This is a genomic window from Streptomyces sp. NPDC001851, from assembly GCF_040297165.1.
Taxonomy (GTDB): Bacteria; Actinomycetota; Actinomycetes; order Streptomycetales; family Streptomycetaceae; genus Streptomyces.
Map to the genome: position 1 here is coordinate 1 of NZ_JBEOYR010000035.1, position 89822 is coordinate 89822.

70 protein-coding genes, 8 pseudogenes and 1 riboswitch are annotated in these 89822 nt (G+C 69.9%); of the genes and pseudogenes, 42 read left to right on the plus strand and 36 right to left on the minus strand.

Annotated elements, in window-relative coordinates; genetic code table 11:
* Nucleotides 1-290, minus strand: a pseudogene (locus ABT171_RS36255) (hypothetical protein); the annotation flags it as partial.
* A gap of 407 nt (nucleotides 291-697) precedes the next feature.
* Here ABT171_RS36255 and ABT171_RS36260 point away from each other — a divergent pair.
* Complete coding sequence (locus ABT171_RS36260) at nucleotides 698-2272, plus strand: YibE/F family protein (RefSeq protein WP_351250669.1); 1575 nt, start codon at nucleotides 698-700, stop codon at nucleotides 2270-2272.
* A 159-nt stretch (nucleotides 2273-2431) separates the two neighbouring features.
* Here the strand turns inward: ABT171_RS36260 and ABT171_RS36265 are convergent, their stop codons facing one another.
* Nucleotides 2432-3328: a hypothetical protein gene (locus ABT171_RS36265; protein ID WP_351250670.1), complete on the minus strand. Its 897-nt coding sequence runs from the start codon at nucleotides 3326-3328 to the stop codon at nucleotides 2432-2434.
* A gap of 112 nt (nucleotides 3329-3440) precedes the next feature.
* Nucleotides 3441-3791 (minus strand): hypothetical protein, encoded by a 351-nt coding sequence (locus ABT171_RS36270; RefSeq protein WP_351250671.1) that lies wholly within the window; start codon nucleotides 3789-3791, stop codon nucleotides 3441-3443.
* Nucleotides 3792-3957: 166 nt separating this feature from the next.
* Here ABT171_RS36270 and ABT171_RS36275 point away from each other — a divergent pair, with 166 nt between their 5' ends.
* Nucleotides 3958-6882 carry an AfsR/SARP family transcriptional regulator gene (locus ABT171_RS36275; RefSeq protein ID WP_351250672.1) on the plus strand — a complete coding sequence of 975 codons (2925 nt, stop codon included), beginning with the start codon at nucleotides 3958-3960 and terminating at the stop codon, nucleotides 6880-6882.
* A 19-nt stretch (nucleotides 6883-6901) separates the two neighbouring features.
* Here ABT171_RS36275 and ABT171_RS36280 read toward each other — a convergent pair whose 3' ends face one another.
* Genes ABT171_RS36280 through ABT171_RS36290 form a run of 3 tightly spaced genes read right to left on the minus strand, consistent with a single transcriptional unit; the run spans nucleotide 6902 to nucleotide 11421 of the window.
* Nucleotides 6902-7873 (minus strand): antibiotic biosynthesis monooxygenase, encoded by a 972-nt coding sequence (locus tag ABT171_RS36280; protein ID WP_351250673.1) that lies wholly within the window; start codon nucleotides 7871-7873, stop codon nucleotides 6902-6904.
* 6 nt (nucleotides 7874-7879) lie between these two features.
* Nucleotides 7880-10597: a molybdopterin-dependent oxidoreductase gene (locus ABT171_RS36285; RefSeq protein ID WP_351250674.1), complete on the minus strand. Its 2718-nt coding sequence runs from the start codon at nucleotides 10595-10597 to the stop codon at nucleotides 7880-7882.
* Complete coding sequence (locus ABT171_RS36290) at nucleotides 10594-11421, minus strand: FAD binding domain-containing protein (RefSeq protein WP_351250675.1); 828 nt, start codon at nucleotides 11419-11421, stop codon at nucleotides 10594-10596. Before ABT171_RS36290 ends, ABT171_RS36285 begins: the two co-directional genes overlap by 4 nt.
* A gap of 371 nt (nucleotides 11422-11792) precedes the next feature.
* On the opposite strand from ABT171_RS36290, the gene ABT171_RS36295 reads away from it, so the two are divergent.
* Nucleotides 11793-12467: a hypothetical protein gene (locus tag ABT171_RS36295; protein WP_351250676.1), complete on the plus strand. Its 675-nt coding sequence runs from the start codon at nucleotides 11793-11795 to the stop codon at nucleotides 12465-12467.
* 807 nt (nucleotides 12468-13274) lie between these two features.
* Here the strand turns inward: ABT171_RS36295 and ABT171_RS36300 are convergent.
* From ABT171_RS36300 to ABT171_RS36320, 5 genes and pseudogenes are all read right to left on the minus strand, one after another.
* Nucleotides 13275-13937: a peptidylprolyl isomerase gene (locus ABT171_RS36300; RefSeq protein ID WP_351250677.1), complete on the minus strand. Its 663-nt coding sequence runs from the start codon at nucleotides 13935-13937 to the stop codon at nucleotides 13275-13277.
* Between the two features lie 113 nt (nucleotides 13938-14050).
* Nucleotides 14051-14131 (minus strand): annotated as a pseudogene (locus ABT171_RS36305) (helix-turn-helix domain-containing protein); the annotation flags it as partial.
* A 42-nt stretch (nucleotides 14132-14173) separates the two neighbouring features.
* Nucleotides 14174-15007: a hypothetical protein gene (locus ABT171_RS36310; RefSeq protein WP_351250678.1), complete on the minus strand. Its 834-nt coding sequence runs from the start codon at nucleotides 15005-15007 to the stop codon at nucleotides 14174-14176.
* Nucleotides 15004-15996 (minus strand): TRAFAC clade GTPase domain-containing protein, encoded by a 993-nt coding sequence (locus ABT171_RS36315; RefSeq protein ID WP_351250679.1) that lies wholly within the window; start codon nucleotides 15994-15996, stop codon nucleotides 15004-15006. The genes ABT171_RS36310 and ABT171_RS36315 overlap by 4 nt, the downstream gene beginning before the upstream one ends.
* A complete protein-coding gene (locus ABT171_RS36320) occupies nucleotides 15993-18218 on the minus strand; it encodes a hypothetical protein (RefSeq protein WP_351250680.1) in 2226 nt (741 codons plus the stop codon). Before ABT171_RS36320 ends, ABT171_RS36315 begins: the two co-directional genes overlap by 4 nt.
* Nucleotides 18219-18686: 468 nt before the next feature.
* On the opposite strand from ABT171_RS36320, the gene ABT171_RS36325 reads away from it, so the two are divergent.
* From ABT171_RS36325 to ABT171_RS36340, 4 genes are all read left to right on the plus strand, one after another.
* A complete protein-coding gene (locus ABT171_RS36325; protein WP_351250681.1) occupies nucleotides 18687-19190 on the plus strand; it encodes an MFS transporter in 504 nt (167 codons plus the stop codon).
* 281 nt (nucleotides 19191-19471) lie between these two features.
* A complete protein-coding gene (locus ABT171_RS36330; RefSeq protein WP_351250682.1) occupies nucleotides 19472-20692 on the plus strand; it encodes a metallophosphoesterase in 1221 nt (406 codons plus the stop codon).
* Nucleotides 20693-21094: 402 nt separating this feature from the next.
* Entirely contained in the window at nucleotides 21095-21478 is a 384-nt protein-coding gene (locus tag ABT171_RS36335; protein ID WP_351250683.1) for an effector-associated constant component EACC1, read from the plus strand.
* A gap of 6 nt (nucleotides 21479-21484) precedes the next feature.
* Nucleotides 21485-25387, plus strand: a complete 3903-nt coding sequence (locus tag ABT171_RS36340; RefSeq protein ID WP_351250684.1) for a caspase, EACC1-associated type — start codon at nucleotides 21485-21487, stop codon at nucleotides 25385-25387.
* A 116-nt stretch (nucleotides 25388-25503) separates the two neighbouring features.
* Here the strand turns inward: ABT171_RS36340 and ABT171_RS36345 are convergent, their stop codons facing one another.
* Nucleotides 25504-26925: a DEAD/DEAH box helicase gene (locus tag ABT171_RS36345; protein ID WP_351250685.1), complete on the minus strand. Its 1422-nt coding sequence runs from the start codon at nucleotides 26923-26925 to the stop codon at nucleotides 25504-25506.
* A gap of 402 nt (nucleotides 26926-27327) precedes the next feature.
* Here ABT171_RS36345 and ABT171_RS36350 point away from each other — a divergent pair, with 402 nt between their 5' ends.
* The 5 genes from ABT171_RS36350 to ABT171_RS36370 all read left to right on the plus strand — a co-directional run bounded on the left by ABT171_RS36350 (nucleotide 27328) and on the right by ABT171_RS36370 (nucleotide 30239).
* On the plus strand, nucleotides 27328-27741 hold the full coding sequence (locus ABT171_RS36350; protein WP_351250686.1) for a hypothetical protein: 414 nt from the start codon (nucleotides 27328-27330) through the stop codon (nucleotides 27739-27741).
* Between the two features lie 244 nt (nucleotides 27742-27985).
* Nucleotides 27986-28408, plus strand: coding sequence for an SsgA family sporulation/cell division regulator (locus ABT171_RS36355; RefSeq protein ID WP_351250687.1), 423 nt, complete (start codon nucleotides 27986-27988; stop codon nucleotides 28406-28408).
* A 40-nt stretch (nucleotides 28409-28448) separates the two neighbouring features.
* Nucleotides 28449-28778: an NIPSNAP family protein gene (locus ABT171_RS36360; RefSeq protein WP_351250688.1), complete on the plus strand. Its 330-nt coding sequence runs from the start codon at nucleotides 28449-28451 to the stop codon at nucleotides 28776-28778.
* Nucleotides 28779-29115: 337 nt separating this feature from the next.
* Nucleotides 29116-29505: an SsgA family sporulation/cell division regulator gene (locus tag ABT171_RS36365; RefSeq protein ID WP_503078031.1), complete on the plus strand. Its 390-nt coding sequence runs from the start codon at nucleotides 29116-29118 to the stop codon at nucleotides 29503-29505.
* 215 nt (nucleotides 29506-29720) lie between these two features.
* The gene (locus ABT171_RS36370; protein WP_503078035.1) at nucleotides 29721-30239 is read left to right on the plus strand and encodes a PP2C family protein-serine/threonine phosphatase; all 519 of its coding nucleotides are present in this window, start codon (nucleotides 29721-29723) and stop codon (nucleotides 30237-30239) included.
* A 193-nt stretch (nucleotides 30240-30432) separates the two neighbouring features.
* Here the strand turns inward: ABT171_RS36370 and ABT171_RS36375 are convergent, their stop codons facing one another.
* Together ABT171_RS36375 and ABT171_RS36380 are read right to left on the minus strand one after the other, a co-directional pair.
* Nucleotides 30433-31941 carry an MFS transporter gene (locus tag ABT171_RS36375; RefSeq protein WP_351250690.1) on the minus strand — a complete coding sequence of 503 codons (1509 nt, stop codon included), beginning with the start codon at nucleotides 31939-31941 and terminating at the stop codon, nucleotides 30433-30435.
* Between the two features lie 301 nt (nucleotides 31942-32242).
* Entirely contained in the window at nucleotides 32243-32896 is a 654-nt protein-coding gene (locus ABT171_RS36380) for a TetR/AcrR family transcriptional regulator (protein WP_351250691.1), read from the minus strand.
* 239 nt (nucleotides 32897-33135) lie between these two features.
* On the opposite strand from ABT171_RS36380, the gene ABT171_RS36385 reads away from it, so the two are divergent.
* The 3 genes from ABT171_RS36385 (at nucleotide 33136) to ABT171_RS36395 (ending at nucleotide 38323) form a co-directional block, all read left to right on the plus strand.
* Complete coding sequence (locus ABT171_RS36385; RefSeq protein ID WP_351250692.1) at nucleotides 33136-36357, plus strand: bifunctional cytochrome P450/NADPH--P450 reductase; 3222 nt, start codon at nucleotides 33136-33138, stop codon at nucleotides 36355-36357.
* Between the two features lie 160 nt (nucleotides 36358-36517).
* Nucleotides 36518-37564, plus strand: coding sequence for a zinc-binding dehydrogenase (locus ABT171_RS36390; protein WP_351250693.1), 1047 nt, complete (start codon nucleotides 36518-36520; stop codon nucleotides 37562-37564).
* 108 nt (nucleotides 37565-37672) lie between these two features.
* Nucleotides 37673-38323: a TetR/AcrR family transcriptional regulator gene (locus ABT171_RS36395; RefSeq protein ID WP_351250694.1), complete on the plus strand. Its 651-nt coding sequence runs from the start codon at nucleotides 37673-37675 to the stop codon at nucleotides 38321-38323.
* On the opposite strand, the gene ABT171_RS36400 is transcribed toward ABT171_RS36395, so the two are convergent.
* Nucleotides 38289-38927 carry a TetR/AcrR family transcriptional regulator gene (locus ABT171_RS36400; RefSeq protein ID WP_351250695.1) on the minus strand — a complete coding sequence of 213 codons (639 nt, stop codon included), beginning with the start codon at nucleotides 38925-38927 and terminating at the stop codon, nucleotides 38289-38291. The genes ABT171_RS36395 and ABT171_RS36400 overlap by 35 nt on opposite strands.
* Nucleotides 38928-39065: 138 nt before the next feature.
* On the opposite strand from ABT171_RS36400, the gene ABT171_RS36405 reads away from it, so the two are divergent.
* From ABT171_RS36405 to ABT171_RS36430, 6 genes are all read left to right on the plus strand, one after another.
* The gene (locus tag ABT171_RS36405; protein WP_351250696.1) at nucleotides 39066-40211 is read left to right on the plus strand and encodes a VOC family protein; all 1146 of its coding nucleotides are present in this window, start codon (nucleotides 39066-39068) and stop codon (nucleotides 40209-40211) included.
* Nucleotides 40208-41146, plus strand: coding sequence for a fumarylacetoacetate hydrolase family protein (locus ABT171_RS36410; RefSeq protein ID WP_351250697.1), 939 nt, complete (start codon nucleotides 40208-40210; stop codon nucleotides 41144-41146). The genes ABT171_RS36405 and ABT171_RS36410 overlap by 4 nt, the downstream gene beginning before the upstream one ends.
* Complete coding sequence (mhpA, locus tag ABT171_RS36415) at nucleotides 41143-42744, plus strand: bifunctional 3-(3-hydroxy-phenyl)propionate/3-hydroxycinnamic acid hydroxylase MhpA (protein WP_351250698.1); 1602 nt, start codon at nucleotides 41143-41145, stop codon at nucleotides 42742-42744. The genes ABT171_RS36410 and mhpA overlap by 4 nt, the downstream gene beginning before the upstream one ends.
* A gap of 16 nt (nucleotides 42745-42760) precedes the next feature.
* Nucleotides 42761-44794, plus strand: coding sequence for an acetoacetate--CoA ligase (locus tag ABT171_RS36420; RefSeq protein ID WP_351250699.1), 2034 nt, complete (start codon nucleotides 42761-42763; stop codon nucleotides 44792-44794).
* A complete protein-coding gene (locus ABT171_RS36425) occupies nucleotides 44791-45138 on the plus strand; it encodes a DoxX family protein (protein WP_351250700.1) in 348 nt (115 codons plus the stop codon). The genes ABT171_RS36420 and ABT171_RS36425 overlap by 4 nt, the downstream gene beginning before the upstream one ends.
* Before the next feature lie 83 nt (nucleotides 45139-45221).
* A complete protein-coding gene (locus ABT171_RS36430; protein ID WP_351250701.1) occupies nucleotides 45222-45914 on the plus strand; it encodes a hypothetical protein in 693 nt (230 codons plus the stop codon).
* Between the two features lie 291 nt (nucleotides 45915-46205).
* Here the strand turns inward: ABT171_RS36430 and ABT171_RS36435 are convergent, their stop codons facing one another.
* Nucleotides 46206-47639, minus strand: coding sequence for a short-chain fatty acyl-CoA regulator family protein (locus ABT171_RS36435; RefSeq protein ID WP_351250702.1), 1434 nt, complete (start codon nucleotides 47637-47639; stop codon nucleotides 46206-46208).
* 381 nt (nucleotides 47640-48020) lie between these two features.
* Between ABT171_RS36435 and aceA the strand changes: the two genes are divergently transcribed.
* From aceA to ABT171_RS36455, 4 genes and pseudogenes are all read left to right on the plus strand, one after another.
* Complete coding sequence (aceA, locus tag ABT171_RS36440; protein WP_351250703.1) at nucleotides 48021-49301, plus strand: isocitrate lyase; 1281 nt, start codon at nucleotides 48021-48023, stop codon at nucleotides 49299-49301.
* A 115-nt stretch (nucleotides 49302-49416) separates the two neighbouring features.
* A pseudogene (locus ABT171_RS36445) lies at nucleotides 49417-50025 on the plus strand (malate synthase A); the annotation flags it as partial.
* A 55-nt stretch (nucleotides 50026-50080) separates the two neighbouring features.
* Nucleotides 50081-52329: pseudogene (gene metE / locus ABT171_RS36450) on the plus strand (5-methyltetrahydropteroyltriglutamate--homocysteine S-methyltransferase); the annotation flags it as partial.
* Between the two features lie 148 nt (nucleotides 52330-52477).
* Nucleotides 52478-53059, plus strand: a complete 582-nt coding sequence (locus tag ABT171_RS36455; protein WP_351250704.1) for a histidine phosphatase family protein — start codon at nucleotides 52478-52480, stop codon at nucleotides 53057-53059.
* A 15-nt stretch (nucleotides 53060-53074) separates the two neighbouring features.
* Here ABT171_RS36455 and ABT171_RS36460 read toward each other — a convergent pair whose 3' ends face one another.
* The 7 genes from ABT171_RS36460 to ABT171_RS36490 all read right to left on the minus strand — a co-directional run bounded on the left by ABT171_RS36460 (nucleotide 53075) and on the right by ABT171_RS36490 (nucleotide 57984).
* A complete protein-coding gene (locus ABT171_RS36460) occupies nucleotides 53075-53413 on the minus strand; it encodes a hypothetical protein (RefSeq protein ID WP_351250705.1) in 339 nt (112 codons plus the stop codon).
* Nucleotides 53414-53559: 146 nt separating this feature from the next.
* A complete protein-coding gene (locus ABT171_RS36465; RefSeq protein ID WP_351250706.1) occupies nucleotides 53560-54312 on the minus strand; it encodes a CbtA family protein in 753 nt (250 codons plus the stop codon).
* A gap of 22 nt (nucleotides 54313-54334) precedes the next feature.
* Complete coding sequence (locus tag ABT171_RS36470; RefSeq protein ID WP_208030505.1) at nucleotides 54335-54556, minus strand: CbtB domain-containing protein; 222 nt, start codon at nucleotides 54554-54556, stop codon at nucleotides 54335-54337.
* Nucleotides 54557-54591: 35 nt separating this feature from the next.
* Nucleotides 54592-54736, minus strand: a riboswitch (cobalamin riboswitch).
* Nucleotides 54737-54917: 181 nt separating this feature from the next.
* The gene (locus tag ABT171_RS36475) at nucleotides 54918-55508 is read right to left on the minus strand and encodes an SUKH-4 family immunity protein (protein WP_351250707.1); all 591 of its coding nucleotides are present in this window, start codon (nucleotides 55506-55508) and stop codon (nucleotides 54918-54920) included.
* Between the two features lie 147 nt (nucleotides 55509-55655).
* Entirely contained in the window at nucleotides 55656-56519 is an 864-nt protein-coding gene (locus ABT171_RS36480) for a phosphatase PAP2 family protein (protein ID WP_351250708.1), read from the minus strand.
* On the minus strand, nucleotides 56516-57334 hold the full coding sequence (locus tag ABT171_RS36485) for a polyphosphate polymerase domain-containing protein (RefSeq protein WP_351250709.1): 819 nt from the start codon (nucleotides 57332-57334) through the stop codon (nucleotides 56516-56518). The genes ABT171_RS36480 and ABT171_RS36485 overlap by 4 nt, the downstream gene beginning before the upstream one ends.
* Nucleotides 57331-57984: a DUF4956 domain-containing protein gene (locus ABT171_RS36490; RefSeq protein WP_351250710.1), complete on the minus strand. Its 654-nt coding sequence runs from the start codon at nucleotides 57982-57984 to the stop codon at nucleotides 57331-57333. The genes ABT171_RS36485 and ABT171_RS36490 overlap by 4 nt, the downstream gene beginning before the upstream one ends.
* A 154-nt stretch (nucleotides 57985-58138) precedes the next feature.
* Between ABT171_RS36490 and ABT171_RS36495 the strand changes: the two genes are divergently transcribed.
* Both ABT171_RS36495 and ABT171_RS36500 read left to right on the plus strand, forming a co-directional pair.
* A complete protein-coding gene (locus ABT171_RS36495; RefSeq protein WP_351250711.1) occupies nucleotides 58139-58810 on the plus strand; it encodes a response regulator transcription factor in 672 nt (223 codons plus the stop codon).
* Entirely contained in the window at nucleotides 58807-60180 is a 1374-nt protein-coding gene (locus ABT171_RS36500) for a sensor histidine kinase (RefSeq protein ID WP_351250712.1), read from the plus strand. The genes ABT171_RS36495 and ABT171_RS36500 overlap by 4 nt, the downstream gene beginning before the upstream one ends.
* Nucleotides 60181-60408: 228 nt before the next feature.
* Here ABT171_RS36500 and ABT171_RS36505 read toward each other — a convergent pair whose 3' ends face one another.
* Nucleotides 60409-61347, minus strand: coding sequence for a hypothetical protein (locus ABT171_RS36505; protein WP_351250713.1), 939 nt, complete (start codon nucleotides 61345-61347; stop codon nucleotides 60409-60411).
* A gap of 669 nt (nucleotides 61348-62016) precedes the next feature.
* Between ABT171_RS36505 and ABT171_RS36510 the strand changes: the two genes are divergently transcribed.
* From ABT171_RS36510 to ABT171_RS36525, 4 genes are all read left to right on the plus strand, one after another.
* Nucleotides 62017-63201, plus strand: coding sequence for a permease (locus tag ABT171_RS36510; protein WP_351250714.1), 1185 nt, complete (start codon nucleotides 62017-62019; stop codon nucleotides 63199-63201).
* 425 nt (nucleotides 63202-63626) lie between these two features.
* Nucleotides 63627-63920 carry a hypothetical protein gene (locus ABT171_RS36515; protein WP_351250715.1) on the plus strand — a complete coding sequence of 98 codons (294 nt, stop codon included), beginning with the start codon at nucleotides 63627-63629 and terminating at the stop codon, nucleotides 63918-63920.
* A gap of 86 nt (nucleotides 63921-64006) precedes the next feature.
* Complete coding sequence (locus tag ABT171_RS36520) at nucleotides 64007-64453, plus strand: DUF6153 family protein (RefSeq protein WP_351250716.1); 447 nt, start codon at nucleotides 64007-64009, stop codon at nucleotides 64451-64453.
* A gap of 94 nt (nucleotides 64454-64547) precedes the next feature.
* Nucleotides 64548-65468, plus strand: a complete 921-nt coding sequence (locus ABT171_RS36525) for a DUF8832 domain-containing protein (protein WP_351250717.1) — start codon at nucleotides 64548-64550, stop codon at nucleotides 65466-65468.
* A gap of 283 nt (nucleotides 65469-65751) precedes the next feature.
* Here ABT171_RS36525 and ABT171_RS36530 read toward each other — a convergent pair whose 3' ends face one another.
* Nucleotides 65752-66591, minus strand: a complete 840-nt coding sequence (locus ABT171_RS36530; protein WP_351250718.1) for an SDR family oxidoreductase — start codon at nucleotides 66589-66591, stop codon at nucleotides 65752-65754.
* A gap of 92 nt (nucleotides 66592-66683) precedes the next feature.
* On the opposite strand from ABT171_RS36530, the gene ABT171_RS36535 reads away from it, so the two are divergent.
* Nucleotides 66684-67055 (plus strand): winged helix-turn-helix transcriptional regulator, encoded by a 372-nt coding sequence (locus tag ABT171_RS36535; protein ID WP_351250719.1) that lies wholly within the window; start codon nucleotides 66684-66686, stop codon nucleotides 67053-67055.
* Nucleotides 67056-67213: 158 nt separating this feature from the next.
* On the opposite strand, the gene ABT171_RS36540 is transcribed toward ABT171_RS36535, so the two are convergent.
* On the minus strand, nucleotides 67214-67810 hold the full coding sequence (locus ABT171_RS36540; RefSeq protein WP_351250720.1) for a TetR/AcrR family transcriptional regulator: 597 nt from the start codon (nucleotides 67808-67810) through the stop codon (nucleotides 67214-67216).
* 388 nt (nucleotides 67811-68198) lie between these two features.
* Between ABT171_RS36540 and ABT171_RS36545 the strand changes: the two genes are divergently transcribed.
* The 5 genes from ABT171_RS36545 (at nucleotide 68199) to ABT171_RS36565 (ending at nucleotide 74523) form a co-directional block, all read left to right on the plus strand.
* Nucleotides 68199-70718 carry an ATP-binding protein gene (locus tag ABT171_RS36545; RefSeq protein ID WP_351250721.1) on the plus strand — a complete coding sequence of 840 codons (2520 nt, stop codon included), beginning with the start codon at nucleotides 68199-68201 and terminating at the stop codon, nucleotides 70716-70718.
* 555 nt (nucleotides 70719-71273) lie between these two features.
* Nucleotides 71274-72008 carry a chitinase gene (locus ABT171_RS36550; protein WP_351250734.1) on the plus strand — a complete coding sequence of 245 codons (735 nt, stop codon included), beginning with the start codon at nucleotides 71274-71276 and terminating at the stop codon, nucleotides 72006-72008.
* 192 nt (nucleotides 72009-72200) lie between these two features.
* Nucleotides 72201-73025, plus strand: coding sequence for a thaumatin family protein (locus ABT171_RS36555; RefSeq protein ID WP_351250722.1), 825 nt, complete (start codon nucleotides 72201-72203; stop codon nucleotides 73023-73025).
* Nucleotides 73026-73074: 49 nt separating this feature from the next.
* On the plus strand, nucleotides 73075-73962 hold the full coding sequence (locus ABT171_RS36560) for a glycoside hydrolase family protein (RefSeq protein ID WP_351250723.1): 888 nt from the start codon (nucleotides 73075-73077) through the stop codon (nucleotides 73960-73962).
* A gap of 132 nt (nucleotides 73963-74094) precedes the next feature.
* The gene (locus tag ABT171_RS36565; RefSeq protein WP_351250724.1) at nucleotides 74095-74523 is read left to right on the plus strand and encodes a septal ring lytic transglycosylase RlpA family protein; all 429 of its coding nucleotides are present in this window, start codon (nucleotides 74095-74097) and stop codon (nucleotides 74521-74523) included.
* A gap of 764 nt (nucleotides 74524-75287) precedes the next feature.
* Here the strand turns inward: ABT171_RS36565 and ABT171_RS36570 are convergent.
* A complete protein-coding gene (locus tag ABT171_RS36570) occupies nucleotides 75288-76811 on the minus strand; it encodes a protein kinase domain-containing protein (protein ID WP_503078092.1) in 1524 nt (507 codons plus the stop codon).
* Between the two features lie 441 nt (nucleotides 76812-77252).
* Nucleotides 77253-77900, minus strand: coding sequence for a TetR/AcrR family transcriptional regulator (locus ABT171_RS36575; RefSeq protein ID WP_351250725.1), 648 nt, complete (start codon nucleotides 77898-77900; stop codon nucleotides 77253-77255).
* 114 nt (nucleotides 77901-78014) lie between these two features.
* Here ABT171_RS36575 and ABT171_RS36580 point away from each other — a divergent pair, with 114 nt between their 5' ends.
* Complete coding sequence (locus ABT171_RS36580) at nucleotides 78015-78404, plus strand: VOC family protein (protein WP_351250726.1); 390 nt, start codon at nucleotides 78015-78017, stop codon at nucleotides 78402-78404.
* A 199-nt stretch (nucleotides 78405-78603) separates the two neighbouring features.
* Here ABT171_RS36580 and ABT171_RS36585 read toward each other — a convergent pair.
* The 6 genes and pseudogenes from ABT171_RS36585 to kdpF all read right to left on the minus strand — a co-directional run.
* Nucleotides 78604-79390, minus strand: a pseudogene (locus ABT171_RS36585) (histidine kinase); the annotation flags it as partial.
* 42 nt (nucleotides 79391-79432) lie between these two features.
* Nucleotides 79433-80116 carry a response regulator gene (locus tag ABT171_RS36590; protein ID WP_351250727.1) on the minus strand — a complete coding sequence of 228 codons (684 nt, stop codon included), beginning with the start codon at nucleotides 80114-80116 and terminating at the stop codon, nucleotides 79433-79435.
* Nucleotides 80117-80249: 133 nt separating this feature from the next.
* Nucleotides 80250-80918 carry a potassium-transporting ATPase subunit C gene (locus ABT171_RS36595; RefSeq protein ID WP_351250728.1) on the minus strand — a complete coding sequence of 223 codons (669 nt, stop codon included), beginning with the start codon at nucleotides 80916-80918 and terminating at the stop codon, nucleotides 80250-80252.
* A gap of 24 nt (nucleotides 80919-80942) precedes the next feature.
* Complete coding sequence (kdpB, locus tag ABT171_RS36600; RefSeq protein ID WP_503078110.1) at nucleotides 80943-83042, minus strand: potassium-transporting ATPase subunit KdpB; 2100 nt, start codon at nucleotides 83040-83042, stop codon at nucleotides 80943-80945.
* A gap of 41 nt (nucleotides 83043-83083) precedes the next feature.
* Nucleotides 83084-84745: a potassium-transporting ATPase subunit KdpA gene (kdpA, locus tag ABT171_RS36605; RefSeq protein ID WP_351250730.1), complete on the minus strand. Its 1662-nt coding sequence runs from the start codon at nucleotides 84743-84745 to the stop codon at nucleotides 83084-83086.
* 8 nt (nucleotides 84746-84753) lie between these two features.
* Nucleotides 84754-84843 carry a K(+)-transporting ATPase subunit F gene (kdpF, locus tag ABT171_RS36610; RefSeq protein WP_046702884.1) on the minus strand — a complete coding sequence of 30 codons (90 nt, stop codon included), beginning with the start codon at nucleotides 84841-84843 and terminating at the stop codon, nucleotides 84754-84756.
* Nucleotides 84844-85214: 371 nt separating this feature from the next.
* Here kdpF and ABT171_RS36615 point away from each other — a divergent pair.
* Nucleotides 85215-85777 (plus strand): annotated as a pseudogene (locus ABT171_RS36615) (Clp protease/crotonase-like domain-containing protein).
* Between the two features lie 388 nt (nucleotides 85778-86165).
* Here the strand turns inward: ABT171_RS36615 and ABT171_RS36620 are convergent.
* Complete coding sequence (locus ABT171_RS36620) at nucleotides 86166-86783, minus strand: TetR/AcrR family transcriptional regulator (RefSeq protein WP_351250731.1); 618 nt, start codon at nucleotides 86781-86783, stop codon at nucleotides 86166-86168.
* Nucleotides 86784-86909: 126 nt separating this feature from the next.
* Here ABT171_RS36620 and ABT171_RS36625 point away from each other — a divergent pair, with 126 nt between their 5' ends.
* Nucleotides 86910-87902, plus strand: a complete 993-nt coding sequence (locus ABT171_RS36625; protein ID WP_351250732.1) for a substrate-binding domain-containing protein — start codon at nucleotides 86910-86912, stop codon at nucleotides 87900-87902.
* Nucleotides 87903-87982: 80 nt separating this feature from the next.
* A pseudogene (locus ABT171_RS42035) lies at nucleotides 87983-88162 on the plus strand (hypothetical protein); the annotation flags it as partial.
* Between the two features lie 29 nt (nucleotides 88163-88191).
* Here ABT171_RS42035 and ABT171_RS42040 read toward each other — a convergent pair.
* Nucleotides 88192-88719 (minus strand): annotated as a pseudogene (locus ABT171_RS42040) (YbfB/YjiJ family MFS transporter); the annotation flags it as partial.
* A gap of 26 nt (nucleotides 88720-88745) precedes the next feature.
* On the opposite strand from ABT171_RS42040, the gene ABT171_RS36635 reads away from it, so the two are divergent.
* Nucleotides 88746-89600, plus strand: coding sequence for a LysR family transcriptional regulator (locus tag ABT171_RS36635; RefSeq protein ID WP_351250733.1), 855 nt, complete (start codon nucleotides 88746-88748; stop codon nucleotides 89598-89600).
* Nucleotides 89601-89822: the final 222 nt, after the last annotated feature.

Below are 89822 nucleotides of genomic sequence, written 5' to 3' on the forward strand. Positions count from 1 at the left end.
CGGCGCTGGGCGAAGCAGGACGCGTGCCCGGGCTCGGCGGTGGCGCACAGATGGGTCGTGGGGACCTTCTGTCCGGCCTTGCCGGTGGCGTGGTAAGTCTGCCGCTCGGGGGCGGTCAGCGCCTTGTTGTTCTGCGTGACCTTGGAGGTGTGCGGGTGGAGCGCGGCAGGCTGCGCGCCGGCCGTCGGTGCCGCGGTGAATCCGGCGACGGTGAGGGCGAGGGCGGGGAAGGCGACGGCGACGAGTCTTCGCAGACTCCGTCTCCGCCCGCTCGGGTGTGACTCACGCATGGGGTACTGCCTCCGTTGACGTGGGGTATCGCACTGGATGGGCAGGCCCGTGATTGCGCGTAGCGGCGGTGGAACCGCGCAGTCAGGAGCATGACACTCACAGCGCCCTGCCACACCGAGTGAGCGTGAGATGACAGGGTGCGGGGGGAACGTAGACCGGAACGGGTCGTACCGGGCAGTACCGGGCCGAATTCTTTGCTTCTCCATAGAATGCGGTTGGCCCCCTCATGGGGGCCGGCGCTTCCTGGGCAGGGGTGGGCCCAGAACTGGCCCTGGTGGGTTTCCCCCTTACATGCCACTTCGCGGCTCGGACTGAGACCACGGCACAGCCGTTCCCGTACTCTTCCTCAGAGCCGCCGCGCAGGACCGGCTCCGGAGGGGGCACGGACAACCGCGAGGGAGACGGCATGGGAACCGCTGACCGGCAGAGCGCCGGAGACTGGAACCGGGTCGGCGACCCGACCCGGCCCAGAGGTGATCGTGCGAGCGAGTACGGCCACGACTACGGGTACGGGCATCCTCCCGAGTCGATACCTCACCCCGGATACGGACCCGAGGCCGGCGCGGGCCACCTCCCCTCTCAGGCGACAGGCCACAGGCACACATCAGTGACCGGCGCCGGACATGGCCCCGGTGACAGCCCCGGAACAGGAGCCGACGGTCACGAACACGGGCACAGCCACAGTCACAGTCACGGGCCCGCCGCGCCGGTCTCCCGGCACCTGCGCAAGGTCATCGCGGCGATCCTGATCCCCTTCACCGCCGCGGTAGTGGTGGGGCTCATGGTGCTCTGGCCGGGTGGGGCGCCGCCGCACAAACGCACCGGTGTCGGCTTCGACCAGCAGACCCAGCAGGCGACGGTCACCAAAGTCGTCGAGGTGAGCTGCAAGTCGGTGAACGCCTCCGGCGAGACCCCGACCGGCGACACCTCCACCGCCGAGGGCAACTCGGCGCAGCAAGAGGCGAAGGGCACCTGCCACAAGGCCACGATCCGGGTCGACACCGGCAAGGACAAGGGCCGTACCTTCACCGAGATCGTGCAGCCCGACCAGGCGCGACAGCTGCACCAGGGCGAGAAGGTCGTAGCCGCATACGAACCCTCCGCACCCAGGGACCTGCAGTACTCAGTGGCGGACGTCAACCGTCGCTTCCCCATGGGCCTGCTGGCCGGAATCTTCGCACTCGCCGTCGTGGTCGTGGGCCGGCTGCGCGGCGTGATGGCGTTGATCGCGCTGGCCGTCAGCTTCCTGGTGCTGAACTTCTTCATCGTGCCCGCGGTCCTGCAGGGCTCGAATCCACTGCTCGTAGCGGTGGTCGGATCGAGTGCCATCATGCTGCTCGCGCTGTACATGTGCCACGGCCTGTCGGCCCGCACCTCGGTGGCGGTGCTCGGCACCCTGGTCTCGCTGGCACTGATCGGCATCCTGGGCTCGGCGTTCATCGGCTGGGCCGCCCTCACCGGCAACACGGACGACAGCACCGGCCTGATCCACGGCCTGTACCCGAAGCTCGACATGAGCGGCCTGCTGCTCGCCGGCGTCATCATCGGCTCCCTCGGCGTCCTCGACGACGTCACCGTGACCCAGACATCGGCCGTCTGGGAGCTGCACGAAGCCAACCCCACGATGGGCCGGCGCGGACTGTACAGGGCAGGTATCCGCATCGGTCGCGACCACATCGCCTCCGTGGTCAACACCCTGGTCCTCGCCTACGCCGGCGCCGCGCTGCCGCTGCTGCTCCTCTTCTCCATCGCCCAGAGCGGCGTCGGCACGGTGGCCAACAGCGAACTGGTCGCCGAGGAGATCGTGCGCACACTGGTGGGCTCGATCGGCCTGGTCGCCTCGGTCCCGGTCACCACGCTCCTCGCCGCGCTGGTCGTCTCGGCGGACCGGCCCGGTCCGCAGACGGACACGGCCACGGCGGGCGCGCCGGCTGCTGGCCGAGCACCTGCCGGCCGGGGCGGCCGTCGACGGAAGCGTTGAGACCGATCGTGTTCCCTCGGTCTCCGCCCTCGATCCACCCTTCCGGGTCTCAGGCGGGCGGCCGGTCCGGAACATGCGCAGTACGGCCCGTTCGGCGGGGCCCCGCGTGGCGGGGATGCCGTAGGCGCCTTCGTCGCCGAGCCCGGAGTCCCGGCAGAGTCAAGCTGAGCCGGCGCCTGTCAGTCGCGCGGCCGTGCGCAGCTGGTCGCCGAGTCGCCGCTTGAATTCGGCAAGTTGAGCCGTGTGCGTCTCGATGTACTGGCGGTCGTAGGCGATCTCAACGGCTACGGCGACGCCGACCAAGTTGGTAGACAGCTTGCACTCCACATCGGCTGTGGCAGTTGCGATCTCCTCTGATGTGTGAAGGGTCTGTCGACGGGGTGACCCGGCCGCGGACACTCTCCACTTCGGGCTGCTGTACGCCGCCCAGGGGTTGGGGTATGTGAACCCTTTGCCTTTCATGCAGGTCGCCCAGCGTGCGTTGACCGCCTTCATGTGTGGATCGTCCGGGGGAATCCTGGGGCCTCCCTCCGGAAGCGCTTCGGCGGTAGGCACCGGCGGTGGGCCTCCGATGGCCTCGATGCCCTGCTGACGGCATCCGCCGGCGGGGACCTTCTTGCCCTTGAACGTGGCCACAGTGGTTCCGGAGGCGTTCTGGCCGCGGAGCACACCCATCTCCGTCGTGGTGTAGGGCACCTCGTTGGACGTGTCGTCAGGAGTGCCGAGCTGGGTGTCGTACCCCTTGCTGCGGGCCGTGGAAAGGTCGAAGAAACCGTACAGGACAGTTCGTGCCTTGTTCTGCCGGGCGAAGCCGGCGAACCCTTCCATGATCGGCGGGTGATACGGCAGTCCGTAGCTGTGCATACAACGCGCCGACACCACGTCGGCGGCCTTCTGCAGCGCCAGGATCTGAGTCGCTGTCGGTATGTAGCCGTCGATCGGCAGACTGATGGCGTCGACCGAGGTGATGTCCGGGACCGGCCCCAATGCCGGCGCCGGCGGCCGGGGTGCCTGGCCCGAGCACCCCGCGGTCAGCAGGAGTGCTACCAGCCCCACGGCTGCTCTCCGCGTGTTTCTCATCTTGACTCGTCTCAGCAGGTCCCGAAACAGAGCACGTCCTGAACGCCGCTGCCGGCGGTCGCCCGAGGCTCCCGCCGGCAGCGATCCGCTACGGTATGTACTTGATGTGAACCCCGTACACGTTCCCCCAGCTCCCGTAGCGCACCTCGTAGTTGACGCTCATACCCGCGCTCAGGGGGACGCTGTGGTTGACCCCTTGCACGCTGATATCGGTCACGCTCCCGCTGTTTCCCGAGGTCGTCTGCCACACCTCTGAGATGTTCGCCCAGCCGTCACCGGCGCCGGCATAGCAGTAGTCGTGGGTGTGGCTCCACTCATGCAGGGTGTTGTTGTTGCAGCCGACGTTGGCGATCGCGCTGGCCGGAGTGGCTGCCGCGACGCCTGCCAGTACCGCTGCTCCGGCAAAGACGCCGGCGAGGAACTTCCTGCGCAAGTTCAAGACACTTCTCCTTCTGGATCCCGCGGGAGCATCCCGCCGCTCGGTGAGCCCCGCTACGGTGACGCTACGGACGCGGGTCCGTCGGTCGTCCTAGGTTCGTCCTAGCGCCAGGTCAGCCGGGGGGCGGCGGCAATCTTCACGTGCCGGGGGATACATGAGATTCGGCGTGCTGGGGCCGTTACACGCCCAGATCACCGGAGGCGAGGTCCGGTTGAACGGACCGCGGCAGGCCAAGATGCTGGCAGCGCTTCTGATCGACGCCAACAGCATCGTCGCCATGGAACGGCTCGTCGCCGTGATGTGGGACGGGGAAGCGCCCGCCACCGCGGTCCGTCAGGTCCAGGACGCGGTCTCCGGGCTGCGCCGCAACCTCGTCGCCTGCGGAGCGCCAGCCTCCCTGATCAGCACCCGCCGCGGCGGCTACGAGATCCACCTGACCCCGGACCAGCTCGACCTGCTGGAGTTCGACCGCGAGCGAGACCTCGCCGAACACCGTACGGCCCCGGACGAGACAGCCGCCACGTTGCGGCGGGCGCTGGCCTGCTGGCGCGGAGACGCCCTGACCGGCATCTCCAGCCAGGTCCTGGAGATCGATGCGGCACGGCTGAACGAGAGCCGCGTGGCCACGCACAAACAGTGCCTGGCCGTCGAACTCGGCCTGGGGCGTCATCAAGAGGTCATCGCCGAGCTGACCGCTCTGCTCGGCGAGCATCCCTACGACGAGCAAGTCGCCGAACACCTGATAGTCGCTCTCTACCGGTGTCGGCGACAAGGCGAGGCGCTGCAGGTGTACGAGCGGCTGCGCCGGACACTGGCCGGCGAACTCGGCGTGGATCCCACCCCTCCGCTCCAGGCGCTGCATCAGCGCATCCTCACCGCGGATCCCGCCCTGACGGCTCCGGTCCCGCCGAGCAGGCCCTTGGACATACCGGCGGAGAGCCCTTACGCGGCGGCCGCCGGGCCGGCCATGGCGATGCCCGTGCGTCAACTTCCCCTCGATGTCCCCGACTTCGTGGGCCGGGCCGAGGCACTGGCCGAGTTGGCCCGATTACTCGACGGGTCGGCGCCGAACCGGGCCCCGGTGGCCGTCATCGCGGGCGGTCCCGGAGTCGGCAAGTCCAGCCTGGTGACGCACGCCGCACGGCTGGCCAGCGCCGCCTTCCCCGACGGTCAGCTCTACCTCGACCTCGCGGCGACGTCGGACGAGCCGCGGGACCCGGGGCTGATGCTGGCCGAGGCACTGCGTGCGCTCTCGATCGCCGGCAGCGCGATCCCGAACGGCCTGTCCGAGCGGGCCGCGCTCTACCGGTCGTTGCTGGTGGACCGCCGCATGCTGGTGGTGCTGGACGATGCCGGTCACGCCGATCAGGTGCTGCCCCTGCTGCCCGCGGCCGACGGCTGCGCCGTTCTGATCACCAGCCGCACTCTGCTGACGCAGCTTCCCGGCGCCCGGCACATCGACCTGGACGTGCTGAGCCCGGCGGAAGCGCGAGAGTTGTTCACCGGCATTGTCGGGCGGCGGCGGGTCGAGCGGGAACCGGCGGAGGCCGACGCGATCCTCGCCTGCTGCGGCAACCTGCCGCTGGCGATCCGGATCGCCAGCGGCAAGCTCACGGGCCGCCCGGCCTGGTCGCTGCGGGTGCTGCGGGAACGGATCGAGGACGAGTCCCGGAGGCTGGCCGAGCTGAGGATCGGAGACCTCAGCGTGCGGGCCAGCGTCGAACTGAGCCTACGGCTGCTGCCCGCCGACGCGGTGCGGGCGCTGAGCCTGCTGGGTCTGCTCGGCGCCTACACCCTGCCCGGCTGGGTGGTCGGCCCGCTGCTGGACCGCTCGGACGCCGAGGAGGTGCTGGACACCCTCGTCGACGCCAGCCTAGTGCGGCTGACCGTCACCGACGCCCTCGGCCAGCCGCGCTACCGGCTGCACGACCTGATCAGGACCTGTGCCGTGGAGATCGCCGCCCCGCTGCCGACGGAGGACAAACGGGACGCGATCACCCGGGTGCTGTCCGTCTGGCTCGACCTGATCGGGCGCGGCACCGATCGGCTGCCGGCGGCCGGGCTGCTGGCAGCCGCACCCGGTTCGGCACCGCGCCGGTCGCTGCCCGACGCGGTCGTGGACCGGCTGATGGAGGACCCGGTCGGCTGGTTCGACGCGGAACGGGACAACCTGCTCGGCGTGGTGAAACTGGCCGTGGACTGGGGCCTGGACGAGTTGGCCTGGGAGCTGGCTGCCGGCACGGCGACCTACTACGACCACCGGTGTCTCTATCAGGACTGGCAGCACGGGCACCGGCTCGCGTTGGACGCGGCCGAGGCCGCCGGCAACGTGCGCGGCGCGTCGGTGCTGCTGCGCGGTCTTGGCCAGCTGCACATCTACCAGGACGAGTTCGATCGGGCCACCCGGGCCCTGGAGTCCTCCCTCAGGCTGTGCCAGGACGGTGGGGACAAGCGCGGCGAGGCGCTGTCGATGGCCATGCTGGGTACGGTCAGCCGGGTGCAGGGCCGTGACGACGAAGCCCTCGAACGTGTCGAGCACGCGCTGGCCATCGCGGCCGGTGAGGGCGACCGGCACATCGAAGCGCAGCTGTCCTGCTCCATGGCCGTGATGAAGCTCATGCAGGGTGATCTCGACGAAGCGGAGTTCTGGTTCGACGGGGCCTTGAGCCAGGCCAGGGCGCTGGGCGACGGGCATCGCGTGGCCGTGGTGCTGCGGCGGTTCAGCCGGCTGCACGATCGGCGCGGTGATCCGGACGAGGCGCTGCGCTGCCTGGGGCAGGCGTTGGCCGCCTTCGAGGAACTGGCCGACGAGCGGTGCGCCGCGTACACACTGCTGGAGGTCGGCCGCGTGTACGCCGGTCGACACGACCGGGACCGGGCGAGCCCGGCGTTGGAGCGCGCGGCGGGCCTGTTCCACCGGCACGGCGACCGCCAGGACGAGGCCACGTGCTGGCAGCTGATCGGCGACCTGGACGCCGCCGCCGGCGCTCACGACCTGGCGCGCCGGCACCGGGAGCGGGCGCTGCGGCTGTGGCAGGTGATCGGCGACATCAACCAGACGAAGGCTCCGGCGCGACCGTCGTCGCCGTGACGTCCTTCGCGATCGCCGGTCAGGGCAGCGTCCAGAACCGGACTGTGACGAGGTAGAAGACGACGGCCCAGAAGGCCATCGCCACCACGACGACACCGAGACCTCGGAGGCCGGCCCGTACGGGTTCGTCCGGCGATGGCCGCAGCCATCGCCCGAGCAGCGGGTTCACGTAGTAGGGCATGATCAGGAAGCTCATGAGGAAACTCGACAGCAGGTTGCCCACGAGCAGGCCGATCCAGAGCGGCATGTGCAGCGGGGACAGGGCGAGCGTCAGCAGTACGACCGTCGGGTACAGTCCGACCCAGACGGCGAGGGAGGTCCTGGTCCCGGAGGGCGGCGGCGGTGGCTCCTTGCCGTTTCCCTCGAAGGCGAACCAACTGCCGAACGAGTTGTCGATCGTACGCAGTCCGAAGTCGCTGAAGCTCTCGCCCGCTGCCAGGATCTCCTGCCGTTGGGGCGACGTCAGCCAGGCATCGAGGTGCTCGGCGCTGTCGTAGCGGTACAGCGTGGTCCATTCCTCCTGGAGTCCCTCGATGGGGCGGAAGAGCTCGGTCCCGCGAAACCCCTCGAACTTGCTCTCCTCCTGGACCATGCGCTGCTGCCAGGCGAGGAAGTCGTCGACGTGGCCCGGGGCGACGCGGTGCGTGACCACCACGGTGACCAGCGGATCCGGTGACCGGGTGCCGCTGCTGACCACCTGCTGGGTCGCCGGACCGTCGAAGTACTTGGCGCCGGCGTCGAGATACGTCTGCCGGGTCGCGCTGTTGAGCCACGCCTGCAGATGCGCCACGGAGTCGAACCGGTACACGACCACCCAGTCGGGTTGCAGCGGTGTCGGCGGGGAGACCTCGGCGCCCAGGAATCCGGGGTAGCGGGCGGCCGCGGCGTTGAGGTCCCGCTGCCACGACTCGAATTCCCGTTCCGTCCCGGGCAGGACCTTCTGGCCGATGATCGCCGTCGCCGCGGCGGCTGTGTTCCTTTCGGGGTTCATGGCGGCTCAGCCTGCCGGCACCGACTGCTCCGCGGGGAGCCGGCCGCAGATGCGTTCCGGAGTCAGCGGCAGCGCACGGTAGCGGACGCCCGTGGCGTCATGCACCGCGTTCGCGAGCGCTGGGGCCACCGGGTTGATACAGCACTCGGCCATCCCTTTCGCCCGCATGGGTCCCACCGAATCCGCCGAGCCCACCAGGAGGACCTCGGTACGGGGGACGTCGGCGTAGGCGGGGATGCGGTAGTTGCGGAGGTTCGGGTTGACCATGACGCCCTTTTCGTCGACGTGATGGTTCTCGGTCAGCGCGAAGCCGATTCCCTGGGCGACACCGCCCTCCACCTGTCCCCGGACCTGCGCCGGGTTGATGATCACCCCGGCGTCCGCCGCCTGCACGCTGTACAGGATCCGTATCTCACCCGTCACGCGGTGCACGGCGACCCGGAATCCCTGCGTGTTGGAGGTGACGCTCCGGGGCGAGCCGTAGGCCTTGCGTGCGGCGGTGAAACGGATTCCACGTATCCGGGCCAGCGCGACAAGCTCGGCCAGCGACACCCTCCGATCCCCGCAGACGACACCGTCGTCGTCCATCGTGCACAGCACGACGTGGACGCCTGTGTGCGCCGCGGCGAATGCCAGGATGCGGTCGCGTACGGCACTGGCCGCCCGCAGGACCGCGTTGCCCGCCACGAAGAGGCCCGCGCTCGCAAAGGCACCGGTGTCGAATCCCGTGCGGTCGGTGTCGGACTGCACCAGACGGATCCGCGACGGCGTCGTGCCCAGCTGGCCGGCCGCGATCTGGACATGGGCCGTGGAGGTCCCCTCTCCGAACTCGACGGTGCCGACGGCCAGTTCGTAGATGAGATCGTCGCCCAGCGTGACCCAGGCCTCGGAGAGGTGTTCCGTCGGGGGCGCGGTCTCGTGCAGGGAGCTCGCCACGCCGGCTCCGACGAGCCACTCGGGGCCGGGAGGCGGCCGGTCGGCGGTGCGGGCCAGGGCGTCGCCCACCAGGTCGATGCACTCGGCGAGTCCGTCCTCGGTGAAGAGCACGTCGTCGGGGCCCTCGTGCAGGGCGACCAGGGGCTCCCCCGGCCGCACGATGTTGCGCCGGCGCAGTTCCAGCGGGTCGAGGTGAAGGGCGCGGGCCAGTTCGTCCATCGCCGACTCCACGGCGAACGCCGGCTGCGTCATCCCGTAGCCGCGCAGCGCCCCGCTCGGCACGGTGTTCGTGTAGACGGAGTACGCGTCGTACTTCTTGTTGGGGCAGCGGTAGATCATGACGGCGGCTCCGCCCGCGTACAGCGTTTCGCCGCCGTGGTTGCCGTAGGCGCCGGTGTTCGACACGTTGCGCACCTGGCACGCGGTGAGCGTTCCGTCGGCCTTCGCGCCGAGCTTGACCGTCAGGGTCATCGGATGCCGCGGCGAGGCCGTGGTGAACTCCTCCTCACGGGTGTACTCGAGACAGGTGGGCCGCCCGGTGTCGAGGGTGGCGAGCGCGACCAGGTCCTCCGCGATCACCTCCTGCTTGCCGCCGAATCCGCCGCCGACGCGCGTGCAGAAGACCCTCACCTGGTCCGGGCGCAGCGCGAACAGGTACTCCAGTTTGACCTTCGCGATCGACGGTGACTGCGAACTGGTGCGCACGTTCAACCGGCCGTTCTCCATCCAGGCGATCGAACCGTGGGTCTCCAGATGTGCGTGCTGCACCCGCGGTGAGAAGTACGTGCCTTCGTGGATCACGTCGGCCGCGGCGAATCCCGCGTCGACGTCACCGATGTGCGAGTGGAGTTCGAGCAGGATGTTGTGGCCGGGGTCGCGGACGAACGGATCGTCGGAGCCGTGCAGCTGGGGTGCGCCGTCGGCCATCGCCGCTTCCGGGTCGAACACCGCCGGCAGCACCTCGTACTCGACCGCGAGACGGCGACAGCCCTCCTCGGCCGCCCCGACCGTGTCGGCCAGGACCACGGCGACGCGCTGCCCGGCGAAGCGCACCGTGTCGTCGAGGATGTAGGTGTCGTCCGGGTCGACCAGGTGGTCGGTGTGGATCGCCGTGGTGAAGCGTCTGCGGGGTACGTCTTCCCAGGTGTAGACCCGGTGCACGCCGGGCACCGCGAGGGCGGCGCTCTTGTCGACCGAGAGGATCCGGGCATGCGCGTGGGGTGAGTGCAGCACCTTGAGGTGCAGCATGCCGTCGATATGCGTGTCCATGGTGAACTCGGCGTGACCCGTCACCACGTCGTGGCCCGCGGGCGCGCCGACGCTCGTCCCGACGGCCTTGCCCGGTGCGGCCGTCTCCACCGCACTGACGCCCTTCACGGCGTCCTCGATCGCCCGGTATCCGGTACAGCGGCAGAGGTTGCCCTTCAGCGCCCGTGGCAGATCCGCTTTCTGGTCCTCGGTGAAAGCGGCCGACGTCATGATCATCCCAGCGGTGCAGAAACCGCACTGGAACCCCGGCGCGTCCTCGAACCGTCGCTGCATGGGATGCGGGGCCCCGGGCCGTCCGAGGCCCTCGATCGTGGTCACCTCGCGGCCCTCCGCGCGGAACGCGGGGGTGATGCAGCTGTGTACCGGCACGCGGTCCAGCCACACCGTGCAGGCGCCGCAGTCGCCCGCGTCGCACCCCTTCTTGACGCCGAAGTGGCCGAGTTCGCGCAGGAAGGTCCGCAGGCACTGACCGGGCGCCGGTTCCCGGTCGGATGCCTTGCCGTTCACGAGGTAGTTCATGCCAGGTCCCCAGCCGTGAGTTCGCGGCGGATCTCTTCGGCGAAGTGCCGTGTCAGATGCCGGCGGTGTTCAGGGGTCCCGTTGGCGTCGGCGAACCAGACGTCCGCCGGCACGGCGTCGATGCTCTGCCGCAGGGTTCGGGCATCGGTCAGGGAGTCGAAGGCGATGCGGAGCGGACGCGTGGTGCCGGCGGTGACGGTGAGTGTCAGGTCGTTCGCTCCCAGCCGTTGTGTGCCGACGAGGAACACCGTCGAACGGCCGAGCCGGGTCAGTGCGAAGCGACGGTGCGCGGTGCGTTTGCGCAGCGCGTGCTCCGGAATGATGACGCGCCGGAGAATCTCCCCGGGGGCGAGAACGTTGCGGTGGTCGCCCGTGACGAAGTCGAGGGCGTCGAGACAGCGCACGGAGCCGTCGGGCGCCCACAGCTCGTACCGCGCCTCCAGCGCGACCGTCAACGTGATCATCGGGCCGGCGGGCAAGGACATGCAGATGTTTCCGCCGACGGTCGCCGCGTTCCAGACCTTGAACGAGGACAGGAATGCCTCACAGCTTTTACGGAAGAGGATTCCGGCTGTCCATGCCTCCGGCGAGGGGAAGGCGTACAGGTCGCGAATGGTGCATGTGGCGCTGATCTCCAGGCCCTCGTCGGTCGGGACAAGGGGCTCCCACCGCAACGCCGTGAGGTCGATCAGCCGTCGCAGGTCCGGCTGCTCCGTGGAATAGAGCCATGTTCCGCCTGCGAGCCAGGCGTCGCCCTCGCGCCAGTCCCTACCTGGCCGCTCGGACGGCCGCCGGACTACTTCGGTGATGGTGTTCAGGTCCATGAAAACCGACCTACGGGAGAGCGGACCTAGCGGGAAGGCAATTGCCCTTCTGGCACTGTTTGTGTGGATTTCACAGCTTATCGCAGCACATGGACGAGAACCCGAGAGTGGGGCAACTGGAAGTAGCCGATGGAACGCGGACCGTAGCGGCGCCCATCGGGCGGCCAGGACGCCATGCGGCCGCGGAGGCGAAGCGGGTTCCGCCGATCACTTACAGGCAGAAGGTCGCCCACGGCTGGGATTTCGTCAACTGGTGGTGTAGATAGATCAGTTGTTGCGTCACTTGGATCGCAACAGGCGGCGATCGCGGTAACTTCAGTCACTCATCCTGTGATCGCCGACCCCCCTCATGCACAGCGAAAGGCACATGTATGGCGAACAACCGCAGGATGCGCTACGGCGGACGGATGCTGGCGCTCTCAGCGGCTGCCGTGGGCATGGTCGCGGCGATAACCGTTCCGGCCTCGGCCGATGACCAGCCCACCCGGGCACAGCTCATAGCCGACTGCGACTCGGGTGAAGGAAAGTGCACCTTCAACGACCCGCAGTTGGGACAGGCGTATCTCGGGGACTTCCACCGGGTCTCCGACTCGCTCTACAACTGCAGTACGTCGTCCGCCACTCAGTCGATGACCTGGTCCGACACGGTCGGTTCCACGGACTCGGCGGGCGTATCCGTGACCGCCGGCGGCAAGATCGCCGGAATCATCGACCTGAGTGTGACGGCGACTTACAGTCACACCTGGTCGAGCACGCACTCGGAGACCAGCTCCGTCAACATGACGGTGAAGCCCGGTGAAGTCGGCTGGCTCTCCCGTGCGCAGGTGATGCAGACCGTCTCCGGCACATGGCAGACCCATTACGACGACCGGAAGTGGGGTCACTACTTCTGGTTCGTCCCCGACGTCATCACCGGGCCCGCCCCGAACGGGACGGACGGCCGGAGCAACGCGGTGGTCGTCAAGTCCAGGAAGATGACGGCCGAGGAGAAGCGGTCCTGCTCCAGCCGCTCCGGTAGGTCCAGGACGTTCGTCGTACGGGGCTGATCCACCGATCGTGCGCCTGGCTGCCTCACGTTCCGTACACCCGCGAGGCAGCCGGGGGTACGCGCGGCCGCCGGCCCGGTACGTGCCGACGCCGGGCCGGGGCACTGCGTCCGGGAGCGCGGCCCGGACCGTCAAGCGGCTCCGCCGACCGCAGCCGGTGTCGGCCCGCCGCGATCGAGAAGCCGAGGACGAGGCCGTGCTGGGTGGCGTGTGCCGAGGTCAGCGCGACGCCGCGGGGCAGGCCGGTGACGGCCGGGGTCCGGGGCGCGAGCTCGTCCCGCCACCGGAGGCCCCGGAGCGGGCCGCGAGGTCGTCGACCGTCACGCTGCGGCAGAGCGCTGACGGTCCTGGGCGTGATGGTGAGCGCGTCCGCGGTCGTGGACACCTCGGCTCGCACGATGACCGGCAGTCCGAAGCGGCCGACGTTCCCGCTCAGGAGCAGGGCACCGTCCTGAGCGCCGGGTCACCTGGTCGTATCCGACCGTGGCGGTGCCGGTGCCGCCGACGCCGCCGCCACCCGTGGTGACGTCCTTCAGCCGGACGGACACGTCCATGGCGGTGTGCTGAGGGAGTGCGCCCTTGACGCTGACCTCGATGTCGCCGACGTCCCCGGCGAGGGTCCGAAGTCCCAGTCGTCACAAAGATCGGCCGCTGTGGCGCGCAGCGCGCGACCGGGCCGACGGTCTACAGCACTGCTCACCACCCATCAGGTCGCCGACTACGGCGACAAGGTCCCACTCGTACGACGCCGACCATGCCCGGGACGGACGAAACTTCCGGCAGGGACAGGGCCGGCGCAGGACCGTACTACCTGCTCTTGATTTGTACGCGCTTGATGTTCACCGGCAGCGTCGGAAAGCCGTCTCCCGGCCCGTTCTGGTCGTCCTCGCCGCCCACTGCGATCTTCTGGAGCACGTCGAGGCCCGCGGTGACCTTGCCGAACGGCGTGTAGGCGGGCGAGAGCTTGGTGTCCTTCCAGACGAAGAAGAACTGGCTTCCGTTGGTGTTGGGCCCAGCGTTGGCCATCGCCACCGTCCCGGCAGGATAGGCCGCCCCGGTCAGGTTCTCGTCGGGGAAGGAGTAACCGGGTCCGCCGCTCCCGGTACCGGTCGGGTCGCCGCACTGGAGCACGTAGATGCGCGCGGTGGTGAGCCGGTGGCAGTGTGAGTGGTCGAAATAGTCGCGCTGGGCGAGGAACTTGAAGGAGTACGTGGTGCAGGGAGCCTTGTCGGTCAGTGCCCGGAAGGTGATCGGGCCCTGGCCGGTGCGCAGTGTCGCGCTGTACGGCTTGGCGGCCTTCACCGGGTCGAAGACCGGTATCCCCTTGAAGTTGTCTGCGGGAACGGCCGGCGTGTAGGTGCAGGCGGCCGACGCCGCGGCAGGGGGCGGATTGCCGGCCGCGGCCTGCGTCGCGGTGCCGAGGAGGAGCAGGGCGGAGGCGGCGAGCAGGGCGCTTGGCTTACGGAGCACGAGACGCTTCCCTTCGGGTCAGCACCGTACGGGTGTGTCATGGCCGCCTCATCCTGCCCGCTCCTCGGTCCGAGGGAAACCCCTGCTCCATGCACCGTCAACTTGGGCGGGATCCTGAGTACCGCCAGGTTGGCGGGCGTGACACCCACGCGGTCCGCGAGCCCGCCCACGGACATCTTCCGCCTGGCCGGCATCACGTCGATGACGACGTCCACGTACCGGAAGTCGGCTACCGGTTACTTGGTGATGACTTCCACAACCCCGTACACCGCGGCGCCGGCCGCGAGGGTGCCCGCGATGTACCTCGGGTCCTTGACCTTTCGGCTGATCGCTCCGCCTCGCAGACGACTCATTTCGTCGGTCTTGACGATGCTCACGCTGGGGCTCAGAAACAGGTACGGGCGCAGCCGGTCGCGGTGTTCGGGGGTGGCGTGGGTGCTGACCACGAGGACGGGGCGTGCGTCCAGTCCGGTCAGGTAAGCGGGCCGGTGTGCCGGTTGGGCGGGCGTGTCGTGGAGGCGTTTGAGGATGGCCGCGGCGCGGCGTCGCTGTTCCGGAGTGTTGGGCGCGGAGGTGACGGTGCGCGGCGCGGGCGGGTCGGGGGCGGGGTCGACGTCGTCGGAGAGGGTGCCGAGCATGTCGGTCCAGGCCGCGGTCGTCACCGTGAAACCGGGCCAGTCGCTGGTGCCGTAGTCGACGGGCAGGTGGGCGGGCAGGCTGTCGGTCAGGAACGCCCGCGCGAAGCCGAGCATGGCCCGGGACGGCAGGGGGCCGTGTGCGTACGCCAGGACACACACGCGGATCGGCCGCTGAGCCTGGTCGCCCCGGGTGGAATCGCCTGCGAGACCATTGGCCAGCAGCGTCCACAGGGGTTCACCGGTGGCCGCGGGCGTGGCGAACAGAAGGAGGGTGTGCTCGTCCTCGTCGACGAGATCGTTGACGGAGTAGCCGCGGCATCCGTCCAGGAGGACGTCGCTGGAGGCCTCAGGCGGGCCGTCGTCGACCTGGATCCAGCGGTAGCCGTGCTGTCTGCGGTATCCGCGCGACTGGACGTACCAGGTGGTCTTCATCGCCGGCTCCGGTCATCGTTGGTCAGGTGCGGATGGGACTGCAGGACCTGGATCCCGGGGCTGGTCGGCGGGACGGACGAGAACTCGTCGAGGGCCTTGACCAGGGCCGGATCGGTTCGTTTGAGCCAGTCGAACATCTTGCGGAACGCGCCGCGGCGCTCGCGCCGGTAGACGTTGATCGCGAACCGGAGGCCGAAGCGGAGCGGCTGCTCGGCGTCGACCGGGTTGATGCGCGCGTTGAGTGCGCGGCTGACGTAGCGGAAGGCGGGGCCTTCGGGGGTGTCCTGGACGGAGGAGAAGCGGATCGTTCCGGTGGTCTGTACGGGCACGACGACGGTCCCGATCCGGGGCTGGACCTCGGGGTGGGACAGGTGCGCGAGAAGCGATTTGTACCCGTCGTGGACGCGGTCGATGAGGGCCCGGGTGCCCTCGGGGGTCTCAAGGTACAGCTCGGACTTGAGCGGGACGAGAATCAGGAGACGGTGCCGGTCGTCGCGCTGCAGGATCCGCTTGACGATCTCGTACATCTGCTCGGGGAGGTTGACCTCCTCGTGGTAGGCACCATCCGCGTACATCAGCGCGGGAGCGTCGATCGCAAGGACGATGACGGGGCTGACGTCGAGCTGGTCGGAGACGCGCTGCAGGAGCGCGCCGCCGGTCTCCAGGAGCAACTCCCCGGAGTAGTCGGTGAACCGCAGCGTGAAGCGCGGTGTCTTGTTCTTGCGTCCGACGCCGAAGTGGAACTGCTGGACGTCGTTCATGCCCGTGGCCCTGACCCCCTCGGTGACGATGACCTGCCGGGAGAGTCTCGCGAGTTGGGCACTGGCTTCCTGGAGCTTGGCCGGCGTGGTGCCTTCCGGCGTCAGATCGAGGTCGGTCGTGCCCGTCGTGTGGGCGAACTTGCGGTACATGGCTGCGAGCAGCGACGTCTTTCCGACGCCGGTCGGCCCGAGCATCGTGATCGGGATCGTGTACTTCTCGGAGGTCATGCGGCACGCTCCTGCGACTGCGGCTCGTGGACGGTCTCACCGACCAGCTCGGCGACCACACGGACGGCTTCGGACCACTCGCGCAGGTGGTGGGACTGCTCCGCGAGGGCGGCGAACTTCCCGGGCCAGGCTTCGGTGCGGATGTCCTGGTAGAAGATGCGCCATTCGTCGTCGGTCCCGGCAGCGGACACGACGCGGTCGAAGAACTCCTCGACGATGGCGAAGATCGCGGCGCTCGGGTCGACCAGGACATGCCGCAGGTCGGCGCGGCACGCGGAGAGGGCCTCGTCGTAGCAGACGATGAGCATCTGCCGTACGAGGTCGGGAGTGACGGGGGTGTCGTCCGTCCCCGGGTCCTTCCCGGCGACGGGAAACGGGTACGCGGGCTGGTCCGCGCGCAGCCCGTCCAGGCATGCGCGGACGCGGTGCTGCAGCATTCCGCGGTAGGTGAGTTGGAAGCCGGCCAGAAGTTCAAGGGCATAACGGACTTCGCTGGTCCCGTCGTCGCGGACCCGTGGGATGCGGGCGGCGACGTCCAGGAGGAAGTCCCTCCCCTCCTTGCTGCTGAGACTCGCGAGGTCGCCGGGCCCGGCGAGGATCTGGGCGACCTGCCGCTGCATGGCGACGGTACGGCTGTGGAGCGCGGCCTCGCACTCGAGGAACATCCGCGACAGCCGGGCCCGCGCCTCGTTGAGGTACTGGCCGTACGCGATGCTCAGCCCGCCCTCGCTCGCCGCCCTGGCGGCGATCTCCTCGGCGGAAGGGTGACCGGGCTCGGCCACCGCCTGCTCGTAGATCTCCTCCAGGGCCGTGTAGAGCAGCGTGTCCTGCACGGAGCGTTCCTGTCCCAGCGTGCGGACGAGTCCGGCGAGTGCGGTGGCCAGGCGGCTATGGGTTTCGTTGAACAGCTCGACGAACGGCAGGAACCACACGGACGACGGCTGCGCGAACTCCGCGATGCTCTTGGCACGCACGGTGAACTGGCGGACGCGGTCACGCAACTCGCGCGCCCTTTCGTCACGAACGGCCAGGTGGGCGGCGTCGAGGTGGTCGAGGTTCTCCAGGAGGTGGTCGACGACCTTCTCCATCACGTCGGCGACTTCGTCGCTGCGGGAGCAGTCGACGATGTGCGTCTGCGCGACGGTGAACGAGGATCCGGGCAGCCACTGGTGGGCCATGAGCTCGGCCTGTTTGGAGTTGTCGAGCTCGGATGTCACGCACTTGTTCACGATCAGGAAGGAGCACTCGCTGAGTGCGGGCCCACTTCCCAGGCCGGCGCGGACGTACTGGTGCAGACGGAGGTCCTCGGAGCCGATCGCGTCACCGAGGGCGTTCGGGCGGCGGACGAACACCACGAAGTCGATCTCGTCCTGCATGGCACCGACGATGCGTTCGGCGTCCTGGAGGTTCGCTTCACCCAGGCCCGGCAGGTCGACCAGGGACAGTCCGGTCCAGTCGGCGTGGACGAACGGCGCTGTGATCCGAACCTCCCGCACCGCCCGGTACGCGTGCAGGGACCGCTCGTTCTCGTCCTTCTGCGCGACGAACGAGCGGATCTGATGCCGGGGGATCGGCAGCGGCAGACCGGTCGTCAGCCAGTCGCGGTATGCGGGCAGGTAGGTGTGGAAGCCGGCCAGGTGAGCGTAGAGGCCCGCGTCCTCGGTGTCGTCGCTGTTCAGCGCGGGGAGGGGTCGCGCGAAGCCGGCGAGGCTCAGCGGTGCGTCACCGAGGCCGAGCCTGGCGAAGTACGGGCCGATGACCTCGCCGAGGAACGACCGCTCCGTGTGGAAGTACACCTCGCCCCGAGCCTCGCCGGGCTCGTGCCGCAGCACGCTCGTCACGCCGGTGCAGTAGTCCCCGTCGCTGGTCGGCACCTCCTGCTCGGTCAGGCCCGTAAGGCTCTGGATGAGGCGGCTCTTGCCCTGCCGGGCGCGTCCGATCACGCCCACGTTCAGCGTCTCGCGGTTGAACCGGGTCAGGGCGACCTTCAACGCCGCCGTCTCAAGAGGCAGGTCCTTCAGCAGGCCCTGCAGGTCCGTCCCGAGCGCCTGGAGCTTGTCCCTCGCCTCGTCCGGCACGACTCCGACCAGCTGCGCCCGCAGCGCTTCGATGGTCTGCAGGCCGGCGAGGACATCAGACAGCGCACCGACGCGCTCCTCCAACAGGTGAGCCTGCTGGGCTCGCCGCTGCCGGATCAACCCGATGCGTTCGACACGTGACACGTGCGCCCTCCCCCATGAACAGCCGAGCGAACTCGGTGGCGAGCGCCCATGATGGCAGCAGCACACCCCAACTGTGCTTATTTCACGTAATTTATAATCACATTGTGTAATCGATCAGCCGGGTGCTTCTGCCTCTGGTCCTGCTTGCGATAAGGACGGCAGGGGGGCGCGCGGCAACCACGGCCTGCCGGCCTCCTGAGCGCCTCTTCGTCTACGTCGCCGCGGCGGTGCTCGGCATGGGCGAGTCCGTCTTCCTGGTCACGGCTCAGGCCTTTCTGCCGAAGGTCGTGCCGACAGGGCGGATTACGACGGCCAACGGCCGGCTCCGCCTTCGCCGCCGCAGCTCCCTTCCTCCTCGACGGCGCCTCGTTCCTGCTCGGGGCGATGCTGCTGCCGCGGACCGGTGTTCGGCGCGCTGAACTTCTTCACCATGAGCCTCGGCGTCCTCATGGTCCTCTACGTCGTCACGTGGCTGCACTGCCGGAGAGCGCGTACGGCTTCTTCCTCGCCGCCAACGCGCTCGGCGGGATCGTCGGCGGGCTGGGCAGCGACTGGGTACGGCGGAGAATCGGCGTCCTCCCCGGCGCCGTGGCCGCCCTCGCCGTCATGGGCGTCTCCTGCCTGCTCCTCGGCGGCACCCGCGTGTCCATCGTCGCCGCCGTCGCGTTCGGAGCCGTCGGATTCGGCATCGCCACCTGGCAGACACTGATCACCGCGTTCCGGCAGACCACCATCCCGACGGACATCCCGGGCCGCGTGAACGGGGCGTTCCGTCTGCTGTCGGTGTGCGTCTCGCCGTTCGGCGCGATCACCGCCGGCGTCGTCGCCAAGTACACGCAGGTCAACGTCCCGATCCTGGTGTCCGGTGTCGGCATCCTCGCCCTCACCGCGATCAGCGGCGGGCCCCTGCTGCGCATGGGCGCGGCACAGCCGGCGGCACGGGGCGTCCCAGCGCATCGCGGCGTGCGGTGATGCGGGCACCCCGGGTGTCGGTCATGGCGATGGTCAACCCGGCAGCATCGGCCTCCAAGCGCGGGGTGGCCCCCACGCGCGTTCCCTTGGCGGCAGTACCCAACCGGGGCGGTAGCGGCCTGATCGCGGCTCATGGCAAGGAAGGTGTCTGCGGCGGAGTCCTGCCGTCCCGCGGAGAACCCTGCGCCCCGAGGGTGCCTCGGCCATGAACGCCGGTCCGGCCGGCCCGAGGGCGACCGGATACAGTGCGCGAGACAGCAGCCTGGTCAGGGAGGGGAAGCGTGACCGACACCAGCAGCACCCGGCCCGCCGAGGGTGAAGCACAAGCAGCGCGGCAGAGCCGACTGCACCGCCTGATGCGTTACATCCCCCTGATCGCCCCCGTCCTGCTGTGGGCCGTGCCGTGCTGGGTGCTCCTGTACGGCGGCCAGCACTGGCCGCTGCCCGTAACGCTGGCCGGCACCGCCCTGTTCGCCCTCGGCCTCATATGTATGCCGCTCGCGATGGTGCGCGGCCACGGCCGGCGCCAGCAGGACCGGGCGGCGCTCGTCGGTGACACCCTGCTGGGCACCAGCTGGGTCCTGTTCACCTGGTCCGTTCTGCTCGGCGTCCTCCTGCGGCTCGCCCTGACCGTGGCCGGTGTCGGCGAGAGTCAGGACAGGGCCCGGACCGTCACGTGGGCCGTCCTCGGCATCACCGCCGCACTGCTCGCCTGGGGGTATGCCGAGGCCCGCCGCGTGCCACGCGTGCGCCGGCTCGACGTGCAACTCCCCCGGCTCGGTGCCGGGTTGGACGGCTTCCGTGTCGTCCTCATCACCGATACCCACTACGGCCCCCTCGACCGCGCCCGCTGGTCGGCACGGGTGTGCGAGACGGTGAACACCCTGGAAGCCGACCTGGTCTGCCACACCGGCGACATCGCGGACGGCACGGCCGAACGCCGCCGCGCCCAGGCCGTCCCACTCGGTACCGTGCGGGCCACCCGGGCCCGTGTCTACGTCACCGGCAACCACGAGTACTACAGCGAGGCCCAGGGCTGGGTCGACCTGATGGACGAGCTGGGCTGGGAGCCGCTGCGCAACCGCCATCTGCTGCTCGAACGCGGAGGCGACACCCTCGTGGTCGCGGGCGTGGACGACGTCACCGCCGAGTCCTCCGGCCTGGCGGGGCACCGCGCCCACCTCGCCGGAGCCTTGCAGGGCGCCGACCCCGGCCTGCCCGTCCTGCTCCTGGCTCACCAGCCCAAGTTCATCGACCGGGCGGCAGCCGCCGGCGTCGACCTCCAGCTCTCCGGCCACACCCACGGCGGCCAGATCTGGCCCTTCCACCACCTGGTCCGTCTCGACCAGCCCGCCCTCGCCGGCCTCAGCCACCACGGCACCCGTACCCTCCTCTACACCAGCCGCGGCACCGGCTTCTGGGGCCCGCCGTTCCGCGTCTTCGCCCCCAGCGAGATCACCCTGCTCGTGCTCCGCTCCCCACACCCGCCCACCTCGCCGTAGACCGGGCGGGCCATTCGCTGGGAGCAGTCCACGAGCCGAGGGATGCGTCGTCAGCAGTTCGGCCAGGTCGCTCGTCCCGGCGGTGGCCGGACTGATCGCCGGGTACGCCGGAGAACGGCGTCCGGGACGGTGGCGAGCGGAAGCTCGTCGCCAACGGACAGCAGACGCTGATCCGCGTGAACAGGTCCACCCGGTGAGCCCGCAGCCGTCCCTGCCGTCGAGGGCAACGTCCCGCGCGCACGCCGGGAATGCCGGCCTGCGCACAGGCTCGGCCATCGCCAAGCACTTTCACGCCAACGGCCTGGAGAACCAAGCCGGACGGGGCGTCCGGTGTCAGTGCCGGGCGCTAGTGTCGTTCGCCCGGCAAGGAGCCGGTGAACTCACGGGGAGCACGACACCGCCATGCACGACAACCACACCGGATACCGCATCTCCGTCGTCGACGAGGACCCGCTGCGCGCCCGCAAGGAAGCACGCGAACTGCTCGCCGCGCTCGCCGCGGCAGACTCCACGGCCAGGCTGGACCTTCCCCAGCCCGGCGGGCCGGCACGGGTCGACGACAAAGGCGGCCCGTCCGCCGAGACCGTGGGACTGCTGCTGAGCGCCGGTTCGTTCGTCGTCGCCCTGGTGCAGACGTGGCTGGCGCGGGTCCCTCAGCGCACCATCGTGGTCCAGCGGCCCGACGGCGCGGTCCTGCACATCACCGGCAAGGAGGCCCGCGAGGACGACACGCTGATCGAGCGGTTCCTCGCGGACGACGGCGGCGACGGCACGACGGCGGGCTGAGCGGCGATGACCGACAACGACCGCCACGCCTTACTCGTTGGCGTCTCCACGTACGACAGCGAGGCGTACGCGGACCTCCCGGCCGTGCGGGCCGATCTGCACTACATGCGGGCGGTCCTGGAGAACACCGAGATCGGCATGTACAACGACTGCGCGCTGGCCGCCGAGCCGACGCGCGCGGAGATGCTGCACGCCGTCGAGACGTTCCTGGAGGCCCGGCAGCCCAGTGAGACCGCGCTGCTCTACTTCAGCGGGCACGGCGAGTACTGCGAGCAGGACGGCCAGCTGTACTTCCTGACCCGGGACACCGACCCCGCAGACCTGCCGGGCACGGCCGTACCGGCGGAGTTCCTGGAGAGGATGCTGCAGTCCTGCCGGGCCGCCTCCAAAGTGGTCCTGCTGGACTGCTGTTCCAGCGGCTCCGTCGTTCAGGGCTGGACCGCAAAGGGCCCGTCGGGAGAACCGGACCGGCCCACGCCGAGCACCCTGCTGCGGCCGACCGGCGTGTATTTCATCACCGCGTCCGACGCTCTCCAGGCGGCCTCCGCGATGGCGCCGCCCGGGTCCAGCCTCGGCACCTCACGGTTCACCGGGGAGATCGTCGAGGGGCTGCGCAACGGCCGGATCAAGGAGGGCGGCTGGATCACCCCGGACGACCTCTTCGACTACCTGACCGCCCAGATGACCCGGGACGGCGTGCCCGAGGAGCAGCGGCCCACCAAGTCCACGATCAGGGCGACCCGGAGCCTTCCCTTCGCCCGGTCGGTGGCACGACCGGTGCGGCTCCCCGCGCTCCCTCACGACGCCGCCGAAGCCGCCCGGCGCTCCCCCACGCTGCTGAAGGCCCGGGCACTGGCCGAGCTGGACGAACGGGACGGCGTCGACCGGCAGCGGCTGCTGCGGTACTACGCGGACTGCCTCACCGCACAGGCGGCGGCCGGAATGCGGCCCGACCGGGACGGCGGCCGGAACGAGAAGTACTTCCTGCTGGCGCAGGGCGAGGAGACCATCCAGTCGGGCCGCGGACCGCACATCGTCGCGCCCGGATCGCTGCCCCGCCCCCAGGACGGGCGGGCCGGTCCGGGCGCTGAGGCGGGGACGCGGCAGGAGTACTGGTACGGGTATCCGGCGATCACGCTGCCCGCGCGGGACGGGGGCCGGGGGCGGCGCGCGACGGTGGAGCTGGCGCCGCTGATCGTCCAGCAGATGGAGCTGGCGCCGGACGAGGACGGCCGGGACGTCCTCCGGCCCAGCGGTGTGCCGTCCCTGCACAGCGGGGTCGTCTCCGAACTCCTGGACGCGGGCGACGCCGCCGACCTGGTGGCCCGATGGCAGCCGGCCTGGCAGGAGGGCAACGACGCCCAGATGCTGCGCGCCGTCCGGGAGTTGCTGGACGAGCTGGGGCTGCCGGAACTCGAACCGCTGGACCCGTCCGCGCTCAGCGACCGTACGGTCATGCAGGCACTGCGGCCCGGTGCGCACAACGCGGCTGTGCTGCTGGTGCCTTCGGGCGCGGAGGCCATGGCCACCCAGGCGCTGGTGGACAACCTGCTCCAGATCTCCACGCGGACCGAGCAGATCGCGGGCACCGCCATGGACGCGCTGCTGAACGGCGGGGCCCGGCAGGCGCCGGCCACGACAGCCACCGCTGCGGACCCGGTGACACCCATCACTCCCGGGCCGTGCAACGAGAGCCAGGAGCAGGTGATCTCCTCGGCGATGACACAGCCGCTGACGGTGGCGACCGGCCCGCCCGGCACGGGCAAGAGCGAGGTCGTCACAGCGGTGGTCACCACCTGCGTCGCCGCGGGGCAGTCGGTGCTGGTCGCCTCCACGAACAACGAGGCCGTGGACGTCGTGGCCCAGCGCTGCGACGAGATCGCGCCCGGTCTGCTGATGCGGACGGGCAACGCGGAGGCGCTGGTGCGGGAGGCGGCCAAACTGGAACGGCTGCTCGCCGAACCGGTCGAGGCGCCGCGGCGCGGCTCGGCCACCGTGGGTGGCGAGCTGCGCAACACCCGGGGGACGGCCGACCGGTTGCGGGCGGAGGCGGCACACCGCGTCGGCGAGGAGGAACGGCTGCTGGAGCTGCTCCGGGACCGTGAGGAGCGGGCCGCTGCCCTGGAGCTGCCCCTGTCCCTGCTCGAAGGCGTCTGGGCGGAGGACCCGGACGGCGTCGCACCGCTGGGCCTGTGGGCCGAGAGGGCGCGGAAGACGGCCGTGGCCCGCTGGTGGCAGCTGGGGACATGGCGGCGTGGGCGCGCGCTCGCCGCGCTGGTCTCGGCGGGCGCGGAGCACTCCGAGGGGGCCGGGCCGGCATGGCCGGAGTGGGCGGCGGGACGACCGGTGCCGCCCGAGCTGCTGGAGTCCCTGGCCGCAGTCGTGTCCGTGGAGCAGGAGGTGCGGGAACTCGTCCGCCGGCACGGGGAATGGGACGAGGAGGGGCTGAAGGAGTCCCGTCTGGTGACGGCGGGGGCGCTGTCCGGCCTGTCGGCGGAACTGTCCCGCGCGCTTTCCGCCGAGACCCTCGGCCGGGCCGCCGGGCTCATGAACCAGCGGCTCCAGGCACTGCGCCGCCGATCCGGCCACCAGCGCAGCCAGAAGAACCTGATGACGCACATCAAGGGGTGGGCCGTCAGCACCCACTCGGTGCGGCAACTGGAACTCACCCCGAAGCTCTTCGATCTCGTCGTCATCGACGAGGCCAGCCAGTGCTCCATCCCCTCGGTGCTGCCGCTGCTGTTCCGGGCCCGCCGGGCACTGATCATCGGTGACCCCATGCAGCTCGGGCACATCCCCGGCGTGTCACCGCAGCAGGAGCGTCAGGCACGGACGCGGGCCGGGCTGAGCGCCGCGCAACTGGAGCACCATCGCCTCACCTACCACGTGCACTCCTCGTACCACGCGGCCGAACAGCACGGCGACAGCGCGCTGCTCCTCGACGAGCACTACCGCTGCCACCCACGGATCGCGGATGTCGTCAACGGCCACTGCTACGGCGGCCGGTTGCGCGTGCTGACCGACGTGCGTCGGCAGGTACCGGCGCACGACCCGGTGGGAGCGGCCGACCCGGCACCGGTGCTCGGCTGGGTCGACGTACCCGGAGGGAGATCGGCGCGCGGCGGTGACGGGCAGTCCTGGCGGAACGTGGAGGAGGCGGAGGCCGTCCGGCGCGTGGTCGACGGACTGCTGGCAGGGCTTCCGCCGGACGCGACGGTGGGAGTGGTCACGCCGTTCCGGGCGCAGAAGGAGACACTGGCACGGATGTGGCGGGACGACGACCGGGTCCGGGTCGGCACCGTCCACACCTTCCAGGGCGGACAGCGCGACGTGATGGTGCTCAGCCCGGTGGCGGCGCGCAACACGCCACCCCGGACGGCGCACTGGGTCGCGAGCCAGGTCAACCTGTGGAACGTGGCGGTCACCCGGGCCAAGTCGCAGCTGATCACCGTGGGCGGCCGCGCCTTCTGGCAGGACCAGAGCGGCCTGCCGGCCCTCCTCGCAGCGCGCTCGGCCCCGCTGGAAGCCGGCGAGGACGGCACGACAGCCGAGGCCGGAACGCCCGGCCCGGTGACCGCGGTCCGCGAAGACCTCGCCGACCGCCTGCAGCGGTACCTGACCGGACGAGGTATCACCGATCTGGAGCGGACGGCGCTGGTGGGCGGACATCCGGTGGACCTGCTGTTCACCGACGCCGGCATGAACACGGCGGTGCTGATCGACCCCGGCCCGGGGCCCGGCGACGACCCCGCGCGGCACCTTCGGCTCGTCCACGCGCGAGCCGACCTGCTCACCGGACTGCCCTCCGGAGGCCACGGGGCCAAGCCCTGCCCGGTGAGCCGGACGGTGCGGGTACCCGCCTGGCGGATCCTGGCGGGCGACACCGCGCTGGCACCGCTGTTCGACTGAGTCCCGGACGGGGCGGCGGGGGCCGGCGACCCGCTCAGCCGCCGGGCAGGCTCCCTGGGAGGTATCCGTCCAGCAGCGGAGACGAAGACAGCGCCCGGCAGGCCGGGAAGCCGGTCTCAGCCGCCGCGCCGCACCCGGGCCGCCTTGCGGGCCTCCGCGAGCTTGCGGGCCTCGCTGCTCTTCCGGGACGGCCTGCTGCCGGAGCCGCCCTTCGCGTCCTTGGTGCTGCCCAGGCCGCGGAAGGGGGCGTTGTGGTTCTTGGGCCGTGGTACGGCCTGCCCGCCGTCGAGAGGATTTCCGGAGGGGGCCCTGGCGCCGGTGATCCGGCTCAGTTCCGCCTCGCCGGACCGCACTTTGCTGACCTTGGGGGCGACGTCGGCGTCCGCCATGACCTGGCTCGTCTCGCGGCGCTGTCCCGACAGGGCGAGGGTCACGACGGTGCCGGAGCGACCGGCCCGGGCCGTGCGGCCCGCGCGGTGCAGATAGTCCTTCGGGTCGGTGGCCGGGTCGACGTTGACCACGAGGTCGAGGTCGTCGACGTGCAGGCCGCGTGCGGCGACGTTCGTCGCTACCAGCGCGGTGACCTGCCCGTTCTTGAACTGGGCCAGGGTCCGGGTGCGCTGCGGCTGCGACTTCCCGCTGTGCAGGGCGGCGGCGGCCACGCCGCTGGCCCGCAGATGCCGCGTGAGCTGGTCGACGCCGTGCTTGGTGTCCAGGAACAGCAGGACGCGGCCGTCCCGAGCGGCGATCTCCGTGGTCACGGCGTACCGGTCCGGGCCGTGCACGACGAAGACGTGGTGCTCGATCGCGGAGACCGCGCTCGACGCAGGGTCCACGGAGTGGACGGCGGGGTCGCGCAGGTAGCGCTGCACCAGCTGGTCGACGTCGCCGTCGAGGGTGGCGGAGAACAGCATCCGCTGCCCGTCGGGACGCACCTGGTCCAGGATCTCGGTGACCTGCGGCAGGAACCCCATGTCACACATCTGGTCGGCCTCGTCCAGGACCGTGATGCGCACCCGTCCCAGTCGGCAGCCCTTGCGCCCGATGAGGTCGTGCAGCCGGCCGGGCGTGGCGACGACGATCTCGGCGCCATCCCGCAGCGCGGCGGCCTGACGTCCGATGGACACTCCGCCCACCACGGTCGCGAGCCGCAGCCGCAGCGCCTCGGCGTACGGGGTGAGCGCCCCACCGACCTGCTGTGCCAGCTCCCTGGTGGGCACCAGAACGAGCGCCAGCGGCTCTTTCGGCTGCGCGCGCTGCCCGGCCGTCCGGGCGAGCATCGCCAGCCCGAAGGCGAGCGTCTTGCCGGATCCTGTGCGGCCCCGGCCGAGGACGTCCCGTCCCGCGAGCGCGTTCGGCAGCGCCGCCGCCTGGATGGGGAAGGGCACAGTCACACCGTGCTCATCGAGCACCCGCAGAATCTCGGCCGGCAACCCCAGCTGTGCGAAGGACGCCGCCGTGGGCACCGCCGACGTGGCGCTCGACGCCTCGGACACATCGTTCTGGTGCCGGGCATCGGCACGTGCTGATTCGCTCACAGAGAGCCTTCCTCCGAAGGGACCGTACCGGGGAAGGCGCGGCAGGGACGCGGCCACCAGCCAGAGACACCGAACGGGGCACCGGCACAGCGACGCTGCAAACGCGCAACGCTAGCACGGAGCACGCCGCCCGGGTCCCGTGATCGCACCGCGGGTAGAGGCGATCTCCGGGCCACTGAAGCCACCGATCACCCGGCCCCGCTCCGGCCGCCGTTCCGCCGTCCGGCCGACCCGACCGCGTCCTGTTACCTTCGCCACTTCGACATTTCCATACGCCGTATGGTAACAATGGAAACGTACTTCCATACGACGTATGGAACTGCTCGCTCGGACCACGCCGGGCGTCAACATCGCCCGGCAGAACCGCCGTTGGCGCAGATCACCGCTCAAGAAGGAAAGATCATGAACAAGCTCGCGAAGCGCATCGCCCTCACTGTCTCCTCCGTCGCGGTCGCCGGTACCGCCGTTCTCGGTGCCGGGGGCACCGCTTCGGCCGCGCCCCTTGCGTCCACGCACGCCCAGCACACGGCCGACGGGGCCGTGGCCGCTGATTTCCGCTGGGACCACGGTGTCGGCTACCTGCTTGAGCGGGGCTACTCCTGCGACGAGGCCCGCGGCTGGCACCAGGACCGCCACGGCAGCGATTCGACCCGGCACGACTGCGACGGGCTCTACTACCGCGATGGCCACTTCTACCGCGGGGAGGGCGAGGGACACGGCTGGGCGTCCGACAGGTCCTACCGCCACGACGGGAACCGCCACGAGCACGACGGCGGGCGCAGGCACCACCATGACCTGAGCCGCGACGACCGGTGAGACGGGTATCGGCCATGTGCGCAAGCGGTTCCCCTCGGCCCCGTCCCTGCCGGCGGCGGGGATCCGTCCGCCGGTCGGCGGGCGGCGTCCCCGGCCGCAGGCCGAGTGAGTGCAGCGCCACTCCTCATGCGGTGCGCCGGTGCCGTCCGGCGCCCGCGCCCTGCGGTACCGCCTCCGCCCGCGCTGCCTCTTCGCCACAGATCGGTGTGAGGCACCGCCGAGCCCTACCCAGGAGCGGAAGCCGATGAAGAAGTCCTTGAAGGGCGTAGAACGGCGGGTTGCCGTGCAGCTGGTCGTCTCGCACGTCTACTCGTTGCCGCTCTGCGTACGTCTGCGCTACGAGCCCGCTGATCCCTATGTCGTCCGTGCCGCCTTCTTCGCCGACTGTGACGAGCCGGTCGAATGGGTCCTGGGGCGGGATCTCCTGGCTGATGGTCTGGAGGGTTCCGCAGGGTACGCGGACGTCCGGATCTGGTCGGCCGCAGGGCGGCGTGACGAGTCGATCTACATCGCCCTCGGGTCTGCCGCAGGCACCGCCTTGCTCGAGGTCCCCGTGCACGACATCTCGTCCTTCCTTCAGGACACCCAGGCTCTGGTGCCTCGGGGTACCGAGTCCGGACTCATCGACTGGGATGCCGAACTGGCACACCTCCTCCCCCAAGACTGACCGCCGACCATCCATGCTCAGAAGTAAAGGAACCACTGACATGTCCCAGTACCAGCTTCGCGTCTACACCCTGTGCAGCTCCGACGCGCTCTCCGCCTACGAGAAAATCTGGGCCCAGCACATTCCCGGTCTGGCCAAGCACCGGATCACCACCCACGGCGTCTGGACGGGCCCCGCGGCGCCCGGAAACGAACCCCCCCGGCTCTACGCCCTCGTTTCCTACAGGGACACCGACGACGTGCGGGAACGACTGCAGGCGTACCTGTCGAGTCCTGAATTCCGCGCGGACATGGAGGGCTTCGACATCAGCCAGATCGTCGGCCTCGACGAGACCCTGCTGACGCCCACCGTGGACTCTCCCTTGCGCTGACGTTCGGCCTGCGACGAGTGACGCGGCCGGAAGGGCCGGTATCCGGCGGCCCTGCGATGGTGGTTCCGGTGTCGTCGATGGCGACCCACCAGCGGTGGCCCTTGCCGGCGTCGAGGTGGGGACCGTGACGAGTCGGTTCACCACAACCACAACCGGTTCAGCGTCGATCGCTGAGACAAAGGCGCCCTTTGTCCGGCAACCACCGTTCGTCACATCTCCGTCTGTGCAGCCTCTTTGAATCCGACGACAGCCCTTCCGACGGCCCTCCCCGGATGACTCGAAGCACCAGGAGTAAGACCCAATGAAGTCATTGAGAACTGTGATCCAGGGGCTACCCGTGAAGCATGTCGGCGTACATGCGACGTCCTTGCCCGTGATCATGAATCTGCGGTATGCGCCGAGTGATCCCTATGTGGTCCATGCCGCATTCACCACCCATGTCGACAGCGACGAGCCGGTGGAATGGATCATCGGGCGCGATTTGCTGATCGACGGCCTGGAGGGTCCCGCCGGCGAGGGAGACGTTCGCATATGGCCCGCCGGCGAGGAGGGCCGCCGCGACTTGTACATCCTTCTCAACCCGCCGTCCGGTACGGCCCTGCTCAAGGCCCCAGCGCAGGAAGTCAAGGCGTTCCTGCAGGAAACGGAGGCAGCGGTGCCCCGGGGGGCCGAGCTCGGCCACAGCGACTTCGACCGCTTCCTGGCGCACCTCCTCGCCGAAGGGTGAGTCCCGGCATGGTGCGACCTGAGGCAGGCACACGGACGTCTGCGCCTCGGTGTCCACCGCCTTGGTGAGTGGATGTCCGCAGTCGTGGCGTCGAGGGCGGCCAGGCCGAAGCCGGCCTCGGTCAGGATGGTCGCCGCGACTCCGCGGCCGACCCGCCCCGGTGAGACCAGCCGCCACGCGGCAACCCGCCGCAGCACACCGCACAGCAGTCGGCCGTGGAGATCGCTTATCGCTACCTGCCCGCAGGGGCCCAGGCCGGCGTCGGCGGCGACTGGTACGACGTCGTCCCCCTGTCCGGAGCCCGCGTCGCCCAGGTGGTGGGCGATGCGGTCGGACACGGCATCCACGCCGCCACCATGGGGCGGCTGCGGACAGCCGTCCGCACCCTGGCCGACATCGACCTGCCGCCCGGCGAACTCCTCACCCACCTGGACGACGTCGTCATCCGCCTGTCCGCCAAATCCGCCACAGAGCCGACCATCGAAGAGGCCGGGGACATCGACGCCACCTGCCTGTACGCCGTCTACGACCCCGTCTCCCGCCAGTGCGCCCTCGCCCCGCGGGGCATGTGCGGCCCGCCGTGGTGGGCCTTGACGGAACCGCCGACCTCCTCCCTGCAGGCAACCTGCGACACCGTGCTCAAAGCCCTGCTGCCGGCTGATCGACCACACGACGATGGGACGCCGACCCCGTCTGCGTGTCCCGGGCGCAGTCGAACGTCGCTCAACAGCTGAGCAGCTGGGGCCTGGAGGAGGTCGAGTTCTCCATTGACGACGTTCGATGCGCTGCTCGAACCAGATCGTCTCGCGGCTCTGGCTGTGGCGGCAGCCCCAGCGAGCGGTGAGGCCGGGTACTGACGGCAAAGCCGCTCCAGCAACCCGGACCGCGGTACACCTTCCGCTGGCCCTCACGGCACTGTCTGCCCCGCTACATGTGCACGACAGGCGCAGCGTTCTCATCCTGCTGGGGCACACCCCGGCGGTAGAGCAGGGCGGTGATGACCAGGCCGGTGACGAAGACGGCCGCCGACCACCAGTAGGCCGTGGAATAGCCCTCCAGGCCGGCCTGAGCCAGCACGCCGGGGTTCTTGGGATTGCGGCCGGAGAGGTAGCCGGTGGCTGCGTCGGAGGCCATCGTGCTGAGCAGGGCGATGCCGATGGAGCCGCCTATCTGCTGGAGGGTGTTGACTGCGGCCGACGCAACGCCGGCATCGGCGGCCGCCACCCCGGAGGTCGCCAGGCTCATGGCGGGCGCGATGACCGTGCCCAGCCCGATGCCGACGAGCACCAGCTGGGGCAGTACCTGCGTCACGTACCCACTGTTCAGGTCCAGCGTGGTCATCCAGATCAGCCCGGCGGCCGCAATGGCCATGCCCAGCGGGACCACCGGCTTCGGTCCTATGCGCGCCACCAGGACGTTGTTGGCCACAGCGGAGGCGGACGACGACGCCACGATCAGGGGCAGGAAGGCGAAGCCGGTGTTCAGGGCGCTGTAGCCGAGGCTCTGCTGCAGGTAGTAGGTGAGGAAGAGGAACACGCCGAACATGCCCGCGCCGGTGACGAAGAGGGCGGCGAAGGAGGCACCGCGGTTGCGGTCCAGCAGGACCCGCAGGGGCAGCAGCGGAGACGCCGCCCTGCCCTGCCACCACACGAAGACGGCCACCAGTACGACGCCGACTGCCAGCATGCCCCAGGTCGCCGGCGAGCCCCAGCCGTGCGTTTCGGCGTTCGAGAACCCGTAGACCAGGCAGAACAGTCCGATGGAGGCCAGCAGAGTGCCGGGGACGTCGAGCTTGGAGGTCGTGTCACGCGGGGTGCGGTGCAGCAGGGCCGCCCCACCGGCGAACGCCACCACCGCGAAGATCACGTTGACGTACATGGTCCAGCGCCAGTCCAGGTACTGGGTCAGCACGCCGCCGAGGATCAGGCCGATGGCTCCGCCGGCACCGGCGACCGAGCCCGCGACGGTGAAGGCCTTCGCCCGCTCGCGCGGATCGGTGAAGGTGGTCATCAGGACCGACAGGGCCGACGGAGCCAGCAGGGCGGCGAACAGGCCTTGGACGGCACGCGCGACGACGAGCATGGCGAAGCCGTTCGCCGCACCTCCCACCATGGAAGCGGCCGCGAAGCCGGCCAGCCCCACCAGGAACGTCACCTTCTGACCGACCAGGTCCGCGACCCGGCCACCGAGCAGCAGCAGACTGCCGAAGGCGAGCGCATAGGCGGTGACCACCCACTGCCGGTCGGCGTCCGAGAAGCCCAGGTCGTGCTGGGCGGACGGCAGGGCGATGTTCACGATGGTGCCGTCGAGGACACCCATCAGCATCGACAGGGAAATGACCACCAGAATCCACCAGCGACGCCGGTGCGACAGGTCGGCCACATTCTCAGGTGTGGTCTCCGCGGCGCAAGCAGCGACGGTGGCGTTATGGGACATGGGGGCAGCCCTCCGGACAGCGAAGCCGCCTCGGTGAACGGATGACGCGGGTGATTCAGCTCGACGAGGCCGACGGTCTCCCCCTCAGGAGGGAGACCAGGGACAAGCCAACGACCATGGTCATTTCACGGTTCAGCGTCGGCATACGGCTGCCGTAATGAAGCTGGATGCGGAACCACCCCGCCGGGCGGTCTCATCCGATGTGACGGGACAACTCCCGTGTGTCGCAGCCTGACATCGCCCGACTGCGGGCGCGCCCCAGGCACCGGCGCCTGGGGCGCAGCGTCTCAGGCTGACTGGCTCAATGGCCGGCGTGCCGGCCGTCACGACCGGCGGTGAGGCGGCCTTCCAGGCCCGTGATCAGCGTGTCCATCACGAGACGGAACATGTGGTCCTGGTCAGGGCCTTCAGGGGCCGCACTCGTAGAGGCAGGGTCTGCGTCCGCGGCCCCGTCTTCGCCGGCTTCAGGGCCGTGGGACGTGAGGGTCGACCACTGGTGGAGTGCGCCGTTCAGTTCTGCGGTGAGGACACCGATGACGACGGCGACCATCAGCGCGGCGATCTCCGAGACCTCCGACTGCGGCACACCGGCAGCGGCCACGATCGCGGTGAGCGCGGTCCAGAACGGGTCGTCGGGCTGGATGAAGTCCGGCTGGTGGCTGAACGAGTAGGCCATCAGCTTGGGGTGCCGGTGCGCCAGCGTCCGGAAGTCCGTGGCGAGCAGGCGGATCCGCTCCTGCCAGGGGGCGTCCTCCAGCGTCACGGTGCGAAACTGGGCGCCCACCATTCTCGTCACACCGCGCAGCACGGCTTCCTTGTTCGCCACATGGTGGTACAGCGACATCGGGTTCGCATCGAGCACGGTCGCGAGCTTGCGCATGGTGAGCGCCTCGACCCCGTCCGCGTCGATGAGCCGCAGGGCGGCGGCATAGATCCCGGCCTCGGTCAGAGGCACGTCTCTCTTCCTTGTGCCCCGCGGGGGACGCCTCGAGTTTTCCATACCACGTACGGTATCAGTTCCATACGTCGTACGGAAATGAGCTTCCTCACAGCGGTCACCTGCCCACCCGGGTTGCACTCCGCTTTCCGTACCGCGTATGGTTTTGATGCCATACGACGTATGGTTCTGTCGTGCAGCGCGGCATCGACCGGCGCCCTTGCCCTTCCCCCTCTCTCCATACAAAGGAGCAAGCCATGAGCACGAACACCGCGAACGACCTTCGCCCCATCCGGTCCCCGCGGGGGATCCCCCTCCTCGGCAACACGCCGCAGATCCCCGACACCAATCCGGTGGAGTACTTCGGTGAGCTGTCCAAGCAGTTCCCCGAGGGCATCTACGGCATGGACATCGCCGGCATCGAGCAGGTCTTCGTCTACGACCCGGACCTGGTGGCCGAGGTCAGCGACGAGACGCGGTTCTTCAAGCAGATCGACAAGACGCCGCTGCACCACATCCGGGACTTCGCCGGCGCCGGCCTGTTCACCGCCCACCAGCACGAAGAGGAATGGGGCAGGGCACACCGGATCCTGCTGCCGGCCTTCAGCCAGCGGGCCATGAGGAACTACTTCGGGCAGATGCTGGAGATCGCCCAGAACCTGGCGGGCAAGTGGGAGCGCCGGGAAGGGAAGCCGGTCAACATCACCGACGACTACACCCGCCTGACGCTGGACACCATCGCCCTGTCGGGGTTCGGCTACCGGTTCGACTCCTTCGACAAGGAGGAGCTGCACCCGTTCCTCAACGCGATGCTGGGCGCGCTGACCGAGTCGATGCGGCGCTCTCAGGAACTGCCGATGATGACCAAGCTGCGCAGGGCCGATGCCAAGAAGTACGGCGAGAACATCCAGGTGATGCGCGAGCTGGTCGAGAGCGTGATCAAGGAGCGCCAGGAGGGCAAGGGCAGCGCTGAGGACGACCTGCTGGGCCTGATGCTTGAGGCCACCGACCCGGAGACCGGCAAGCGGCTGGACGTCGACAACGTGCGTGACCAGGTGCTGACGTTCCTGATCGCCGGGCATGAGACCACCAGTGGTCTGCTGTCGTTCGCCACGTACTCGCTGATGCGCAACCCGCATGTCCTGGCCCAGGCGTATGCCGAGGTGGACCGCCTGCTGCCCGGCGACACCGTGCCGGACTACGACACGATCATGCAGCTGGACGTGATCCCGCGGATCCTGGAGGAGACCCTGCGCCTGTGGGCTCCCATCCCGATGATCGCCAAGGCGCCCATCGACGACACCGTCATCGGCGGCCGCTACGAGCTGAAGAAGGGCACACGGGTCAGCATCCTTGAAGGCCCGCTGCACACCCACCCCAAGGCGTGGGAGCGGCCCGACGAGTTCGACATCGACCGCTGGCTGCCGGAGAACCGCGTCCAGCAGCACCCGCACGCCTACAAGCCGTTCGGCAACGGCGTTCGTGCCTGCATCGGCCGCCAGTTCGCGCTCACCGAGGCCCGCCTGGCCCTGGCGCTGGTGCTGCAGAAGTTCAAGTTCTCGGACACCAGCGACTACGCGATGGACGTGCGGGAGGCGCTGACGCGCAAGCCCGGCAACTTCGAGCTGATCGTCCGCCGTCGTCAGGAGCACGAGCGGGCCGTCTTCGGCGCCGCGGACCTGCAGACCGACGACACCCAGGCCCAGGCAGCGGTCAGCGGTGTGGGTGTGAACCTGACGGTGGCGTACGGCTCCAGCCTGGGTTCGTGTGAGGACCTGGCGCGTACGATCGCCGACCGCGGTGAGCGCTCCGGCTTCGGCACCACCCTCGTCAGCCTGGACGAGCTGGGCGACAACCTGCCCACCGAGGGCCTGCTCGCCGTCGTCGCCGCCAGCTACAACGGCAAGGCGCCCGACAACGCGCAGCGCTTCGACGACCTGCTCGCCGCCGGCCTGCCCGAGGGCTCGCTGAAGGACGTGCGGTTCGCGCTGCTGGGCGCCGGCAACACCCAGTGGGTGGCCACCTACCAGGCGTTCCCCAAGCGGATCGAGGAGGGCCTGCTGGCGGCCGGCGCCACCCCCATCGTCGAGCGTGGCATCGCGGACGCCGCCGGTGACTTCGACGGCATGGCCACACGGTGGATGGACAACCTGTGGGCCACCCTGGCCGAGGAATACGCCGCCGACACCTCCCAGGCCAGCGGCCCCCGCTACCAGGTCCAGCTGCTCACCGAGTCCGACGTGCGCCCCGCCATCGTCTCCGAGCAGGCATACCCGCTCACCGTGGTCGCCAACGAGGAGCTCGTGGCCGACGCGACCGGCTTGTGGGACTTCAGCATCGAGCCGCCGCGCCCGTCCGCGAAGTCCATCACCTTCGAGCTGCCCGAGGGCGTCACCTACGACACCGGCAACCACCTGGCCGTCTTCGCCAAGAACGAACCCGCCCTGGTGGAGCGCGCACTGAAGCGGCTCGGCGTCGACTACGACCAGGTGCTCCGGCTCGACCAGCCCGCAGGCGGCCGCACCCACCTGCCGGTCGGCACCCCGGTCACCGCCGGCATCCTGCTCACCGAGTTCCTGGAGCTGCAGGACGTGGCCACCCGGTCCCAGATCCAGACGCTCGCCGAGTACACCGAGTGCCCGTGGACCCGGCCGCAGCTCCAGGCGTACACCGCCGACACCCAGGAGGCCGAGGAGCGCTACAGCAAGGAGATCCTCGGCAAGCGCATCTCCGTCCTGGGCCTGCTGGAGCGCTTCCCGGCCGTCGAGCTGCCGCTGGCGGTCTTCCTGGAGATGATGGGCCCCATCCGCCCGCGCTTCTACTCCATCTCCTCCGCCCCGTCCGCCAACCCGCGCCACGTACGCCTGACCGTCGGCCTGCTGGAGGGCCCGGCCCTGTCCGGCGACGGCCAGTACCGCGGCACCTGCTCCGCCTACATCGCGGCCCTGGAACCCGGAGACGTCGTCTACGGCTACGTCCGCGTGCCCTCCCCGACGTTCGCCCCGCCCGCCGACCCCGCCACGCCGCTGATCCTGATCGGCCCCGGCACCGGCATCGCACCGCTGCGCGGCTTCCTGGAGGAGCGGGCGACACAGCACGCGAACGGCACGAAGGTCGGCCTGTCCCAGGTGTTCGTCGGCTGCCGCCACCCGGAGCACGACTACTTCTACAAGCAGGAGATGCAGGACTGGGAGCAGACCGGGATCGCCCAGGTCCACACCGCCTTCTCCGCGGTGACCGGCCACCCGGCCCGGTTCGTGCAGAACGCCATCGCGGGCGCCGCCGACACGGTGTGGCAGGCCATTCAGGACGGCGCGTACATCTACGTCTGCGGTGACGGCCGCCGCATGGCCCCCGCCGTCCGCGAGGCACTCGCCGCCATCCACCGCCACAAGACCGGCAGCGACGACGACACCGCCCAGCAGTGGCTCGCCCAGCTCGAAGCCGACGAGCGCTACCAGCAGGACGTCTTCGCCTGACCAGCGCCCGCCGTCAAGGCGCGCCGACCCCCCAGCCGCCGGGAGGCGTGCGGACGTCCTGCCTCCCCGCACGCCTCCCGGCCCCACCAGCCATTCAGACACCCCATGGCGCCCATGGCCCGAACCACCGGGCCGTGCCGCTCACAGAAAGCAGATCACCATGGACACCATGCTCGCCGGACGCTTCCACCTGGACAGCAAGAAGTTCGCCGTGGAGGAGGTCCCGATCCCTGTGCCGGGCCCGGGCGAGGTCCTCATCGAGGTCAAGGCCGCCGGCGTCTGCCTCTCCGACGTCCACCTGCTCGACGGCTCCCTCGTCCCGCTGTTCGCCACCTCCGACACCATCACCGTCGGCCACGAGGTCTCCGGTGTCATCCACACGCTCGGCCCCGACCTCAAGCGCGGCCTGCCTGTCGGTACCCGCGTCACCCTGGAGGCCGGCAAGACCTGCGGCACGTGCGCCGGATGCGTGCGCCACCGCCCCTGCACCCAGATGCTCACCGCCGGCATCGACTACGACGGCGGCTGGGCCGAGTACGTGATCGCCCGCGAGGACACCCTCATCCCCATCCCCGACAGCCTCCCCTTCGACCAGGCCGCGATCATCCCCGACGCGGTCTCCACCCCCTACGCCGCCGTCGTCGCCACCGCGGGCGTCCGCCCCGCCCAGTCCGTCGGCGTCTGGGGAGTCGGCGGAGTCGGCGCCCACAACGTCCGCCTCGCCCGCCTGGTCGGCGCCGCCCCGATCATCGCCGTCGACCCGCTGCCCAGCGCCCGCGAGCGCGCCCTCGCCTTCGGCGCGGACCTCGCGCTCGACCCGGCAGCCCCCGACTTCGCCGACCAGGTCCGCGCCGCCACCGGCGGACGCGGCCTCGACTTCGCCTTCGACTGCGCCGGCGTCCCCGCCGTCCGCGACCAGGCCGCCTCCGTGCTCGGCCTGGGCGGCTCCCTCATCCTGGTCGGCATCACCCCCCGGCCACTGACCATCACCGAGGGCCTGACCTTCAACTACCTGCAGAAGCAGGTGCGCGGCCACTACGGCGGCTTCCCCGAGTCCGTCTCCGAGCTGGTGCAGCTGACCGCGGCCGGCCGCCTCGACCTGGCCCCCTCCATCACCGACCACATCCCGCTCATCGACGCGGCCGACGCGGTCAGCCGTCTGGAGAACAAGATCGGCGACCCGATCCGCCTCATCCTCGTCCCCTGACGCCCGTCAGCAGGACGACAAGCCGCCCTGGGCAGGGGTGAGGGGGCGCCGGTGCGTGAGGGAGCACCGGCGCCCACGGCTTTCCGGCAACCGTGGAGAGAGAGAACTATGCAGACGACCGACACCCCGGGCCGTACTGTGCAGCGCAAGGACGCTCACTCCAACCGCAGGCGCATCCTCGCGACCGCCCGGCGGAAACTGCGGAACGACCCCGACACGAGTCTCGACAGCATCGCTCAGGCGGCCGGCGTCGCCCGGCGCACCCTCTACGGACACTTCCCCAGCAGGCAAGCGCTGATCGCCGACCTGACACAGGAAGCAGGCCATGAGCTCCGGCAGGCGTTCGCCGCGGCGCAGACCACGGATGCCGACCCGATGGAAACGATGACACGGATGGTGCTGGCGGCATGGACGGTGGGCGACCACTACCGCATGCTCATCACCTTGGGACGGCGCCACCTGGGAGAGGACGCGATCCGCACCACCCTGGCACCGGCCCGCGCGGAGGCCGTCGCGACCCTACGGCGCGGTCAGCGCGAAGGCGTCTTCGCGGACCACCTTCCCGCACCCGTCCTCGCCCAAGCGCTGGAGGCACTCATGCTTGCCCTCGCCGAGGAGAACGCCGCATGCCCGTGGGCGGACCCCACTGGTGAGGCCGCGGCGACCGCGTTCCTCGTCGCCGCCGGCGTAGCACCACAGAGGGCCGCGCTTCAGGTGCGGGAGGTCATCGGGCGAGATCGGGCAGCGGGCGACGGGTGACCTCGTGGGCGTCGTCCGCAGCGAGGCCGAGCATGCGCAGGACCATCTCGGCCAGGTCGGAGGCGGCCTCGTCGCCGTCGAGGTCCGGGCGGTCCAGCCGGAGAGCCACCAGGGACAGCAGGGTGCCGCCCAGGGCCGACAGGGCGGTGGTCGCGTTGCCGCAGGTGAAGCGGCCCGAGGCGATGCCGATCTCCAGGTCGCGCAGGGCGCGTGGGGCGAGGCCCCGGTCGGCGTGGATGTGCGCCAGGCCGCGGTCCCGCAGGATCCGCATGAGTTCCGGGTGGGAGTCGGCCATCCGGGCGGTGAGCCGGAAGCCGGCCGCGACCAGCTCGGCCGGGTCGTCGATGCCTTCCACGCGCTCGTCGATGACCTGCCCGAACTCCTCCAGGGCGTCCGTCACCGCCGCGTCGAACAGCTCCGTCTTCGACTCGAAGTGGTTGTAGAAGGACCCGAAACCGACATCGGCGCGCTCGGCGATGGCCTGGATGCTTGCGCTCGTGTCCCCGGTCTCCGCGAGGATCTGCCGGGCCGCGCGGACGAGCGCCTGACGGGTCTCGGCGCGGCGTCGCTCGAAGCGGTTGCGGGGCGGGGCTGACGTCGGCATGCGGCTCAGTGTAACCGCCGCAACGATGGCACTGCCATTACTGATGAGATCCTCAATTATTTGGGCTGCACCTATTGACGATGAGAAACAGCAGAGTTGATGATTTCCTCATTACGGCAGTGTTGCTTGGAGGACACCATGTCCCACATCCCCGTTAACAAGGGCGGTCCTCTGACGCCCCACCAGGACCTCCACAGTGAGCAGGGCGCCCTACGCGGCGAACACCCCGGACGAGCCCGGAATCCCGTGATCAAAGTGGCGGACCTGGCCTGGCTGGAGTTCGAGAAGCCGGACCTGGACCGGGCCGAGGTGTTCGCCCGTGACTTCGGCTTCGCGATCGCCGCCCGCACCGATCACGAGCTGTGGCTGCGCGGCACGTTCGCGGGCCCACCCTGCATGGTCATCCGACGCGGCAGTGCGTCCCGGTTCATCGGGCCGGCGTTCCGTGCGGCCGAGCGGACCGATGTGGACCGGCTCGCCGCCGCCGTCGGAAACACCGTCCGGGACATCGACGTCCCCGGCGGCGGCCGGTCGGTCGCCCTGTTCGATCCCTCGGGACTCCCGGTCCGGGTGGTGCACTGCGCCGAGCCGCTTCCCGCGCTGCCCGGGCAGCAGCCGCTGACCCTCAACACCGGCATCGAAGGCCGTCGTACGAACACCACCCAGCGCCCGCCCCGTGAGCCGTCCCGCATCCAGCGCCTCGGCCATGTGGTGCTGGAGACACGGACGTTCGCCCGCACCCTGGACTGGTACCTGGACACCCTCGGGATGATCGTGTCCGACTTCCTGTTCCTGGACGGGCAGCGCGGGCGCGGGCCGACCATGGCGTTCATCCGCTGCGACCAGGGCAGCACGCCCGTGGACCACCACACCCTCGCCCTGCACCTCGGGCCGGGCACCGGCTACGTCCACTCCGCCTACCAGGTCACCGACCTCGACGCGATCGCCACCGGCGGGGAGTACCTGGCCGAGCGCGGCTACCAGCGCAGCTGGGGGATCGGCCGGCACATCCAGGGCAGCCAGCTCTTCGACTACTGGCGGGACCCCGACCGCTTCATGCTGGAGCACTTCGCCGACGGCGACCTGTTCTCCTGCGACCTCGAACCCGGATGGGCACCGATGTCGGCGAGCGGCCTCGCGCAGTGGGGACCGCCCGTCACCCGCGACTTCCTGGGCGCCAACCCCTCCCCCGCCAAGTTCCGCGAGGTCATGACGGCCCTGCGCGGCGACAACGAACTCGACCCCGCACGCCTGCTGGGCCTGATGAAAGCGATGAGCTCATGAGCACCAACGTTCTGCGCACCTCCGACGGCTGGTGGGTCGTCCGCGACGAGCGGGCCGTCCGCATCGAGACCAAGGCCGTCACCACCGCCGAGCTGCTCGCCGACCGGGACGCCGTACGCGAGGCCGCCGCCTCCGGCGAGAGCGGCACCCCGGTGGCCGACCTGGTGGCGCTGCCTCCGGTCACCACCCCCTGCCGGGTGGTCGCCCAGATGGTCAACTACCGCAGCCACGCCAAGGACTCGGGCTTCACGGGCGACATACCGCCCGCCTTCTTCCGCAAGGCGTCCGGCTCGGTCAGCGGCCCGCACGACACGATCGTCCGCCCCACGCACGTGAACTTCCTCGACTACGAGGTGGAACTCGGCCTCGTCATGGGCGCGAGGCTGCCGGTGGGCACCGTCGTGCAAGAGCGGGACCTGCCCTCGTATGTCGCCGGGCTCGTCCTCACCAACGACGTCAGCGCCCGCGACGTCCAGCTGACCAAGACGCAGTTCTACGAGAGCAAGTCCTACCCGACCTTCACACCGACGGGGCCGTACCTGGCCCTGCTGGAGCCGGAGGACTTCGACCGCCTGATCGACCTGCGACTGCGGCTGTCGGTGAACGGCGTAACGCGTCAGGACCGCACACTGGCCGACATGATCGTGCGGCCCGCGCAGGCCCTCACCCTGCTCGCCCGCTTCCAGACCCTCGACCCGGGCGACCTGCTGCTGACCGGTACGCCCGGCGGCACCGCCCTGAAGGCCCCGCCCAAGCCGGTCGAGAAGATCGCCGCGCTGCTGCCGCCCGCGCTGAAGTGGAAGGCGTTCTTCAACGGCCAGGCCAAGAACCCCCGGTATCTGCGCGACGGTGACCTCGTGACCGCCTCGATCGCCACCCCGGACGGGCGGATCGACCTGGGCGAGCAGCGGACCGCTGTGGCGGACGCGACGTGAGCGCCGCATCCCGGAGACCGGTAGTGATCATCGGCGCGGGACCCGTCGGAGTCACGGCCGCGCTCCTGCTCGCCCGGCACGGAGTGCCCAGCCTGCTCCTCGAACGCCACCGGGGCATCTACCCCCTGCCGCGCGCCGTCGTCGTGGACGACGAGATTCGCCGCATCCTGCAGAGCGTCGGCGTCCACGAGGAGTTCGCCACTCTCGCCAGGCCGGCGCCCGGATTGCGGCTGCTGGACGCCCGGCGCCGCGTGATCGCCGAGTTCCCACGGTCCCTGCACGGCCACCACGGCTTCCCGCAGACCAGCATGTTCGACCAGCCAGAGCTGGAACGGCTGCTGCGCGACGCCCTGGCCCGTCGCCCCGAGTGCGAGCTGCGGGGCGGGGTGGAGGTCGTGTCCGTCAGTCAGGACACCGACCGAACGGCTCCGGTCCGGGTCACCTTCCGCCGCGACGGCAGCGATGAGGAGGAGCACGTGTGGGCCGACGCCGTCCTCGGCTGCGACGGCGCGGGCAGCATCACCCGCGACGCCATCGGCGCCGTGTGGGAGGACCTGCATTTCGAGGAGAGCTGGCGGGTCATCGACGTGCGCACCAGCCGCCGGGTGAGCAGCTGGGACGGCGCCGAGCAGATCTGCTGCCCCACCCGCCCGGCCACCTACATGCGGGTCGGCGAGGACCGCTACCGCTGGGAGTTCCGGCTGGACGACGACGAGCGCCTGGACGGCCCGCAGGGGCGGGCACGCCTGCGGGAGCTGGTCGCCCCCTGGGTGGATCTGCCGTCCGACGGGTCGGAGGACGACGACTTCGAGGTGATCCGGCAGGCGCAGTACACCTTCCGGGCCCGCCTCGCCGACCGGTGGCGCCGTGGGCGCGTCTTCCTGCTGGGCGACGCGGCCCACCTCACCCCGCCCTTCATCGGGCAGGGCCTGTGCGCGGGCCTGCGCGACGCCCGCAACCTCACCTGGAAACTCGCCCGCGTCCTCCAACAGGGCGCGGACGACCGACTGCTGGACACCTACGAACGCGAGCGCAAGCCGCACGCCCGCCACATGGTCCGTGTCGCGGTCGCCGTCGGCTGGGCCATGACCGGCGGACAGGACCGCGGTGCGGCCATCCGCCGGGCCGTGGTGGGCGCGGCCTGCCGCATCCCCGGTGTGACCGCGGCGGTGAGCCGCGACCTCAGTCCCGCACTGGCCGCCAATCCGCTGGTACGACGCCGCCCCCGGCTGACCGGCCGCTCACTGGCCGGCACCTTCTGCCCGCAACCCCGGGTGATCGTCGACGGCAGGCGAGAGCGCCTCGACGACATCCTCGGAGACTCCTTCGCCGTGCTGACCGCCCTGCCGCCCACGGCACGGATGACGGGCGTGGCCACGGCCCTGGGCGCATCCGTGATCCATGTCGACGACCTGGACGACGACGGCACGCTGGCCGCATGGCTGTCACGCGGCCGGGCGGACGCCGTGCTCCTGCGCCCCGACCGCGTCGTGATGGACACCGTCCCCACCGGCACCGGCGACTTCACCGACGCCGCCGCCTGGGCTCCCCTGCTGCACACGGCCCGCCGCCCCGCCGAAGCCCGGCCCGCACCCTGACGAGGAACACCACACCATGACCACCCCGCACTCCACGCCCTGTCCGGAGCCCTTCCTGCCGCCCGACCCCCAAGCGGCCGCCGGCAGCCGCATCGCGGACTTCGCCCGCTGGGCCGCCCGGCACCAGGGCGCCGAAGGGATTCCGGACCCGACCGACTACCAGGCCCTGCACCACTGGTCCGTCACGGACCTGGAAGGATTCTGGGCCGCGGTGTGGGAGTACTTCGACATCGACGCCACCGCTCCGTACGAGCGGGTGCTGGCCGAGGAGACCATGCCCGGCGCCCGCTGGTTCCCCGGCGCCACCCTCAACTACGCCCACCACGCACTGCGCCACCTGCACCCGGACGCACCCGCGATCACCGCACTGGACGAGACCGGAGCCGGCTACGAGATCACGGGCCGGCAGCTCCGCGCCCAGGTCGCCTCCGTCGCGGCCACCCTGCGCGACCTCGGCGTCGGACAGGGCGACCGGGTGGTCGGCTACCTGCCCAACACCCCCCACGCCGTCATCGCCTTCCTCGCCACCGCCAGCCTGGGCGCGGTGTGGTCGGTGTGCGGCCAGGACTACGCACCCAAAGCCGCCGCCGACCGCTTCGCCCAGCTCGAACCCACCGTGCTCATCACCGCGGACGGCTACCTCTTCAACGGCGCCCGCCACGACCGCCGCGCCGCCTCCCTCGACCTCGCCGCCGCCCTTCCCACACTCAAGGCCACGGTCCTCGTGAACCACGCGGGCCTCGCCTGGCCCGAAACCCGCACCGCAGGACTGACGGTTCCCTGGGAGGACGCGGCCACCCGCGCCGAGTACCTCACCATCACCCCGGTGCCCTTCGACCACCCGCTGTGGATCGTCTTCTCCTCCGGCACCACCGGCCTGCCCAAAGGCATCGTCCACGGTCACGGAGGCGTCCTGCTGGAACACCTCAAGACCCTCGGCCTGCACTGCGACCTGGGCGCCGGGGACCGCCTGCTGTGGTACACCACCACCCACTGGATGATGTGGAACCTGGCCGTCTCCACCCTGCTGACCGGCGCCGCCACCTGCACCTACGACGGCAGCCCCGCTCCGGTGGCGCGCCCGGACGTCCTGTGGGAGCTGGCGGCCCGCCACAAGGTCACCGTCTTCGGCACCAGCCCCCAGTACCTGCTGGCCATGGCCAAACTCGGCATCGAACCGTCCACGCATGACCTGTCGGCCATCCGGGCCATCGGCTGCACCGGCTCCGCCCTGCCCGCCTCCGCCTACCCCTGGGTCCGAGACCACGTCGGCGCAGGCGTCCAGCTGGCCTCCACCAGCGGCGGCACGGACGTCGTCTCCGGCTTCGCCGGCAGCGCCCCCACCACCCCGGTGTGGGCGGGTGAACTGTCGGCTCCCAACCTCGGCGTGGCGCTCGCGGCGTACGACGGCGCGGGACGGCCGGTCGTCGACCAGGTCGGCGAACTGGTCGTCACCCGGCCCATGCCGTCCATGCCGCTGCACTTCTGGAACGACCCCGACGGCAGCCGCTACCGAGACGCCTATTTCTCCGCCTACCCGGGCGTGTGGCGGCACGGCGACTGGATCACGGTCACGGGTCACGGCTCGGTGATCGTCCACGGCCGCTCGGACGCCACCCTCAACCGCAACGGCGTACGCCTGGGCAGCGCCGACATCCACGACATCGCCGAACGCCTCCCTGAGATCGCCGAGGCCCTCGTCATCGGCGCGGAGGAACCCGACGGCGGCTACTGGATGCCGCTCTTCGTCGTCCTCGCGGACGGGCACGTCCTGGACGAGTCCCTGTGCGAGAAGATCCGTGACGCCATCCGCACCGGCGCCTCGCCCCGCCATGTCCCCGACGAGATCCTCGTCGTACCGGCCATCCCGCACACGAAGACCGGCAAGAAGCTTGAAGTCCCGGTCAAGCGCCTCCTCCAGGGCGCACCCGCAGAGCAGGTCCTCAATCCCTCCGCGGTCGACAACCCCGACCTGATCGCCTACTTCGCCGGCCTGGGAGCCGAACGCCGCCGGCTCCGCCACCCGCACGCCCCCGAGGACGTCTCGTGATCCTCTCCGCCTCGCTGACCTGTCTCATCGCGTTGATCTTCGCCCTGCTGGGCACGGCCAAGATCCTGGCCCTGGGTCCGATGCCCGAGCTGGCCGCCCACGCCGGCTTCACCACCGCGGCCTACCGGGTCATCGGCGGGCTGGAGCTGGCGGGCGCCATCGGCGTGGCCCTCGGCCCGGTCCTACCGCTGTGCGGCGACCTGGCCGGTATCGGGCTGCTGATGCTGCTCGCCGGTGCCGTGACCACGCACGTACGCAAGGGCGACCGGCTGGCCAAGCTCCTCCCCGCGGTGACATGCGCGGCCCTGGTCGCCTGGTATCTCGTACTCCTCGCCGGCCTCTGACCCGTTCCGGGGAGGACCGGCGGCCACTCGTCCTGTGAGCGGGCCCACCGGGGGGCTGGCAGACTGGGTCTGTGGTTCCGCTGATGGCCGCGGCGGATCAGACCGCGTCCTCATCGCTTACCGGCGCCAGTGTCGTATCAGCCTGCGCACTGCTCTTCACCGTCGCGTCGTTCTGGTGGCTCCACGCCCGACAGGGACGCCTGAAGGCGTGGGAGCCCCATGTCTTCGCGGCGATCGTCCACGGTTCCACGGCACGCCTACGACTGCCGCTCATCCTGCACAACACCGGCCCCAAACCGATCGTCGTGCAGGACCTCATCCTGACCTTCCCTGATGAGCCCGCCTCCCATCTGCCGCTGCTGTGGGTGTCCTCCCCGTCCCGCCTCCAGCCGGGGCCGGACGAGGAGACGAAGCTGCCGGCCGGATTCGTCGTGCCCGGCAGAGAAGCGCAACAGCTCTTCATCGAGTTCGAGGCACCGTTCTCCGGATTCATCCCGGAGGCCCGTGACTACAAGGCCCAGATACAGGTGCGGGTCGGCCACCGCAAGGGCTGGCGCCCCCTGCTGACGTTCATCCTCAGGGCCGCCAACATCATCGATCCAGACCGCTACACCGTCTACAACAACGCACCGGTCGAGCTGACGAAGGAAGACCAGAAAAGAGCGGACGCCGCGCTCCTCGAACTACTGGAAGAGCACGGGGACGGCTCCCCTCCGGACGGCAGGAGACAGGAAGACCCTCCGAATGACGAAGGTGACGCCGACACGAGCCGCTGACATCGCCGTCCGTCCGCTGGACGTGGGCAGCGGTGGCACCGGCCCGCTTGGGGCGGTCTGAACCGTGATGCGCCTGAACTCGGCAAGGCCCCCATGGGGACACAGTGGGTCCCTGCCGCTGCGCGTCGCGCCGTACCCACGAAGGTTCCGCTCGGTAGGAGTCGCAGCATCCTTGGGGCTGGCCGCTCCACCACGGTGCCTTCGGTTGGTGCGGCCCGGTCTGCCGGGGTCTGCCGACAGCGCTCGGCCCCTCAACGGCGTGGATCATGTAGTCGTTCTCCGGCGCCGGCCCTACGCCCGGCCCGCCTCGTGGTCCGATGGGGCGTCGGGGCCGGTCACCGGGTAGGGGACGAAGGTGCTGCTGTCGGGGTCGATCCGCAGGGCACGGCCGAGCGGCGGTGCGGCGCGTTGGGGGCAGCGGAGGCGTTCGCAGACCCGGCAGCCCATGCCGATGGGCGTGGCGGCCGAGGCGTTGTCGAGGTCGAGGCCGTCGGAGTAGACGAGGCGATGGGCGTGGCGGATCTCGCAGCCCAGGCCGATGGCGTACGTCTTGCCGGGCTCGCCCCACCCGCCGCGGTGCCGGGTGACCGCTCGGGCCGTCCAGAGGTACCGCTGGCCGTCGGGCATCTCGGCGATCTGGACGTGGATGCGGCCGGGGGCGGCAAACGACTCGTACACGTTCCACAGCGGGCAGGTGCCTCCGGCCCGCGAGAAGTGGAACACGGTGGCGGACTGGCGTTTGGACATGTTGCCGGCCCGGTCGACCCGGACGAAGGAGAAGGGGACGCCGCGCAGGCGGGGGCGCTGAAGGGTGCTCAGGCGGTGGCAGACGGTCTCGTAGCCGAGGCCGTAGCGGTCGGTGAGGCGCTCGATGTCGTAGCGGAACTCCTCGGCCGCCGTGTGGAAGGCGGTGTACGGCAGGATGAGCGCGGCGGCGAAGTAGTTGGCGATGCCGATGCGGGCCAGCGCGTGGGCCGGTGAACCGGGTTCGAAGTCCTCCTCCGCCAGCCTGCCCAGGCCCTCGTCGTACTCCAGCAGGGCGAGCTGCGTCGCCATGCGGAAGGCACGCTGGCCGGCCCGCAGTCGCGGGGACAGGTGGAGGGCGCGAGTCCGCCGGTCGTAGCGGTGCAGCCGTTCGCCGGGCTCCGCGGCGAGGTGAACGCCGTGTGCCTGCGCGAGCCTGGCCGTGAGGGCCCCGATCACCTCGCCGGGCCGTACTCCGATCTCCTCGGCCAGGTGCTCGGCGGCGAGGTCGGTGTCGTGGAGGTAGTTCTGGCGACGGTAGAAGAAGTCCCGGATCTCCTCGTGGGGCGAGGGCGCGGTGCCCCGGTCTGAGTCCCGGCCGTCCGTCACACCGGCCAGCCGCTCGGACAGGAGCTGGTTGCGGCGGCCCAGGTCGATCAGGACCTGGGCGACCGCGGGCATGCGGGAGGCCAGGTCGGCCAGGTCGGACGGGGTGACTCTGGCGGCGGCGATCTCTCCCGTCAGCGCCTCGCGAAGGTCGGCCACCAGGCGGGTCGTGTCGCGGGCCGAGAAGAACCCGGGGTCGACGCCGTAGGTCTCGGTCAGCCTGAGCAGGACCGGCACGGTGAGTGGGCGGGAGTCGTGCTCCATCTGGTTCAGATAGCTGGGGGAAATACCCAGAGAGCGGGCGAACTCCGCCTGGCTCATCCCGCGTTCCTCACGCAGTCTCCGCAACCGCGCCCCCGCGTAGGTCTTGCTCACCGCCGGTTCCTCCCTGCCGGGGATCAGATCGGGTCAGCGTACGGGACCAACCGGCGGTAGGAGCATGCGCAGACTTGGCAGAACGGTGCCCGAAGATTCGCAGAAGTTGGCACACGTCCCTGCTTGTTGGCACTGAGTGCCAGTGCCAGAGTCGTAGTGCGGCTCGCCGGACCCGGCAGACGCCTCTCGGGACCGGGGCACGATTCACTGCCCTGACGTCGGAGACCCCGGCACGCGCGAGGTCTGCGCCCGGCAGCATTGCTCACCTTCGCCTCCAGGGTGACGGCGGGCCGCAGCCAGCACATCGACACGCAGTGCCACCCCTGTTCGTCAGGCAGGCGGAATTGGCTATCTGCACAGACCGAGGAGACGGTGACCGTCATGGCAGAAGCGAGGACGCAGGCGGCCGAGGAACTGGCCCGGCGCTGGGCCACCGACCCGCGCTGGAAGGGCGTCGAGCGGACCTACAGTGCGGAGGATGTGGTCCGGCTCTCCGGCAGCCTCCGCGAGGAGCACACTCTGGCCCGGCACGGCGCCGAACGCCTGTGGCGCCGGCTGCACGAGCGGGACTACATCCACGCGCTCGGCGCGCTCACCGGCGGTCAGGCGGTCCAGCAGGTGAAGGCGGGGCTGCAGGCGATCTACCTGTCCGGCTGGCAGGTCGCCGCCGACGCCAACCAGGCCGGCCACACCTACCCCGACCAGAGTCTGTACCCGGTCAACTCCGTTCCGCAGGTGGTCCGCAGGATCAACAATGCGCTGCTGCGCGCCGACCAGATCGCCATCAGCGAGGGCGACAGCTCCACCGACTGGCTGGCGCCGATCGTGGCCGACGCGGAGGCCGGGTTCGGGGGCCCGCTGAACGCCTTCGAGCTGACCAAGGCGATGATCGCGGCGGGCGCGGCCGGCATCCACTACGAGGACCAGCTCGCGTCGGAGAAGAAGTGCGGCCATCTCGGCGGCAAGGTCCTCGTGCCGGCCTCGCAGCACATCCGCACCCTGAACGCGGCCCGGCTCGCCGCCGACATCGCCGACACCCCGACCGTGATCATCGCCCGCACCGACGCGCTGGCCGCCACCCTGCTGACCAGCGATGTCGACGAGCGCGACGCCGAGTTCGTCACCGGCGAGCGCACTGCGGAGGGCTTCTACCGGGTGCGCAACGGCATGGCACCCGTGATCGCCCGCGGACTGGCCTACGCCCCGTACGCCGACCTGATCTGGGTCGAGACCGGCACCCCTGACCTGGACCAGGCAAGGGAGTTCGCCGAGGCGATCCACGCGCGGTACCCGGACCAGATGCTCGCCTACAACTGCTCGCCCTCCTTCAACTGGAAGGCCGCGCTCGACGACGACCAGATCACCAAGTTCCAGCGCGAACTGGGCGCGATGGGCTACAAGTTCCAGTTCATCACGCTGGCCGGCTTCCACTCCCTCAACCACGGCATGTTCGACCTCGCCCGCGGCTACGCGGAGCACGGGATGACCGCCTATGTCGACCTCCAGGAGCGGGAGTTCGCCGCCCAGGCGCACGGCTTCACCGCCGTCAGGCACCAGCGCGAGGTCGGCACCGGCTACTTCGACCTGGTCTCCACCGCCGTCAACCCCGGCTCCTCGACGACTGCGCTGGCCGGTTCCACGGAGGAGGAGCAGTTCCACTAGGCCGGCCTTTCGGGACCTGTCCGGTCTGCCCCGGTGAGCGGGGTCGTACGACGTCCCGGTCCGCCCCCGCTCCCGCACGCGCCCACCCCGCCACGCCCTGCCCGCAGGAGAAGCGATGTCCACCAGTGCCCTGACCCACCGTGTCCGTGTCCTCGCGCCCCCGGGCGACCGGCACGACGAGATCCTCACGCCCGCCGCCCTGGACTTCGTGGGCCGCCTGGCCGAGGCCTTCGGCCCACGCCGGTCGGACGTGATGAGGGAACGCCGCCGACAGGTCCTGCGCCTGACGTCGGGCTCGCCGCTCGACTTCCCGATGGTCACCTCCGCCATCCGCGCCGACCCGACCTGGCGGGTCGCACCACCCGCCCCCGGGCTGACCGACCGCCGCGTCGAGATCACCGGCCCACCGGACCGCCGGGTGACCGTCAACGCCCTCAACTCCGGGGCCAGGATCTGGATGGCCGACTTCGAGGACGCCACCGCACCCACCTGGAACAACGTCGTCGGCGGCCAGCTCAGCCTGCTCGACGCCATCGAGCACCGCATCGACTTCACCACACCCGGGGGCAAGCAGTACCGGCTCGGCGAACGGCTCGCCACCATCATGGTCCGGCCGCGCGGCTGGCACCTGGACGAGGAGCACCTGGAGTACGACGGCCGCCCCGTGCCCGCCGCGCTCGTCGACTTCGGCCTGTACTTCTTCCACTGCGCCCAGCGGCAGATCGACGCCGGGCAAGGCCCGTACTTCTACCTGCCCAAGCTGGAGAACCGCTACGAGGCCCGAACTGAAGAAGGCGATCGAGGGCTACTGGAAGGGCCGCATCACCGCCGACGCCCTCCACGCCACCGCCGCCGGCCTGCGCCGTACGAACTGGCAGCAGCTCACCGAGGCCGGGATCGACGAGGTACCCACCGGCGACTTCTCGTACTACGACCATGTCCTGGACACCACCGTCATGGTCGGCGCCGTCCCCGCCCGCCACCGGGGGGCCGTGGACGCCGATCCGCTCGACGGGTACTTCGCGATGGCCCGCGGCACCCAGGACGTCGCGCCGCTGGAGATGACCAAGTGGTTCGACACAACTACCACTACCTGGTACCCGAACTGGGTCCGGACACGGTCTTCGCCGCCGACGCGACCAAGCAGGTCAACGAGCTGAAGGAGGCGCTGGCACTGGGTCTCACCGCTCGGCCCGTGCTGGTCGGCCCGGTCACCTACCTTCTGCTGGCCAAGCCCGCACCCGGCACACCGGCCGGCTTCGAGCCGCTCACCCTGCTGGACCGGCTGCTGCCGGTGTACGCCGAAGTCCTCGCCGACCTGCGGGCGGCGGGCGCGGAGTGGGTCCAGGTGGACGAGCCCGCCCTCGTCCAGGACCGCACGCCGGCCGAACTCGACGCCGCCGCCCGCGCCTACCGCGACCTCGGCGCCCTCACCGACCGGCCCAAGCTGCTCGTCGCGTCCTACTTCGACCGGCTCGGCGAGGCCCTGCCGGTACTCGCCAAGGCACCGGTCGAGGGCCTGGCCGTGGACTTCACCGAGGCCGCCGGCGCCAACCTCGACGACCTCGCCGCGGCCGGCGGTCTGCCCGGCAAGCGGCTGGTGGCCGGAGTCGTCAACGGCCGCAACATCTGGGTCAACGACCTGGCCAAGTCCCTGTCCATCCTGGGCACCCTGCTCGGGCTGGCCGCCCGGGTCGACGTCTCCGCGTCCTGCTCCCTGCTGCACGTCCCGCTCGACGCCACCGCGGAACGCGACATCGAACCGCAGATCCTGCGCTGGCTCGCCTTCGCCCAGCAGAAGACACGCGAGGTCGTCACGCTCGCCAGGGGCCTGGCCCAGGGCACCGGCACGATCACCGCCGAACTGACCGCCAACCGCGCCGACCTCGCCTCACGAGCAGACTCGCCCCTCACTCACGACCCGGCCGTGCGGGCCCGCGCCGCCGCGGTCACCGACGCCGACACCCGCCGTTCCCAGTCCTACCCCGAACGCACCGCGGCCCAGCGGGCCCACCTGCGCCTGCCCCTGCTGCCGACCACGACCATCGGGTCCTTCCCGCAGACCGGCGAACTGCGCACGGCCCGCGCCGACCTGGGCGCCGGCCGCATCGACACCGCCGGCTACGAGGAACGGATCAAGGCGGAGATCCAGGAGGTCATCTCCTTCCAGGAGAAGACCGGCCTGGACGTCCTCGTGCACGGCGAGCCCGAACGCAACGACATGGTCCAGTACTTCGCCGAGCAGCTCACCGGCTACCTCGCCACCCGGCACGGCTGGGTCCAGTCCTACGGCACCCGCTACGTCCGCCCGCCGATCCTCGCCGGTGACATCTCCCGCCCCGAGCCGATGACAGTGCGCTGGACGACGTACGCCCAATCCCTCACCGACCGCCCGGTCAAGGGCATGCTCACCGGCCCGGTCACCATGCTCGCCTGGTCCTTCGTCCGCGACGACCAGCCCCTCGCCGACACGGCCCGGCAGGTCGCCCTCGCCCTGCGCGACGAGGTCAACGACCTGGAGGCGGCGGGTACTTCGGTGATCCAGGTGGACGAACCCGCGCTGCGCGAGACCCTGCCGCTGCGCGCGGCCGGCCGTCCGGCCTACCTGGACTGGGCGACGGAAGCCTTCCGGCTGACCACCGGCGGGGTGCGCCCGGACACACAGATCCACACCCACATGTGCTACGCCGCATTCGGCGACATCGTCCAGGCCATCGACAACCTCGACGCCGACGTCATCAGCCTGGAAGCCGCCCGCTCCCACATGCAGGTCGCCCGCGAGCTCGCCGCCCACGGCTATCCGCGCGAGGCCGGACCCGGCGTCTACGACATCCACTCCCCCCGCGTCCCGAGCGCCGAGGAGGCCGCCGACCTGCTCCGCACGGGCCTGAAGGCCCTTCCCGCAGACCGGCTCTGGGTCAACCCCGACTGCGGCCTGAAGACCCGCGGCTGGCCCGAAACACGCGCCTCCCTGGAGAACCTGGTCGCCGCCGCCCGCACCGTCCGAGGGGAGCTGTCCGCCTCGTGAACTGACGAGTCCTTCATGATGGGCGCGCAGGAGCCGTCATGCTGGACCGGCAACCCCTCCGCGCACTGTGGGCCACCGATCACCCTCGGCATGTGCGTCACCGCGGCGGCGGCCCACGCCGCACGACCCCGACAGAAGGAACAGCCACGTGAGCAACCGCCTCACCTTCGTCTCGCCCGCAACGAGCCCCTCGCTGCGGCGGGCCCGCTTCTACGACGGTGAGTCGATCGACGGCATCGGCGTGGCTCGCGCCCGTGAGGCGTCCGGGTCGCTGTCCGTGCCCGGGCGTGTGGTCATGTCCCCGACTGCACGCTGCCGGGAGACGGCTGCTGCTCTGGGCCTCAGCGGCGCGGAGACACCGGAACTGGGCGGGCTGGATGTGGGCCGCTGGCGGGGCCGCACGCTGGACGCGGTGGCGGCTGCCGAGCCGGAAGCGGTGACCCGCTGGCTCACCGACCCCGGCAGCGCACCCCACGGGGGTGAGTCCGTACAGGCCCTGTGCGAGAGGGTCGCGCGGTGGTTGGAGACAGCGCGGGATGGCGAAGGTCGCACGCTCGCGGTCGTCGAGCCGGAGGTGGTGCGGGCGGCGATCACGGAAGCGTTGGGCATGCCCGCCGCTGTCTTCTGGCGCCTTGATGTCCCACCGCTGACGGTCACCGAACTCAGTGGCCGGTCCGGGCGCTGGAACTTGCGGCTGGGACAGCCACTGGCAGTGCCGGACGTCGACTAGACCCTGACCGGTGGTTCAGGACGCGGCATCCCGGTGGCGGCGCAGCAGCGCCGCCACCTCGCAGCGCAGGCAGGAGCCGTCGGCATTCTTCGGAGTGGCCTGCCGTTCGGGGCACCTCGGCGAAGAGGCGTGGAGCTGCTGCTTGCAGCCCTCTCCTTGTGCGGCGACCAGTGCCTCCAGGTCGTGCACCAGCTCTTCGGTGCGTTTGGCTTGCTGGGCCAGGACCCGGACCCGGGCGCTCTGCCCGCCGATCTGCCGACGGCTGGCGATCAGTTGGTCGTATTCCTCCCGGGTGAGAGCGACCGCCTCACGGCCACCGAGGGTTATATGACGCGGCTGGGGTGCTCTGGCCACTCGCTTCCTCCACTCCCCGGCTGGGTGATCCGCATCCGGTCGAGCTGCTTGCCGTGCCGTTCTTGCGGATGGGTGCGCTTGGGTGTCCAGGGAACGCCAGAGGGCCCCCGGATGGTTCCGAAGGGCCCTCTGTTGTCCGGAAGGAATCAGTGCGCGGCCGGAACCACGCGGCCGCTCGTGGCCGTCGCCGGCTTGGGGTTCAGCAGGCGTTCCGCCAGTTCGCCGAAGAGCAGGCCGAATCCTGTCCACAGGCTCAGCTGGATCGCCAGCGCCGAGAGCCGGAACCGCCACAGCAAGGTGGCCGGGAAGTCCTTCGGCACCTCGTTGATGACAGGCAGGAACTGGTAGGCCAGGCCGATCACTACGGCGAACGCGGCCACCGCGACCACCGTCGCCCACCAGGTGCCCAGGCTGGGTGCCAGGCGCTTGCCCAGGATGGTGGCGGCGACCGCGAGCAGGACACTCAGCAGCATCATCAGGAAGTACAGGCTGGTCCGCTTGCTGATGGTGTCGGGTTCACCGACCGAGGGCGGATTGGCCGGGTACTTCAGGAACGGCACGACGTACACCGCGAGCAGCGCACAGCCGGACAGCAGCAGCGCGGTCGCCCGCGGGCCGAAGCGGCCGACACGGCCGAGCGCGAAACAGTAGGCGAGCGCGGCGATGCCACCGAAGGCCACTCCGTAGACGAGGACGCCCGTGGCGAGGCCGGCGGTGGACTGCAGGGAGCGGGAGACGACCTCCATCTCGTGCTCGTGGGAGTGGGCATCCTCGAAGGCGATCGCCTTGTCGACGCTGGGCTCCCCGAGGAGGTACGCGATGACCAGGGCGAGCACGCCGGCGGCGAGGCCGGCGAGCATGCCTCGCACGAGGAGGTTTCTTACCGTTGCGGAGTTCATGGTGGTGCGCGGTCCCCTCGCGTCAGTGGCAGGGGAAGCCGAGCAGGTGGCGGGCGTCGTGTACCCACTCGTGGACGTCCGTGCCGTTGAACACGGAGGTGGCGCCCTGCTCGGCGCCGACGAAGTAGAGCAGGACCAGCATCAGGATGCCGAAGAAGACCGCCCAGGGAGCTATCGCCTTCAGCGGCAGCTTGGCGGGGATGGCTGGGGTGGTGGCTGTCGGCTGGGCGACGGTCTGCGCCATGGCAGAACCTCCTCTGGGAGTTCGCGTCCCATCTCGGTGGTGCACTGGACGACGGCCACGGGTCTGACTCACCCGACACCTATGGGTGTCAGGCATACAGTGGCGCGACCGTGCCGGATTCCCACCGGCTTCCGTCTCGCCGTCGTCGATATCGGACAGACCGTACCGCGTGAGGCGAGCACGGCCAAGACCGCCTGAGCCCGGCGTGATCTTCTTCTCGTACCTTCCAGGTGACCGCCCGTCGGCAAGACGCTCCAACACCGTCGACCGGGCACTGGCGTATGGGCTCACACACGCTTTCGCCCTCGCCGGAGCACAAGGGCAGCACCCTCGCCGAGCGCCGGGTCGCAGACAAGCGCCCTTAAATGAAGTGGTGTTCGGGATCCACGATGTACGTGAGGACCCCGTGCCAGCGGGAATCGGGGTTCTCCAGGGCTGCCGGATCCACAGCCATCATGGCCCTCCGGACCCGGACCTGTGCGGCCTCGGGGTCGTAAGGCACCTCGATCTCGCTTTCCCATTGCGCGTCGAAGTGCGGGCGTTCCAGTTGGAGGAGGTACAGGAAGTGCACGAAAGACCGGAGCGAGCTGTTCCACAGGTAGATCTCGGAATCGTCGGGCAGGCAGTAGACCGCGCCAGTGCCAGGATCGAAGGCGAGACCGTCATAGGGGATCATGCCCAAACCGATCCACTTGTCCGCTCCCGTGGGGACGACGGAGTAACGGTCGGTGAGTTTGCCATCCCAGTCCTCGACGCGCCCGAACCGCTCTGCCAGCTCAGCGTCCATGTCGAACCACGGATTGTCCCAGACCGGAATTCCCAGCGTTCCCAGGACTTCCCTGGCGTCGGGATCGCCGATAGCGGGTAGGTTTCCTTCCGGCGCGACAATCAATTCAGCCGGATCAAACACTGTTTCCAGCGTCTCACGCGTGAGGGCGAGCGGACGGCTCATACTCTTTTCCTGTCATTTACTGCCGACCTGAGAGAATGTCAGGATATCATCTGATGTTTGAGAAATCTCTCGGTGCACGCCCCCGGACAGATACCCGCGCGTTCACGACTCCCGACCGGCTGGCCTGGCGGGCAGATCGCCGGGTCTTCAGCGATCTCCGTGTCCGTTGACGGCGAGTTCGTAGTCGCCGATCAAGTCGCCGAGCAGGGTGCCGGCGGTGAGGTCGCTGGTGACGTGGCCGGCCATGTAGAGGCGGGAATAGAGGACTTCGGCCTGCATCCACCGGTAGTCCTCGGCGCGGTGCGGGGAGAGGGCGCTGAGGAGAGTGACGGCCGCTGCGGAACGGGCCGCGTGTCGGGAGGGGTAGGAGTACGGCCCCTTGGCGCCGGGCTTGATGTGCTTGTCGGGGCGCAGGGTCGGGTCCAGGACGAACGGGGCGGGCTGCTTGTCCTTGGCGGCCAGCTGGTCGCTGATCGTCTTGGCCAGCTTCAGGGCCGCCTTGAGCTCGGTCTTCTCGGCCGTGCCCTGCGCGGTGGGGATCAGTTCGCGCTGGTCGTGAAGGTAGAGCTGCCAGATGTCCTTCTTGCCGTGCAGTTCCAGCCAGGTCGCGGCCTTCTTGCCGGCTGCCGTGCGGGTTTTCGCGAGCTGCTGGTCCTGGCGGAGTTCGGCGCTGCGCTGCTTCACCGTGGGCGGGGCAGGCACCTGCTGTGCGGCCCAGGCGGCGAACGCCTTGTCGTCGCGGGTGGTGCCATGCGCCTTCTTCCACTGGGCGAAGAGGGCATCCGCCTTCTTGTGCTGGGCCGCGGCCTGCTTGCCGATCGGGGCGATCTCGGCGTCGGTGAAGAGCGTGGGCGGCGGGTTCTGCTTGATCAGCGCCGTCGCCCCGGGTTTCGCGGAGCCGCCGGTGGCGGCCGAGACCAGCTGCGGTCGTACCACGCCGACGGCGACGGCCGCGACGGCGAGCAGCGCGATCAGGGCGTACGGCCATGTGATGCCGCGCAGGACGTTCATGCGGCGGGGGTCCTTTCGTAGAGCGGTACCGTGCTCGCCCCGGTGGTGAAGTGGGTGCGAGCGAGGCGGCGTACGTCGTTGTCGGGGAGACCGGGGGTGAGCAGGGACTGGCCGATGACGTACTTGCTGAGGGAGACGGGCCTGCCGCCCAGGTTCAGCAGCAGCCGGTCGGCCGGGGCCGGCCGGACCCCGCCCTTGGTCTCGACGAGCACGTGGCCGGAATCGAGCGCGGCGGTGCGGTCGCCGTGGTGGCAGGTCAGTGCGCCGTCGAGGGTGACGCGGGTGCCGTGGTCCAGGTCGGCGAGGGCGGCGCGGACGTAGCGGACCTCTGCGGCGGGGGCCAGCTCCTCGGCCGTGACAGGGATGCCGGATGCGGCCAGCACCTGTTCCACGAACTCGGCTGCCTGCGCGTCGAGTTCGCCGTACGCGGTGGCCGGGACCTTGAGGGCGTCTTTGACCGTGGCGCCGCGGCCGTCCTTGGTCTTCACCTCGACCCGGCACAGCCCGTCCTCCGCGTACAGGCGGGTGCGTACCTTCCAGCGTCTGCGACGCCGCTGCACATGGGCCCGCCATGCGGCGAGCTGCTCGGTGTCGAAGTAGGTGCTGAGGTAGCTCGTCGTACGACGGCCGGCCAGGTCCAGGACGCGGTGGCTGTCGGCGAGCCCGGCGACGAGGTCGCGGGCTCGGTCGAGCGGGACGAGGTACTTGCGGTCGGTGCGGTGCTGCAGGGCCGCGGCCGCGTCGACCTCGGCCAGTGTCGCGCCGCGCAGTGCCGAAAGACCCAGTCCGACGGCGAAGGAGGACGCGGAGGTCATGACACCGTCACCTGCTCGCGCGGTTCGGCGTCCGGGGCAGCCGTCGGCTCCCCGGGCTGAGCGGGGTAGCGGGCGGAGACCCGGGTGGTCTCGCGGACGTAGTCGACCTCGTCGACGACCACGGACAGCGGCGCCTGCCCGAAGCGGAGCGCCACGTCGTGGGCGATGAGCGCGGGCTCCGGGTAGATCCGGTCGAGGGTGAGCCTGACCGTCCGGGTCGGGGGCCCGTACGACTTCGGGTCGTCCACCAGCAGCACCGCCAGCAGCACCACGGCGTCCAGTACGGCCACCAGCCACATCTGCCGGTGCGGCAGCCCCGTGCACAGGGCGATGACCAGGGTCACGAAGGTGTAGGCGACGTCGCGCAGGGTGAACGCCGCGCTGCGCAGCCGGACCAGGGAGAGGATGCCGAAGAGGCCGAATCCGACCCCGGCCGGGAACTTCCCGGCGCTGATCGTGCTCATCGCGGCGAACAGGCCGATGTTCAGCGCGGCCAGCACCAGCGGCATCGCCGGGGCGCTGCGGCGGCGCCGGTAGAGCCAGCCGACCATGACGAGCAGCGCGATGACATCGAGACCGCCGCGGGTCATCAGGTCCATGGGCGCGATGTGGCCGGCGATGCCCTTGGCGGCGAGCACCAGTGCGTGCATGTCTGTCCCTTCCGTCCCGGCGCGTGGGAACGGCGGACCGGTCGCGGTCCGCGGAGCACCGCGACGTGAACGACGGTAGGGAAGTCACATGAACAGACCATGAAGCCCCCGCACCTGGGATCCGGACCCCTGCCGGGCGGCTAGCCTGGCCGGCATGCACTACCTGGTCGTCGACGACGAGACCCGCCTCACGGACCTGGTCGTCCGCTACCTCACCGAATCCGGGCACACCGCCGAGGGCCACTACGACGGACCGTCCGGTCTCGCTGCCGCCCGCGACCCGCGCGTGGACGCCGTGGTCCTCGACGTGATGCTGCCGGGCATGGACGGGGTCCAGGTGTGCCGGACACTGCGCGCCGAAGGCATACACATCCCCGTCATCCTGCTCACCGCGCGCGCCGCGATCAGCGAGCGGGTCGCCGGCCTTGACGCCGGCGCCGACGACTACCTGGTCAAGCCGTTCGCCATGGAGGAGCTGCTGGCCCGGCTCCGCGCGATATCCCGGCGCCGTCCCGAGCACTCCGGGCGCCTGAAGGTCGGTGACCTCGTCCTCGATCCCGAGCAGCAGCGCGCCTGGCGTGGAGACACCGAGCTCGACCTGTCGCGGCGTGAGTTCGACGTACTGCGGGTGCTGATGGCGAACGCCGGGTGCGTGGTCACCCGCCTGCAGCTGCTCGACGAGGTCTGGGACGGCGAGACCGACCTGCGCAGCAACGCCATAGACGTCCACGTCTCCAAGGTGCGCGCCAAGGCCGACCGCGCCTTCGGCCGTACGACGATCACCACCCTGCGCGGGCGCGGCTACCGCCTGGAGACCACCCCATGACCCTGCCCGGCCGACTGCGGCCGTGGTTCCGGCGGCTGCCCGTCGTCACGCGCCTCGTGCTGGCCGTCGCCATCACCATGTCCCTGGTACTGACCGGAGCGGCCGGACTGGTCTACTGGCGGGTCAGGACCGCCCTCGACCAGCAGCTGAACGACGACCTGACCACCTACCGGCACAGCCTCGACCAGGCGGTCCGCACCGGAACCCGGCTCCCTCCCGGCCCCAGCGGCAGCCTCCAGCAGGTCCTCGACGCACACGGCCGCGTCCTTACCTCCAGCGACTCCCTGCGCCACCAGCCGCTGCTCACCCCCGCCGAACTCCGCGCCGTCAGGCGCGGTGCCACGGTCCGGCGTGACGTCGGTTCCCTGCTCCCGATCACGCCCGGCACCCTGCGCCTCCAGGCGAAACGCGTCACGGCGGAAGGACAGCCCCGGATCGTGATCGCCGCCGTCCGGCGCGGCCACCGCGACGAGGCGCTGCGCGAACTCCTCGCCCAACTGGCCATCGCCTCCGGCCTGACCCTGATCGCCGCCTCCTACGTCGGCTACCGCACCGCCCGCGCCGCCCTGCGCCCCGTCGAGCGCTACCGCAGCGGGGCCGCCACCCTCGCCGACGGCGCCCAGAACCTGCGCCTGGACGTGCCCGCCGACCACGACGACGAGATCACCCGCCTCGGCCACACCCTCAACCACATGCTCGACCGCCTGGCGGAGTCCGCCGAACGCGAGCGCCGGTTCGTCGCGGACGCCAGCCACGAACTGCGCACCCCGCTGTCGCTGCTCCGGGCCGAGGTCGACGTCGCCCTGCACCGCCCCCGCTCGGCCGAGGAACTCAACCAGACCCTGCGCTCCGTGGACGCCGAGGTCCAGCGCCTGATCGACCTCACCAACGCCCTGCTTGACCTGGAAGAACTCAACAGCACCCAGCACATCACCCGTGCCCCCGTGGAACTCGCCGACCTCGTAGAGGCCGCCGTCGCCCCGCATCGGCGCACCGCCGAGCGGGCGGGCCGTGCCCTGATCATCGACGCCGCCCGCGCGAGCGTCGACGTCGACGCCCGCTGGCTGCGGCCCTCGATCGGCAACCTGCTCGACAACGCCCTTCGCCACGGACAGGGGACCGTCCGCCTCACGGCCACCGTCCACGACAGCGCGCTTCGCTTGCGTGTCATGGACCAGGGGTCCGGCTTCCCGCCGGAGTTCCTGCCCCGGGCGTTCGACCGATTCGCCCGCGCCGAGGCCAGCCGCACCGGCGAAGGTTCCGGACTGGGGCTCGCCTTCGTCCACGCCGTGGCCACCGCACACGGCGGCACCGCACGCGCCGAGAACACCGGGCTCGGGACCACCGTCACCCTCGACCTGCCCTGCTGACCGACGCGCGGGTCCGGTGGCCGCGTACGGTGAAGGCATGGCCCCGGTCCCCGTGGAGGACTTCGGAGTCCGGAGCGTGAGGCGGACCGTGGGTGGTGAGCGACGCTGACTCGCAAGAAGCTGCGACAACCGCACGGGGGCGCCGGTGCCTCGGTCGAGCGTCGAAGGGGACCAGCACCAAGGTTGCGGCGCCTGGGACCTGTTCGGTCGTTCAGTGGCGTTCAGTTCCTAGTCGGGGCGCGCCTCGGCCCTGTGCACCAGGCAGATCAGCCACATGCCCAGGAAGAGAACGACGGAGTACAAGCCGACCGCCAGCCAGGGCGCCGGTGCATCCGTCGCCCACAAGGCGAGGGGCAGTGCGCCGGCGCACGCGGCGCTGACGGGGGCAGCGTGTCGGTAGTGGCTGCGCGGCGGGTCGTAGCGGTCGAGATCCAGGGGTGAGGAGGGGAAGAGGACCGGCTTCTCGGCCAGGAAGACACTCTCCCTGGCCAGTTGCCCGGCCTTTCGGCCCGCCTGCGCGCGGAAGTGGGAGTACCGGTCGACGTAGGCAGGAGGAGCAGCGGGATCAAGGCCCGGCGGAGACATGACCTCCCAGCCCTCACGGTGTGCTTCTTCGTAGGCTGCGGCGATCTGCCCGGCCAGTTCCCGCCACCCCTCGACACCCGTGACCTCGGCCAGACCGGCCAGGCGAGGGAGTACCTCGCTCATGGTGTGTTTGTTGTTCTTCTCGTGGGCCTCGCGCTCGGTGAAAAGCAGGATCAGGCGGCGTAGATAGTCCGTGAGATCGACCCAGCAGGCCTCTGGACCGTGGCCGAACTTCCGCCTGGCGTTGGGCAAGGAGTGATCGAGTTCGGCGAGCAGTCGCTCAGCGGCGCGCAGAGCCCGGTAACGAGCGTGGTCCTGCTTGGCCTGTACCTCGTCAGCGAGTACTTGCAGGCGATCTGCCTTCTGCGCGGCGATCGCCATGGCTTCTTCCGCCTCACCCTTCCTCGTGGGCAGCGCCCTGCTTCCCGAAGCCTTCAGATGCTGATAGGCCAAGACCCATCTCAGCTCCCAGTACTCGACATACTCGGGCTCGGCCCCCTTGGACTCCAACAGCCTGCGCAGCGTGTCAAGCGCCACGAGTCTCTGGCCGCTGCAGACCCTGGACAGTTCCGAGGCGCTCAAAAGCGCTCCCGAGGCTCTGTAGGAGCTCCCCACAAGTTCTCGTAACTCCCGGGCGAACTCACGCATGTGCGGATCACGCCCGGCCACGTCCAGGCTCTTCCGCGGCCGACCCTGTCGCCGGGCCGGCGCTTCGTCATCGTCCCTGCCGGGACCCCCCTGTCCTGACATGGCATGAGGCTACCCACGGTTCCACGACAGGAAGCAAAAATCCTGACCAGCGCTTTTGTCCAGGCACCAAAGCTCACCTTCCCCCGCTGACGCGGCGCGGATACCAAGGTGTGGGCCGGATCGGCAGGGTCGCTGAACAGCCGACGGGCCATCCAACCACTCGCTCCGGAAGGACACCATGGGTAAGAAACGTCAGCGCCCGCATTCCGACCGCATCCTGGACATGATCGTCTTCCTCTCGATTCTGGCTGCTGGTGTTGCGTTCACGCTCCTCGGCGTTCCGGCAGACTCCATAGCCGGCACAGCCGCGGCCCTCGCAGCGCTCTACAGGGCATGGACGACCACACACGAGCGGCAGTCTCCGCCCCCTGGCGGCCCGGCACCGGACGACCGTGCCGACTAGGACTTGCCGACCGATCAGGTGACTGCCTCACGCTGAGCCATACCCCCCAGGGGTACGCTCGGTAGAGAGACGAGCCGCCACGGGGAAGGGTGCGCATCATGGATGCGATCGGGCACGCGCTGTTCATCGCCGGATCGATGACCTGGGAGATCACCTGGGCACTGATCCTCGGCTTCACCCTGTCGGCCGTGGTGCAGGCGGTGGTGCGCCGGGAGACGGTCGTACGGCTGCTCGGGGACGACCGGCCCCGCACGCTCGCCCTGTCCGCAGGGCTCGGTGCGGCCTCGTCGTCGTGCTCGTACGCGGCCGTCGCCGTCGCCCGCTCCCTGTTTCGCAAGGGGGCGGACTTCACGGCGGCGATGGCGTTCGAGATCGCCTCCACCAATCTCGTGGTGGAACTGGGGGTCATCCTGGCGCTGTTGATGGGCTGGCAGTTCACGGCAGCCGAGTTCGTCGGCGGCCCGATCATGATCGTCGTACTCGCCGCACTGTTCCGCGTGTTCCTCCGTGAGCGGCTGCTGCACCGGGCGCGTGAGCAGGCCGAGCGCGGGCTGGCGGGGTCCATGGAGGGTCATGCGGCGATGGACATGTCCGTGCACGGTGAGGGCGGCTTCGCCCGTCGGCTGTTCTCCCGCGACGGACTCACCTCCGTCTCGCACATCTTCGTCATGGAGTGGGCCGCGATCCTGCGCGACCTGGTGGCCGGCCTGCTGATCGCCGGCGCGGTCGCCGCCTGGGTGCCGGACGACTTCTGGCGTGCGTTCTTCCTTGAGGGCCATCCGCTCGCAGCCAAGCTGATCGGGCCGCTCGTCGGACCGCTGGTGGCGATCGCGACGTTCGTGTGCTCCATCGGCAACGTCCCGCTTGCGGTGGTGCTGTGGAAGGGCGGAATCAGCTTCGGCGGCGTGATCGCCTTCATCTACGCGGACCTGCTGATCCTGCCGATCCTGAACATCTACCGGAAGTACTACGGGGCGCGGATGGCGGCGTTCCTGCTGGGCACGTTCTTCGCCGCGATGGCGGTAGCCGGTTACGCCGTCGAGTTCGCGTTCGGAGGTCTGGGCCTCGTCCCCGACCAGGCGCGCGCGAAGATCCCCGAAGAGGGCGTCACCTGGACCTACACGACCTGGCTCAACATCGCCTTCCTGCTGCTGGCCGCCGCCCTGGTCGTCCGCTTCCTGCGCACCGGCGGCCCGGCGATGCTGCGCATGATGGGCGGATCGCCCGACCACACGGAACACGAGCACGACCACGCCCGTATGCACAACGGACACCACCACTGAGCCCGTCTCCCGCTCGCCGCCCAGGATGACGCCGATGACAAGTCCGGAGCAGCACTCCGCGCGACCGCCGGTACGCCGGTGGCGGGCGCTGCTCGTGCTCGGGATGTTGCGGGCCTGTTCGGCATGCACGCTCTGGCCCCCGGAGGGCTCACCCCGGGCCGTACGCACACCCGCTCGCAACTGCTGTCATGGCCGGGCAGGACGATGGCGCCGACGGCCACCGCGGCGGACACCATGCCCAGCACGCAGACTCGACCTGCGCCTCGCGCACGGGAGTCGGGGGCCGGAACTTCCCGCCCTCATGTCCGATCTCGTTGCAGTGCCTGTGCACGACGACGCCACGTGCTCAGCCGCGCCCGCGGCACCAGACGGCGCAGGCGCGCCTCCGTCTCCGGCTCAACTCCGACCGGCGTGAAGGTCTGCGAGTGGACTGGCAGGAGTCGGCCCCCGCTGCCGCCCGGTCCGTGGAGGACACCAGTGGCGCGGTCGCACCCGCAGCATCGGCCTCGCCGCGACGCAAACACCTCACCTGGGCGGGCATCACGGTCCTCGGCATCCTGGCCGTGACCGTCCACGTGGGCCTGGCCGGCGCGATGCCGTCCGCCCCGCGCTGGACGGACTGGGCCGTCGGCGCCGTCCTGCTCGCCGTGCTCCTGAAGACCACGGCCGTGACATTCCCGGGCCGGGTGAACCGCCGCAGCCGACGCCAGGCTGGGTGATCACGCCGCTTTGTGGCGCTTCAGAGGTCCCTCGCTCGGCCCGCTCCCCTGGAGACCTGTTCGCACGCCCCCGTAAGGTGTAGTCCGTGATCGCCACGCAGCCCGTCCCCATCACGGCCGGGGCCCGCCACCGCCGAGTGGTGCGGCCGGCTGTGCTGGTCGCGGTGCTGCTCGGGCTGTTCCTCATGCACGGCGGACCGGCGGCGGCCGCCGGCGGCTGCCACGGGGCCATGCCTGAGATGGCGGTCATGCAAGCAGTACCTGCCTCGATGTCCGCGCACACCCATGACCATGCCAAGGCGGCGGGGGAAAAGGCCACCACGCATGCGGACGGGACCATGCGGGGAGCGCTGTGCCTGGCAACCACGCCCCGGTCCGAGATCCCGCCGCCTCCGCCCTTCGCGGTCGCCTTCGTTCTCCCGGCCGCCCTCCTGCTGCCGTGGGCCCGACGGACGTACGGCGACACCCGTCGCCGGGGTCCGCCGGTCGGCGGGCGCCCCCTCCTGCTCCAGGTGTGCATCGCGCTGACGTGACCAGACCTCCGGGCTCCGGCTCATCGCCAGGGTCCGGCACAGGCCTCACGTTCACCCGCGCCACGTCACGGCGCCCACCTGGAAAGACATACCCATGTCCAAGCGTTTCCGGACGACTCGCCATGCTCTCGCGGCAGCCGCCGCCACCGCTGCCCTCAGCCTGACGCTGTCCGCCTGCGGCTCCGGCACCAACTCGGACCACACCTCCGCCATGCCCGGCATGGACCACAGCGCCTCGCCCTCCCCTTCGGGGTCGTCCGACGACATGGCGTCGATGCCCGGCATGGGCCCCGCGTCCACCGGCAACGGCCTGGCCGACACGAAGGACGGCTACCGGATGACCTCCACGGCCGCCACCCTCCCCGCCGGCCAAACGGCGGACTACCGCTTCACCGTCACCGGCCCGGACGGCAAGCCGGTCACCGCCTTCGCCGTCGACCAGACCCAGCGGATGCACTTCTACGCCATCCGCTCCGACCTCACCGGCTTCCAGCACCTGCACCCCACCATGGCCCGCAACGGCACCTGGACCGCGCCGCTCGCCGCGCTCCAGCCGGGCACCTGGCGGCTGTACGCCTCCTTCACCCCCGACAACGGCGTCGGCAAGGGCAAGGACTTCGTCCTCAGCCGCACCGTGAAGGTGCCCGGCACGGCGATGCCCTCGCCCCTGCCGAAGGCGTCCGACACCGCCACCGTCGACGGCTACAGCGTGACGGTGAAGGGCGAGCCGATGGCGGGCATGGCCCACCAGCTGACCGCCACCGTCGCCAAGGACGGCAAGCCGGTCACCGATCTCCAGCCCTACCTCGACACCTACGCCCACCTGACCGCCTTCCACCAGGACAACCTGGCCTTCGCGCACCTCCACCCGACGACCAAGGTGAACGGCGACCACGGCGGGCCGACCCTGAACTTCCACGCCGAGTTCGCCCAGTCCGGAGACTGGCGGCTGTTCCTGCAGTTCCAGACCGGCGGCAAGCTGCACACCGCAGCCCTCACCCTGCACGTCAGCTGATCACGCCCCTTGCTGACCGCCCGGCCCGTCCGCCCTGCTGGGGGACGGGCCGGGCGCGCGCAGCATCAGCGTGGGCTCGCGCCCGCGGTGGCAGAGACCGACAGGGCCAGAAACAAACGGCCACGCTCCGCGCGGGCGCGGTGCCCGGCGATCCAGGCCGTCTGCCCGCTCCTGCGACGCGAGCCGGAGGCATGGGCGCCTTCCGCGAGCCTGCGCGGCCCAGTACCTCGCGCGCCGACGACGGTGGCACTACGGAGGTGGGCGGCCTCGTGCGGGTTCTGCCTCAGCGGAAGGCGGCGATGTTGCGGGCGACCCAGCCGTCGAAGGGGCGTGGGGCGCGGCCGAGGACTCGTTCCACGTCCGGGCTGATCCGCAGTTCGGCGGGGTTCGGGGCGGAGATGATGTCCAGGGTGTCGTCGGCGAGTTCCGCCGGCACGAACCGGGTCATCGTGGCCTTGGCCTCGTCACGGGTGAGTTCGTGGAACCGTACGGGCGAGCCGAGCGCGGCGGCGATCGCCTCCGCCTGCTGACGCGGCGTGATGACCTCCGGCCCGGTCAGCTCGTACACCCCGCCGGTGTGCCGGTCGTCCAGCAGGCAGGCCGCCGCGACCTCGGCGATGTCCGCCGGGTCGATGACCGGCACCCCCACGTCGCCGAAGGGCGCGGCGACCGTCCCTTGCGTGCGGACGGACTCCGCCCAGGCCAAAGCGTTGGAGGCGAAACCGCCCGGTCGCAGGACGGCCCAGTCCAGGCCGGACTCCCGCAACGCGTCCTCCACCGCGCGCATCGCGACCCGCGACGGGCCGAGCGGCCTGGTCGCCACGCCCTGCGAAGACAGCAGGACGACCCGGCGGACCCCACTGGCCGCGGCCAGGCCGATGATGTCGGCCGGCCTGGCTTCGGGAGCGTGCAGGTCTCCGGACAGCAGGAGGAACAGGGCCTTCGCCCCGTCCAACGCGGGCGTGAGGCTTGTCGGCTCGGCCAGGTCGGCCGTCACATGCCGGACTCCGTCCGGCATCGCCACCGCGTGCCGCGACACCGCCGTCACCTGCTCGCCCGCCTCGGCCAGGGCCTGCGTCAAGGGTCGGCCCACATTCCCGGTAGCCCCGGTCACCACGATCATGTTCAGCTCCTAGTCCGTTGTGCACTGCGATAATTAACGCTAGGAGGCGGGCTTACTTTTCGTAAGAACATACCCAGAGGTAAGCTCCCGACATGAAGGAAGGTGCGCAGCTGACGCAGGCGGAGACAGGCCATCGGTATGAGGTGTTTCACACCGACTGCCCCGCGCGAAACGTGGTCGACCACGTGACCAGCAGATGGGGTATCTGGGTGCTGATCTCCTTGCGGAGCAACGACCTTCGGTTCCACGAGCTGCGCGACAGCATCCAGGGCATCAGCGAGAAGATGCTCGCTCAGACCCTGCGCGCGCTGGTCCAGGACGGCTTGATCTGGCGGAAGGTGGAGCCGACGACGCCGCCCCAGGTCACCTACGGGCTGTCCGAGTTCGGTCGGGACGTCAGCGAGCCGCTGACGGACTTGTTCAACCGGATCACACAGCGGCTACCGCCGCGCACCCGGGGATAGTGCGGTAGTGGTCGGCCTCGAAGGCGAACCCGGCGGGACCGCCGCGCGGGGAGGCCCACGAAAGTGGCGCCGGTCTGCGGGAGCTTGAGGGGCTGGGCCGTCCGTCATGACCGCAGGCGCTCCAAGGCTCCCCGGGTGACTGGCAGGTCGATGGTCGGTCAGGGCAGGCCGGCGGCGTCCAGCCCGGAGCGCAGCAGGGCAAGCAGGTCGGCCAGCGCCGCCGGCGGATCCGGTTCGAGCGTGACGAGCATCACTGCGTCGATGATGAATCGGGCCACTGCGCGGATCCGCAGGTCGGGAGTCTCCAGGCCGCGGTCGGCCGCGAGCGCGTCGGCCAGGGTGTCCGCGTGCCGTAGCCACATCTGCTGCCAGTGGGCGCGCAGTGCCGGGGTGCCGTGCACGAGCGCGAGGAACGCCTCGAACTGCTCCCGGTCCGGCGGATCCGCCGTAGGCAGTGACATCAGGTACTCCTGCACCGCGTCGAGTACGTCACGGCCAGGAGAGCGCTGAGCGACCGCGGCGACGAGGCCGGCGTCGATCTCCGGCTCCAGGTCGAAGAGCAGCGCTTCCTTGCTGCGGAAGTAGGAGAACAGGGTCGGCACCGAGACATCGGCGGCATCGGCGATCTCCGCCACGGTGACCGCGTCGTAGCCGCGTTCGAGGAACAGCCGCAAGGCCGCGTCGGCCAGTGCCCGGCGGCTGCGGGCCTTCTTGCGCTGCCGCAGGCCGGGCGCTGAACGGTTCGGTTCGGTCACATATCGAACCTAACAGGTTCCATAGCGATGCAAAATCTTAAGTGGCTTAAAAACTTCAGTGGTTGAGGAATCGTCAGCTGCTGTGCTTCACTCGTGCCGCCGGCCGCCGAGGTCGGCCCACGGACCGGATGGGCTCCGAAGGGTGTGATCAGCCATACCCATGCGCTCACGCCCGGCAGGCGGCAGCGAAGAGGTCCCTCGAAAGTCCCGTTGGCGATGCCGCCCTTCATCCACCGCGTCGCCCGAGAGCCAACAGCGTTCAGCGTCGGTGAGTCCGAGTGACAACCGACCGCTGCAGGTAAACGCCGCCTGAACACACCACCGCCCACTGCTGAGACGCCGCAACGGGGAAGTAGGAGATCCCGCCGTAATTCGAAAGGAGTATCAGGTGCAGCGCGACGTAGATTCCCATGGGATTCGGCTTGAATCACCCGAGTTCTCTTGCGATATGTGCGGCGACCCGATTCGCCGACGCCCCGCAGATGGCATCGCGGCCAGGAGGAAGCGTCCGCGATACTGCTCGAACGCCTGCCGTCAGCGCGCCTACCGTCAGCGGCTCAAGGACGACGGAATGGGCACGTCGACTGCGACCGGGATAACCCGTTTGAGCAGTTTCATCGGCCGCATCGATGAGCTGGTGGAGCTGAAGCGGCTGGTGCGCGCCACACGACTGCTGACCCTGACAGGGCCCGGGGGTGTGGGCAAGACACGCCTGGCAGTGGAGTTGACCGCCCTTGAACAGCGCGGCGGACGCTGTGAAGTCAGCCTTGTCGAACTGGCGTCCGCCACCACAGGGGAGCAAGCGCGGCAGCGGATCACCGAAGCGCTCGTGGGAACCAGGGAAGCGCATGCCCCCATGGTGGGGGCGCGGAGCGGGACGGGCTCCGACCGCGATCGGCTTCTGGTGCTCGACAATTGTGAGCATGTGCTCGACGACTGCGGGCTGGCCCTCAGCGAGTTACTCCCTCGCTGTCCGGGCCTCCGCGTCGTGGCCACCAGTCGTGAACCGTTACGGTTGCCGGGCGAGACGGTGTACTCGGTGGGCGGTCTCTCCCTGCCCGATCCCGATGGCGGCGGATCACTCGACGGCTTGCTGCGCTCGGACGCCGTCCGGCTCTTCGTCCACCGGGCTCAGGCCGTCTCCCGCGGATTCCAGCTCACCGAGGACAACGCCGTACACGTCGTCGCGTTATGCGCCAGGCTGGACGGGCTGCCGCTGGCGCTGGAGCTGGCGGCCGGTCTCGTGCGGGCCTTTCCGCCGGGCGAGATCCTCCATCGGCTGGACGACCGCCTTTCCCTCCTGACCTGCGGATGGCGTACGGCGGATCGACGTCACCAGAGTCTTCGCTCGGCCATCGAATGGAGCTATGACCTGCTGACGCCCCAGGAGCGGTCGCTGTTCCGGTCACTGTCGCTGTTGCCGGGCGGGTTCGGCGCGGATGCCGCCGCGGCCGTCGCCGCGGACCATGACATACCCCCGTCGGCCGTGCCACAGCTGCTGGCCGGCCTTGAAGCCAAGTCCCTCATCGTCCCCGGTGCCGACCGGGCAGGCTCCGCCCGGTTCCAGATGTTGGAGTCGATCCGGTGTTACGGACACGAACGGCTCCGTGCCGAAGGCGAGGAGATACGGGCCTACGACCGTCTCGTGGACTGGCTTGCGGAACTCGCGCGCCCGTTCCGGGAGGCAGCGCTCACGCCTGCCATGACCTGCCGACGGCTGGACGAGGAACGCGACAATCTCACGTCCGTGCTGCAGTGGTTGAGCGTGGGAAGCGACCCGCGCCAGCTCCTCCTCGCCGGGGCGCTGGCCCTCGTGGACATCAACCGGGGGTGCACGGCGGAGTCCCGGACGATGCTGGCCGGAGCGTTGGACCGAACGGATCCGGGGGCGGCCGACCGCAGCATCGCTCTGTGCATGCAGGCGCTGCTCATCGCGTGGGAGGGGAACGCCGGCGAAGCGGTACAGCTCGCGCTGCGGGCCGTGACGCTGGAGCGCCGGCGCCCGCAGCGCCGCGATCATCTGATCTGCCGCATGCTGCTGGTGCTGAGCCTGGCCCGGACGCAACACGGCGACCAGAGCTCGGGGGCCGATCTCGAGGAGTGTCTGGAGATCAGCCACCGGCTCGGCGATCGCGTCATGACCGCGTTCTGCCTGATCCTCCTCGCCTGGCAGTTGCTCGGCGCCGGTGACACGGTCCAGGCGGTGCGGCTGGTTGACCGAGCCCTCCCGATCCTGCGGGGCGAGGCCAATCCGGTCCTGCTACGGGTGATCCTGCACACGGCCGGCGTCCTTGCCCTGGAACGGGACGACTGCGCTGCGGCGGAGGCGTACTTCGCCGAGGCGCTGGGGGACACGGACCACGTGAGCGACGCGGCTCACCTGGGCGCGGCCGGTCCCGCGCTCTGGGGACTGGCTGTCAGCGCGGCGCGGGGCGGTCGGTTCGAGCGGGCGCTGCGGCTGTTCGCGGCCGTCGAGAGGTACGACGTGTCCGCGGCCCTCGTACTGCCTCCCTGGTTCCGGGCGCGGGTGGAGGAGGCGGCGGCCACTGCACTGAGGGCGCTGCCCAAGGCACGGGCCGAGGGTGCGCTTGCGGCAGGGCGCCGGCTGGGTCCACGACAGATCGTGCACTACGCACGGGACGGACAGCCGGCAACCGCACCCGATGGGGACGACCCGCTCAGCCCGCGCGAACGGGAAGTGATCGACCTGGTGGCTGCCGGACTCACCAATCGACAGATAGCGGCCCGGTTGTATCTGTCGGTTCGCACCGTCGAGACCCACGTCCGCAACATCCGCACCACACTCGGACTGCGTTCCCGTACCCATGTCGCCGCATGGTCCGCACGGCGGGCGCAGGCCGTGCCCACACGCACCGAAGGTGGGGCCGGAGCCGGGTCCGTGGTGTAGCGGGTGTTCGTCACCGCGGACCCCGTCCGCTGATGCGTCGCTGACGAGCCGGGGCGGCAGCCGAGCCGCCGGGGTGAGGAAGGCACGGCGGCCGGCGCCGCCATGGGGAGATGAGTGACCCCTGGCGGCGCCTCTTTGTGCGACTCGTACGTCGTGCTGTTGTCGCTGTGGCCGATGCCAAGGCTGCGAGGCCGCCCGATCCGCCGACGCGTCATGTCTTCCTCCACGGCTCCGAGCCGCCGTCCTGTGCCACCGGCGGCGGCGCCCGCTCGGAGGTCGCATGCCCCAGGTCCAGCGCGACGGGGCTGCGGAGACGGGACCGGTGTCCGCGTCACGTCGGCGTAACGGTGGGCATTGCCGATGCGGCGGCTCTCCGGGCTGAGGATTCTTGTACGCGCAGTTCGATCCCGTGGCGGTGACCGGAAGGAAGAGGCCCGCCTGCTGATTCGACGCCGCCCATGTCCGGCGCATGCGGGCGTGCAGCGGTGGTCGCGCCGGAAGCGGATCGTCCTCCCCATCCAGGCACCCTTCGAGGAGCTCCCCGTGCGCATTGTCATGTCCACTACGCACATGGCCGTGGCCGCCGCAGCCCTGGTGGCCGCCGCATCGACGGTTGTCCTTCCCGCCACTTCTGCCACAGCCGTGACCGCAAAGCCCGCGGCGGCCTCGGCCGACTTCGTCGTAAGCCAAGCCCAGTTCCAGCACATGTTCCCGAACAAGAACCCGTTCTACACCTATGCCGGGCTAGGGAGCGCGATGAACTCCTTCCCGGCCTTCGCCCACACGGGCAGCGACACGGTCAAGAAGCAGGAGGCGGCCGCCTTCCTGGCCAACGTCGGCCACGAGACCGGCGGCCTGCGGTACACAAAGGAGCAGAACCCCGCCAACTACCCGCACTACTGCGACGCGAGCCAGCCGTACGGCTGCCCGGCCGGCCAGGCGGCCTACTACGGCCGCGGACCGATGCAGCTGAGCTGGAACTTCAACTACAAGGCAGCGGGTGACGCGTTGGGCGTCGACCTGCTGCACAACCCGAACCTCGTGGAGACCGACGCCACCGTCTCGTGGAAGACCGCGCTGTGGTACTGGACCACTCAGTCGGGTCCCGGCTCCATGACGCCGCACAAGGCGATGGTCAGCGGTGCCGGATTCGGCGAGACGATCCGCAGTATCAACGGCGCGCTGGAGTGCAACGGCCAGAACCCCGCCGAGATGCAGGACCGCGTCAACCTCTACCGGCAGTTCACGCAGACCTTGAATGTCGCCCCCGGAGACAGGCTGACCTGCTGATCGCGCCGGTGGCGGCGGTCCGCCACCGCCACGCCGCATCGCACGCTGCCGCACCCACCGTGGTGCCCGGCCGACAGGCGACACCCGTGGCCCCAGGAGGCCGGCACTCAACCGGCCTCCCCCTGCGCCTTGCCGCGGTCGCCTTCCCGCGCCCTTCAGAACCCGCCCGTTGACGTCATCCGGCGAGGAATCATGCGCAGAACACCTCTGAAGATCCCCCTGCGACTTTCCCTGACAACCCTCCTGACCGGCCTGGTCGCCGCGATCGCAGCAGCGCTGCCAGCGGCCGCACCGAGTACGGGCGCGGGTGCGGGTGCTCCACGCTCCGTCGCACCGGCTGCCGCGGCGGCGGCCGACCACACGGTCACGTTCGTCAACAGCACCGGCAGGAAGATCTGGATCGGCAGCACTGTCAACGCCGACGAGTCGAAGAACTTCGACAAACTGCCGATCCTGGAGCCCGGCCAGTCGGCGACGGTCACCATTCCCGAGACGGCGGCGCCCGGCCATTGGCGCGGAAAGTTCTTCGCGCGCATGGGATGCACCGGGACGCCGGGCAGCACCTTCCACTGTGCGGTCGGGGACTGCGGCAAGTTCGCCGACCATTGCGCCCAGGGCACCGGAGAACAGCCCGTCAGCCTCGCCGAGTTCAACTTCGACTCCAAGGACGCCGTCGCTCCCTGGTACGACGTGAGCTACGTGAACGCGTTCTCGGTGCCGATCACGATCGCCCCTCGGAACGTGAGTCCCGGCGGTGGCGGGTGCGGCACGGTCGGCTGCGCGAACAACCTGCTGCCGAACTGTCCCGCGGACAACCTGACGCGCTGGGCGGACGGCAAGCCGATGCTGTGCACCAACCCCGACCGGGACGCCAAGACGGCCTACAGCGACATGATCGCCTCCCATTGTCCGAAAGCCTATGGGTGGTCCCGGCAGGACCAGGAGCCGGGCAACAAAGTGATGCAGCAGTGCAGCAAGTGCAGCGGCTTCCTCGTGACCTTCCACCATGCCTCGTGACCTTCCACCATGCCTCGTGACCGCGGACCACGCAGCTCCCTGGCCGTGAATGCGGCGTGACGAGCGGCCGGACGAAAAGGAAGAAGCCGTGCGAAAAACACCCAACTTACATGGTCTCGCCGCGATTCTGGCGGCTCTGACCCTGCTCGCGTTCGGCAATCATGCGGGCATGTCCACCGGCGCGGTGAACGCGTCCTCCGCCACGGTGAAGAAGAAGGGCGTCAGCGCCTGGAACTTCACCGGCGTCACCCATGCGCTGGCCGACTCGAAAGCCGGTTGGTTCTACACCTGGTCCTCGGGCAAGCAGCAGATCACACCGCCGTCCGGGGTCGAATTCGTGCCCATGATCTGGGGCAAAGGCTCGGTGACCGATGCGGAACTCGGTCAGGCCGAACAGCAGGGCAAAACCCTGCTCGGGTTCAACGAGCCCGATATGCCGGGGCAGGCCGACATGACGGTGCCCCAGGCGCTCGATCTGTGGCCCCGGCTGCAGTCGACCGGCATGCGCCTCGGAGCGCCGGCCGTCGCCACCGGCGCCGACGTCGCAGACGGCTGGCTCGACCGCTTCATGAAGGGCGCCGCCGGCCGTCACTACAAGGTCGACTTCATTCCCCTGCACTGGTACGGCGGGGACTTCGACGCCACGCATGCGACAGCCCAGCTGCGGAACTACCTCCAGGCCACCTACAACCGCTACAAGAAGCCGATCTGGCTCACCGAGTACGCGCTGATCGACTTCTCCACCGGCACCCCGAGGTATCCGACACAGGCGCAGCAGGCCGCGTTCGTGGAGCAGTCGACCGCCATGCTGCAGGGGCTGCCGTTCGTCGAACGGTATGCGTGGTTCACCCTCTCCACCAGCCGCGGTGACGGCACCGGACTCTACAACGGTGCGACGGCCAACGAGGTGGGCGCCGCCTATCGCGCGGCCGGCTGAGAAACAGCCCCGCCCGCCATCCGGCAACAGCCGGGCCGGGCGCACGCATGCCGCCACGGACCCGGAGCACATCGCTCCCCTCAACCGATCCACCACGCCGTGAAACGAAGCCACAGGAAACGAGGAACGAGCATGAGCAAGCGAAAGCTCTACGTCCCCCTGGCCACAGGGACCGTAGCCCTGACCGCCATACTGGGGCTCTCCCCGATGAGTTCGGCCGCGCCGAGGGCCCCGCAGGCCGGGACCTGCTGGGCGACGCACTACGGTCCCATGCCCCCCGGAGCCCTCACGGCCAGCGGCGAGATCTTCGACAACAACAAGAACACCGCGGCGACCTCACTGACCCGCAATCCGCAACTGCCGTTCGGGACCCGCGTGCAGGTGACCAACGTCGCGAACGGCAAGTCCCTCGTCGTGCGCGTCAACGACCGCGGCACCTTCCAGCAGACGCCGCAGGAACCGAAGTGCCTCGACCTGACCGACGGCGCCTTCGGCCGGCTCGGCGGCAGCCTCAACCCCGACGCCGGCCACATCGTGGTCCAGCAGAAGGTCCTGAACTGATCCCGGGCTCTCGATCCACTGCCACCCATCCACCGCTGCGGCGCGCACCACACCACTCCCGGGAGCCACTTCTTCGTGCGGCTCCAGAACGGTGACGAGGGACTTGGCTTCACCGGCCAGGGCACCACGACGGTTCCGTCCGGCTCGCACGGAAGACCACTCGGCGCGGCCGTGGAAGACGGCGGCCGCGCCGAGTTCCGCCCACGCACCGTTCCACCCTGGGAGTACGCACCGCCGGAACACCCTGGCCGACCGCACTGCCTACCGCCCCCGCGTCGGCGTCGGCGTCCTCGAACGCTGCCACGATGCGGACGGAAGTCATCAAGCCGACCAACACCGAACGCGCGAACATCCTCAACTACTCGCTCAGGCACATAGGCGTCGGGTAAGCGACGAAACCCGGCAGCCCCCAGGGCACCTACTGGACCCAGGACTTCGGCGCGAAGTTCTGAGCCGGCTCCGCGGCCTCCCTCCCCTCGGGGGGCCGCGGGTCGTTTGCCGGTCCTCGCTGCATATACCGGGCAATTCACCCCGCCCAGGGTGTAGGTGATGTCGCCGCCGCACTCGACACCCCCGCCGCGCTCGACGAGGCCGCCGGGATGGTGTCCGGACGGCTCGGAGACGCGTCCCGCGACCTGCGCCGCTGGGCGAAGCGCGATGCCCCGCACACCCGCGGACTCGTGCGGGCCCCGGTCAGGGTCAGGTGAAGCACGGTACTGCCGATTGCGCGTACGAAGGGAGCCGTGCGCGCTCGCCGGGCACTCTCACCGGCGGGTAGCGGTGACCTTCACGCTGCACTGCAGATCAGCGAGGTAGACCTGGGAGTGTCCGCTCGGGTCGAGCTTGAGCGGGCCGCCGCCTTTGGAAACTGTGCCAAGGTCGACGGCCTCTCCGTTCGCGGCGTCGCGTAGATCAAGCCTGCAGTCGTCAGCGCCGTTGAAGTCCAGCACTCCCACGGATATCGGTCCCCGCGGACTGAAGGCTTCGGTGTCGCCCGTGCCGTACTCGCGGGTGAAGGGTGGCACCGCCGCTCCCGCTCCGGATCGGTGGACCACCTGGCAGCCCGAGTTGTTGGCCTCCCAGCGAAACGGTCCTGAGGTGTGTGCCAGGAACGACTTGGTGCCGTAGTTCTCAAATACCTGCTGCCGACCGGTTTCGGTGTTGGTCAGCGTAACGGTGCAGCCATTGTCCCGGGCCCCGATCTGGTCGCTGACGATGAGCCGCCACGGGGACGCTGCGGTGAAGCCTCCGGATGCGTGGCTGCTTCCCTTCCCGGACGGCTTGCCCTGCGAAACCTTGGCGGGGTCAGTGTGGTCCGGCAAGAGCTGGGCCGCGGCTGTTGCACCAGCAGCGAGGACTACGGCCACACCGGCGGCCAATGCGACACGCCGGCGCCGCGGGTGTTTCGCTGGTGTGACACCCGTGAGGCCCGGCACCGCTCCGTGCGCCGACTTCGCGCCGCTCTGCAGGCCGGAGAGCACCCTCTCCACCTCATCCCGCATCGCCTCGGCGGTAGGGAAGCGGAGCGCCGGGTCCTTGCTCAGCGCCCGGGCCACCAGCGCGTCCACCGCCGGGCTGATCGCCTGGTTGATGCCGGATGGCGCCGGCGGCTGCTCCTGGATGTGCTGGTAGGCGACGGAGAAGGCGGTGTCCCCGTCGAACGGCGGTCGGCCGGTGAGAAGTTCGAACAGCATGCACCCCACCGAGTAGAGGTCGGTTCGGGCGTCGACGCTCCTGCCCAGCGCCTGCTCCGGTGCAAGGTACTGGGGGGTGCCCACCACCGCACCCGTCCGCGTCACGGACGGTGCATCGGACTGCAGCGCGCGGGCGATGCCGAAGTCCATCACCTTCACCACCCCGCGCGGGGTGACCATCACATTGCCCGGCTTGATGTCCCTGTGGACCAGTCCCTGTTCATGGGAGGCGGCCAGCGCCGAGAGCACATCCGCGGTGATCCTCAGAGCACGGTCGCAGGGCATCGCGCCGTGCTTGTCGATCTCCTCTCGGAGCAGTGCGGACAGCGACGCGCCCTCGACGTACTCCATGACGATGTACGGCACCGGGCCGACGTCCGGAACGACGTCTTCACCGCTGTCGAACACCGCCACGATGTTGGTGTGGCTCAGCCGCGCCACCGCCTGTGCCTCGCGGCGGAACCGTTCGCGGAACGACGGCTCGTGGCCCAGGCCGGTGTGGAGCGTCTTGACTGCCACCGGGCGCTCCAGCACGGAGTCGTGTGCGAGGTGGACGGTCGCCATCCCGCCCTGGCCCAGCAACTGCTGCAGCATGTACCTGCCGTGGCCCACCGTGCGCGATCCGGCGCCCGCTTCACCCACAGTGTCATCACCCATCGGCCTCAACATCCCCCTCGCGCCGGACCGCGTTCGCTGCGTGCCCGGGTCCGCAGACCACCGGGCGGCCCCCGCTCGCCCCGAAGGAGCACAAGATTATCGGCACGGACAACCGGACCACCGGCCGCCGTGACCGACGGGTCGGCGCCGCGGACACCGTCAGGTCTGTACGTCGGGGTAGTGCCGTGACGGACAGTGAGAATGGGACGGGTGGTTCTGCTGGTGAGCCCGACTTATGCCGCCGGGAAGTGGGACGAGGACGGCCTATGGCGCCGGGACGATTGAGCAGCCTTGGCCTTCGGGCGCGATGCGGGAAGGTGACGAGGCTGGGTGTACGGCTCGGTCTGGGCGGGATGACCGCCGAGTGAGATGTTCGCGTCAGGCGGTGGCGTAGTCGGACAGCGCGGGCTCCAGCAGGCCGAATGCCTGGGTGGCTTCGGCAGCGATGACGCGGGCGATCTCGTCGCCGGCGTGGCCGGCGAGGGTGAGGGTCTGGATGCGGTGGAACAACACGCGGTGGACGGTGCCCAGCAGACCGGCGGCGGTCTGGACGGTGATGTCGTCGGGCTCGGCGCCGGTGACTTCGGCGAGCGTCTGAGCGAGGTGGCGTTCGCGCTGCTCGTGCAGAGCCTGCAGACAGGTGGTCAGGGTCGGACTGTCAGCGATCATGCGGGCGAATTCCTGGCCGCAGAACCCCGCGACCGGGTCCTGGTCGGCCGCGGCGCCGGCGAACGCGCGGCGCAGGGCGGCCAGCGCCGACTCACCCGGATGCCGGGCGGCGACGGCTCGGGCCAGGGAGGTAGCGAACTCCTCCTGGTGGTCCAGGGCGAGGTCTTCCTTGCGGGCGAAGTAGTTGGTGACCGTCTTTTTGGCGACGCGGGCGGCGGCGGCGATCTCGGCGATGGTCGTCCGCTCGAAGCCCTGGGAGATGAACAGCCTGGTGGCGTGGTCGGAGATGAGCTGCCGGGTCTCCTGCTTCTTCGTCTCGCGCAGTCCGGCGGCGGGGACGGACGTCTGGGTAGCCATGGCACAATCTTACACCCGTAGCATCTTTACGTTGACACTCCTTGACGCCTCACCCTAAAGTTACTCTCGTCGCAAATTTCTACCGGTAGAACGTCAGCCGAAGGGGACCACCTCGTGCAGTTCACCGCCTCCACCGTCTCGCTGACCGTGGAAGACGTCGCCGCCTCCCAGGCGTTCTTCACCAGACACCTCGGCTACACCGTCCAGCAGGCTGCTGACGGTTTCGCATCCCTGAAGCGGCCCGACGCGGTCGATGTCGTCCTGCTCGCCCGCGGCGTCCAGGTACTGCCGCCCGAGCAGCGCGACCGGCATGCCGACGGCCTGATCCTGGCCTTCACTCTCGACGAGGGCCTGGAAGAGCAGGAAAGGCGACTGCGTGACGCCGGAATAGAGATCACCATGCCCCTGCGTCAGGAGCCCTGGGGCGAACGCCTGTTCCAGGTTGCCGATCCCAACGGCGTGATCATCCAATTCGTCCAATGGTCCACTCCCGAGCACGGCTGACGCGTCGTGGCCGCTGCCCCCTCAGCGACAGGGAGTTCGATCCCAGAGGCGATCATCACGGCACCTTCCTGGAAGCCCTGTCGTGTGCCCGTCTTGGTGAGCCCCACCGGCGGAGGGCGACAGCCGCGCGGGTTGTGGTGAAGCCCCGTTCCGGGGCCCGGCATGTACGACCGCCTCACCTGTCCGACGACAGTTGGCCGGCCGAGAACTCCACGACCGAGGCCACGGACACGGCGACTCCGACGAAGATCGCGATGGCGACGATGTTCTTCGGGTCGGCGATCGTGAGGGCGGGCCGGCTCGGCCTGAGGTGCACATCGAGGTCCGGACCGGACTCCACGGCCACCGTGGCGCCGACCCGGGCCCGAAGACGTACTGCCAGCTGTGGCGGCGGGAGACGCCCAGCACGATCTGGGTGGCGTTGACGCCGCGGGCGAAGTCGAGCAGGGCGGCCGCTATGTCGTCGCCGATCACGTGGTGGATCGTTCCGCCCAGGTCCTCCACGAGGGTGCGCTGGACGGCCGGCCCCTTCGGTGAGGCCGACCGCCGGTCAGCCCGACCACGATCCGCTCACGGGAGCCCCAGATCCGGGAGACCCGGTGTTCGCTGCGGTACTCGTTCAGGTCCTCGTCGACCCGGTCGGCCACCCACAGCAGTGCCAGCTCGCGCAGGGCGGTCAGGTTGCCGGGCCGGAAGTAGTTGGACAGGGCCGCGTCGACCTTGTTTGGTTTGTAGACGTTCCCGTGCGCCATACGGCGGCGAAGGGCCTCGGGGGACATGTCGACCAGCTCTATCTGGTCGGCCCGTCGTACGACCTCGTCGGGGACGGTCTCGCGCTGCCGCACCCCGGTGATCGACTCGACCACGTCGCCCAGCGACTCCAGGTGCTGGATGTTGACGGTGGAGACGACGTCGATGCCGGCGGCGAGCAGTTCCTCCACGTCCTGCCACCGCTTGGCGTTGCGCCAGCCGGGGACGTTCGAGTGGGTGCCGCGCCGAGGTGGATGCGGAGCTTGCCGCGTGCCATGTCAGCCTTCGAAGCGATAGCCCATGCCGGGCTCGGTGATCAGATAGCGGGGGTGGGAGGGGTCCGTCTCCAGCTTCCTGCGCAACTGCGCCATGTACACCCGCAGGTAGTTGGACTTGTTGCTCTGCGAGACGCCCCACACCTCCTGGAGCAGCTGCCTCTGTGTGATCAGCCGGCCGGGATGGGTCACCAGTATCTCCAGCAGATGCCACTCGGTCGGGGTCAGCCGTACGTCCCGCCCGTCCCGTACCGCCTTCTTGGCCAGCAGGTCCAGGGTGAAGTGCTCCGTCTCGACCAGCGCCGCCGAGGGGACCAGCGGTGTGTCCTCGGTACGGCGGACAGCGGCCCGCAAGCGGGCCAGCAGCTCGTCCATGCTGAACGGCTTGGTGACGTAGTCGTCTGCGCCGGCGTCGAGTGCGGCCACCTTCTCGTCGGACGCCTGGCGGGCGGACAGGACCAGGATCGGCACGCGGCTCCAGCCCCGCAGGCCCTTGATGATGTCGACACCGTCCACGTCGGGCAGGCCGAGGTCCAGCAGCACCACATCGGGCTGACGGGCGGCGGCGAGCCGGAGCGCCGTGGCGCCGTCGGGGGCGGCGTCCACGCCGTAGTGCCGTGCCTGCAGGTTGATGACGAGGGCCCGTACGAGCTGCGGGTCGTCCTCCACCACGAGCACCCGGGTCATGGGTGTGTGCCTTTCCTCTCATACGTCGGGCCGAAGGGCGCCGGACGCGAGGCAACCGACGTCATGATCGCGGGAGTTGGCGCAACCGGGATGCCTCCCGGCCGCCAACTCCCGCGTGTATCGCGTAATCCCATCAGTGCTTCGCCACAAGGTCCTTGAGCGCGATGTTGAGCTCCAGGACGTTCACCCGGGGCTCGCCCATGAAGCCCAGGGTGCGGCCCTCGGTGTGGTCCTTGACCAGCTTCTCCACCTGTGCGAGCGGCAGGTTGTTCTCCGCGGCTACGCGGTGGACCTGGAGTTCGGCGTAGGCCGGGGAGATGTCCGGGTCCAGGCCGGAGCCGGAGGAGGTCACCGCGTCCGCGGGTACCTCCGACGGCTTGACCGCGTAGCCGGGAACGGAGTTGTCCTTGACGACGGCGGCCTTGGCGTCCTGCACCTGCTTGATCAGCACCTTGCTGTCGGCGGACAGGTTGGTGGCACCGGACAGGATCAGCTTGTACTGCGTGTTGACGCTGTTGGTGCCGAGGCCGTTCGCCGGGCGGCCCTGGAACCACCTCAGGTCCGCGTCCGGCGTCTGCCGGCCCTTCTTCAGCGGCAGGTTGTACGACTGCCCGATCAGGGACGAGCCGACGACCTTGCCGTCCGCCTCGATCTCGGAGCCGTTCGCCTTGTCGGAGAACAGCCCCTGGGCGATGCCGGTCACGACCAGCGGGTAGATGACGCCCGTCACCAGGGTCAGCACGAGGAGGGCCCTGAGGCCCGCACCGAGCAACCGGGCGGTGTTCGTTACGGAGTTGTTCATGGCGATCAGCACGCCTTTCAAAAATTACAGCCCGGGGATGAGGGAGATGAGCAGGTCGATGATCTTGATGCCGATGAAGGGGGCGATCAGGCCGCCGATGCCGTAGATCCCGAGGTTGCGGCGCAGCATCTTGTCGGCGCTCATCGGCCGGTAGCGCACGCCCTTCAGGGACAGCGGCACCAGCGCGATGATGATCAGGGCGTTGAAGACGACCGCGGACAGGATCGCGGAGTTGGGCGAGGACAGGTGCATGATGTTCAGCTTGTCCAGGCCCGGGTAGACCGCCGCGAACAGCGCCGGGATGATCGCGAAGTACTTCGCGACGTCGTTGGCGATGGAGAACGTCGTCAACGCACCCCGGGTGATGAGCAGTTGCTTGCCGATCTCGACGATCTCGATGAGCTTGGTCGGGTTGGAGTCGAGGTCGACCATGTTGCCGGCCTCCTTGGCGGCCGACGTACCCGTGTTCATCGCCACACCGACGTCCGCCTGGGCGAGGGCCGGGGCGTCGTTGGTGCCGTCACCGGTCATCGCGACCAGCTTGCCGCCGGCCTGCTCGCGCTTGATGAGGGCCATCTTGTCCTCGGGGGTGGCCTCGGCGAGGAAGTCGTCGACGCCCGCCTCCTCGGCGATCGCCTTGGCGGTCAGCGGGTTGTCACCCGTGATCATGACCGTCTTGATGCCCATGCGGCGCAGCTCCTCGAACCGCTCCCGCATGCCCTCCTTGACGACGTCCTTGAGGTGGATGACACCCAGGACCCGGGCGCCCTTGTCGTCGTGGACGGCGACCAGCAACGGCGTGCCGCCGGCCTCGGAGATGCGGTTGGCCATGCCGTCCGCGTCCTCGGCGACCGTGCCGCCCTGCTCCTCGACCCAGGCGATGACCGAGGCGGTGGCGCCCTTGCGGATCTTCCAGCCGTCGACGTCCACACCCGACATGCGGGTCTGGGCGGTGAACTCGATCCACTCGGCGCCGGCCAACTCGCCCTGGTGCCGCTCGCGCAGCCCGTACTTCTCCTTGGCCAGGACGACGATCGAGCGGCCCTCGGGCGTCTCGTCTGCCAGCGAGGACAGCTGGGCCGCGTCGGCGACCTCCGCCTCGGTGGTGCCCTTCACGGGCACGAACTCGGCGGCCTGCCGGTTGCCGAGGGTGATCGTGCCGGTCTTGTCCAGCAGCAGCGTGGAGACGTCACCGGCGGCCTCGACCGCACGCCCGGACATGGCCAGCACATTGCGCTGCACCAGACGGTCCATGCCCGCGATGCCGATCGCGGACAGCAGGGCGCCGATCGTGGTCGGGATCAGGCAGACCAGCAGCGCCACCAGCACGACCATCGTCAAGTGCGTACCCGCGTAGTCGGCGAACGGCGGCAGGGTGGCCACCGCCAGCAGGAAGACGACGGTCAGCGAGGCGAGCAGGATGTTCAGGGCGATCTCGTTGGGCGTCTTCTGGCGTGCGGCGCCCTCGACCAGGTTGATCATCCGGTCGATGAAGGTCTCACCGGGCTTCGTCGTGATCTTGATGACGATCCGGTCGGACAACACCTTCGTACCGCCCGTGACGGCCGAGCGGTCACCGCCGGACTCCCGGATGACCGGGGCGGACTCACCCGTGATCGCCGACTCGTCCACCGAGGCGACACCCTCGACGACGTCACCGTCACCCGGGATGACGTCACCGGCCTCGCAGACCACCAGGTCACCGATGGTCAACGCGGTACCGGGAACCTGCTCCTCCGAGCCGTCCTTCAGCAGCCGCCGGGCCACCGTGTCGGTCTTGGCCTTGCGCAGGGTGTCGGCCTGCGCCTTGCCCCGGCCCTCGGCAACGGCCTCCGCCAGGTTGGCGAAGATCACCGTCAGCCACAGCCAGACACTGATCGTCCAGCCGAACCAGTCACTCGCGTGCTGGAAGGAGAACACCGTGGTCAGGACCGAGCCGATCCACACCACGAACATCACGGGCGACTTGACCATCACCCGCGGGTCCAGCTTGCGGAACGCGTCCGGCAGCGACTTGACCAGCGCCTTGGGGTCGAACAGGCCCGCTCCGACACGGCCCTCGGCAGGCTTGTGCCCGGTGGGGACGTCGCTGTGCGGCGCCCGGGTGGGAGTGGCTGTGGACATGGAGTCCTCTGACTTCTCTGTCTTCTCTGTACGGGTGGTCATCACGCCAGCCCTTCGGCGAGCGGGCCCAGCGCGAGGGCCGGGAAGTACGTGAGACCGGTGATGATCAGGATCGCGCCCACCAGCAGACCGGTGAACAGCGGCTTCTCGGTACGCAGGGTGCCCGCGGTCACCGGCACCGGCGTCTGCTCGGCGAGCGAGCCCGCCAGCGCCAGCACGAACACCATCGGCAGGAAGCGGCCCAGCAGCATCGCGAGTCCGGTCATGGTGTTGAACCAGTCGGTGTTCGCGTTCAGACCGGCGAAGGCGGAGCCGTTGTTGTTCGACGCCGACGTGAAGGCGTACAGCACCTCGGAGAACCCGTGCGCGCCGGAGTTCAGCATCGAGTGCGGAGGCGTCGGCAGGGCCATGGAAGCCGCCGTGAACACCAGCACCAGAGCGGGGGTGATCAGGATGTAGCAGGCGGCGAGCTTCATCTCACGGCCGCCGATCTTCTTGCCCAGGTACTCGGGCGTACGGCCGACCATCAGACCGGCGATGAACACCGCGATCACGGCCATGATCAGCATGCCGTAGAGACCGGAGCCGGTGCCGCCGGGCGCGATCTCGCCCAGCATCATGCCGAGCATGGCGATACCGCCGCCCAGTCCGCTGAAGGAGGAGTGGAAGGAGTCCACCGCACCGGTCGAGGTGAGCGTGGTCGAGGTCGCGAAGATCGACGAGGAGCCGACGCCGAAGCGCGTCTCCTTGCCCTCCATCGCGCCGCCCGCCGCCTGGAGCGCGGCGCCGTGGTGGGCGAACTCGGTCCACATCATCAGGACGGTGAAGCCCAGCCAGATGGTGACCATCGTGGCGAGGATCGCGTACCCCTGCTTCACGTTGCCGACCATCACGCCGAAGGTGCGGGTCAGCGAGAACGGGATCACCAGGATCAGGAAGATCTCCAGGAGGTTGGTGAACGGGGTCGGGTTCTCGAAGGGGTGGGCGGAGTTGGCGTTGAAGATGCCGCCGCCGTTCGTGCCCAGCTCCTTGACGGCCTCCGTCGAGGCGACCGCACCGCCGTTCCACTGCTGCGAGCCACCCATGAACTGACCGACCTCGTGGATGCCGGAGAAGTTCTGGATCGCGCCACATGCCACGAGGATGATCGCCGCGATTGCGGCGCCCGGCACCAGGATGCGCAGCGTGCCGCGCACCAAGTCCGACCAGAAGTTGCCCAGTTCACCGGTACGCGAGCGCGCGAAACCGCGCACGAGCGCCACGGCGACGGCGATTCCGACGGCGGCGGAGACGAAGTTCTGCACGGCCAGACCGGCGGTCTGCACGACGTGACCCATGGTCTGCTCGCCGTAGTACGACTGCCAGTTGGTGTTGGTCACGAACGAGACAGCCGTGTTGAACGACTGCCCCGGGTTCACCGAGGAGAAGCCCATCGAACCGGGCAGCACGCCCTGGAGCCGCTGGAGCAGGTAGAGGAAGAGGACACCGGCGGCCGAGAAGGCGAGTACACCGCGCAGGTAGGCGGGCCAGGTCATCTCGGCGTCGGGGTCGGCACCGATGGCCCGGTAGATCCACTTCTCCACCCGCAGGTGCTTCTTCGAGGAGTAGACCTTGGCCATGTAGGTGCCAAGCGGGATGTAGGCGAGCGCCAGTGCGCCTATGAGGGCGAGCAGCTGGAGGACGCCTGCGACTTCCGGACTCATGTCTGCGCTCAGAACCTCTCCGGGAAGAGCAGGGCGAGGACGAGATAGCCCAGCAGGGCGACGGCCACGACCAGGCCGACGACGTTCTCGACGGTCACAGCTTCGTCACCCCCCGGGCGACGAGAGCCACCAGCGCGAAGCCCGCGAGCACGGTGACGACGAAGGCCAGATCGGCCATCGTGAACTCCTGAAGAGGTTCGGGGGTGGAACAGGACTGTTAGAGGAAACCGCCCCCCTGGCCGGATCTGGACACTCGTTGACGGCCCTCTTACGGCCTCGCCCACGGCATTGACGGGACTCTTACGGCCGCCGATCCCTACCGACCAGCAACAGAGCGTCTCTCCTCAGAGCAGCCGGAAGCGGAGCCGGCAGATCACCGCGTCCGTCTCCCGCGGCACGGCGTGCGCGACGAGCGATCCTTCGGCACCCGCCGCATCGCCGGCAGCCGAAACCCCTCCAAGGAGCCCTCCTGCCCACGCTCGACCACCACGACGCCGTCTTCGCTCTCGACCTCGGCGACGGGGAGAACCGCTTCCACCCCGACTGGATCCCTCGGTCCGCACAGCCCTCGACGAGGTGGAGGAGTCCGAAGGCCCCCGCGCCCTGGTGACCGCCGCGACCGGGAAGTTCTACTCCAACGGTCTCGACCTCGAATGGCTCGCCGCGCACAACGACGACGTTCTCCCTGACCCACGGCTTCCTCCTCATGCGCGACGACCGGGGCTTCCGGTGCCTGCCCGAGGCAGACACCAACATCCCCTTCACTCCCGGCATGTCCGCCCTCATCCAGTCCCGGCTGACCCCGCAGACGGCCCACCACGCCATGGTCTCCGCCCGCCGTTCGGGCGGCCAGGAAGCCGCCGCCGCCGGATCGTCGGCCAGGCCCTGGACGAGGGCGCCCTGCGCACCGCCGCCCTCGCACTCGCCCAGGCCCACGCGAGCACGGCCGGCGACACCCTCGGAATCATCAAGACGCGCATGTACGCCCACGTCCTCACCACGCTCCGCGACACGACCCACCCGCTGGGCTGACGCCATGCCGAGGCGGTCGCCGACCCGGGCGGGGCACGAAAACCGCACCCCCACCTCCCGGTCGGTGATCACCACCATGCGCATGCGCCGCGGCAAGACAGCCAACTCCGTGGCACCCCGAGTTCCGTCAGCGAGGGGCTGGCCCCCGCTCGTGAGGCTGACCGCACCGGTATGCGCAACCCGCGCGCCGACCCGCAGTTCCGCACGGGGGTCTCACCGCCGTCCGCTACTACGCGACCGCGCTGGTCACAGCCATCAACGAGTGGCTATGACCAGCACTCCCGTACTTCGCAGTGAGCCACCGCGACGCGGGCGGCGCGGAGATCGATGCGCCAGCGTCCGTCCGCCGTGATGCCGGTGTCGCACCGCCTGGCGCGGTCATAGCCCATCACAGGATCAGCCCGCCGTGCAGGTCGTCTGCGAGGCCGGCCGTGTCCGTGAGCCCGAAGGCCACGCGCTGGAGCAGGAATCCGTGCAGGAGCCCCATCACCACGCGGGCTGCGCGGTCCGGGTCCATGGCGGCGGGCGCCGTGCCCGCGGCCCGGCCGCGGCGCAGAGCGTCGGCGACAGTGGCGCGGACCCTTTCGAAGCCCTCCGCGGCCGGGCCGCGTACCTCGTCGTTGCGCAGCACCTCCGCCCACGTCTGCACGACGCAGCGCAGCAGTTCCTCCACGGCGACCTCGTGCCCCGCCGCGCCCTGCACCGTCTCGCCGCTGATGGTGCCGAGCGCGGCGGCCACCAGTTCCGCGACGGACGGGGCGTCCGCGCTCTCGGCCAGCCGCTCAACCGGTTCGAAGATCAGCCGGAACGCGTCGCCCGCGATAGCGAGGATGATCTCCTCCTTGCTGGTGAAGTAGCGGTAAGGGGCGCCGGCCGAGACGCCTGCCTCCGCGGCGATGTCCGGCATCGAGGTCTGGTGGAACCCGTCGCGGGCGAAGCAGCGACGGGCCGCGGCGACGATCTCGGCGCGCTTCGCCTCGCGGCGCTCGGCTGTGATGCGCGGCATGGTCGCCTCCTTCATCGTGAATGAACATTCATCTTGACAGCTCCACCGTTCCGGGAAGACCCTAAAAGTGAACGGTCATTTACGGAAGCGGGCCACTCCATGGACTCCCGGAGAGGAGATCCACTGATGAGCAAAGAGCTGAGCATCGGCGTCTACACCTACGAGCACACCGAGGCACTGTTCGACGGCCGGGTCACGGTCGAGGGGGTGGACGCGACGTTCGAGACGGCACCGCTCGTGTCGGACATCTTCCGCCGCGCCGTCGAGGGACACTACGACCTCGCCGAGTTCGGTCTCACCTACTTCCTGCGCACCTTCGACCTCGACGACACGCCGTTCCTGGCGCTGCCGATCCTGCCGAACCGCAACTTCCGCCACTCGGCGATCTACGTGAACACCGCCGGCGGGATCGTGAAGCCGCAGGACCTGGCCGGCAGGACCGTCGGCGAGTTCGCTCTCTACGGCCACGACGCCGGGATCTGGCCGAAGGGCATCCTGGCCGACGAGTACGGCGTGACCCCCGACCAGTGCCGCTGGGTGATCGGCGGCACCAACCACCCCATCCCCGCCTTCGACTGGGTCCCGCAGCCCGTCCCGGACGGCGTCGACGTGCGCCGCGCGGAGGACGGCCAGACCCTGGGCGCCATGCTCGAATCCGGCGAGATCGACGCACTGATCTCCGTCGACGTACCGCAGGCCGTGCTGGACGGCTCCCCGAAGGTCGCCCGCCTGTTCCCCGACCACGAGGCCGTGGAGCGCGACTACTACCGCCGCACCGGGATCTTCCCCCCGATGCACATCATCGCGATCCGCAGGGAACTGGCACACCGGCCGGGCCTCGCACGGGCCGTGTACGACGCCTTCACGCAAGCCAAGGCACTCGCCGAGCGCAAGTACCTCGACGACGCCACCAAGCAGCACATGAGCCTCATCACGCCGTGGTTCAGCACGCTGTTCGAGCAGAACCGTCGGCTGCTCGGCGACGGCTGGTGGCCCTACGGCGTCGCCGCGAACCGCAAGGCCATCGACACCTTCTTGCGCTACCACCACGAGCAGGGCCTGTCGAAGCGAATGCTGACGTGCGAGGACATCTTCGTGCCGGAACTCCTCGACACCTGAGTCGAGCGGCAACGGCGTTTCGGGCTCATCGATCCGAGAACGCGAGACTGGCCGTCGTCACGGCCACCTGCCGATTGGCTATGACCGGCACTTTCGCAACAGGCCCTGCGCGGTGCCCCGATGGCGGTGGGCTGACGGCCGAGGAACGGGCTCGGCGTGAGCAAGTCCGGCTCGCAGCCGCCGACCTGATCGAGGCCGGAGCCGGCGACCGGGAGGTGGCCCGACGGTTCAGGGTGACCAGGAGGTCGGCAGGCGCCTGGTGGTAGCCGTGGGTCAGCAGTGGGGCTGCGAGCAGCGGACCGAGGATCTGGCCGACGCTGTATCCAGCAGCCAACAAGGCTATGGCCCGCGGCACTTGGAGGTGCGCGCCGATCGACAGGGCGATCGTGCTGACGCCCATGAAGGTGGCGTCGAACAGCACGGCGGACACGAGCGCGGGCGTGGCACCGCCGAGCAGCGCCGGCAGGGCGATGCCGACGGCCTGGATGGTCAGCGAGGTGAGCAGCAGGGCGGGCCTGGACCAACGGCGGGCCAGCCCGGTCCCCAGCGCGCACGGAGGAAGGGCGGCGAGGCCGACCACGATCCAGGCCCCTGAGCCGAGCCGGCCCTTGACGCCCTGTACAGGCCGTGTCCGAGGCGGACGCGAGGACCGAACGGCCCCGCACTCAGCGCTGGTTCCTCGTGCTGCTCGGAGCGGGGCTGGCGACTGCACGGTCCTGGGTACCTTCTTGACGGCGTTCTGTGGCCGTCTGTGACGCCGGGCAGCGCGTGTACGCCTTGAAGTGCCGGTTAGGCTGCCGCTATGCACGGCAGGCATGGATGCCGGGAAGGGGTGCCAGAAGTATGGACGTCGAACTGCGGCACCTGCGGGCCTTCGCGTCCGTGGCCCGCCATCGCTCGTTCTCCCGTGCCGCGGAGGAATTGCTGATCACGCAGCCGGCACTGAGCCGTACCATCGCGCAACTGGAGGGCAGGCTGAGCGTCCGCCTGCTCGACCGGTCCTCACGGCATGTCGAACTGACCGACACCGGCGCGGAGTTCCTCGTGCACGTCGAACGGGTTCTCGCGACACTCGATCAGGCACTCGCCGCCGTGAGCCACCGTGTCACCCTGCGGCTCGGCTTCAGTTGGCTGCTCCCCGACCCCTGGGCCCAGCGGACGGTCAGCCGCTTCGAGAAGACCACAGGAGCGACGGTCGCCCTGACCCGGACCGACGACCCCCTCCAGGCGCTGCGCCGGCGCACGCTCGACGTCGCAGTGATACGCGGCGATTTCGACGCACCACGAGAAGCGCGCACGGTGCACCTGTTCGACGAGCCGCGCATCGCCGTATGCTCCGAACACTCCGATCTGACCCGTTTCGACCACCTGGACTGGAAGGACGTCCAGCACTGGACCCTGGTCGTCAACACGGTCAGCGGCACGACCGGCCCCTGGTCATGGCCGGCGGGCGAGCGCCCGACCCAGATCATCGAAACGGCCAACTACGACGAATGGCTGGAGACGGTGGCCGCCAACCGCGGCATCGGCATCGTCCCCGAGGTCGCTCAGCGCCGTACCCAGCACCCCGCCGTGCGCTTCGTCCCCCTGACCAACGCACCGCCGAGTCCGGTGCGCCTCGTCCACTTCCCCGACGCTCAGCGGACGCTGATCCGCCAGTTCCTGGACGCCGCCGCACCGGCTGCCGTCCCGGACTGATCGCACGGGCCGCTGCGAGCAGGATCCATGTGCCGTGATCGACCCACCCTTCGCCGGGTGGTCGTGTCTCCGCCTTTCTTGTCAGGGCCTGCGGCTACGGAAGCATGCGCGGACGCGCGCTGTCGGTCTCCCCCCGTTATGTTTTCCGCGGTCCTGTAAGAGGACCGCTGGCCTCCGGGCCCGGCATGACTGTTCCCCCCTGTCGAACGGATGACCCGGGGG

What these genes read in the sequence shown, in the direction of transcription:
- ABT171_RS36565 (WP_351250724.1), top strand. Translation starts at nt 74,095, where the DNA reads ATGAGCAAGCGAAAGCTCTACGTCCCCCTGGCCACAGGGACCGTAGCC.
- ABT171_RS36550 (WP_351250734.1), top strand. Translation starts at nt 71,274, where the DNA reads ATGTCCACTACGCACATGGCCGTGGCCGCCGCAGCCCTGGTGGCCGCC.
- ABT171_RS36525 (WP_351250717.1), top strand. Translation starts at nt 64,548, where the DNA reads ATGTCCAAGCGTTTCCGGACGACTCGCCATGCTCTCGCGGCAGCCGCC.
- ABT171_RS36390 (WP_351250693.1), top strand. Translation starts at nt 36,518, where the DNA reads ATGGACACCATGCTCGCCGGACGCTTCCACCTGGACAGCAAGAAGTTC.
- ABT171_RS36280 (WP_351250673.1), bottom strand. Translation starts at nt 7,873, where the DNA reads ATGAACCCCGAAAGGAACACAGCCGCCGCGGCGACGGCGATCATCGGC.
- ABT171_RS36475 (WP_351250707.1), bottom strand. Translation starts at nt 55,508, where the DNA reads ATGAGCCGTCCGCTCGCCCTCACGCGTGAGACGCTGGAAACAGTGTTT.
- ABT171_RS36340 (WP_351250684.1), top strand. Translation starts at nt 21,485, where the DNA reads ATGACCGACAACGACCGCCACGCCTTACTCGTTGGCGTCTCCACGTAC.
- ABT171_RS36560 (WP_351250723.1), top strand. Translation starts at nt 73,075, where the DNA reads ATGCGGCGTGACGAGCGGCCGGACGAAAAGGAAGAAGCCGTGCGAAAA.
- ABT171_RS36430 (WP_351250701.1), top strand. Translation starts at nt 45,222, where the DNA reads ATGGCCGCGGCGGATCAGACCGCGTCCTCATCGCTTACCGGCGCCAGT.
- ABT171_RS36575 (WP_351250725.1), bottom strand. Translation starts at nt 77,900, where the DNA reads ATGGCTACCCAGACGTCCGTCCCCGCCGCCGGACTGCGCGAGACGAAG.
- ABT171_RS36405 (WP_351250696.1), top strand. Translation starts at nt 39,066, where the DNA reads ATGTCCCACATCCCCGTTAACAAGGGCGGTCCTCTGACGCCCCACCAG.
- ABT171_RS36555 (WP_351250722.1), top strand. Translation starts at nt 72,201, where the DNA reads ATGCGCAGAACACCTCTGAAGATCCCCCTGCGACTTTCCCTGACAACC.
- ABT171_RS36420 (WP_351250699.1), top strand. Translation starts at nt 42,761, where the DNA reads ATGACCACCCCGCACTCCACGCCCTGTCCGGAGCCCTTCCTGCCGCCC.
- ABT171_RS36590 (WP_351250727.1), bottom strand. Translation starts at nt 80,116, where the DNA reads ATGACCCGGGTGCTCGTGGTGGAGGACGACCCGCAGCTCGTACGGGCC.
- ABT171_RS36465 (WP_351250706.1), bottom strand. Translation starts at nt 54,312, where the DNA reads ATGAACTCCGCAACGGTAAGAAACCTCCTCGTGCGAGGCATGCTCGCC.
- kdpA (WP_351250730.1), bottom strand. Translation starts at nt 84,745, where the DNA reads ATGAGTCCGGAAGTCGCAGGCGTCCTCCAGCTGCTCGCCCTCATAGGC.
- ABT171_RS36335 (WP_351250683.1), top strand. Translation starts at nt 21,095, where the DNA reads ATGCACGACAACCACACCGGATACCGCATCTCCGTCGTCGACGAGGAC.
- ABT171_RS36310 (WP_351250678.1), bottom strand. Translation starts at nt 15,007, where the DNA reads ATGAAGACCACCTGGTACGTCCAGTCGCGCGGATACCGCAGACAGCAC.
- ABT171_RS36535 (WP_351250719.1), top strand. Translation starts at nt 66,684, where the DNA reads ATGAAGGAAGGTGCGCAGCTGACGCAGGCGGAGACAGGCCATCGGTAT.
- ABT171_RS36500 (WP_351250712.1), top strand. Translation starts at nt 58,807, where the DNA reads ATGACCCTGCCCGGCCGACTGCGGCCGTGGTTCCGGCGGCTGCCCGTC.
- ABT171_RS36620 (WP_351250731.1), bottom strand. Translation starts at nt 86,783, where the DNA reads ATGCCGCGCATCACAGCCGAGCGCCGCGAGGCGAAGCGCGCCGAGATC.
- ABT171_RS36385 (WP_351250692.1), top strand. Translation starts at nt 33,136, where the DNA reads ATGAGCACGAACACCGCGAACGACCTTCGCCCCATCCGGTCCCCGCGG.
- ABT171_RS36410 (WP_351250697.1), top strand. Translation starts at nt 40,208, where the DNA reads ATGAGCACCAACGTTCTGCGCACCTCCGACGGCTGGTGGGTCGTCCGC.
- ABT171_RS36635 (WP_351250733.1), top strand. Translation starts at nt 88,746, where the DNA reads ATGGACGTCGAACTGCGGCACCTGCGGGCCTTCGCGTCCGTGGCCCGC.
- ABT171_RS36495 (WP_351250711.1), top strand. Translation starts at nt 58,139, where the DNA reads ATGCACTACCTGGTCGTCGACGACGAGACCCGCCTCACGGACCTGGTC.
- kdpB (WP_503078110.1), bottom strand. Translation starts at nt 83,042, where the DNA reads ATGTCCACAGCCACTCCCACCCGGGCGCCGCACAGCGACGTCCCCACC.
- ABT171_RS36530 (WP_351250718.1), bottom strand. Translation starts at nt 66,591, where the DNA reads ATGATCGTGGTGACCGGGGCTACCGGGAATGTGGGCCGACCCTTGACG.
- ABT171_RS36480 (WP_351250708.1), bottom strand. Translation starts at nt 56,519, where the DNA reads ATGAACGTCCTGCGCGGCATCACATGGCCGTACGCCCTGATCGCGCTG.
- ABT171_RS36625 (WP_351250732.1), top strand. Translation starts at nt 86,910, where the DNA reads ATGAGCAAAGAGCTGAGCATCGGCGTCTACACCTACGAGCACACCGAG.
- ABT171_RS36285 (WP_351250674.1), bottom strand. Translation starts at nt 10,597, where the DNA reads ATGAACTACCTCGTGAACGGCAAGGCATCCGACCGGGAACCGGCGCCC.
- ABT171_RS36470 (WP_208030505.1), bottom strand. Translation starts at nt 54,556, where the DNA reads ATGGCGCAGACCGTCGCCCAGCCGACAGCCACCACCCCAGCCATCCCC.
- ABT171_RS36510 (WP_351250714.1), top strand. Translation starts at nt 62,017, where the DNA reads ATGGATGCGATCGGGCACGCGCTGTTCATCGCCGGATCGATGACCTGG.
- ABT171_RS36395 (WP_351250694.1), top strand. Translation starts at nt 37,673, where the DNA reads ATGCAGACGACCGACACCCCGGGCCGTACTGTGCAGCGCAAGGACGCT.
- ABT171_RS36355 (WP_351250687.1), top strand. Translation starts at nt 27,986, where the DNA reads ATGAAGAAGTCCTTGAAGGGCGTAGAACGGCGGGTTGCCGTGCAGCTG.
- ABT171_RS36360 (WP_351250688.1), top strand. Translation starts at nt 28,449, where the DNA reads ATGTCCCAGTACCAGCTTCGCGTCTACACCCTGTGCAGCTCCGACGCG.
- ABT171_RS36315 (WP_351250679.1), bottom strand. Translation starts at nt 15,996, where the DNA reads ATGACCTCCGAGAAGTACACGATCCCGATCACGATGCTCGGGCCGACC.
- ABT171_RS36350 (WP_351250686.1), top strand. Translation starts at nt 27,328, where the DNA reads ATGAACAAGCTCGCGAAGCGCATCGCCCTCACTGTCTCCTCCGTCGCG.
- ABT171_RS36295 (WP_351250676.1), top strand. Translation starts at nt 11,793, where the DNA reads ATGGCGAACAACCGCAGGATGCGCTACGGCGGACGGATGCTGGCGCTC.
- ABT171_RS36375 (WP_351250690.1), bottom strand. Translation starts at nt 31,941, where the DNA reads ATGTCCCATAACGCCACCGTCGCTGCTTGCGCCGCGGAGACCACACCT.
- ABT171_RS36400 (WP_351250695.1), bottom strand. Translation starts at nt 38,927, where the DNA reads ATGCCGACGTCAGCCCCGCCCCGCAACCGCTTCGAGCGACGCCGCGCC.
- ABT171_RS36260 (WP_351250669.1), top strand. Translation starts at nt 698, where the DNA reads ATGGGAACCGCTGACCGGCAGAGCGCCGGAGACTGGAACCGGGTCGGC.
- ABT171_RS36570 (WP_503078092.1), bottom strand. Translation starts at nt 76,811, where the DNA reads ATGCTGCAGCAGTTGCTGGGCCAGGGCGGGATGGCGACCGTCCACCTC.
- ABT171_RS36595 (WP_351250728.1), bottom strand. Translation starts at nt 80,918, where the DNA reads ATGAACAACTCCGTAACGAACACCGCCCGGTTGCTCGGTGCGGGCCTC.
- ABT171_RS36485 (WP_351250709.1), bottom strand. Translation starts at nt 57,334, where the DNA reads ATGACCTCCGCGTCCTCCTTCGCCGTCGGACTGGGTCTTTCGGCACTG.
- ABT171_RS36490 (WP_351250710.1), bottom strand. Translation starts at nt 57,984, where the DNA reads ATGCACGCACTGGTGCTCGCCGCCAAGGGCATCGCCGGCCACATCGCG.
- aceA (WP_351250703.1), top strand. Translation starts at nt 48,021, where the DNA reads ATGGCAGAAGCGAGGACGCAGGCGGCCGAGGAACTGGCCCGGCGCTGG.
- ABT171_RS36290 (WP_351250675.1), bottom strand. Translation starts at nt 11,421, where the DNA reads ATGGACCTGAACACCATCACCGAAGTAGTCCGGCGGCCGTCCGAGCGG.